This window comes from Streptomyces sp. NPDC057702, assembly GCF_042799315.1.
GTDB lineage: Bacteria > Actinomycetota > Actinomycetes > Streptomycetales > Streptomycetaceae > Streptomyces.
The window spans coordinates 1-115,343 of the sequence record NZ_JBHVJC010000017.1; the positions used below are offsets into that span (position 1 = coordinate 1).

The 115,343-nt window shown below is 73.7% G+C and carries 85 protein-coding genes and 3 pseudogenes (1 of these 88 running past the window's edge); 49 read left to right on the top strand and 39 right to left on the bottom strand.

Features of this window, described 5'->3' with window-relative positions:
* Window positions 1–127: 127 nt before the first annotated feature.
* Window positions 128–1,330: a S1 family peptidase gene (locus ACFVFR_RS14955; RefSeq protein ID WP_383701392.1), complete on the bottom strand. Its 1,203-nt coding sequence runs from the start codon at window positions 1,328–1,330 to the stop codon at window positions 128–130.
* Between the two features lie 1,325 nt (window positions 1,331–2,655).
* Between ACFVFR_RS14955 and ACFVFR_RS14960 the strand changes: the two genes are divergently transcribed.
* From ACFVFR_RS14960 to ACFVFR_RS14975, 4 genes are all read left to right on the top strand, one after another.
* Window positions 2,656–3,441 carry a TauD/TfdA dioxygenase family protein gene (locus ACFVFR_RS14960; protein WP_383701395.1) on the top strand — a complete coding sequence of 262 codons (786 nt, stop codon included), beginning with the start codon at window positions 2,656–2,658 and terminating at the stop codon, window positions 3,439–3,441.
* Between the two features lie 62 nt (window positions 3,442–3,503).
* Window positions 3,504–4,427 carry an aromatic prenyltransferase gene (locus tag ACFVFR_RS14965; RefSeq protein ID WP_383701398.1) on the top strand — a complete coding sequence of 308 codons (924 nt, stop codon included), beginning with the start codon at window positions 3,504–3,506 and terminating at the stop codon, window positions 4,425–4,427.
* Window positions 4,428–4,793: 366 nt separating this feature from the next.
* Window positions 4,794–5,339, top strand: a complete 546-nt coding sequence (locus ACFVFR_RS14970) for a hypothetical protein (protein ID WP_383701401.1) — start codon at window positions 4,794–4,796, stop codon at window positions 5,337–5,339.
* A 138-nt stretch (window positions 5,340–5,477) separates the two neighbouring features.
* On the top strand, window positions 5,478–7,415 hold the full coding sequence (locus ACFVFR_RS14975; protein WP_383701404.1) for a sugar-binding protein: 1,938 nt from the start codon (window positions 5,478–5,480) through the stop codon (window positions 7,413–7,415).
* Between the two features lie 141 nt (window positions 7,416–7,556).
* Here ACFVFR_RS14975 and ACFVFR_RS14980 read toward each other — a convergent pair whose 3' ends face one another.
* The gene (locus tag ACFVFR_RS14980; RefSeq protein WP_383701407.1) at window positions 7,557–8,522 is read right to left on the bottom strand and encodes a trypsin-like serine protease; all 966 of its coding nucleotides are present in this window, start codon (window positions 8,520–8,522) and stop codon (window positions 7,557–7,559) included.
* Between the two features lie 124 nt (window positions 8,523–8,646).
* Between ACFVFR_RS14980 and ACFVFR_RS14985 the strand changes: the two genes are divergently transcribed.
* Window positions 8,647–9,636 carry a LysR family transcriptional regulator gene (locus ACFVFR_RS14985; protein WP_383701410.1) on the top strand — a complete coding sequence of 330 codons (990 nt, stop codon included), beginning with the start codon at window positions 8,647–8,649 and terminating at the stop codon, window positions 9,634–9,636.
* On the opposite strand, the gene ACFVFR_RS14990 is transcribed toward ACFVFR_RS14985, so the two are convergent.
* Complete coding sequence (locus ACFVFR_RS14990; protein WP_383701413.1) at window positions 9,558–10,685, bottom strand: LysR family transcriptional regulator; 1,128 nt, start codon at window positions 10,683–10,685, stop codon at window positions 9,558–9,560. The genes ACFVFR_RS14985 and ACFVFR_RS14990 overlap by 79 nt on opposite strands.
* A gap of 535 nt (window positions 10,686–11,220) precedes the next feature.
* Here ACFVFR_RS14990 and ACFVFR_RS14995 point away from each other — a divergent pair.
* The 3 genes from ACFVFR_RS14995 (at window position 11,221) to ACFVFR_RS15005 (ending at window position 12,901) form a co-directional block, all read left to right on the top strand.
* Complete coding sequence (locus ACFVFR_RS14995; RefSeq protein ID WP_383701416.1) at window positions 11,221–11,775, top strand: glycoside hydrolase family 25 protein; 555 nt, start codon at window positions 11,221–11,223, stop codon at window positions 11,773–11,775.
* Between the two features lie 172 nt (window positions 11,776–11,947).
* Window positions 11,948–12,502 carry a hypothetical protein gene (locus tag ACFVFR_RS15000; RefSeq protein ID WP_383701419.1) on the top strand — a complete coding sequence of 185 codons (555 nt, stop codon included), beginning with the start codon at window positions 11,948–11,950 and terminating at the stop codon, window positions 12,500–12,502.
* A 90-nt stretch (window positions 12,503–12,592) separates the two neighbouring features.
* A complete protein-coding gene (locus ACFVFR_RS15005; RefSeq protein ID WP_383701422.1) occupies window positions 12,593–12,901 on the top strand; it encodes a hypothetical protein in 309 nt (102 codons plus the stop codon).
* A gap of 122 nt (window positions 12,902–13,023) precedes the next feature.
* On the opposite strand, the gene ACFVFR_RS15010 is transcribed toward ACFVFR_RS15005, so the two are convergent.
* The 5 genes from ACFVFR_RS15010 to ACFVFR_RS15030 form a co-directional block, all read right to left on the bottom strand.
* Window positions 13,024–13,236, bottom strand: coding sequence for an EF-hand domain-containing protein (locus ACFVFR_RS15010; RefSeq protein ID WP_383701425.1), 213 nt, complete (start codon window positions 13,234–13,236; stop codon window positions 13,024–13,026).
* A gap of 85 nt (window positions 13,237–13,321) precedes the next feature.
* On the bottom strand, window positions 13,322–13,948 hold the full coding sequence (locus tag ACFVFR_RS15015) for an N-acetylmuramoyl-L-alanine amidase (protein ID WP_383701428.1): 627 nt from the start codon (window positions 13,946–13,948) through the stop codon (window positions 13,322–13,324).
* 578 nt (window positions 13,949–14,526) lie between these two features.
* Window positions 14,527–15,030: an ATP-binding protein gene (locus tag ACFVFR_RS15020; RefSeq protein WP_383701432.1), complete on the bottom strand. Its 504-nt coding sequence runs from the start codon at window positions 15,028–15,030 to the stop codon at window positions 14,527–14,529.
* 270 nt (window positions 15,031–15,300) lie between these two features.
* Window positions 15,301–16,074, bottom strand: coding sequence for an enoyl-CoA hydratase/isomerase family protein (locus ACFVFR_RS15025; RefSeq protein ID WP_383701435.1), 774 nt, complete (start codon window positions 16,072–16,074; stop codon window positions 15,301–15,303).
* A 116-nt stretch (window positions 16,075–16,190) separates the two neighbouring features.
* Entirely contained in the window at window positions 16,191–17,414 is a 1,224-nt protein-coding gene (locus ACFVFR_RS15030) for an Ig-like domain-containing protein (protein ID WP_383701695.1), read from the bottom strand.
* A gap of 658 nt (window positions 17,415–18,072) precedes the next feature.
* On the opposite strand from ACFVFR_RS15030, the gene ACFVFR_RS15035 reads away from it, so the two are divergent.
* The 4 genes from ACFVFR_RS15035 (at window position 18,073) to ACFVFR_RS15050 (ending at window position 25,822) form a co-directional block, all read left to right on the top strand.
* Entirely contained in the window at window positions 18,073–19,971 is a 1,899-nt protein-coding gene (locus ACFVFR_RS15035; protein WP_383701438.1) for an ABC transporter ATP-binding protein, read from the top strand.
* Window positions 19,968–21,944, top strand: a complete 1,977-nt coding sequence (locus ACFVFR_RS15040; protein WP_383701440.1) for an ABC transporter ATP-binding protein — start codon at window positions 19,968–19,970, stop codon at window positions 21,942–21,944. The genes ACFVFR_RS15035 and ACFVFR_RS15040 overlap by 4 nt, the downstream gene beginning before the upstream one ends.
* Before the next feature lie 171 nt (window positions 21,945–22,115).
* Window positions 22,116–24,842, top strand: a complete 2,727-nt coding sequence (locus tag ACFVFR_RS15045; protein WP_383701443.1) for a BTAD domain-containing putative transcriptional regulator — start codon at window positions 22,116–22,118, stop codon at window positions 24,840–24,842.
* A 230-nt stretch (window positions 24,843–25,072) separates the two neighbouring features.
* Window positions 25,073–25,822 (top strand): DUF4232 domain-containing protein, encoded by a 750-nt coding sequence (locus ACFVFR_RS15050; protein WP_383701446.1) that lies wholly within the window; start codon window positions 25,073–25,075, stop codon window positions 25,820–25,822.
* 1,479 nt (window positions 25,823–27,301) lie between these two features.
* On the opposite strand, the gene ACFVFR_RS15055 is transcribed toward ACFVFR_RS15050, so the two are convergent.
* The gene (locus ACFVFR_RS15055) at window positions 27,302–27,832 is read right to left on the bottom strand and encodes a DinB family protein (protein WP_383701449.1); all 531 of its coding nucleotides are present in this window, start codon (window positions 27,830–27,832) and stop codon (window positions 27,302–27,304) included.
* A 584-nt stretch (window positions 27,833–28,416) separates the two neighbouring features.
* On the opposite strand from ACFVFR_RS15055, the gene ACFVFR_RS15060 reads away from it, so the two are divergent.
* Window positions 28,417–30,702 (top strand): M4 family metallopeptidase, encoded by a 2,286-nt coding sequence (locus ACFVFR_RS15060; RefSeq protein ID WP_383701452.1) that lies wholly within the window; start codon window positions 28,417–28,419, stop codon window positions 30,700–30,702.
* Window positions 30,703–30,996: 294 nt separating this feature from the next.
* Complete coding sequence (locus ACFVFR_RS15065) at window positions 30,997–32,643, top strand: M4 family metallopeptidase (protein WP_383701455.1); 1,647 nt, start codon at window positions 30,997–30,999, stop codon at window positions 32,641–32,643.
* 110 nt (window positions 32,644–32,753) lie between these two features.
* Here ACFVFR_RS15065 and glgP read toward each other — a convergent pair whose 3' ends face one another.
* On the bottom strand, window positions 32,754–35,519 hold the full coding sequence (gene glgP / locus ACFVFR_RS15070) for an alpha-glucan family phosphorylase (protein WP_383701457.1): 2,766 nt from the start codon (window positions 35,517–35,519) through the stop codon (window positions 32,754–32,756).
* A gap of 261 nt (window positions 35,520–35,780) precedes the next feature.
* Here glgP and ACFVFR_RS15075 point away from each other — a divergent pair, with 261 nt between their 5' ends.
* The 5 genes from ACFVFR_RS15075 (at window position 35,781) to glgB (ending at window position 45,597) form a co-directional block, all read left to right on the top strand.
* On the top strand, window positions 35,781–36,707 hold the full coding sequence (locus ACFVFR_RS15075; RefSeq protein ID WP_383701459.1) for a helix-turn-helix transcriptional regulator: 927 nt from the start codon (window positions 35,781–35,783) through the stop codon (window positions 36,705–36,707).
* 329 nt (window positions 36,708–37,036) lie between these two features.
* Complete coding sequence (locus ACFVFR_RS15080; RefSeq protein ID WP_383701461.1) at window positions 37,037–39,121, top strand: alpha-1,4-glucan--maltose-1-phosphate maltosyltransferase; 2,085 nt, start codon at window positions 37,037–37,039, stop codon at window positions 39,119–39,121.
* The gene (gene treS, locus ACFVFR_RS15085; RefSeq protein ID WP_383701463.1) at window positions 39,118–40,866 is read left to right on the top strand and encodes a maltose alpha-D-glucosyltransferase; all 1,749 of its coding nucleotides are present in this window, start codon (window positions 39,118–39,120) and stop codon (window positions 40,864–40,866) included. Before ACFVFR_RS15080 ends, treS begins: the two co-directional genes overlap by 4 nt.
* 568 nt (window positions 40,867–41,434) lie before the next feature.
* Complete coding sequence (locus ACFVFR_RS15090; RefSeq protein WP_383701465.1) at window positions 41,435–43,222, top strand: maltokinase; 1,788 nt, start codon at window positions 41,435–41,437, stop codon at window positions 43,220–43,222.
* 152 nt (window positions 43,223–43,374) lie between these two features.
* Window positions 43,375–45,597: a 1,4-alpha-glucan branching enzyme gene (gene glgB, locus ACFVFR_RS15095; protein ID WP_383701698.1), complete on the top strand. Its 2,223-nt coding sequence runs from the start codon at window positions 43,375–43,377 to the stop codon at window positions 45,595–45,597.
* A gap of 617 nt (window positions 45,598–46,214) precedes the next feature.
* Here glgB and ACFVFR_RS15100 read toward each other — a convergent pair.
* The gene (locus tag ACFVFR_RS15100) at window positions 46,215–47,603 is read right to left on the bottom strand and encodes a cation:dicarboxylate symporter family transporter (protein WP_383701701.1); all 1,389 of its coding nucleotides are present in this window, start codon (window positions 47,601–47,603) and stop codon (window positions 46,215–46,217) included.
* A 352-nt stretch (window positions 47,604–47,955) separates the two neighbouring features.
* Here ACFVFR_RS15100 and ACFVFR_RS15105 point away from each other — a divergent pair, with 352 nt between their 5' ends.
* From ACFVFR_RS15105 to ACFVFR_RS15130, 6 genes are all read left to right on the top strand, one after another.
* The gene (locus tag ACFVFR_RS15105) at window positions 47,956–50,028 is read left to right on the top strand and encodes an ATP-binding protein (RefSeq protein ID WP_383701466.1); all 2,073 of its coding nucleotides are present in this window, start codon (window positions 47,956–47,958) and stop codon (window positions 50,026–50,028) included.
* 53 nt (window positions 50,029–50,081) lie between these two features.
* Entirely contained in the window at window positions 50,082–50,780 is a 699-nt protein-coding gene (locus ACFVFR_RS15110) for a response regulator (protein WP_383701468.1), read from the top strand.
* A gap of 332 nt (window positions 50,781–51,112) precedes the next feature.
* Window positions 51,113–52,423 (top strand): glycosyl hydrolase family 8, encoded by a 1,311-nt coding sequence (locus tag ACFVFR_RS15115; RefSeq protein WP_383701470.1) that lies wholly within the window; start codon window positions 51,113–51,115, stop codon window positions 52,421–52,423.
* Window positions 52,424–52,667: 244 nt separating this feature from the next.
* Window positions 52,668–54,029: an extracellular solute-binding protein gene (locus tag ACFVFR_RS15120; RefSeq protein WP_383701472.1), complete on the top strand. Its 1,362-nt coding sequence runs from the start codon at window positions 52,668–52,670 to the stop codon at window positions 54,027–54,029.
* On the top strand, window positions 54,026–54,940 hold the full coding sequence (locus ACFVFR_RS15125; protein WP_383701474.1) for a carbohydrate ABC transporter permease: 915 nt from the start codon (window positions 54,026–54,028) through the stop codon (window positions 54,938–54,940). The genes ACFVFR_RS15120 and ACFVFR_RS15125 overlap by 4 nt, the downstream gene beginning before the upstream one ends.
* A 5-nt stretch (window positions 54,941–54,945) precedes the next feature.
* Window positions 54,946–55,866, top strand: coding sequence for a carbohydrate ABC transporter permease (locus tag ACFVFR_RS15130; RefSeq protein ID WP_383701476.1), 921 nt, complete (start codon window positions 54,946–54,948; stop codon window positions 55,864–55,866).
* A 61-nt stretch (window positions 55,867–55,927) separates the two neighbouring features.
* Here the strand turns inward: ACFVFR_RS15130 and ACFVFR_RS15135 are convergent, their stop codons facing one another.
* A complete protein-coding gene (locus ACFVFR_RS15135) occupies window positions 55,928–56,290 on the bottom strand; it encodes a DUF6204 family protein (protein WP_383701478.1) in 363 nt (120 codons plus the stop codon).
* 184 nt (window positions 56,291–56,474) lie between these two features.
* On the opposite strand from ACFVFR_RS15135, the gene ACFVFR_RS15140 reads away from it, so the two are divergent.
* Both ACFVFR_RS15140 and ACFVFR_RS15145 read left to right on the top strand, forming a co-directional pair.
* Window positions 56,475–57,290 carry an SDR family oxidoreductase gene (locus tag ACFVFR_RS15140; RefSeq protein ID WP_383701481.1) on the top strand — a complete coding sequence of 272 codons (816 nt, stop codon included), beginning with the start codon at window positions 56,475–56,477 and terminating at the stop codon, window positions 57,288–57,290.
* Window positions 57,291–57,403: 113 nt separating this feature from the next.
* The gene (locus tag ACFVFR_RS15145; RefSeq protein ID WP_383701483.1) at window positions 57,404–58,213 is read left to right on the top strand and encodes a HEAT repeat domain-containing protein; all 810 of its coding nucleotides are present in this window, start codon (window positions 57,404–57,406) and stop codon (window positions 58,211–58,213) included.
* 72 nt (window positions 58,214–58,285) lie between these two features.
* Here ACFVFR_RS15145 and ACFVFR_RS15150 read toward each other — a convergent pair whose 3' ends face one another.
* From ACFVFR_RS15150 to ACFVFR_RS15170, 5 genes are all read right to left on the bottom strand, one after another.
* Window positions 58,286–59,533 carry a serine hydrolase domain-containing protein gene (locus tag ACFVFR_RS15150; protein ID WP_383701485.1) on the bottom strand — a complete coding sequence of 416 codons (1,248 nt, stop codon included), beginning with the start codon at window positions 59,531–59,533 and terminating at the stop codon, window positions 58,286–58,288.
* Window positions 59,534–59,686: 153 nt separating this feature from the next.
* A complete protein-coding gene (locus tag ACFVFR_RS15155; protein WP_383701488.1) occupies window positions 59,687–59,989 on the bottom strand; it encodes a hypothetical protein in 303 nt (100 codons plus the stop codon).
* A gap of 101 nt (window positions 59,990–60,090) precedes the next feature.
* Window positions 60,091–60,885, bottom strand: coding sequence for a class I SAM-dependent methyltransferase (locus ACFVFR_RS15160; protein ID WP_383701490.1), 795 nt, complete (start codon window positions 60,883–60,885; stop codon window positions 60,091–60,093).
* A gap of 132 nt (window positions 60,886–61,017) precedes the next feature.
* Window positions 61,018–62,427 carry a hypothetical protein gene (locus ACFVFR_RS15165; RefSeq protein WP_383701492.1) on the bottom strand — a complete coding sequence of 470 codons (1,410 nt, stop codon included), beginning with the start codon at window positions 62,425–62,427 and terminating at the stop codon, window positions 61,018–61,020.
* Window positions 62,424–63,119 carry a hypothetical protein gene (locus ACFVFR_RS15170; protein WP_383701494.1) on the bottom strand — a complete coding sequence of 232 codons (696 nt, stop codon included), beginning with the start codon at window positions 63,117–63,119 and terminating at the stop codon, window positions 62,424–62,426. Before ACFVFR_RS15170 ends, ACFVFR_RS15165 begins: the two co-directional genes overlap by 4 nt.
* 368 nt (window positions 63,120–63,487) lie before the next feature.
* Between ACFVFR_RS15170 and ACFVFR_RS15175 the strand changes: the two genes are divergently transcribed.
* Entirely contained in the window at window positions 63,488–64,294 is an 807-nt protein-coding gene (locus ACFVFR_RS15175; protein ID WP_383701496.1) for a S1 family peptidase, read from the top strand.
* 239 nt (window positions 64,295–64,533) lie between these two features.
* Here the strand turns inward: ACFVFR_RS15175 and ACFVFR_RS15180 are convergent, their stop codons facing one another.
* Window positions 64,534–65,559 carry an ATP-dependent 6-phosphofructokinase gene (locus ACFVFR_RS15180; protein ID WP_383701498.1) on the bottom strand — a complete coding sequence of 342 codons (1,026 nt, stop codon included), beginning with the start codon at window positions 65,557–65,559 and terminating at the stop codon, window positions 64,534–64,536.
* Window positions 65,560–65,987: 428 nt separating this feature from the next.
* Between ACFVFR_RS15180 and pta the strand changes: the two genes are divergently transcribed.
* From pta to pyk, 3 genes are all read left to right on the top strand, one after another.
* Window positions 65,988–68,099, top strand: a complete 2,112-nt coding sequence (gene pta / locus ACFVFR_RS15185) for a phosphate acetyltransferase (RefSeq protein WP_383701499.1) — start codon at window positions 65,988–65,990, stop codon at window positions 68,097–68,099.
* Window positions 68,096–69,253 (top strand): acetate kinase, encoded by a 1,158-nt coding sequence (locus tag ACFVFR_RS15190; protein ID WP_383701501.1) that lies wholly within the window; start codon window positions 68,096–68,098, stop codon window positions 69,251–69,253. Before pta ends, ACFVFR_RS15190 begins: the two co-directional genes overlap by 4 nt.
* A gap of 85 nt (window positions 69,254–69,338) precedes the next feature.
* Window positions 69,339–70,757, top strand: coding sequence for a pyruvate kinase (gene pyk, locus ACFVFR_RS15195; protein WP_383701503.1), 1,419 nt, complete (start codon window positions 69,339–69,341; stop codon window positions 70,755–70,757).
* Between the two features lie 152 nt (window positions 70,758–70,909).
* Here pyk and ACFVFR_RS15200 read toward each other — a convergent pair whose 3' ends face one another.
* The 4 genes from ACFVFR_RS15200 to ACFVFR_RS15215 form a co-directional block, all read right to left on the bottom strand.
* A complete protein-coding gene (locus tag ACFVFR_RS15200) occupies window positions 70,910–72,388 on the bottom strand; it encodes a hypothetical protein (RefSeq protein ID WP_383701505.1) in 1,479 nt (492 codons plus the stop codon).
* Between the two features lie 91 nt (window positions 72,389–72,479).
* Window positions 72,480–73,013, bottom strand: a complete 534-nt coding sequence (locus ACFVFR_RS15205) for a DUF6114 domain-containing protein (protein ID WP_383701703.1) — start codon at window positions 73,011–73,013, stop codon at window positions 72,480–72,482.
* A 128-nt stretch (window positions 73,014–73,141) separates the two neighbouring features.
* Window positions 73,142–73,762 (bottom strand): DUF6230 family protein, encoded by a 621-nt coding sequence (locus ACFVFR_RS15210; protein WP_383701507.1) that lies wholly within the window; start codon window positions 73,760–73,762, stop codon window positions 73,142–73,144.
* Window positions 73,763–74,356: 594 nt separating this feature from the next.
* Window positions 74,357–75,322 carry a tetratricopeptide repeat protein gene (locus ACFVFR_RS15215; protein WP_383701509.1) on the bottom strand — a complete coding sequence of 322 codons (966 nt, stop codon included), beginning with the start codon at window positions 75,320–75,322 and terminating at the stop codon, window positions 74,357–74,359.
* Between the two features lie 320 nt (window positions 75,323–75,642).
* Between ACFVFR_RS15215 and ACFVFR_RS15220 the strand changes: the two are divergent.
* Together ACFVFR_RS15220 and ACFVFR_RS15225 are read left to right on the top strand one after the other, a co-directional pair.
* Window positions 75,643–76,263 (top strand): annotated as a pseudogene (locus ACFVFR_RS15220) (TetR/AcrR family transcriptional regulator); the annotation flags it as partial.
* A 946-nt stretch (window positions 76,264–77,209) separates the two neighbouring features.
* Entirely contained in the window at window positions 77,210–78,463 is a 1,254-nt protein-coding gene (locus tag ACFVFR_RS15225; RefSeq protein ID WP_383701511.1) for an alpha/beta hydrolase, read from the top strand.
* 178 nt (window positions 78,464–78,641) lie between these two features.
* On the opposite strand, the gene ACFVFR_RS15230 is transcribed toward ACFVFR_RS15225, so the two are convergent.
* From ACFVFR_RS15230 to ACFVFR_RS15245, 4 genes and pseudogenes are all read right to left on the bottom strand, one after another.
* Window positions 78,642–80,342, bottom strand: coding sequence for a methylmalonyl-CoA mutase (locus ACFVFR_RS15230; RefSeq protein ID WP_383701513.1), 1,701 nt, complete (start codon window positions 80,340–80,342; stop codon window positions 78,642–78,644).
* A 273-nt stretch (window positions 80,343–80,615) separates the two neighbouring features.
* Window positions 80,616–80,948 carry a DUF3817 domain-containing protein gene (locus ACFVFR_RS15235; protein WP_383701515.1) on the bottom strand — a complete coding sequence of 111 codons (333 nt, stop codon included), beginning with the start codon at window positions 80,946–80,948 and terminating at the stop codon, window positions 80,616–80,618.
* Window positions 80,949–81,113: 165 nt separating this feature from the next.
* Window positions 81,114–81,620, bottom strand: a pseudogene (locus tag ACFVFR_RS15240) (MarR family winged helix-turn-helix transcriptional regulator); the annotation flags it as partial.
* A gap of 43 nt (window positions 81,621–81,663) precedes the next feature.
* Window positions 81,664–83,124 (bottom strand): MFS transporter, encoded by a 1,461-nt coding sequence (locus tag ACFVFR_RS15245; RefSeq protein WP_383701518.1) that lies wholly within the window; start codon window positions 83,122–83,124, stop codon window positions 81,664–81,666.
* 76 nt (window positions 83,125–83,200) lie between these two features.
* Here ACFVFR_RS15245 and ACFVFR_RS15250 point away from each other — a divergent pair, with 76 nt between their 5' ends.
* A complete protein-coding gene (locus tag ACFVFR_RS15250) occupies window positions 83,201–84,235 on the top strand; it encodes a DUF5937 family protein (RefSeq protein ID WP_383701520.1) in 1,035 nt (344 codons plus the stop codon).
* 24 nt (window positions 84,236–84,259) lie between these two features.
* Here the strand turns inward: ACFVFR_RS15250 and ACFVFR_RS15255 are convergent, their stop codons facing one another.
* The 3 genes from ACFVFR_RS15255 to ACFVFR_RS15265 all read right to left on the bottom strand — a co-directional run bounded on the left by ACFVFR_RS15255 (window position 84,260) and on the right by ACFVFR_RS15265 (window position 86,265).
* Window positions 84,260–85,516, bottom strand: a complete 1,257-nt coding sequence (locus ACFVFR_RS15255; protein ID WP_383701522.1) for an alpha/beta hydrolase family protein — start codon at window positions 85,514–85,516, stop codon at window positions 84,260–84,262.
* 111 nt (window positions 85,517–85,627) lie between these two features.
* Window positions 85,628–85,924, bottom strand: a complete 297-nt coding sequence (locus ACFVFR_RS15260) for an MTH1187 family thiamine-binding protein (RefSeq protein ID WP_383701524.1) — start codon at window positions 85,922–85,924, stop codon at window positions 85,628–85,630.
* The gene (locus ACFVFR_RS15265; RefSeq protein ID WP_383701526.1) at window positions 85,921–86,265 is read right to left on the bottom strand and encodes a DUF3817 domain-containing protein; all 345 of its coding nucleotides are present in this window, start codon (window positions 86,263–86,265) and stop codon (window positions 85,921–85,923) included. The genes ACFVFR_RS15260 and ACFVFR_RS15265 overlap by 4 nt, the downstream gene beginning before the upstream one ends.
* 297 nt (window positions 86,266–86,562) lie before the next feature.
* Here ACFVFR_RS15265 and ACFVFR_RS15270 point away from each other — a divergent pair, with 297 nt between their 5' ends.
* The 4 genes from ACFVFR_RS15270 to ACFVFR_RS15285 all read left to right on the top strand — a co-directional run bounded on the left by ACFVFR_RS15270 (window position 86,563) and on the right by ACFVFR_RS15285 (window position 89,113).
* Window positions 86,563–87,201, top strand: a complete 639-nt coding sequence (locus tag ACFVFR_RS15270; RefSeq protein WP_383701528.1) for an AIM24 family protein — start codon at window positions 86,563–86,565, stop codon at window positions 87,199–87,201.
* On the top strand, window positions 87,201–87,851 hold the full coding sequence (locus ACFVFR_RS15275) for an AIM24 family protein (RefSeq protein ID WP_383701530.1): 651 nt from the start codon (window positions 87,201–87,203) through the stop codon (window positions 87,849–87,851). The genes ACFVFR_RS15270 and ACFVFR_RS15275 overlap by 1 nt, the downstream gene beginning before the upstream one ends.
* Window positions 87,848–88,546: an AIM24 family protein gene (locus ACFVFR_RS15280; protein WP_383701532.1), complete on the top strand. Its 699-nt coding sequence runs from the start codon at window positions 87,848–87,850 to the stop codon at window positions 88,544–88,546. The genes ACFVFR_RS15275 and ACFVFR_RS15280 overlap by 4 nt, the downstream gene beginning before the upstream one ends.
* A 90-nt stretch (window positions 88,547–88,636) precedes the next feature.
* On the top strand, window positions 88,637–89,113 hold the full coding sequence (locus ACFVFR_RS15285) for a MarR family winged helix-turn-helix transcriptional regulator (protein ID WP_383701534.1): 477 nt from the start codon (window positions 88,637–88,639) through the stop codon (window positions 89,111–89,113).
* A gap of 557 nt (window positions 89,114–89,670) precedes the next feature.
* On the opposite strand, the pseudogene ACFVFR_RS15290 reads toward ACFVFR_RS15285, so the two are convergent.
* Together ACFVFR_RS15290 and ACFVFR_RS15295 are read right to left on the bottom strand one after the other, a co-directional pair.
* Window positions 89,671–91,125 (bottom strand): annotated as a pseudogene (locus ACFVFR_RS15290) (sensor histidine kinase); the annotation flags it as partial.
* A 94-nt stretch (window positions 91,126–91,219) separates the two neighbouring features.
* Window positions 91,220–91,882, bottom strand: coding sequence for a response regulator transcription factor (locus ACFVFR_RS15295; RefSeq protein WP_383701536.1), 663 nt, complete (start codon window positions 91,880–91,882; stop codon window positions 91,220–91,222).
* Window positions 91,883–92,005: 123 nt separating this feature from the next.
* Here ACFVFR_RS15295 and ACFVFR_RS15300 point away from each other — a divergent pair, with 123 nt between their 5' ends.
* Window positions 92,006–92,764, top strand: coding sequence for a PepSY domain-containing protein (locus ACFVFR_RS15300; protein ID WP_383701538.1), 759 nt, complete (start codon window positions 92,006–92,008; stop codon window positions 92,762–92,764).
* A 354-nt stretch (window positions 92,765–93,118) separates the two neighbouring features.
* Here ACFVFR_RS15300 and meaB read toward each other — a convergent pair whose 3' ends face one another.
* A complete protein-coding gene (gene meaB, locus ACFVFR_RS15305; protein WP_383701540.1) occupies window positions 93,119–94,075 on the bottom strand; it encodes a methylmalonyl Co-A mutase-associated GTPase MeaB in 957 nt (318 codons plus the stop codon).
* 98 nt (window positions 94,076–94,173) lie between these two features.
* Window positions 94,174–95,376, bottom strand: coding sequence for an acetyl-CoA C-acetyltransferase (locus ACFVFR_RS15310; RefSeq protein WP_383701542.1), 1,203 nt, complete (start codon window positions 95,374–95,376; stop codon window positions 94,174–94,176).
* A 141-nt stretch (window positions 95,377–95,517) separates the two neighbouring features.
* Between ACFVFR_RS15310 and mce the strand changes: the two genes are divergently transcribed.
* From mce to ACFVFR_RS15345, 7 genes are all read left to right on the top strand, one after another.
* Window positions 95,518–95,958: a methylmalonyl-CoA epimerase gene (gene mce, locus ACFVFR_RS15315; protein ID WP_383701544.1), complete on the top strand. Its 441-nt coding sequence runs from the start codon at window positions 95,518–95,520 to the stop codon at window positions 95,956–95,958.
* A gap of 146 nt (window positions 95,959–96,104) precedes the next feature.
* On the top strand, window positions 96,105–100,202 hold the full coding sequence (gene scy / locus ACFVFR_RS15320) for a polarized growth protein Scy (RefSeq protein ID WP_383701546.1): 4,098 nt from the start codon (window positions 96,105–96,107) through the stop codon (window positions 100,200–100,202).
* A 115-nt stretch (window positions 100,203–100,317) separates the two neighbouring features.
* On the top strand, window positions 100,318–101,253 hold the full coding sequence (locus ACFVFR_RS15325) for a cellulose-binding protein (RefSeq protein ID WP_383701548.1): 936 nt from the start codon (window positions 100,318–100,320) through the stop codon (window positions 101,251–101,253).
* Between the two features lie 255 nt (window positions 101,254–101,508).
* Window positions 101,509–102,606 (top strand): ATP-binding cassette domain-containing protein, encoded by a 1,098-nt coding sequence (locus ACFVFR_RS15330; protein WP_383701550.1) that lies wholly within the window; start codon window positions 101,509–101,511, stop codon window positions 102,604–102,606.
* Between the two features lie 2 nt (window positions 102,607–102,608).
* Complete coding sequence (locus ACFVFR_RS15335) at window positions 102,609–103,379, top strand: ABC transporter permease (RefSeq protein ID WP_383701552.1); 771 nt, start codon at window positions 102,609–102,611, stop codon at window positions 103,377–103,379.
* A gap of 454 nt (window positions 103,380–103,833) precedes the next feature.
* Window positions 103,834–105,093, top strand: a complete 1,260-nt coding sequence (locus ACFVFR_RS15340; protein WP_383701555.1) for an ABC transporter ATP-binding protein — start codon at window positions 103,834–103,836, stop codon at window positions 105,091–105,093.
* Window positions 105,090–106,049: an ABC transporter permease gene (locus ACFVFR_RS15345; protein ID WP_383701557.1), complete on the top strand. Its 960-nt coding sequence runs from the start codon at window positions 105,090–105,092 to the stop codon at window positions 106,047–106,049. Before ACFVFR_RS15340 ends, ACFVFR_RS15345 begins: the two co-directional genes overlap by 4 nt.
* A gap of 39 nt (window positions 106,050–106,088) precedes the next feature.
* Here the strand turns inward: ACFVFR_RS15345 and ACFVFR_RS15350 are convergent, their stop codons facing one another.
* On the bottom strand, window positions 106,089–106,406 hold the full coding sequence (locus ACFVFR_RS15350; RefSeq protein ID WP_383701559.1) for an ATP/GTP-binding protein: 318 nt from the start codon (window positions 106,404–106,406) through the stop codon (window positions 106,089–106,091).
* 236 nt (window positions 106,407–106,642) lie between these two features.
* Between ACFVFR_RS15350 and ACFVFR_RS15355 the strand changes: the two genes are divergently transcribed.
* A complete protein-coding gene (locus ACFVFR_RS15355) occupies window positions 106,643–107,677 on the top strand; it encodes an LLM class flavin-dependent oxidoreductase (RefSeq protein WP_383701561.1) in 1,035 nt (344 codons plus the stop codon).
* Window positions 107,678–107,829: 152 nt separating this feature from the next.
* On the opposite strand, the gene ACFVFR_RS15360 is transcribed toward ACFVFR_RS15355, so the two are convergent.
* Window positions 107,830–108,222, bottom strand: a complete 393-nt coding sequence (locus ACFVFR_RS15360) for an SCO5389 family protein (protein WP_383701563.1) — start codon at window positions 108,220–108,222, stop codon at window positions 107,830–107,832.
* A gap of 211 nt (window positions 108,223–108,433) precedes the next feature.
* Between ACFVFR_RS15360 and nucS the strand changes: the two genes are divergently transcribed.
* Complete coding sequence (nucS, locus tag ACFVFR_RS15365) at window positions 108,434–109,096, top strand: endonuclease NucS (RefSeq protein ID WP_383701565.1); 663 nt, start codon at window positions 108,434–108,436, stop codon at window positions 109,094–109,096.
* Window positions 109,097–109,361: 265 nt separating this feature from the next.
* Here nucS and ACFVFR_RS15370 read toward each other — a convergent pair whose 3' ends face one another.
* The 4 genes from ACFVFR_RS15370 to ACFVFR_RS15385 all read right to left on the bottom strand — a co-directional run bounded on the left by ACFVFR_RS15370 (window position 109,362) and on the right by ACFVFR_RS15385 (window position 114,812).
* On the bottom strand, window positions 109,362–112,145 hold the full coding sequence (locus ACFVFR_RS15370) for an ATP-binding protein (RefSeq protein ID WP_383701567.1): 2,784 nt from the start codon (window positions 112,143–112,145) through the stop codon (window positions 109,362–109,364).
* A 415-nt stretch (window positions 112,146–112,560) separates the two neighbouring features.
* Window positions 112,561–112,884: an STAS domain-containing protein gene (locus tag ACFVFR_RS15375; protein ID WP_383701569.1), complete on the bottom strand. Its 324-nt coding sequence runs from the start codon at window positions 112,882–112,884 to the stop codon at window positions 112,561–112,563.
* Window positions 112,885–113,168: 284 nt separating this feature from the next.
* Entirely contained in the window at window positions 113,169–114,020 is an 852-nt protein-coding gene (locus ACFVFR_RS15380) for a 3-hydroxyacyl-CoA dehydrogenase family protein (RefSeq protein WP_383701572.1), read from the bottom strand.
* Between the two features lie 150 nt (window positions 114,021–114,170).
* A complete protein-coding gene (locus tag ACFVFR_RS15385; RefSeq protein ID WP_383701574.1) occupies window positions 114,171–114,812 on the bottom strand; it encodes a TetR/AcrR family transcriptional regulator in 642 nt (213 codons plus the stop codon).
* Between the two features lie 78 nt (window positions 114,813–114,890).
* Between ACFVFR_RS15385 and ACFVFR_RS15390 the strand changes: the two genes are divergently transcribed.
* Window positions 114,891–115,343 carry the 5' portion of an ABC transporter ATP-binding protein gene (locus ACFVFR_RS15390; protein WP_383701576.1) on the top strand. The gene runs 339 nt beyond the window's last position, so 453 of the gene's 792 nt are visible here — the first part of the coding sequence; the start codon lies at window positions 114,891–114,893; its stop codon lies beyond the right edge, outside the window.

Consider the following 115,343-nt stretch of genomic DNA (forward strand, 5'->3'; position numbering starts at 1 on the left):
CCACACGTTCGCCTTCCCGGTGGGGGGGGCTGGTTTTTGTTTCTAACCCCCGGGGGGGCGGGGGCGGGGCGCCCCCGGGGGCCCCCCCCGGGGGGGGGGGGGCGGCCCGTGGCGGCCGAGCGGTGGCTCAGTTGGTGTTGAGCGTCAGGCCGTAGTACCTGAGAGTGTCGTCCAGCGGCTGGAAGTACGAGGAGCCCCTGGAGTTGACGCCGGAGCAGCGCTGGCCGACCGGGCCACCGGAGGTCATCCCCTGGGCCTGGTTGCCGGAGATGTAGGCGCCGCCGCTGTCACCGCCCTCGGTGCAGACGGTGGAGGACCCCAGGCCGGTGACGACCGTGTCGGGGCCACCGTTCTGGTCGGTGTAGGTGACGGTGTTGTTGTACGAGCTGACCTTTCCGCAGGTCCAGCCGGTGGTGGCGCCGGACTTGCAGAGCACGGCGCCGGAGGCCGCGCGGTTGCCGCCCTTGACGGCCACGGAGCCGGCCTGGCCCCATGTGCCGACGCTGGTCGTGATGGAGTGGCCGCTGCCCACGGCGGCGATGCCCATGTCGACACTGCGGGTGCCGACGGCGAAGCGGGTCTTGGTGCCCTTGGCGAAGGCGACGCCGTCGTAGCGCAGGGTGGGCAGCTTCTCGACGCAGTGGCCGGCGGTCACGAGGTACTGCTTGCCGGACTGGTCCCGGGCCCCGTATCCGACGGAGCACCAGCCGTTGGTGTCGTTGATCGTCATCTTGCTGCCGGGGGAGATAGCGGCCTGCGGCGCCAGGGCGGCCTGGTCCCGTACGACGGTCACGGCCGCGCCGTGCCGGGCGGCCCTGGCCAGGAACGCCCTGGCGGCGGCGCCCCGGTCGTCGTTGACCTTGATGGTGACCTGGTCGGAGGCCAGGTCCACGGACCAGGCGACCACGCCGGTCGGGGTGCGCTGGGTGGCGCTCGCGTCCAGTTCCGCCTTCACCCTCTCCAGGGCCGCCTGGCCACGGGCCGGCACTCTGGCGTCCAGGCCCGCCTGCTCGATCCTGGCGGCGCCGGCGGCGTCGTGGGCGTTGACCGTCAGGTCGCCGGCCGCGTCGAAGAAGGCGCCGTCGGTGGATATCCCGCGCTTCGCCAGGGCCGCGAGCTGGTTCTGCTGGGCCTGCTGCCGGTCCAGGCGGTCGGCCGCGGCGTCCGTGCTCACGCCGAGCGATGTCGCCAGCGCCCGCACCATCTCCGGCTGGTAGTGCGTGGGGGAGGTCGTCTCCCGGGCCTGGGCCGTCGTCTGGGTGCCCAGCACCGCGGACGCCGAAAGCAGAATGCCCGCCGCGGCGAGGCTGTATTTACGGGAATGACGCACAGCTGTTCCTTTCGGATGAACAGGCGGGAATGCGTGGGGGCGCTTTCTCCGGAATGCGCCCGTCGGGGCGCGGCCGGATGAATTCCCCTGCCTGGCGGGAGTGAGGGACTCACCGCGCTCCGAACTATGGACCGACGCGTCACAGCCCAACAAGGTTCACGGCGGGGGCAACATTTCACAGAACACCGGCGTTCATTGTTGAATCGGCTCCCGCTTCGCGCCGCCCCGTCCGGGATTTCTTCGGTGTCCGTCGGGCCTCGCCGCACCGCCCGGCGGAGTGCGGGCACGCGGCGCCGCGCGCATTTCGGCGCGCGCCCTTCCGGCCGCCACCCGCTGTCGGCCGCGAGGCGAATGCGGCCCGCGCCGACACGGGGCGGCCGGGTCACGCTCGGAGACCGCGCCGGTCGGGCCGGCGCCCCACCCGATCGGCACGGGCGCCGAGGGCACCTCCCGCGCCCCCGCGACCGGCGGTGCTCACCATGTGGACCCCAGTTCGTCCCGCCCGGCACCCCGTGCGCCCCGGTCCGCGCCCGTGAGTGACCGCGTCCGGGGTGAGGGGTCCCGACCAGGGCGGCGCCTCGCCGGCCGCGCCAGCCGCGCTGTGCGCGCGCCGCGCCGTACCGGCTCCGTGGCACGTCAGGCCGATCGCGCGCCGCCACCGGGGCCCGCCGAGCCGGGCTGCGGCGACTGCCGGCCGCCGCCCTCCCGGTTCCCGCTACAACTACCTCACACGGACCCGACATCTCGATATGTCAAGCCGGTGGCGATCAGTTCGATTGTGAAGCTTCGCGACCGAGTCGATTTGTCCATATGCGTCAGGCATCCGCGTGATAATCTGCTGAGGCGAACCACGTATTCCGGGCGTGTCGGGAATTCACACCGGGTACGTCACGGTATACGGGGCGCTGGGGAGGCGTCTGGTGCGTAGGGGTGTTGACGGACCGACGGCCGCCCAGGGTCGGGGGAAATACCTCTCCGGCGTGCGGCTCAACAATCAAAAATCCCTGCTCCCGGTTCAAGCGAAAGCGCTCACCGGCGAGGCCGAGGCGTCCGGAAGACGCGCTCGGGACCACCTCGACCAGCCATCCGGCGCCGGGCTCCAGACGGCGCGTGGATCGACCCTCGCCCCACTTCGCACGCATGGCAGGCGGCTGACGCCAGAACACGGAGTTGCCCTCGGCACCAGCACCCGGCGAGCCCGTTGAGCGCACCGTTCGGTGGCGGTCGGCGGACGCGTGTCCGCTCGGCAACCCCGTCACTCAAGCCGCCTCACACACATTCCGAACCCAAGCAGAAAAGGTGTTGATGTGACGCACAGCGGGGTCATGGACGAAGCAACCGAACTGCAACCGTTCGGGGTTGTCCTCACCAAGCACGAGAGCGGCGCGGACCTGCGATCCCTCCCGGTCGCGGAGCTCGACGAACTGACCCGCAAGCACCGGGTCGTCGTCCTGCGTGGACTGGAGATGCTCTCCAAGGAAGAGCTCGTCGAGTACTGCGGCGAGTGGGGAAAGATCCTGGAGTGGGACTTCGGCCCGGTGCTCGATCTCGAGATCCGGGACGATCCGCAGAACTACCTCTTCGCCAAGGGCGATGTCCCCTTCCACTGGGACGGCGCGTTCGCCAAGGCGGTGCCGCGGTTCTTCCTCTTCCAGTGCATCAAGGCACCGCAGGCCGGTGGCGGCGGCGAGACCGTCTTCTCCGACACCGCCCGGGTGCTGCGCGAGGCCAGCCCCGAGGACCTCGCGCTCTGGGAGAAGATGGACATCACCTACCGGACCGACAAGGTCGAGCACTACGGCGGTCTGGTCACCGCGCCGCTCCTCTCGGAGCACCCGGCCAGCGGCGAACGCACCATCCGCTACGCCGAGCCGCTGGACCCCGAGCGCTATCTGAACCCGCTCTTCCTCGACGTGGAGGGCGTTCCGTCCGAGCAGGGCCACAGCGCTCTGGAAGACCTCAGCCAGCGGCTGCACGACCCGAGTGTGTGCTATGCGCACGAATGGCGCGACAACGATATCGTGATCGTGGACAATCACGCACTCCTCCACGGCCGCAACGCGTTCCACGGCAATTCGACGCGTCACCTCCAGCGCATTCAGATTCTCTGAGCGACTGAGCCAGCACCAGCGCGTTCGCACCACTGCACATGCACGCGGAGGAACAAAGAACCATGATCGAAATCTTTGACGACGTCTCGTACGAACCCGCGCGGTTCTATACGGACCTGCAGGCCCTGGCTCGGTCGCGGTCCACCCCGTTCGACGGCACCCTGGTGCGCAAGAGTCTCGATGTGTTCGCGAAGGAAATCGACCGTTCCGTCGTCCAGACGAAGACCACGACCAAGCCGGGAGACGGGCTCTACTACCGTTTCTTCTACAAGTGGGAAAACGATCTGGCCGACATCGCACGGCGAAACGACCTGCTGCGACACGGCACCGAGCCGATCGACCGGCTGCAACGCGAGGCGCTCGACAAGTTCAGCGACGCGACCCAGGCGGGACTGGATTTCGAGACGGGCCGCGGCCTGTCGAAGGTGTGGACGTTCACCGGGGTGCGACCGGTGGAGGATCTTTTCGCGCTCTCCGCGATACCCGACTCGGTGCCCGCACACGCCGAGTTCTTCGCCCGACACGGGCTGCGCAGGGTGTTCTTCGTCGCCTCCGACTTTCACGGCCAGACGATGAACGTGTACCCCGTCATCGAGCCCGAGTGCCGGAACGAGGAATGGCTGCGCGGGCTCGTGAACGAGACCAGCGGGCCGCTGGAGAACGCGCCGGACTACGGCAGGATGATGGCTTCCCTGGCGAAGACCGGGTGCCTGGGAATGACGTTCAGTTGGGACAGCCCCGATCTCCACCGCTGGGCGCTGTACAGCCTGAACGTTCCGAGCGAAGGCCGTTCCGACCTCCTGCCGGAACTGCCCCGACAGCTCGCCGAGTTCGAGGACCGGGCGCCGACGCTCAACGCGCGGCCGCAGGCGAACATCGCCTGGTCCTTTGGCAGGGCGGGCTTTTACACCAAGCTGGAAAAGAGCTACGCGAAGGACGCGAACTACTTCCTGACCACCGAGATGGGCTGCGACCTCAGTCGCTGACCCCTCGGGTCTCGGGCGCCAGGCGCGCCTTCGCGTGCCGAGCCGCGAACGGGCCGTTCCCCTCAGCCGGACGGGAACGGCCCCTCGCCGTCCGTGGACGGCCCGCGCGAGGCCCGGCGACCCCCGCCGGCGCGCGCCACCCGGGGGCGACCAGGGCGCGGAGCGGCGCCGCCCACGCGCCTGTGCGATCGCGAACTCCCCGCGTATGTCGTGCCGTTGCCGATGAGCCCGGCACGCGGGGCCCGTATGCTCGATCGTGGCCGCCAGCCGGGCGGCCCCTCCCGTCACCCACGGATGCTGGCAGCACGGCGGATCGTCGATGGCGTCCTGCCGCGGTACGCCCCGAGAGATCCCATCGGAGGGCCCATGACGAGCAGCGGTACGTCCTCGCACGCCTTCGGAGCCCCGGGTCCCGGCGGCGCCGTCACCACCGCGGACCGGGCCTGGCTCGCGCTCGCCTGCCGGCTGGCGCGGGAGTGCCCGCCCTCGGCGACGGCGTTGAGCGTCGGCGTGGTGATCGTCGCCGCCGACGGCACGGAGCTGGCGCGCGGTCACTCCCGGGAGCGCGACCCGCGCGACCACGCGGAGGAGAGCGCGCTCGGCAAGCTCGCGGTCGACGACCCCCGGCTGGCGACGGCCACGGTCTACGCCTCCCTTGCGCCCTGTTCGCGACGGAGATCCCGGCTCCGGTCGTGTACGCGGCTCCTCGCCGAGGCGGGCGTGAGCCGCGTGGTCACCGCCCGACTCGACCCCGCGCCGCCCGGGGCGCCGCCCCACGAAGCCGGGCAGTTGGCGGTGGGCATGACGGTCCTGGTGCTGCCCGAGTACGCGCCGGCCGCCCTGGCCCCCAACGCGCACCTGCGGGGCCCGGCCGACCGCCCCACCCGCCCGGGCGACCACGACACTCCCTGAGCCGACCCCGCTCCCCCGACCGCCTCGCCCTCGGTCGCCTCGCCCCCGGCGACCCCACCGCTGCGACGGCGTTCGGACGGCACCCGTCGCTGGGCAGAGATGGAGCGTCGTGCCGTGCCGTGTGAAGGAGTTGACTCCGTGCCATCTGACACAGACGCCCCCCAGCCGCGTCGGGCGCCGACGGCGGCGGGGCCCGGGGCCGCCCGCCCCGGGCGACGCCCCGGTCCTCCGCGCCGTACCCGGCGTCCGCGCACCGCGCGTGGCGCGCTGGCCCTGACCGCGCTGGGTCTGCTCGCGACCTGTGCCCTCGGCGCCGCCCCGGCCACCGCCGCGAGCCCCGTGGGGGTGGTCCAGACCGGTGCGGGTCCGGCCGCCCCGTCCGCCGGCGGGCGGGCCCACACCGACGTGCTGTTCGTCGGGGCGCACCCGGACGACGAGTTCGCGTCGCTGTCCACCTTCGGGCAGTGGCGCGAACGGGACGGGCTGACCACCGGCGTCGTCACGATCACGCGGGGCGAGGGCGGCGGTAACGCGACGGGGCCGCAGGAAGGTGCCCCGCTCGGGCTGATCCGCGAGCGCGAGGAACGCGCGGCGGTGCGCCACGCGGGCCTCCGCGACGTCTACTACCTGGACAAGCCCGACTTCTGGTACACGCTGTCGGCGCCGCTCACCGCCCGGATCTGGGACGGTCCGCCGCGCGCCGCGGACACGCTGGAGCGACTCGTACGGCTGATCCGCGCCACCACCCCACAGACCGTGGTGACCATGGACCCGCGCCCCTTCGACCAACACGGCGCCCACCAGCTCGCCGGCCGGCTGGCCGTCGAGGCGTTCCAGAAGGCCGGCGACCCGGCCGCGTTCCCGCACCAGATCTCCCGGGAGGGATACCGCCCCTGGCGGCCGTCGCGACTGCTCGCGCAGAACTGGCGCGTGTCGGGCCCCGCCGGTGCGGGCTGCGAGGATGCGCAGGTGCGGGACCCGGCGACGGGGCTGCCGCAGCAGGGGGTGTGGGAGGGCGCGCGGTCCGCCCGGCACCGCACCACCTGGGCGCAGCGGGAGCGGACGGCCGCGCGGGAGTACCGCACGCAGGGCTTCGGCGCGCTGCCCGAGAAGATCACCACGCCGCGCGCGAAGCTGGGCTGCGACTGGTTCTCGGTCCTGGCCGAGGACGGCGAGCCGGTGCGCGCGCCGGTGCGCCCGCAGCGGGACCCGCGTCCGGTGTTCGCCGAGTTCGGTACGTGGGCCGCGCGGGTGGGCATGCCGTGGCTGGCCAACGCGGCGCAGCCGGACTACCCCGCCGCGCCGGCCACCACGGTCCCGGCCACGGCCACCGCGCCGACCCTCGACGGGGTCGTGGCGCCCGGCGAGTACGGCGGCGAGGAGCTGCGGCTCGGGCACTGGCAGGGCGAGCGGTGCTCGGCCGCGGACTGCGCGGCGACGGCGCGGTTCGTCCGGCACGGGGACGACCTGTACGCGGCGGTGCGGGTGAGCGACGACGTGCGGGGGGCCGCGTTGGAGGCGGGTGACTGCAAGCGGCACTGGCGTACCGACGCGGTGGAGATCGCTCTGGACCCCCGGGGGGCCGCCGACGACACCGCGAGCACCTTCAAGGCCGCCGTGCTGCCCTTCACCGCCGACGGTGGCGCGTGCGCGGCCCGGGACGCCGACCACCACCAGGGCCCGGCCGCGCGGACGGCCCCTGGCATGGCGTGGGCGGCCGGTGTGAGCGAGGGGCCGTACACGGGCTACACCGTCGAGGTGCGGATTCCGCTGGGGCTGTTGCCCGCGCCGCTCGACCCGGCGGCCCTGACGGCCAACGTCCTGGTCTACGACTCCGACACGGCCGACCGGACCGGTCAGAGCCGGCTGGCCTGGTCGACGTACGGCAGCGCGCAGGCCGATCCGTACGTGTGGGGCGCGGCGCGGTTGGCGGGGTACGCGCCGCCCGTCGGGCGCCCGCCGGGTGAGCCGGTGATCCCGCTGGAGGCCGCGCGCAGCCGCGACTCGCTGCCCTCGCTCCGCCAGGCCCTGCGCACCGGCGTCCCGCTCGCCGGGGGCCCGCGCGCGCCACGCTAGGCCCTCGGAACGGGCGCGTGGCGGCGGCCGGGCGCGGTCGCGGGGATGGCTTCCCGCTCCGTGCCCGGCCGCCCCTTCGCTGGGGCCGGTGGGCCGTGTGGGGCCCGACCCACCGGCCGGTTCAGGTCAGCGCCCGCGCGCTCAGCACTCGCCTACCCGCTGCCAGGCCCAACCCTGGCCGGGGGCCTCGCCGTAGCTCCACTGCTGGCTCTGCCAGACGTAGCCCTCGTGCGAGACGGTGGAGCCCGGCGGGTAGTACTCGGCCGGGCTCCAGGCCGCCGCCGAGCAGCCGGGACCGGGGCCCGGGCCGGGGCCCTGCCCACCGGTGGTCTGGTCGATCCACGAACGGTGCGCGGTGACGTCGGTGTAGATGGTGGCGTCACCGGTGCCGCAGACCTGGGAGCGCTGGCCGGCGCGGCTGGTCGCGCCCACCAGTTGCCACGTGGCGCCGTTCTTGACCAGTGCGGGTCCGCCCGAGTCGCCGTAGCAGGCGGTCTGGGTGCGCGAGCCGTAGACACACAGCTCGTTGGCCCCGTTGAACGATTCGGCACACATCCGGTCGGGGTTGATCCGGGTGTCGAGCTGCTTGAGCAGACGCGGCGCCTGGCCGCACTGCGGGGAGCCGCACTCCTGGCCCCAGCCGAGCAGGCGCGTGCTGGCGCCCTCGCCCGGCGAGGAGTCGGCGACGGCGACCGGCGTGTTGGTGACCGGCTGGTCCAGACGGAGCAGGGCTATGTCGTAGTTGCCGGGCAGGCCACGGTAGTTGGGGTGGCTCACGGCCTGCGCGACCCGGGCGACGGTGCCGCCGCCGGTGTGGTCACGGGAGCCGATCCGCACGGACAGGCCGGCGGACTGGTTCTCGACGCAGTGCGCGGCGGTGACCATCCACTGGCTGCTGATCAGCGAGGCGCCGCAGCCGTGCCGGCCCTGGACCTGGAGCGATCCCATGAACGCGTACGTCTCGGTGGCCTGCCCGCCGCCGACGATCCTGGTGCCGGGCGGTGGGGTGGGTTCGGGAGAAACGGCGTGCGCGCCGGGTGCGGCCAGCACCGCCGCGGCGATCAGCACGGGTGCCGCGACAGCGCGCAGCAGAGTACGGATGAACATAGTGAGGGTTTCCTCCAAAGCGGGGGGAACTGTCCCATCGGGCCGGGAGAGGGCCCGGCCGTGGCGTCACTATGTGCGGACCATGAACTTCCGTAACAATCCCAACGTTGCATAGAGTCCGCCTATGGAGCTGGAGTTCCGGCACTTGCGCGTGGTGCGGGCCATCGCGGACCACGGAACGCTCACCGCGGCGGCGGCCGAACTGGGCATGACCCAGCCCTCGGTAACCGAGGCCCTGCGGCGCGCGGAGCGGATCGCCGGCGCCCCCCTGTTCCGGCGCGACGCGCACGGCGCGGTACCGACCCCGCTCGGTGAGCTGCTGGCCGCGCACGCCCGTACGGTGCTCACCGCGATGGACCGGCTGTCCGCCGCCACCGCCCGGCACCAGACGGGCACCCTGCCGCCGGCGGTGCGCTTCGGGTGCACTCCGGGGTTGCTGGTGGCGCACCTGACGGTGCTGGTGCCGCAGGTGTGGGGCGCGGGTGCCGAGGTGCGGACGGGCACCGATCCGGCGGCCCAGCTCGCGCTGCTCGCCGACCGTCGTGTCGAGGCGGCTCTGATCGCGGGCAATCCGGGCCCGCCGCTGCCGACGGGGGCGGGCATCGAGTGTGCCGTGGTGTCCGTGGAGCCGCTGTTCGTCGCGGTCTCCAGCGGTCACCCGTTGGCCGGCGAGCCCGAGATCGAGTTGGCCGCGCTGGCCGAGGAGACCTGGTGCGTGGCCGACGGGCCGCGCAGCGAGGGGGTGCGCCACCTGGACCGGTGCTGTCGGGAGGCCGGGTTCACCCCGCGTATCCGACAGGCCGACTACACCTCCGCGTTCCAGCTCGCCGAGCTGGCGCAGGCGGTGTTGCCGATGATGCCGGGCAACCGGCCGCGCACCGGGCTGACCCTGGTGCCGCTGCGCGGCTCTCCGTTGCGGCAGCGCACGAGCCTGTTCTGGCACGCCGACGGCCCGCTGCGCGGATCGGCGGTGGCGGGGCTGTGGCGGGAACTGGTGCGGGCGCAGCACGAGATCGTGGAGCACACGCCGGTGTATCAGGCGTGGCTGGAGCGCCATCCGGGCTGGGGGACCACGCCGCCACGGATGGTGGCGGAGTACGTCCCGGGCGCGTAGGGGGCGGGGCGGCCGTGGGTGGGGGCCGGGGCCCGTTCGCGGCTCGCGGTCCGGTGCGCGTCGGCGGGGGCCGGGGCGGCCTCGGCGCTGCCGAGCCAACCGGCGTTCCGTTCCCACCAGCCCGGCACGCGCCCGAGCGGTTCGACCATGGAGCGGTACGCGGCGACCAGGCCGTCCCGGATGCGGCCGGCCCCCTCCGCGTCGATCGGGCCGTCGCGCACCCACAGCAGGACGTGGCGCACGCGCACGGGCGTGCCGCGCACCGGGAGCACCGTGCCCGTCATCGGCAGGCCGGTGTCGAGCGCCTGCACGGGGGCGGCGACGGGATCGCCACGGCGCATCAACTGGCTGACCACCAGCGGCGCGTACGCCCGGAGGGTGATGGGCCCGATGCCGGCCAGGTCGCACTGGGTGGCCAGGTGGCGGTCGAACTCGTCGTCACCGTTGACCGCCAGCAGCCAGGAGCAACCCGCGAGTTCGGCCAGGTCCACCTCGGCGCGCCCCGCCAACGGATGATCCGTCGCGACCATGACAAACGTGGGTTCGGAGCCGACGACCGTGCGCTCGACGCCCGGCGGCAGAGCCGGTTCCTGGCCGGGGAAGTCCACGTGCAGGGCCAGGTCCACGGTGCCGTCGGCGAGCGCGGCCAGCGCCGTGGCCTGCCGGTCCACCACCACCAGGTCCACCACGTCCTGTGGACACACCTCGTCGACGACGTCCCCCAGGCGCGCGGCCAGCGGCGTCTGGCGCACGGCCAGCCGCAGCGTGCGCGAACCGGAGCGGTCCCGGAAGTGGCGTACGGCGCGGTGCAGTTCCTCCAGCGCGCCCAGGACCTCGCGCACGTGAGGCAGCAGGACGTCGCCGAGCGGGGTGGGGCGCGCGCCGTGCCGGCCACGGTCGAAGAGGGTGCCGCCGATGACGCGCTCGATCCGCCGCACCTGGGCCGTCAGCGCCGGCTGTGACACGCCCAGGCTCGCCGCCGCCTTGGTGACGCTGCCCGCCACGTCGACGGCCTCGACAAACCGCAGGTGCCGCACCTCCAGGTCCATTCGGCCGAGTATGGCCGACCGGATGGGCGAAGCACAGACTCTGGACGCCCCCCGTCCCCACCCCCGCCGGGCGCCGGCCACCCGCGCGCCACCGCCCCGAGGCCGCGCGGGCCGACGGAGCCACGTAACGGTCGGCGCCACGTCCCGGCCGGTATCACCTCCCGGTCGGTAGCCGAGGTGGCGGGGTGGCGGGCTGGCCCGGGCGGCGGGGTGACCGAGGCGGCGGGGCGGCGGTGATCCCGGCGCCCGCGCCGCCACCCGGCCGTGCGCTTCCCGCCGCTGGCGGACGAAGCGGCCCGCTACGCGCCCCCGTTGGCCCGGTCGCGCGGGAGCCGCCGGGTCGTACACGGGCGCGAACCGGCGGACCGGGCGCGCCACACCTCCCCCTCACCGCCCGTTCGCTGACCCCACACGCCGGATGGCCATCCCCCATTGGAGACCAGTTACCGGTTCCCCACCATCAGTTACCGGGAAGAGGAAAGAACAAGCCACCCCCCACCTCCCCCCACCATCCGCTGATCCGAGAGGCGGCACGATGCTGCGCGGAATCGATGTCAGCTCACACCAGTCGAGCGATTTCAGCACCGAGGGACTGTCCTTCGTCTTCGTCAAGGCGACCGAGGGCCGGTCGTACATCAACCCCAAGCAGTCGGCGCAGGCGAGCCGGGCCCGCACCGCCGGCTGTGTGGTCGGCTTCTACCACTTCCTGTGGCCCGGCAACCTGACCGACCAGGCCGCGTACTTCGTCGAGAAGTGCGCGTCCAAGAAGGGCGACCTGCTCGCCGTCGACTGGGAGAACACCAGCCAGGGCACCCGTGCCAGCAACGCCGAGAAGGACCGGTTCATCCGCGAGGTCAAGCGGCTGCGCCCGGACCACCGCGTGCTGCTCTACTGCAACCGCACGTTCTGGCTCAACCACGACACCACGTCGTACGCCGGCGACGGCCTGTGGATAGCGGACTACGTGTCGGCAGGGAAGCCGCGCGTCAAGGCGAAGTGGCGCATCCACCAGTACACCGACCGCCCGGTGGACACGAACGTGGCCGACTTCGCGGACCGCGAGGCCCTGCGCGACTGGGCCGCCGCGTAGCCCGCCCCGTTTGGATCAGCGCGCGGTCCGGAGGAGGATACCCGCGACGCGGGGTCCGGCCGGGCCGGGAGGCGTGACCTCCCCCGGCGGGTGGCGATGCCACGCCGCCGCTCGCGCCGGTCGACGGCGGCGCCTGGCCGCCGTGACCCCACCCGCGCGAAGGGCCGAGGCGATGACGTTGCGTTCCGATGTGGCCGAGCTGCTCGCGGCGGCCGGCATCCTCGACGTGGACGTCGACGACGCCGTGGCGGACGAGCACGTGCGATCGGCCGCGTACCGACGTGTCGTCCTGGCGACCGCTGCCAGGCGCAGCCGCGACCGGGACCGGGCGGTCGTGGCCACGATCCTGCGCGACCCCATCGACCTGGTGTCCAAGTCGGCGGTGGTCGCCCTCGTGGACGAGATCGCGCGGAAGGCGACCGGTCCCGCCGGGTTCCGACGGTGGTCGGCCGCGCTCCTGCCGGAGGTCGACCGGCTCGGGGGCGAGGGGAACCGCGCGTTCGTCCGCCGCCGCGTCCACGACTGGCTGTTCGTCCTGTCCGTCGAGGCCGGCCACCCGCCGACACCCGCCGAGCTGGCCCGGGTCACGGACTGGGCGCAACACCTCCTCGCCCGGGAGTCGACGTCACCGGCGGTACTCGCCCTGCTCGCCGGGTCGGGCAGCACGAGGAAGATCCGGAACATCGCGCACCACCGCGCCGCGCGCCGCGCGCCCGAAGCGCGGTGATCCCGGCGGGGCCGGACCGCGCCCGCGCGTCCGGCGGGGGTGAACGTGCGGGTCACGGGCGTTGTCAGAGGGAGCGCTTAGGCTCCCGGCATGAGTTACGCAGATGTGCGCGAGCTCCAGAGCGCGCTCACCACGGCCTCCGACATCGCCTTCTCGCTGGAGTCGGAGCCGTCCACTCTGGAGACCAGTCAGCTCACGGACGCCCTGCGGCGGGCGCTGGCGGCGGCCGGCGCCCTGGGCGCCGGGCACGGCGGCACCGGCTGCGCGGAGCACCCGCGCGGTGCCGTCGACCCGCTGCACGGAGACAAGGACGACCCGCTGCCACCCGGCTGGGGCCGCTGCCTGCTGTGCAACGACCGGCGCCGGCGGGCCAGCGCCCAGCGTCGGGGCGGGCGCTGAGCCGCCCGTCCCGGCCGCCGGGCGCCCGCCGCCGCCCGGCCGGGGGCCGGCGACGCCGAAGCCCCCGGGAGCGGCGCGCGGGGCGCCGGACCACGGGGGCCTCGGGTCGTGTGACAGCGTCGTCAGCGGTTCTGGATCGCCCAGAACTCGTCGAAGGACAGCTTGCCGTCCTGGTTGCTGTCGGCCGACTTGATGATGGCCTCCGCGACGGGCTCCGTCACGAACGGGTCCCCGAGCTGGGCCATCACGCTCTTGTACTCGGACGCGGAGATGTATCCGTCCTTGTCCAGGTCGTATCGCTCAAACGCCGTGCGCGCCGACTCAATGTCCGCCACCGGGGCCGCCCCTTCTGCTGTGCTCGCTTATGTCCAGCACACACTAGCGACCCCGTGCCACGGCACCACAGCCAGCCGGCCCGCCTCAGCGCCGGCTGGCCGCCTTCACCAGTCGGAGGTAGCGCGGCCAGTCCCAGTGCGGACCCGGGTCGGTGTGGGTGGCGCCGGGCACCTCGTTGTGCCCGATGATGTGCTGGCGGTCCACCGGCAGCCCGTAACGGTCGCACAGCGAGGCGGTCAACGCGGCCGAGGAGCGGTAGAGCGCGTCGGTGAAGTACTCGGGCTCGTCCACCCAACCCTCGTGCTCGATGCCGACGCTGCGCGTGTTGTAGTTCCAGTTCCCCGCGTGCCAGCCGATGTCCCTCTCCCGCACACACTGCGCGAGCAGGCCGTCCACCGAGCGCACCACGTAGTGCGCCGAGACCTGCTTCGCCGGGTTCTGGAAGATGTCGATGGTGTCCTTGAACGTCTCCTGCGTCACGTGGATGACGACGAAGTCGATCGGGTACGCGCCGGGGCGGCTGGAGGCCGTGAAGTTCTCGTCGCTCGCGGGGGCCCAGCGGGCGCCCGGGTAGTCGACGTCGCCGGCCTGCCATTCCGGTCTGGCCGCGGCCAGTGGCGCGGCGGCGCTCGCCAGCCCGATGGCGGTGGCGCCGAGCAGGGCGCCGCGCAGCAGGTTGCGGCGGGAGGCGTGGGGGGCGTGGTCTTCCATGGGAGTCTCCCGAGTCCGTGGATCGGTGGGGCACCGTCGGCCCGGGTTCGGCCGCCGGAAGGTGCGCCGCGCGCCCCGGAGAGCAGGACGCGTCGGGGCGAGGTGGGGTTCAGCGAGAGGCAGGGACATGACACGTACACACATCGTGAACCGCCGGGGGGAAGCTGCCAAGACGACCGGCCGCACAGGCGGCGTACGGCCGGCGAAGAAAGTTCCCGACACCCTGTCCAGACCCTTGAAAGCAATCGGCAGGTGCATGTATTCCTTACATATTTTTGACATTCACCCGCTGCTTACAAGGCACGTGGCACAGTTCACCTTAATTTGACATCTAAATTGTCGCTTTTGATGGCCTAAGCGACTCATGCCCCTTTGAAAGCCTCGCACCCTGTCTGCGATAGTCGGTTCAGCGACCCCCACTGACCCGGGCCAGGTCGTCGAGCAACGCCACGGCCACACCCCCTCGCGCCGTGGTGACAGCGGTACGAAGAGGCCCCTGCCCGTCCCACGACGCGGCGGGGGCCTCTTCGCGTGCGCCCCGCCACCCCGCGCCCGCCGCCCCCGCGCGCCCCGGGGCCTCAGCGCTCGCTCACACGCATCTCGAACCAGGTCGTCTTGCCGTACGGGAGCAGGTCCACGCCCCAGCGGTCGGAGAGCTTGTCCACGAGGAAGAGTCCGCGCCCGCTCACGTCCAGCTCGTGCACCGGCATCAGACACGGCAGCCCGCGGGAGGGGTCGCGCACCTCGATCCTGATCCAGCCGCGCCGGCGCAGCATGCGCAGCCCGAAGGCGCGGGCGCCGGTGTGCCGCACGGCGTTGCCGACCAGCTCGGAGACGAGCAGCACCACGTGCTCGGCGATCTGCGGACCAAGGCCCCACTGGCGCAGCACGACGGACTGGGCCAGCCGGCGCGCGACGGCGGCCGACTCGGGGCGCGAGAACAGGCGCACCTCTTCCGCGGCGGGATTCCCGTAGAGGTCGAGCGCCTTCGTGGCGAGCTCATCGTCAATGGTCGACGCCCAGCGCGCGGGAGCGGGTTCGGCTTCCCGGCGCGACTGGTCCATTCCCTCCAAGCCCGCCATGCCCCCATCATGGCCGCCGAGCGAGCCCCCCGGGGCGGAACCGTGGGATTCGGCGCGCCCGTACGCAACGCCACACATCTCCGCCACGACATATGCCAAAGGCACGTACAGCCGTTCGATCCTCCGCTTGACCTGCCATAACGCCATGCGTGTGAGCGACTACACTCCGTGCCCTCGGGTGGGGCGTGAGATGTCAGCCCGCGCCCACAATTCGCCCACACGAGGCACGGGGCCCACCGGCGGCGGGCCCCGTGGACAACTCGCGCCGGGTCAGCGGAACTTCGCCTTGCCCGGGCCCTCCGCCACGAAGCTCCGCATCCCGATCTCCCGGTCCTCGGTCGCGAACAGGCCGGCGAACCAGCCGCGCTCGATGGTCAGGCCGGTGTCGATGTCGGTCTCCAGGCCCGCGTCCACCGACTCCTTGGCCGCGCGCAGCGCGATCGCCGGCCCCCGGGCGAGCCGCGCGGCCCACGCGTGCGCCTGCGCGTAGACCTCGTCGGCGGGCACGACCCGGTCGACCAGGCCCAGGGCGAGCGCCTCGTCGGCCTTCACCATCCGGCCGGTGAAGATCAGGTCCTTGGCCTTGGACGGGCCGATCAGTCGGGGCAGGCGCTGGGTGCCGCCGGCGCCTGGAATCACGCCGAGCAGGATCTCGGGCTGGCCCAACGTGGCGTTGTCGGCGGCGATCCGGTAGTCGGCACACAGCGCGAGCTCGCAGCCGCCGCCGAGCGCGTACCCGGTCACGGCGGCCACCACGGGCTTGGGGATGCGGGCCACGGCCGTGAACGCGGCCTGCAGGGCGCCGGCCCGCGCGACCATCGCCGCGTGGTCCATCACCTGCATCTCCTTGATGTCCGCGCCCGCGGCGAACACCTTCTCGCCGCCCCACAGGACGACGGCGCGCACGTCCTCGCGGCTCGACACCTCGTCGGCCAGCTCGCGCAGCCGGTCCTGCAGGGCGACGTCCAGGGCGTTCATCGGCGGGCGGTCCAGGCGGATGACGCCGACGCCGTCGGCGACCTCAAGGTGCACAGTCTCAGTCATGAGCGCAGGTTAGCGCCCGCTAACACCGGGCCGGGAGGTCGCCCGCCCCCGTACGGCCGGGGCACCGCCAAGAGCCCCGCGACCGGGCACGGGGCCGGTCGCGGGGCCGGGGTGGCTCACTGCTGGGCGGTCCACTCCGACCAGGGCATGTTCCAGCCGTTGAAGCCGTTGTCGGGCTTGATCGTCTCGTCGTCCGAGTTCTTGACGATCACCACGTCGCCGACCTGCGAGTTGTTGAAGAACCAGGCGCCCGGTGTCGAGCTGTCGCCGCCGCCGCGCTGGTCGAAGAGGCCGATGCAGCCGTGGCTGGCGTTGACCGCGCCGAAGGTCGGCTGGCCGGACCAGTAGTTGCCGTGGATGAAGGTGCCCGAGGTCGACAGGCGCATCGCGTGCGGCACGTCCTTGATGTCGTACTCGCCGCCGAAGCCCACCGTCTCGCCGTTCATCCGGGTCACGGTGTGCTTCTCGCTGACCACCATCGTGCCGTTGTACGTCTCGGTGCCCGGCGCTCCCGCGGTGATCGGAAGGGTCTTGATGACCTTGCCGTCCCGCTCGACCGTCATCTTCTTGGTCTTCGCGTCCACGACGCTGACCTGGCTGCGCCCCACGGTGAAGCGCACCGTCTTGGACTGCGTGCCGTAGACCCCGGGGACGCCCTCGACGCCGTCCAGGCGCAGGTTGAGCGTCACCTTGGTGCCCGCGGCCCAGTACTTCTCGGGGCGGAAGTCCAGGCGCTGGTTGCCGAACCAGTGGCCCTCGACGGGCACGGCCGGGCTCGCGGTGACGCTGACCGCGCGCTCCACGGCGGCGCGGTGGGTGATCGCGCGGCTGAAGTTGAGGGAGATCGGCATGCCGACGCCGACCGTGTCCCCGTTCTCGGGCGTGAAGTGGCCGATGAAGGTGTCCTTGGGGACCAGCGTGGTGAAGGACGCGTGCTTGGCGGACTCGCGGCCGTCCTCGTCCTTGGCCACGGCGTCCACCGTGTACTTGGTGGAGGCGCCCAGGTGTCCGGTCGGCTGCCAACTCGCGCCGTTGTCAGCGATCTTGCCCGCGACAACGTTGCCCTTGCTGTCCGCGACCTTGACCGAACTGAGCTTGCCCTTGTCGGCGGTGACCTTGAGCGCGCCGCTCGTCCCGACGTCGGCCGCCCCGTCGCGGGGCGCGATGGAGACCACCGCCTGTGACGCCTTGTTGTCGCTCGCCCGGTCCGTGCCCTTGTCGCCGTCCTTGCCGCCCGAGTCGCCGCCACCACACGCGGACACCAGCAGCACCGTCGTCCCGAGCAGTAGCGCGAGCAGCCCTCGGCGCCCTCGGGCACCGGCTATCCCCTGCGCTTTCACCACGGTCGTCTCCCCTTCGAACGGCCGCGCCCGCGGCTCCCCCGTCGCGCCGAACACCTGCGCGCATGGCGATAGATAACCACAACGTACGGAAAGTGGACGGCCCCCGAATGTCACCGTTCCGTTCCAAGTCAGACGCGGAACGCGCGTTCCCCCGCGGGCCCGGTGAGCTGGCCACTCACCGCGCGCGGAGGGCCTGCGGGGCGCCCCGGCCCGTGGGCGCGGGGGCTCGTCCGGGCGGGCCGGCGCGGGCGGTACGGGGGCGCGGGCGGTACGGGTTCGGGTGGCGCGGCGCCGGGGGCGCCGGGGGCGGGCTCGTGGCTCCCGGCGCGCGGGCCGCCTGCCGTCGCGCGGGGCGCCGCCGGCCGCGCGCGGGGTCCCTCCGTACGCCGGTGGCGTACAGCGCGGGCCCGGCCGGGGCGCGTGTCGGGGCCGGGCCGACGGTCACGGGGCCGGCCACCGCCCGCGAAGTGAGAGCGCCCGGGCGACTCGGCGACGCGGGCCGGCGCGACTGGGTGGGGATCTTGTGATGACGGTGGCGAATGGGTAGATCTGAGGCGTCGTACGAGGTCACGGGCTTGAGCGGGGCTGGAATCCGTGGCCGGAGGGCGGAAAATCCCGTGAGCTTTGTCAGTGGTGAACCGTAGTCTCGCCCCTGATGGCTGTGACAAGTGAAGCGACGACGACGGAGCGGGACGCGCCCCGCCCGGAGGCCGCCCGCCAGCAGGCGGGGCCGGCGAAGGACCGATCAACCGTGCGCTCGCTGCTGCGGCTGTGGCCCTACGTACGGCCCATCCGGACCCGGTTGATCCTCGCGGCGGTCGTGGCGATCGTCGCGTCCTGTATGAGCCTGGTGATCCCGATCGCGTTGAAGTGGATCGTGGATGGCCCGGTGGCCGACCGGGACCCGGGCGGCGTGTGGCTCGGCGGGGCGCTGCTGCTCGTGATCGGCGTGGCCGAGGCCGTGCTGTTCGGCGTGCGGCGGTGGCTGGTGGCCAGGCCGCTCGCCTCGGTGGAGGCGGCGATGCGGGCCGACCTGTATCGGCACCTGCAGCGGCTGCCGGTCGCCTTCCACGACCGCTGGGCCTCCGGCCAGCTCCTCTCGCGCGCCACCGGCGACCTGCTGCTGGTCCGCCTGTTCCTGGCGTTCCCGCTCACCTTCCTGGTGGTCAACGGGGCGACCATCCTGGTCGGGTTCGTCATCCTGCTGGCCCAGGACTGGACCCTGGGTTTGGTGTTGCTGCTTCCCGCGGTGCCGCTGGTGATCCTGTGCTCGTACTTCGAGAAGCGGTACTCGCTGGCCGCGCGGCGCGCGCAGGACCAGATCGGCGACCTGACCACCGTCGTCGAGGAGAGCGTCCTCGGCATCCGGATCATCAAGGGCTTCGGCCAGCACCGGGGCCAGGCGCGGGCGTTCCGCGAGCTGGCGCTGCGGCTGCGGACCACGGAGCTGCGCAAGGGGAGTCTGCTGGCCAGCCTGTGGGCGCTGATCATGACGCTGCCCGAGCTGGCGCTGGGCGCGGCCCTGGTGCTGGGCACCGTGCAGGTGGCCGACGGGGACCTGTCGGCGGGCACGCTGGTGGCGTTCCTGTCCACCGCGCTCGCGCTGCGCTGGCCCGTGGAGTCGATCGGCTTCCTGGTCGCGTTGAGCAACGACGCGGCGACCGCCACCGACCGCTACTTCGAGGTGCTGGACGCGCCGGAGGCCGACCCCGCCCCCGAGGCGAAGGCCGCGCCGGCGCCGGCCGACCCCGCCCCGCTGTCCACCGGGCGCGCGGGGGTGCCCGGTGACGCGGAGCGCCCGGACGCGCCCCCGGACGGGCTGCGGTTCACCGACGTCACCTTCCGGTACGCCGACGCGCCGCCCGACTCCCCGGCGCTGCTGCGGGGGGTGAACCTGCACATCCGCTCCGGCGAGACGATGGCCCTGGTCGGGGCGACCGGGAGCGGCAAGACGACACTGACCGCGCTGGTGCCACGCCTCCTTGAGCACACCTCGGGCCGCATCACCATGGACGGCACGGACATCACCGCGCTCTCGCGCGACGCGTTGCGCGCCCTGGTCGCGGTGGCCTTCGAGGAGCCCACCCTCTTCTCGGCCACGGCCGGGGAGAACGTGTTGATGGGGGCGGCCGACGTCGGGCCACGCGAGCTGGAGCGGGCCCTTGAGGTGGCCCAGGCCCAGTTCGTGCACGCGCTGCCCCACGGGGTCGACACCCAGGTCGGCGAGCAGGGGCTGAGCCTGTCGGGCGGCCAGCGGCAGCGGCTCGCGCTGGCTCGCGCGGTCGTCGGCGTTCCGCGCTTCCTGATCCTGGACGACCCGCTCTCGGCGTTGGACGTGCACACCGAGGCGAAGGTGGAGGCCGGGCTGCGGCAGGTGCTGGCCAGGACCACCGCCCTGGTCGTCGCGCACCGGCCGTCCACGGTGCAACTCGCCGACCGGGTCGCGCTGCTGTCCGACGGCCGCGTCACCGCCGTGGGCGACCACCACGAACTGCTGCGGACCAACGCCGAGTACGCGGCGCTGATGTCCGGCGAGGGGAGCGACCCGACATGACCACCAGCGTCTCCAGCGAGCCCGTCGCCGACGAGCGCGCGGGCGAGGACGGGGCCGAGGGCGCCCCGGCGCACGGCGGCGGAGCGTCGGGCCCCGGCGATCCGGGTGCCCCCGGCGGCGGCGGGGGCGGCGGCGAGGGGCAGGGCGCGTCCGGTGCCGGCGATCCCTTCGACCGGGACGACCTGCCCACGTCCAAGGGCGCCTCCCGCGCGCTGCTGCGCTCGCTGCTCGCGCCGCTGCGCCGGTGGGTGTCGCTGGGCGCGGTGCTGATCCTGCTCCAGCAGGCCGTGGTCCAGGCCGGCCCGCTGCTCGTCGCGTACGCCATCGACACGGCCGTGCCCGCGATCCGCTCCGACGACCACGGGCCGCTGATCGCCGTGGCCGTGGCGTATCTGGGCAGCGCGCTGCTCAGCGGGCTGTTGCAGTACGCGTTCGTGCGCACGTCCTCGTACGTGAGCCAGGGCGTGCTGCTGGACCTGCGGGGGCGCATCTTCCGGCACGGGCAGGCGCTGAGCGTGGACTTCCACGAGCGGTACACCTCGGGTCGGCTCATCGCCCGCGCCACCTCCGACGTCGAGTCGCTGCGCGAGCTGCTCAACGAGGGCCTGGAGGAGCTGCTCGGCGTCATCCTCTCCCTCGTCTACATCTCCTTCCTCCTGCTGTACCTGGACTGGGGACTGGGCGCGGCGGCCGTCGCCTCGTTCGTCCCGCTGTTCCTGCTCGTGCGGATGTTCCAGCGGCGCTCGGGGCGCGTGTACGCCCAGCGGTCGACGGCGACGGCGGGGTTCATCGTCAAGTTCACCGAGACCATGAACGGCATCCGCCCGGTGCAGGCGTTCCGGCGTGAGCGGGCCAACGAGCGGGAGTTCGGCGCGCTCAACGCGACCCACGAGCGGATCAACGGCAGCGCGATGCTGGAGATGGCCCGTTACGTGGTCGGCTCGCGCCTGGTCGCCAACTTCGCGGTGGCCGCCATCGTGATGTGGGGCGCCTACCGGGTGGCCTCCGGCGGCCTGGAGCTGGGTGTGCTGGCGGCGGCGGCGCTCTACCTGCGCCGGCTCTACGACCCGATCGACCGGCTCGGGATGTTCCTCAACTCCTACCAGTCGGCCGCCGCCTCGCTGGAGAAGATCGCCGGCCTGCTGGCCCAGCGCCCCTCGGTACCGGAGGCGACGGACCCCCGGCCGCTGCCGGAGCGGCCGGCCGGGCGGCCGGGGCGGGAGGTCGTCTTCGACGGCGTGCGGTTCGCGTACCGCACGGGCGGCGAGGTGCTGCCGCGCTTCGACCTGACGCTGCCGGCGGGGCAGACGGTCGCGGTGGTGGGGGCGACCGGGGCCGGCAAGTCCACGCTGGCCAAGCTGCTGGCCCGGTTCTACGACCCGCCGCCGATGCCGGCCGGCGAGCGCGACAACGGGCGCGTCCTGCTGGACGGGGTGGACCTGCGCGAGCTGTCCACGTCGGACCTGCGGCGCGGGGTGGTGATGGTGACACAGGAGGCGTTCCTCTTCTCGGGCACCGTGGCCGACAACATCGCCATCGGCCGGCCGGACGCCACCCGCGAGGAGGTCGAGCGGGCCGCGCGGGCCATCGGCGCGCACGACTTCATCACCGCGCTGCCGGACGGGTACGACACGGACGTCCGCAAGCGCGGCGGGCGAATATCCGCCGGCCAGCGGCAGCTCGTGGCGTTCGCCCGGGCCCTGCTGGCCGACCCCGGAGTGCTCATCCTGGACGAGGCGACCTCCTCGCTGGACATTCCGGGCGAGCGGGCCGTGCAGCGCGCGATGGACACGGTGCTGCGCGGGCGCACGGCCGTCGTCATCGCGCACCGGCTGTCCACGGTGGAGATCGCCGACCGCGTGCTGGTGATGGCCGGTGGGCACATCGTCGAGGACGGCCCGCCGGCCGAGCTCATCGCGGGTCGGGGGCGCTTCGCCGACCTCCACCAGGCGTGGCGGGACAGCCTGGTGTAGCCCCGCGCCCCCGGGCCCGGCCCGAGGCGGGCGCGCGGGGCGGGGGCGCTCGTCCCGTGCGCTGCGTGAGGCCGCGCGCGGCGTGGGCCGGTGCCGTGGGGGTGTGTGGGCCGGGCGGGGTGTGTCCGCTTCTCCGGTAATCTGACCTCTTCTCTTCAGGAGGTTGCGTCAGTGGAGTTCCGGCTGCTCGGAGCGGTTTCCGTGGCCACCGAGGCCGGCGAACTGTCCGTGGGCCCGGCCAAGCGGCGCAGCCTGCTCACCGCGTTGTTGCTGCGTCCCAACCGGCCGGTGCCGGTGGAGCACCTGATGGACACCCTGTGGGACGACGAGCCGCCGCTGCGGGCCCGCACGGTCATCCAGGGTCATGTGTCGCGGCTGCGGGCGCTGCTCGCCGAGGCGGACGCGAAGGCGTTCGGGGTGGAGCTGGCCACCCAGGGCGCGGCGTACGTGCTGCGGATGCCGGAGAGCCTGTTGGACGCGCAGCGCTTCGAGGAACTGGTAGCGCGGGCCCGGGGCCAGCGCGCGCCGGCCGGGGCGGTGGCGCTGTACGAGCGCGCGCTGGCGCTGTGGCAGGGGCCGGCGCTGACGGGGGCCTACCCGAGCCCGACGGTGCGGGCCGCGGCGGCGGCCCTGGAGGAGCGGCGGCTGGCCTCCGTGGAGCTGTTGGCCGAGGCGTACGCGCGGCTGGGCGAGCACGCGCGGGCCGCCGCCGTGCTGCGCGCGGAGGTCGACGCGCATCCGCTGCGCGAGTCGCTGTCAGCCGCGCTGATGACGGCGCTCCAGCGGGCGGGGCGGCGCTCGGAGGCGCTCGACTGGTTCCACCGCACCCGCCGGCTGCTCGCCGACGAGCTGGGCGTGGACCCGGGGCCGGAGCTGGCGGACGCGTACGCCATGGCGTTGCGCGGCGAGGGCGACGAGAGCCAGCCGGCCCCGGCCTCGGGCGCGCCACGGCTGCCCAGCACACCACCCGGGCCACCGTTGCCCGGCACGGTGGACCTGCTGCCACGGATGCCGCGCGGGTTCCACGGGCGGGCCGCCGAGCTGGCCGCGCTGTCCCGGGCCGCCGCCGGCACGGCCCCCGTCTGCCTGGTGACCGGGCCGGCGGGGGTGGGCAAGACGACGCTCGTGGTGCGGTGGGCGCACCGCCACCGCGCCGGGTTTCCCGACGGGCTGCTCTACGCCGACCTGCGGGGTTTCAGTGACACGCGGGAGCCGGCGCACCTGGAGGTGTTGCGCGAGTTCCTGTTGGCGCTCAGGGTCGCGCCGCGCCAGGTGCCCGAGTCGGCGCAGGCGGCCTCGGCGTTGTTCCGCTGTCTGGCGGCCGAGCGTCAACTCCTGGTCGTACTCGACAACGCGCGGGACTCGGCGCAGGCCAGGGAGTTGTTGCCGGGTGGCGCGCGCTGCGTGACGGTGGTGACCAGCCGCAGCCGGTTGCACGGTCTGATCGCCTCGGACGCGGCCCGCCCCGTGCCGGTGGACGTGCTGGAGCCGGCGGACAGCACGGCGCTGCTCGCCGCGGTGCTCGGCCCCGAGCGGGTGGCGGCGGAGGAGGGGGCGGCCCGGCGGCTGGCGGAGCTGTGTGGCGGGCTGCCGCTCGCGCTGCGGGTGGCCGCCGCGCGGCTGGCGGACCAGCCGGAGTGGTCGCTGGGGGCGATGAGCGCCGAACTGTCGGACGAGTCGCGCCGGTTGCACCTGCTGGACGTGGAGGACACGGGGGTGCGGGCGGCGCTGCGGCTGACGGTGCGCCGGCTGCCGGAGGGCGTCGCGCACCACTTCGCGCACCTGGGCCGCTATCCCGGCACGCACGTGGACCCGTACGCGGTGGCGGCGTTGGCCGACACGGACCCGGGCACGGCCGAGGCCGCCATGGACCAGCTCGCCGCGGCGCATCTGGTGCTGCGTACCGCGCCGGGCCGCTGGACGCTGCACGACCTGGTGCGGCTGTACGCGCGGGATCTGACGGCGGACCCCGACGCGCTGGTGCGGGCGCTGGACCAGTGCGTGGCCACCGTGCTGGCCGCGGCGGGTGCGGCCGAGCCGGGCGAGGAGCCGTGTTTCGCGCTGCCGGCGGACTTTCGCCCGCCGCCGGCGACCCGCTCCTTCGCCACCCGTGAGGAGGCGATGGCCTGGTACGCGGCCGAGCGGGACGATCTGGCGCTGTTGGCGGGCGCCGCGCACGCGGCCGGTTGGCACGGCCGGGCCTGGCGGATCGCGCTGGGTCTGTGGCCGCAGGTGGTGTGGCGGGTGCGGGACGGCTGGTCCGCGCTGTTGGGCCTGGCGTTGGAGGCGGCCCGTGCCGACGCCGATCCGCGGGGCGAGTCCCGGGTGCTGGCCCTGCTCGGCTGGGTGTTGATCGAGGAGGGGCGCCCGCGCGAGGCGGTCACGCACCTGGAGGCGGCGCCCGCGTTGGCCCGCCGGGTCGGCGACCAGCGCGGGGAGGCGACCGGGCTGGTCAACCTCTCGTTGGCGCAGGCGGCGCTGGGCAGCCTGGACGAGGCGGAGCGGGGGTGCCTGCGGGCGGCCGAGCTGGCCCGCGCCGTCGGTGACCCGCACACCGAGCGGCTGGCCCGGTACCACCTGGCCCGGCACCAGCTGGACGCCGGGCGTTGCCGGGAGGCGCTGGAGACGGCTCGGGCGGCGCTGGCCCTGGCCGGGCGCCCCGACATCTCGGTGGCCTCGCGGGTGCTGCTGCTCTCGGCCACCGGGGAGGCGCTGCTGGGCCTGGGCGAGCACGCGGAGGGCGTGCGGCGGTTGGAGGACGCGGCACGCGAGGCGGAGGCGTGCGGTTACGACGACGGGGCGGTGCGGGCGCTGGGCGCGCTGCTGCGGGTGTCGGCGGACGCCACGGTGCGGGCGCGCTACGACGCGGCCTCCGCGCGGCTGGGCGCCAGCGGCTGAGTCCGCTGTCGTTGGCGTGGGTGTTGGCGTTGCCGTTGGCGTGGGCGTTGGCGTTGCCACTGGCGTGGGTGTTGGCGTGGGCATCCGAGCGGACATAGGCCGTTATAGCGGCACGTCAGTGAGACGGCAGCCGAGCGTAAGCGAAGCGGCAGCGGCGCTGGGCAGAGTTGTTCTCAACGGCGGAGATGACCACCGCCGATCCAGACCCGCACTCACAGGGGGACCCCCAAATGCGCACCTCTCGTATCCGCATCGCCGCCGCCGCCGCTGGCGTGACCACCGCTCTGGCCCTCGGCTTCACCGCCCTCCACGGCTCGGACAGCGGCAGCGCCGACACCCAGGCCAAGGGAAGCACCGGCACCGTGGCCCACTCGGCCCCGTACGTCGGTGACGAGGCCGCCAAGACCGTCGAGCAGCCGGCCGGCGAGGTGAGCGCGAGAGGCGCGCGGTCCGCGCCGTCGGCCACCGGGCAGCAGGTGGTCCAGGCCAGTGCCAAGAAGACCGTGACCGTCGCGAAGAAGACGCCGGCGCCGCGTGCCACGACCACCAGCGTCCGTCAGTGCGCGGGCGACGAGATCTCCTACGACGTGCTGCACCGCTTCCCCAAGCAGCTCGGGGAGCACCTGCTGGTCACGGCGATGAACGCGGACTCGAAGCCGTGCTGGGTCACCGCCTCCCCGTCCGTGATGCTCGGCGACACGGTCAACGTGCTGCCGCACTCGAAGAAGGACGCCCCCGGTGGCACCGCCCGCATCACCCTGCGGCCCGGCGCCAAGGTCTACTCGGCCGTCGCCCTCTTCGCCGACGGGAAGAAGAAGCACACCTCGACGGAGCTGTCCCTCGCGCTGCGCGACCAGACCGGCGACACCGGCCCGGCCGTCGAGCTGAACGCCTTCGACAAGAAGGGCGCGGTCTCGAAGTTCACCTGGTCGAGCGCGGACGTGACGAACTGGAACACCACCAAGCCGTACAACTTCTGATCCGGCCTCGCGCGGGCGCCGGTGGTGGCGGACACGCCGCCACCACCGGACGCGTGGGGTGACGGTGTGCCGGAACCGGCCGGCAGTGGCGCTGGGGACCACCGGGACCGTGACACCGCGGACGGCGGGGTGTGAGCTGGGTGGCCGGCTCACACCCCGCCGTCGCGTGGGGGCTCTGCCCCGAGCACGTCGACCGGTGCGCCCCCGCGCCAACGCCGCCGGCCGAAGCCTCGGCCCCGCACCGGGCTCCGCCCCACCACCGAGGCCAGGGGCCGCCCGGCGCACCCGGCCGGCCCGCGCCCCACCACCGGGGCCAGGAGCCCGCCCGCCCGGCACACCCGGCCGACCTCCGCCGCGCCCAACCGGCCCCCGCCCCACCACCGGGGCCGGACCGCCGCGCCAACGCGGCCCGACTTCCGTGCCACACGGACCAGACGCTTCCGCTCTCGCACCACCCGGCTGGGCTCCGCCGACTAACGCCCTCGCCCACCCGGCCGACCCTTGCCGCCCCGGCCGACTTCCGCCCTCGCCCACCGGGCCAGACTGCCGCGCCACCCAGGCCAGCCCCCCGGCGCTCCCAACGAGCCTTCGCCGCACCCGCCGGCTACCACCCCACCCACCGGGCCAGACTGCCGCGCCACCCAGGCCAGCCCCCCGGCGCTCCCAACGGGCCTTCGCCACACCCGCCGGCTATCGCCCACCCACCGAGCCAGACTGCCGCGCCATCCGGGTCGGGCTCCCGCGCCACCGCCACACCAGCCGGCCTCATCTCAACCGGCCGGCCTCCGCCCCGCCCACCGGACCACGCTTCCCCGCCCCCAAGCGGCCAGCCCTCGCCCCACCCGGCCAAGCCCCGCCGTCCGGCCGGAGCCCCGCCCCGTCGTCCGGCAGGCGCACCAACGCGTCAGCCCACCCAGCCCGCTGAGCCAGGGCTCGCGCTCGCCAACGCACCCGAGCACCACCCCCACGCACCAAGCCAGAGCCGGCACTCACTCACGCGCGGCGCGGAAGAAACCGTCTCCCCGTCAGGGCACCAGTCCGGATCTCTCTTCCCTCGCCGGAGGCACCCGGCCGGATCCCGCCCCCCACCAGGACACCCGGCCAGAGCGCTCTTCCCTCGCCGGGTGCACCCGGCCGGATCTCTCCCTCCGCCGGGGGCACCCGGCCAGCCCGCCCCCACCAGCGTGTCGGGACGGATACCCCTCCCCCACGTTCCGGCTCGATCCGGCGTGGCCCGGCGCGCGATCCGGTCGCCACCCGCACGCGACGACCGCAGGTCCGCCCTCGCCGGCGGGCTCGCGCGGCGGGGTCCACGTGATGGGCGGCGGGGTCCCGCCAGCGAGGCGTTGCGGCATTCCGCCAGGGGCTCGCGACGGGCCGGGCGGTGCGGGTTCGCGCACCGCCCGGCCGTCGTCGCTGGCCGGCCGGGGCGGTCGTCGGTCTCGCGCCCCGATGCCCGAAGTGGCCCCTGGCCTGGTGTTACTCCCCGGTCTGGCCGTCGGCCAACTCGCGGGCCACGTCGAGGTGTCCGAGGTGGCGGGCGTACTCCTGGAAGAGGTGGAAGAGAATCCAGCCCAGGGTCGGGGCCTCCTCCTCCGTCGAGAACCGGCCACCCAGGCTCGCGCGGCGCTCGGCGGGGACGTCGGCGGTGATCTCGCGCGAGAGCGCCCACTGGCGGCGGTGCTCGGCCAGGACGTCGGCCGCCGTCTCGGTGTCGGCGACGTGCCAGCGGTCGGCCGGGCCACGGTCGCCCCAGGCGTGCTCCTCGCTCATGGCCGTGCCCCGAAAGCCCCAGTCCAGCCAGCGCAGCTCGACGTATGTCAGGTGCTTGACCAGCTCCAACGGCGTCCACCCGGAGGGCAGTCGACTGGTGCGCAGCTCCCCCTCGGTGAGGCCGGCCGTCTTGCGGTGCAGGGCGTCGCGGTAGGCGTCCAGATAGCCGTCGAGCAGCGCGCGGGGGTCGGCGAGGGTCTGAGGCGGTTCGGCGAGTGTGTCAGCGGGGTTCGTCATCTGGTGATCGTACGAAAGCCGTTCCGCTCGCGCGGCGGTGGCCGTGCCGGGGCGGGTCGCCTGGAGTGGGACTCCGGGGCGGGAGACGGGGCCCGGGTCCGGGACGGAGCGGCGCCGGCGCGCCGGGTTCGAGGCCGGGTGCGACGCCGGGCGCGGGGCGCGGGGGCTCGGGTGGGGCTCGGGCCCGCCGGCGCATCCGCTATACGGACACCAGCGTTGCGTCAACGGAAGGTTTTTGGACAACTTCTCGACGTGCTCCTGACATGTTCGTCACGGCGGTGGCACTCTTCCCCTCGTCTGCCACGCGGCTCCCCCACGGCACCTCGCCGCGCGACGGTCGCACCGCACGTGTCCGGCACATCGGGCCACGCGCTGTCCCCGTAGTCGCACGTCGCCACCGCGCTCCGCCTGGTCGCCGCTCTCCAGGCCGAGGTCATCCGCGCCGTGCCAGCGCACACGTCCCCGTGTCGCACCGCCCCCCCCCACGCGCAGTCCCAGCTCCGCCTCGCTCTGCCCGGACGACCACCCAGCCGCCCGGCTCCCCTGGGCCGCCGCCACCGCGGCGACAGTAGAAGGAGTTTCGCGTGAGACGCACCCCCCATCGACGAACAGCCACCACCGGCGCGTTCGTCGCCGTAGCCGCCATGCTCGCGGTCGGCGTGCAGGCCGTCAGCGCCAGCGCCGACGCCGAGTCGCCCGACGCCTCGGCACCGCTGTCCTCGACGCTCGACCGTGGCGCCCTGCCCCTCAAGCTCACCCCGGCCAAGCGGGCCGAGCTGCTGCGGGAGGCCGACGCCACCAAGGCCGCGACCGCGAAGACGTTGGGCCTCGGCGCCCAGGAGAAGCTGCTGGTCAAGGACGTGTCCCAGGACGCGGACGGCACCACGCACACCCGTTACGAGCGCACCTACGCGGGCCTGCCGGTGCTCGGCGGCGACCTGGTGGTCCAGGAGACGAAGGCCGGCCGGTTCGAGTCGGTCGCCAAGGCCGTCAAGTCCCGGGTGCGGGTGGCCTCGACCACCGCCACCGTGCGGCCGGCCGTGGCCAAGGAGTCGGCCGAGCGGCTCGCGCGGGCGGACCACTCGAAGAAGGCGGAGGCCGCCAAGGAGCCCCGCAAGGTGATCTGGGCGGCCTCGGGCAAGCCGGTCCTGGCGTACGAGACGGTCGTGGGCGGGCTCCAGGCGGACGGTACGCCCAACGAGCTGCACGTGATCACGGACGCCACCACCGGCGAGAAGCTCTTCGAGTACCAGGCCGTGCACAACGGCACGGGCAACAGCCAGTACAGCGGGCAGGTGACGCTGGGCACGGCGGGCAGCTCGGGTTCGTACAACCTGACCGACACCCAGCGCGGCAACCACAAGACGTACAACCTCAACCGGGGCACCTCGGGGCAGGGCACGCTGTTCACCGACCCCGACGACACGTGGGGCGACGGAACCGGTGGCCACACCCAGACCGCGGCCGTGGACGCGCACTACGGCGCGGCGCTGACCTGGGACTACTACAAGTCCGTGCACGGCAGGTCGGGGATCAGGGGCGACGGTGTGGGAGCGTACTCGCGCGTCCACTACGGCAACAACTACGTCAACGCCTTCTGGACCGACTCCTGCTTCTGCATGACCTACGGTGACGGCTCGGGCAACACCCACCCGCTGACCTCGATCGACGTCGCGGCCCACGAGATGACGCACGGCGTCACCTCCAACACCGCGCGCCTGGTCTACAGCGGCGAGTCCGGCGGTCTGAACGAGGCCACCTCCGACATCTTCGCCGCCGCCGTCGAGTTCCACGCGAACAACCCGAACGACAAGGGCGACTACTGGGTCGGCGAGGAGATCGACATCAACGGCAACGGCACGCCGTTGCGGTACATGGACAAGCCCTCCAAGGACAACCGGTCCAAGGACAACTGGTACTCGGGCATCGGCAGCATCGACGTCCACTACTCGTCCGGTGTGGCCAACCACTGGTTCTACCTGGCCTCCGAGGGCAGCGGCGCCAAGGTCATCAACGGCATCCCGCACGACAGCCCGACCTACGACAACCAGCCGGTGACGGCGATCGGCCGGGCCGCGGCCGAGAAGATCTGGTTCAAGGCGCTGTCGCAGCGGATGCAGTCCAACACCGACTACAAGGGCGCCCGGGACGCCACGCTGTGGGCGGCCGGCGAGCTGTACGGCACGAACAGCGTGGAGTACGCGGGCACGGCCAACGCGTGGGCCGCGGTCAACGTCGGGCAGCGGGTGCCCACCCCCGGTGGCGTGAGCGTCACCGCCCCCGGTGACCAGACCAGCGTGGTCAACAAGGCCGCGAGCCTGCAGATCAAGGCGACCAGCTCCAACACCGGGGCCCTGACGTACGCCGCCAGCGGGCTGCCCGCGGGGCTGTCCATCGACGCGACCACCGGTCTGATCTCGGGCACTCCCACCACCGTCGGCACCAGCCAGGTGACGGTCACGGTCACCGACCCGGCCGGCAAGACGGGCACCGCCTCGTTCAAGTGGACCGTCGGCGCGGACGACGGCGCCGTCTACGAGAACACCGACGACGTGCAGATCCCGGACGGTGGCGACGCGGTGAACTCGCCGATCACGGTCAACCGTGGCGGCAACGGCAGCGCGGCACTCAAGGTGGGCGTGGACATCGTGCACCCCTACCGTGGCGACCTGGTGATCGACCTGGTGGCGCCGAACGGCAAGACGTACCGGCTGAAGAACTCCAGCGCGTACGACTCGGCGGACAACGTGACCGAGACGTACACCGTGGACGCCAGCGGTGTGACGGCCAGCGGCACCTGGAACCTGAAGGTGCAGGACATCTACTCGACCGACCGCGGCCACATCAACAGCTGGAAGCTGAGCTTCTGACCCGCCGGAAGGCACCAGCCCCGTCCCGTGAGCGGCGGTGACGCGGGCCCCTCGACAGGCGTCGCCTGGGGAGAGCACGTTCCCCCAGGCGACGCCTCTCCCATGCGCCGCTTCGTCCGGTATCCGGAGGGTATGGGACCAACAACGAACAAAATATCGACGTCACGGTGATGCCCCCATGACATGTTCGCGTCTGGTGTGACAGTCTGCCCACGCGCTTCACACCCGCACCTCTTGTGTGACCGGACGGCTCCCGCCGGCCGGTCCATCCCCCCACGGCAAGAAGGAGTTCGCGTGAGCACGTCCTTTGGCATACCCCGATCCACCCGCGCCCGCCGCACCGCCGCCGCCGGCGGCGCCCTCGCCGCGGTCGCCGCGCTGCTGGCCACCGGCCTGAGCACCGGCACCGCCGGCGCGGCCGACGCCTCGTCCTCGGCCACCGCGGTCCCGCTCAGCGCCTCGCAGCGCGCCGAGCTGCTGCGCGAGGCCACCAGCACCACGGTCAGGACCGCGGACACGCTGGGCCTGGGCGCCCAGGAGAAGCTGGTCGTCAAGGACGTCGTCAAGGACGGCGACGGCACCACCCACACCCGCTACGAGCGCACCTACGCCGGCCTGCCGGTGCTCGGTGGCGACCTGATCGTCCACGAGGCCAAGGGCGGCGCGCTCAAGGGCGTCACCAAGGCGACCAAGGCCGCCATCAGGGTCGACTCCACGCGGGCCGGCATCGCCCCGTCCGCCGCCGAGCGGGCCGCGGTCAAGGCCGCCCAGGCCGACGACGCCAAGCTGGCGAAGGCCGACAAGGCGCCCCGCAAGGTCATCTGGGCCGCCGACGGCACGCCGGTCCTGGCCTACGAGGCCGTCATCGGTGGCACGCAGGCCGACGGCACGCCCAACGAGCTGCACGTCATCACCGACGCCAACACCGGCAAGAAGCTCTTCACCTTCCAGGGCGTCCGCAACGGCACCGGCGCCAGCCAGTACAGCGGCGAGGTCGAGCTGGGCACCGCCAAGGAGGGCGGCGGCTACACGCTGACCGACGGCGAGCGCGGCGGCCACCAGACGCTGAACCTGAACAACGGCCAGGGCGGCCAGGGCCAGGCGTTCACCGACGACGACGACAAGTGGGGCACCGGCAAGCCCGACGACGAGCAGACCGCGGCCGTCGACGCCCACTACGGCGCGGCCCTGACCTGGGACTACTACAAGTCCGTGCACGGTCGCGACGGCATCAGGGGCGACGGCCAGGGCGCCAAGTCCAACGTGCACTACGGCCAGAACTACTCCAACGCGTTCTGGCAGGACTCCTGCTTCTGCATGACCTACGGCGACGGCGCGGGCAACACCCACCCGCTGACCTCGATCGACGTCGCGGCCCACGAGATGACGCACGGCGTCACCTCGGCCACCGCCAACCTCACCTACAGCGGCGAGTCCGGTGGCCTGAACGAGGCCACCTCCGACATCTTCGCCACGGCCGTCGAGTTCAACGCGAACAACAGCGAGGACGTCGGCGACTACCTCATCGGCGAGGAGATCGACATCCGTGGCGACGGCAGCCCGCTGCGCTACATGGACAAGCCCTCCAAGGACGGCAGCTCGCTCGACGACTGGGACGCGAACGCCGGAGACGTGGACGTCCACTACTCGTCCGGCATCGCCAACCACTGGTTCTACCTGGCCTCCGAGGGCAGCGGCGCCAAGGAGATCAACGGCGTGAAGTACGACAGCCCCACCGCCGACGGCTCCACCGTCGAGGGCATCGGGCGGGACAAGGCCGAGAAGATCTGGTTCAAGGCCCTGACCACGTACATGACGTCCAACACGGACTACGCCGCCGCCCGCGAGGCCACCCTCAAGGCGGCCACCGACCTCTACGGCGCGGACAGCGCCGAGGTCAAGGGCGTGGACGCGGCCTGGGCCGGTGTCAACGTCAAGTAGCGCGCCGGCGGCGCCGACCGGGGCGCCGTAGCGGATGACGGGGCGGGCCCGGGGACACGTTCCCCGGGCCCGCCTCGTGTCGTGCGCGCGGGGCCGCCGCGCGGGCCGGGTCAGCGCGGGAGCGGCCCGGCCACCGGCTCCGTGTGCTCGGTCGGCGCGACCAACAGGCCCAACTCCGCGCTGTTGGCGAGCAGTTCGTGACAGGGCAGCACGCGCACGGTGTAGCCGTACGGGCCGGAGCGGTCCAGGGTCAGCGGTCCCTCGTACGACCAGCGCCCCTCCAGGCTCGGCCCGCCGACCGGCTTGAGCGGCACCGCGCGGGCGGCGCCGATCCGGTCCACCTCGTCCACCGGCCCGGCCAGCGCCTGCACCTCCACGTCCTCGGGGGCCAGATCGCCCAGGGTGACCCCCACCCGCAGCGTCAGCGTGCTGCCGAGTTCGACCGTGGCGCTCTCCCCGGCGGGGTCGGCCGGGCCCGGTTCGCCCTCGGCCCGGACGTGGTCCACCGCCACGCCCGGCCAGGCCGCGCGCACCCGGGCCTTCCAGTGGGCCAGTTGCTGCGCGGTGGCGCCGCTGGTGGCGCGGTGGGCGCGGGCGGCCGGCACGTACAGCCGCTCCACGTACTCGCGCACCATCCGCCCCGCCAGGACCTTGGGGCCCAGCGTGGTCAGGGTGCGGCGGACCATGGCGATCCAGTGGTCGGGCAGTCCGCTGGCCCCGCGCGCGTAGAAGCGGGGGGTGATCTGGTGGGCCAGCAGGTCGTAGAGCGCGGCGGCCTCCAGCGCGTCGCGCCGGTCCCGGTCGGCGCCGGCCGCCTCGCCCTCGCCGGCTTCGGTGGGCCCGTCGGCGGTGGGAATGGCCCAGCCGAAGTCCGGGTCGTACCACTCGTCCCACCAGCCGTCCCGGACCGACAGGTTGAGGCAGCCGTTGAGGGCGGCCTTCATGCCGGAGGTACCGCACGCCTCCAGGGGGCGCAGCGGGTTGTTCAGCCACACGTCGCAGCCGGGGTACAGGCGCTGGGCCATGGCCATGCCGTAGTCGGGCAGGAAGACCAGCCGGTGGCGGACCCGGGCGTCGTCGGCGAAGCGCACCAACTCCTGGATGAGGCGCTTGCCACCGTCGTCGGCCGGGTGCGCCTTGCCCGCGACGACGATCTGCACCGGCCGCTCGGGATGCAGCAACAACTCCGTCAGCCGCTGCGGGTCGTGCAGCATCAGGGTGAGCCGCTTGTACGCCGGGACGCGGCGAGCGAAGCCGACGGTGAGCACGTCCGGGTCCAACACGCCGTCGATCCAGCCGAGTTCGGCGCGGTCGGCGCCGCGCTGCCGCCAGGAGGCGGCCAGCCGTTCGCGCACGTCGAGGACCAGGCGTTCGCGCAGCGTCCGACGCAGCGCCCACAGCTCCGCGTCGGAGGTGGTGGGCGCCGTGTCGGCACGCCGTACGCCCTCCTCCGGGGCTCGCGCGGCGGCCCGCGCGGCGGCGTGGCCCGTGGCGGGCCGGTCCGGGAGGGGCCGGTCCGGGAGGGGCTGCGCGTCGGCGAGGCGTGCGATGTCGAGCCGGGCGACCTCGGGCGCGACCCAGGTCGGGGCGTGCACCCCGTTGGTGATGGCGGTGACGGGCACTTCGGCGGCGTCGAAGCCCGGCCACAGGCCCGCGAACATCTGCCGGCTGACCTGTCCGTGCAGGGTGGAGACGCCGTTGGCGCGCTGGGCCAGGCGCAGGCCCATCACGGCCATGTTGAAGAGGTTGTCCTCGCCGCCGGGGTAGGTCTCCCGGCCCAGCGCCAGGACGCGGTCGACGGGCAGCTCGGCCAGTTCGCCGCCCTCGCCGAGGTGGCGGGCGACCAGTTCGCGCTCGAAGCGGTCGATGCCGGCGGGTACGGGGGTGTGCGTGGTGAAGACGGTCCCGGCGCGCACGGACTCCAGGGCGGTGTCGAAGTCGGCGCCGGCCGCGCTCAGTTCGCGGATGCGCTCCAGGCCGAGGAAGCCGGCGTGCCCCTCGTTGGTGTGGAAGACCTCGGGCGCCGGGTGCCCGGTGTGGGCGCAGAAGGCGCGCACGGCGCGCACGCCACCGATACCGAGCAGCAGTTCCTGGAGCAGCCGGTGTTCGCCGCCGCCCCCGTAGAGCCGGTCGGTGACGTCGCGCTCGCGCGGCGCGTTGCCCGCCACGTCGGAGTCGAGCAGCAGCAGCGGGACCCGGCCCACGCTCGCCGTCCAGACGTGCGCGTGCAGCGAGCGCCCCTCCGGCAGGGCGAGGGTGACGCGCACGGGGGTGCCGTCGGGCGCGCGCAGCAGCGTCAGCGGCAGCTCGTTCGGGTCCAGGACGGGGTAGTGCTCCTGCTGCCAGCCCTCGCGCGAGAGCGTCTGCCGGAAGTAGCCGTGCCGGTAGAGCAGTCCGACGCCGATCAGCGGTACGCCGAGGTCGCTGGCGGACTTGAGGTGGTCGCCGGCGAGGATGCCCAGGCCGCCGGAGTACTGGGGCAGGGCGGCGGTGATGCCGAACTCGGGCGAGAAGTAGGCGACGGCCCGGGGCGGCGCGCCCGTCGAAGGGGTGTCCTCGCCGTCGGCCGGCCGCTCGGCCCGCCGCTGGTACCAGCGCGGTCCGGTCAGGTACGCGCGCAGTTCGTCGGCGACCTCGGCGACGCGGCGGGCGAACGCGGGGTCGGCGGCGAGGTGGGCGAGCCGGTCGGCGGAGACCGAGCCGAGGAGGCGTACCGGGTCGCCGCCGGCGGCCCGCCAGCCGTCCGGGTCCACGGCCTGGAACAGGTCGCGGGTCTCGGGGTGCCAGGACCAGCGCACGTTACGCGCGAGATCGCTGAGCGGTCGTAGAGGTTCCGGGAGGACGGGGCGCACGCTGAAACGACGAATGGCCTTCACGCTGCGACGGTAGCGGCGGCCACCGGGTCGGTTCGCCCATATCCACGAAATTTCTTCGTGTCTGTAGGCGCACGCTCTATTTGTCCGTTGAGCGACTGCCTGAACGGGTGACCCCGCGAGCCCGCTCCGGGGCGCGCCCCCGTACGCGACGGGCGGCGGGCGCTCGCGGGCGGGCGGCGCGCGGAGCCGGCGCGCCCGGCCCCGCTGCCTGCCCCTGACAGGGGCAGGCACGACAGCCCGGCGCTGACGGACACTGGGGCCATGGACACACCAGCCGAACTGGGCGACTTCCTCCGCAGCCGCCGCGCCCGACTCCAGCCCGCGGACGTCGGACTGGTCTCGTACGGGGGTCAGCGCCGGGTCCCGGGACTGCGCCGCGAGGAGCTGGCCCAGCTCGCCGGGGTGAGCGTGGCGTACTACACCCGGCTGGAACAGGGCCAGAGCGGCAACGCCTCGGACGGGGTCCTGGACGCCATCGCCCGCGCGCTGCGACTGAGCCCGGACGAGCACGCGCACCTGCGCAACCTGGCCCACCCGGCGCGCGCACCGCGCCGCCCGGCCCCGCGCGCCGCGACGGCGCGGCCCGCCGCCCGGCAGCTCATCGCGGCGATGGACGCGGTTCCCGCGCTGCTGCTGGACGCGCGCTACGACGTGCTGACGTGGAACCCGCTGGGGCACGCGCTGCTGGCCGGGCACGTGCCCGTGGCGGCGCCGGAGCGGCCCGCCGAGCGCCCGAACACCCAGCGCCTGCTGTTCCTGGACCCGCACGCGCGGGAGCTGTACCCGGACTGGGAGGGCGAGGCGCGGCGCGCGGTCTCCTCGCTGCGCCTGGCGGCCGGCGAGTATCCCGAGGATCGCCAACTCGCGGAACTGGTAGGCGAGTTGACGATGAAGAGTTCCGAGTTCGCGGCCCTGTGGTCCCGGCATCCGGTGCGCGGCTGCGTCAGCGGCGTCAAGCTCTTCCACCATCCGCTGGTGGGGCCGCTGGAGCTGTCCTTCCAGATGCTGCGCCTGCCCGACTCGGGCGGGCAGAGCATGCTGGCGCTCAGCGCGGAGCCGGGCTCGCCCTCGGACGCGGGCCTGCGGCTGCTGGGCGGCATGGCGGCGGCCGACCCGACGTACGCGCCGGGCCCCGACAGCGGGCCGACGCGCGCCCCGGACCACCCCGCGGGGCGCCTGAGCGACTGACGCCGAGGCTGAGGCCGGCGTCGACACCGAAGCCGGCGTCGGCGTCGGTGCGCGCGCAGGTGTAGGCGTAGGCGTAGGCGTTGAGGCTGGGCGGCGTGGCGGGCTCGGCGTGGGCGGCGACGGGCCGGGCGGCGTGGCGGTGCCGGCCGGGCCTCTGTGGGGGTGTCGGAGGAGCGTGGGCGCCGGGCGGCCCGGTTCGTACCGGTTCGGGGCGATCCGCCCACTCGGGTGAACGCGGCCCGCAGCGGCCCCGCGCGTGCCCGGGGATGGGTGTGCCCACCCGGTAGAAAGATCACTGCCCCGCACGCCAGCGACGCCGAGGTGATCTCGTGATCGGCCGTATTCCCGTGTTGGCCATCCGCCCGCTCGTTGACTGCGGCAGGCGCCCAGCGAAGGCGGTGGTCGGCGAGACGTTCCAGGTCAGCGCCACCGTCTTTCGCGAGGGGCACGACGCGGTCGGGGCGAACGTGGTGCTGCGCGACCCCGCCGGGCGCAGCGGCCCCTGGACGCCGATGCGCGAGCTGGAACCGGGTACGGACCGCTGGGGCGCCGACGTCACGCCCGACCGCGAGGGGCGCTGGACGTACACGGTCGAGGCGTGGAGTGACCCGGTGGCCACCTGGCGGGCGCACGCCCGGATCAAGGTGCCGGCCGGCATCGACACCGAGCTGGTGCTCGCCGAGGGGGCGCACCTGCACGAGCGCGCCGCCGCCGACGTACCGAAGAACACCGGCCGCGAGGCCGTGCTGGGCGCGGTGGACGCGCTGGCCGACCAGGACCGTCAGGTGGCCGACCGGCTCGCCGCCGCGTTCGCCCCCGAGGTGGTGGCCGCCCTGGACCGGTACCCGCTGCGTGAGCTGGTGACCACCTCGCGCCCGGCGCCGCTCCAGGTCGAGCGCGAGCGCGCGCTGTTCGGCTCCTGGTACGAGATGTTCCCGCGCTCCGAGGGCGCCGTGCTGGCCGAGGGCGCGCCACCGGTCAGCGGCACCCTGCGGACCGCCGCCGAGCGGCTGCCGGCGATCGCCGCGATGGGCTTCGACGTGGTCTACCTGCCGCCGATCCACCCCATCGGCACCTCCTTCCGCAAGGGCCCCGACAACACGCTCACGGCCGGCCCGCACGACGTGGGCTCGCCGTGGGCGATCGGCTCGGCGGCCGGCGGGCACGACGCCGTCCATCCCGACCTGGGCACCCTGGCGGACTTCGACCACTTCGTCGCCAGGGCTCACGAGCTGCGCCTTGAGGTGGCCCTCGACTTCGCGCTCCAGTGCTCGCCGGACCACCCGTGGGTGACCAGCCATCCGCACTGGTTCCACCACCGCCCCGACGGCAGCATCGCGTACGCGGAGAACCCGCCGAAGAAGTACCAGGACATCTACCCGATCGACTTCGACGCGGACCTGCCGGGCATCGTCCGCGAGACGCTGCGGGTGCTGCGCTTCTGGATGGCGCGCGGGGTGCGGATCTTCCGGGTGGACAACCCGCACACCAAGCCGGTGGTCTTCTGGGAGAAGGTGATCGCCGACGTCAACCGCACCGACCCCGGGGTGATCTTCCTCGCCGAGGCGTTCACCCGGCCCGCGATGATGCGCACCCTGGCGGCCGTCGGCTTCCAGCAGTCGTACACGTACTTCACCTGGCGCAACGGGAAGCGGGAGCTGACCGACTACCTGGGCGAGCTGGCCGGCGACGACGCCGCCCACATGCGGCCCAACCTCTTCGTCAACACCCCCGACATCCTGCACGCCTACCTCCAGGAGGGCGGCCGGGCCGCGTTCGAGATCCGCGCCGTGCTGGCCGCCACCCTCTCGCCGTCCTGGGGCCTGTACGCCGGCTACGAGCTGTGCGAGGCCACCCCGCTACGCGCGGGCAGCGAGGAGTACCTGCACTCGGAGAAGTACGAGCTCCGCCCGCGCGACTGGGCCGGCGCGGAGCGGGCCGGGGCCACCATCACCCCGCTGATCACCACACTCAACCGGCTGCGGCGGCACCACCCCGCACTGCGGCAGCTCCGCAACCTGCGCTTCCACCGCACGGACAACGACGCGGTGATCGCCTACTCCAAGCGGGTGCCCGAACGCAGGTCCGAGCCGGCGGTCGAGCGCCGGCCCGGGGCGCGGCCGATCCGGGGCGCGCGGCGGGAGGCGGACGCGCGGGGCACGGCCGGGGACTGCGTGCTGACCGTGGTCAACCTCGACCCCCACCACACCCACGAGGCCACGGTGTCGTTGGACATGCCAGAACTCGGCCTGGACTGGCATGAGTCCCTGTCGGTGCGCGACGAGCTCACCGGCTCCACCTACCACTGGGGCAGCGACAACTACGTGCGCCTAGAGCCGGGCAGCGGTATCGCGCCCGCGCACGTGTTCTCGCTGCGACCGTCCTCACCGATCGGAGGGTCACCCACACAATGATCGTCAACGAGCCCGTACAGGACACCTTCGAGGACACTCCGGCCGGGGATCGCCACCCGGACTGGTTCAAGAGTGCCGTGTTCTACGAGGTACTGGTCCGTTCCTTCCAGGACAGCAACGGGGACGGCATCGGCGACCTCAAGGGCCTCACCGCCAAGCTCGACTACCTGCAGTGGCTGGGCGTCGACTGCCTCTGGCTGCCACCGTTCTTCGCCTCGCCGCTGCGCGACGGCGGCTACGACGTGTCCGACTACACCGCCGTGCTCCCCGACTTCGGGGACCTGGCCGACTTCGTCGAGTTCGTGGACGCCGCCCACCAGCGCGGCATGCGCGTGATCATCGACTTCGTCATGAACCACACCAGCGACCAGCACGAGTGGTTCCAGCAGTCCCGCAAGGACCCGACCGGGCCCTACGGCGACTACTACGTCTGGGCGGACGACGACAAGCGGTACGCGGACGCGCGCGTCATCTTCGTGGACACCGAGGCGTCGAACTGGACCTTCGACCCGGTGCGCCAGCAGTACTACTGGCACCGCTTCTTCTCGCACCAGCCCGACCTCAACTTCGAGAACCCCGCCGTGCAGGAGGAGGTCATCGCCGCGCTGCGGTTCTGGCTCGACCTGGGCATCGACGGCTTCCGACTGGACGCGGTGCCCTACCTGTACGCCGAGGAGGGCACCAACTGCGAGAACCTGCCGCGCACGCACGACCTGCTCAAGCGCGTGCGGGCGGAGATCGACGCGCACTACCCGGACACCGTGCTGCTGGCCGAGGCCAACCAGTGGCCGGAGGACGTCGTGGACTACTTCGGCGACTTCCGGCGCGGCGGCGACGAGTGCCACATGGCCTTCCACTTCCCCGTCATGCCGCGCATCTTCATGGCGGTGCGCCGCGAGTCCCGCTACCCGGTCTCGGAAATCCTCGCCAAGACCCCGGCCATCCCCTCCGGCTGTCAGTGGGGCATCTTCCTGCGCAACCACGACGAGCTCACGCTGGAGATGGTCACGGACGAGGAACGTGACTACATGTACGCGGAGTACGCCAAGGACCCGCGCATGCGGGCCAACATCGGCATCCGGCGCCGGCTGGCCCCGCTCCTCGACAACGATCGCAACCAGATCGAGCTGTTCACCGCGCTGCTGCTGGCGCTGCCGGGCTCGCCGATCCTCTACTACGGCGACGAGATCGGCATGGGCGACAACATCTGGCTCGGCGACCGCGACGCCGTACGCACCCCGATGCAGTGGACCCCGGACCGCAACGCGGGCTTCTCCTCGTGCGACCCGGGGCGGCTGTTCCTCCCCACGATCATGGACCCGGTCTACGGCTACCAGGTGACCAACGTCGAGGCGGCCATGAGCAGCCCCTCCTCGCTGCTGCACTGGACCCGTCGCATGATCGAGATCCGCAAGCAGAACCCGGCCTTCGGGCTCGGCTCCTTCACCGAGCTGCCGTCGAGCAACCCGGCCGTTCTGGCGTTCCTGCGCGAGTACGGCGACGACCTGGTGCTGTGCGTGAACAACTTCTCGCGTTTCTCCCAGCCGACGGAGCTGGACCTGGGGGCGTTCAACGGGCGCCACCCGGTCGAGCTCATCGGGGGCGTGCGCTTCCCCGCCATCGGTGAACTGCCCTACCTGCTCACCCTGGCCGGGCACGGCTTCTACTGGTTCCGGCTGCGTCCCGCCGACGGCGTCGACCGCACGGAGGCGCCCGCCCACCCCGAGCGGGTACCGGTGAGCTGACCGGCCCCGGCCCGTCGACGCCACCACGCGGCGACGAGCCGGGCCGACCGACGGACCGTCCGGCCGACGCGGCCGACGGGTCGTCTGGCCGACCGACCGTCCGGCCTACCAACGGGACCGCCCGGCTCCCTGACCGACTGGCCGACCATCCGGCGAGGTGGCTGGTCGGCCATCTGACTCTCCGGCTGACCGACTCACCGACCGTCCGACCGCCCATCCGGCTGGCTGGCCATCCGGCTGGCCGGCCATCCGGCCGGGTGATCGGATCGGCCGGACCCCAGGGTCGGCGTCCCCGCGCGCGGCGGGGCGCCGGCCCTGTCGTCTTCCCCGCTCCGGGCCCCGCTCCCCCGCCCCGTCCCGCACACCGTGCCGCGTCCCGGCCCGCGCCCCCCGCGTCAGCCCTCTCCTCCCCCGCGTCGGCCCCCGCCTCATCCCCGCGTCGGCCCCGCCAGGCGTGGTCGGGGCGGCTCCCCGAGGTACTTCCACAGCGCGCCGCCGCTCAGAAAATGGCGCAATCCGGGACACTTCGTCCTATCTGTCGTGTGCCCCGGGGAAAGGACGCGACGTCATGTCGGACTCCTCCATGTCCCGGGGGTCACCCCCCACCTCCTCGGCGACGGGGTACGCCTCGCGTACGGGCCGGGCACCGGCCACGGTTCCGGTCGGCGCCACGCGGCCGGCCGACGGCGACGCGCTGCTGACCTCGTTGGCGCCGCTGCTGGTGACCTGGTTGCCACAGCAGCGCTGGTTCGCCGGCAAGGGTCGGCCGATCAGCGGCTTCACGCTGGTCTCGGCGACGGAACTGCTGCCCTGCGCGCGGCCCGGCGGCCCGGCGGGGCTGCTGCACCTGCTCGTCCGCGTCCACCAGCCCGCGTCCCGTACCGAGGCCGACGAGGCCGCCGAAGGCGACGGGGCCACCGGGGCCGGAGCCGACGGGGGCGCGGCCGAGGGCGCCGGCGAGGCCGGCACCGGCGACGGCGGCGGGCCGCTGGCGAAACCATCCTCCTCGGCGCGCGCACGGCCGCCCGCCGCGCCGGCGGACTGCTACCAGCTGCTGCTCGGCGTGCTCCCACCGACCGACGACGCCCGTGCGACGGTGGGCGGGGCGCCGGAGCCGGCGGCGGGTGGGGCGGCGCCGGCGCGGCTGGCGCACGCGCTCGTCGGCCGCCCGGCGTCCGGCCCGCTGCGCGGCTGCCCGCTCTACGAGGCGCTGGCCGATCCACGTCAGGCCGCGCTCCTCCTGGAACGCCTGCGGGTGCCGGGGCGAGCGGGGCCACTGCGCTTCAGGCACGCGCCCGGGGCCACCATCGCCGCCGGCCTCACCCCCCGCCCGCTCGCCGCCGAGCAGTCCAACTCCTCGGTGGTGTACGGCGACACGTACATCCTCAAGGTCTTCCGCCGGATCGCCCCGGGCGTCAACCCGGACCTGGAGGTGGCGCTCGCGCTGGCGCGCACGGGCTGTCGCCGCGTACCGCCGCCCACCGCGTGGTTCGAGGCCACGGCGCCGGCCGAGGCCGCCCGGGCGGGGGCGGGGCCGGGCGAGACGCTGACGCTCGGACTGCTCCAGCCCTATCTCGCCGACTCCGTCGACGGCTGGCAGTACGCCCTGGACCGGCTCGCCGGCGGCGCCCGCTTCGCCGACGCCGCGCACGCGCTGGGGCAGGCCACCGCCGAGGTGCACCTGGCGCTGGCGCGCTCGCTGCCGACCGCCGTGCTCGGCCCGCCGCAGATCGCGCGCCTGACGGCCGCCATGTCGCGTCGGCTGGACGCCGCCGCGAGTGCCGTTCCCGCGCTGCGGCCCTTCCGGCGGGCGCTGCGCACCGCCTACGCCGACCTCGCCGCGCTCGGGGAGAGCGGGCGGGTGTGGCCGGCCCAGCGCGTCCACGGCGACCTGCACCTGGGGCAGGCGCTGCGGGACACGCGCGACGGGCGGTGGAGCCTGATCGACTTCGAGGGCGAGCCCGCCAGCCCGCTGGCCGAGCGGCGGCGCCCGCAGCCCGTGGTGCGCGACATCGCCGGCATGCTCCGGTCGTTCGACTACGCGGCGGCGGTGGGCGCCCAAAACGGGCCCGGCACCGGCGCGGCGGGGCCCCCGGAGTGGGCGCGCGGCGCCCGGGCCGCGTACTGCGCGGGCTACGCCGCCGCCAGCGGCCACGACCCGCGCGCGGAGCCGGAGTTGTTGCGCGCGTTCGAGACCGACAAGGCCGTCTACGAGGTGCTCTACGAGGCCAGGCACCGGCCGGACTGGCTGCCCGTGCCCCTGTCGGCCATCCGGCGGCTGGCCGGGCCCGCCGCCCGGGACCCGGCAGGAGCCGGGCTCCCCTCGCCCTCTCACGTCCTGGAGGACTCCCCGTGACCGCACGCCCGTCCCCCGCCCCCCGGTCGGCGCCGTCCGAGGGCTCCCGCGCCCGGCGCCCACCCCGACCGGCCTCGCGCCCCACCCCGCCGCCGCCTCCCACCACGCCGCCGGCCCAGCTCACGGTGCGTACGGAGCGGACGCGCGAGCACCTGCCGCCCGAGGTGCGGCCCGCCGCGCCGCTGGACGTGGCGGAGCGCCGGCGGTTGCTGGCCGGTGAGCACCACGACCCGCACGCGGTGCTGGGCGCGCACCCGGAGCCGGCGGGGGTGCGCTTTCGCGTGCTGCGGCCCTACGCGCGCACGGTCACGGTCGTGGCGCGGGGGCTGCGAGCGCCGCTGTACTCCGAGGGGGACGGCCTGTTCGCGGGCGTGCTGCCAATGTCCGAGGTGCCGGAGTACCACCTGCTGGTCGCGTACGAGGAACGGGCCGACGACTTGGACGAGGAGCCGGTCACCCACGACCCGTACCGCTTCCTGCCCGCGCTCGGCGCGTTCGACCTGCACCTGATCGGCGAGGGGCGGCACGAGGAACTGTGGCGGGCGCTGGGCGCGCGGCCGATGGTCCACCAGGGCGTGGCCGGCACCCGGTTCACGGTCTGGGCGCCCCACGCGCTGGGCGTGCGGGTGGTGGGGGACTTCGCGTACTGGGACGGGACCGCCTACCCCATGCGGTCGCTCGGGTCCAGCGGGGTGTGGGAGCTGTTCCTGCCGGGGGTGGGCGAGGGGACGCTGTACAAGTTCGAGATCACCCGGCCCGACGGCTCGCACACGGTGCGCGCCGACCCGATGGCGCGGCGCACCGAGTGCCCACCGGCCACGGCCTCCGTCGTGGACGCCTCGCACCACCGGTGGCGGGACCAGGAGTGGCTGGCGGGGCGGACCGCGCGCCCGGTGACCGAGGCGCCGTTCTCGGTCTACGAGGTGCACCTGCCTTCGTGGCGGCCGGGCCTGGGCTACCGCGAGCTCGCCGAGCAGCTCCCCGACTACGTCCGTGACCTGGGCTTCACACACGTGGAGTTCATGCCGGTCGCCGAGCATCCCTTCGGCGGCTCGTGGGGTTACCAGGTGACCGGCTTCTACGCGCCCACCGCCCGACTCGGCACCCCGGACGACTTCCGGTACCTGGTGGACGCCCTGCACCAGGCCGGGATCGGGGTGCTGCTGGACTGGGTGCCGGCGCACTTCCCCCGCGACGACTGGGCACTGGCGGAGTTCGACGGCAGGCCGCTGTACGAACACGGCGACCCGACGCGGGCGGCGCACCCGGACTGGGGCACGCTCGTCTTCGACTACGGGCGCCGCGAGGTACGCAACTTCCTGGTGGCCAACGCGGTGTACTGGTGCGAGGAGTTCCACGTCGACGGGCTGCGCGTGGACGCCGTGGCCTCGATGCTCTACCTCGACTACTCGCGCGAGCCCGGCTCCTGGACGCCCAACGCGCGCGGCGGCCGGGAGGACCTGGACGCGGTGGCCTTCCTCCAGGAGACGAACGCCACCGTCTACCGGCGCTGCCCGGGGGTGGTGACCATCGCCGAGGAGTCCACCGCCTGGGACGGGGTGACCCGCGCGACCCACCACGTGGGCCCCACCGGCCTGGGCGGGCTCGGCTTCGGGCTGAAGTGGAACATGGGCTGGATGCACGACTCCCTCGGCTACCTGGCCCGCGAGCCGGTACACCGCGCCTACCACCACCACGAGATGACGTTCTCGATGGTGTACGCGTACTCGGAGAACTACGTGCTGCCCATCTCGCACGACGAGGTGGTGCACGGCAAGCGCGCGCTGGTCTCCAAGATGCCGGGCGACTGGTGGCAGCGGCGAGCCAACCACCGGGCGTACCTGGCGTTCATGTGGGCCCACCCGGGCAAGCAACTCCTCTTCATGGGGCAGGAGTTCGCCCAGGGCGCGGAGTGGTCACAGGAACACGGCCCCGACTGGTGGCTGCTGGACCCGGCGTACGCGGCCGAACCCGACCACCGGGGCGTACGGGACCTGGTCCGCGACCTCAACACGCGCTACGCGGCCACGCCGGCCCTGTGGGAGCGGGACACCTCGCCCGAGGGGTTCGCCTGGATCGAGGCCGACGCGGCGGGGGACAACGTGTTCGCCTTCACGCGCCACGCGGCGGACGGCACGCCCCTGGTGTGCGTGAGCAACATGTCGCCGGTGGTACGGCACGCCTACCGGATCGGGGTGCCGGCCGAGGTCCCCGTATGGGTGGAGGCGCTGAACACGGACGCGGAGCGGTACGGCGGCGGCGGGGTGGGCAACCCGGACCCGCTGAAGGCCGAACCGGTGGGCTGGCACGGCCGACCCACCTCGCTCACACCGGTGCTGCCACCGCTGGCGACCATCTGGCTCCGGCCCGAGTGAACCGGCCGCGGGCTCGGCCACCGGGCCGAGAAGGGGGCTGGTCGTAAAAGGGGGCTGGTCGTAAACGGGGGCCGGTCGTAAAAGGAGGGCGGTCGTAGCGGGAGGCCGGTCGCACAAGGAGGTCGGCGGTAAAAGGGGGCCGGCGGTAAAAGGGGGCCGGTCGTAAAAAGATGCCGGTCGCAACGGGAGGCCGGTCGTAGCGGGAGGCCGGTCGCACAAGGAGGTCGGTCGTAAGAATGCGCCCACCGCGACACGACGCCGGCCGTAACGGGAGGCTCGCCGTAAAAGGAGGCTGGTCGCAAAAAGAGACCGGTCGTAAAAGGATGCCGGTCGCAACGGGAGGCTGACCGTAACGGGAGCCCGGTCGTAAGAAGAGGCCGGGGCACAAGGGGGTCGGTCGTAACAAGGCGCTCGTCCTAGCGGGACGCCGGTCGTGAAGAGGTGCCGCCCCGTCCCGGAGGAGCGGGACGGGGCGGCGGGTGGGGCGAGATGGGGTGAGTTCTCGCCCCGCGGGATGGTCCGTTGTCTGACGCCTGCCCCGCCAGCGGCGTCACAGTCCGGTCGGATGTCTGTCGAGTGGTCCGGCCGGACGACAGCGGACCGTGGCCGGGCCTCGGTCAGACCTTCGCCGCCTCCTTGCCGCCGGCTTCGGAGGCGGCGTCGGTCCCGGCCGACGCCTGCTTGGCCAGGGCGACCCGCTCGCCCGGCCCGTCCGTGGGTTCGCCATCCCCCTCGGAGGGGCCGCCATGGGCGTCGTCCAGCAGCGTGCGTTCGTCGAAGGGAACCCGTCCGGCGAGGACGTCCGCCATCCGGTCGCGGTCGATCTCCTTGGTCCAGGTGCCGACGAGGACCGTGGCCACCGCGTTGCCGACGAAGTTCGTCAGCGCCCGCGCCTCGCTCATGAAGCGGTCGATGCCGACGATGAGTCCGACGCCGTCCACCAGTTCCGGGCGGTGCGACTGGAGGCCGCCCGCGAGGGTGGCCAGCCCGGCGCCGGTGACACCCGCGGCGCCCTTGGACGCCACGATCATGAACAGCAGCAGCGAGACCTGTTGCCCGATGGAGAGCGGGTCGCCCATCGCCTCGGCGATGAACAGCGAGGCCATCGTCAGGTAGATCGCGGTGCCGTCCAGGTTGAAGGAGTATCCCGTGGGGACGGTGATGCCCACGACCGGCTTGCTGACGCCCGCGTGCTCCATCTTCGCGATCAGTCGCGGCAGCGCCGACTCGGACGAGGAGGTGGACAGGATCAGCAGCAGCTCGCGCGCCAGGTACCTCAGCAGCAGGAACAGGTTCACGCCCGCCACCAGGCGCAGGATCGTGCCGAGGACGACGACCACGAAGAGCAGGCAGGTGACGTAGAAGCCGATCATGATGACCACGAGCCCGCTCAGGGCGTCGGTGCCGGTCTTGCCGACCACCGCGGCGATGGCGCCGAAGGCGCCCACCGGGGCCACCCACATGATCATCGCGAGCACGCGGAAGACGAGCCGCTGGATGTGCCCGATGCCGCGCAGGATCGGCTCGCCCGCCCTGCCCATGGCCTGCAGCGCGAAGCCGACCAGCAGGGCGATCAACAGGGTCTGGAGCACCTCGCCCTCGGTGAAGGCGGACATCATGCTCTTGGGGATGATGCCGAGCAGGAAGTCCTCGGTCGACTCGCTGGCCCCCTCGGCCTCGCTCTGCCCGGCCTTGGCGGTCGCGTCGTCCAGGTTCAGCCCGCTGCCGGGCTCCAGGATGTTGCCGACCAGCAGGCCGATGGCCAGGGCCACGGTGGACATCAGCAGGAAGTAGCCGAGCGCGAGGCCACCGACCGCGCCGACCTTGGCGGCCTTGCGGACCGAGCCGACGCCGAGCACGATCGTGCAGAAGATGATCGGCGAGATCATCATCTTGATCAGGTTCACGAAGCCGGTGCCGACCGGCTTGAGCTCCATGGCGAAGTCGGGCGCCGCGAAGCCCAGCGCGATGCCAAGGGCCACGGCCAGGATCACGAAGAGGTACAGGTAGTGCGTCTTGTCCCGCTTCGCGGGCCCCTGGGCGGTGGGGCGCGACGCCTTTCCGGACTCCTCCGTGACGTCCCGTCCCGAGGTCGAACCGGACGCGGGGGGCGGGTCTCCCGGCTCCGACGGCGAGGTCTGCGCAGCCAAGGCTGCCTCCTTCGGTCGTGCGACTGCTCGGCGGGGCTGGGAACTGCGTGGGTACGACCCGGCCACCGCCGCTGAGGACACCCGCCCGGCCGCCCGTGGGGTACGCGGCTCACGTGCGGGATGTCCCGGCGACTATGCATCACGCTGTGACGGCGGTCACCCTTCCGTACATTACGTTCACGCCAGGAACAGCGTGCAGACTGAGCCGATGCGCATCCCCCGCCCCCGCAGCCTGGCTGGCCAGCTGTTCGCCATGCAGGTCGTGCTGGTCGCCGCCGTGGTCGCCGGGTGCGCCGTCTTCTCCTACGTCACGGCCCGGGGCGAAGCCCAGGAGGCCGCGCGGCGCCAGGCGTTGACCGCGGCCACCACCATCGCCAACTCCCCGGCCGTGGCCGAGGCGGCGCGCTCGGCCGATCCGACCGTGGTGCTCCAGCCGTACGCCGAGCGCGTCCGGCTGGATTCCGGCGTCGCGTTCGTGACGATCATGAACCCGGACGGGGTGCGCTGGACACATCCCGAACCCAGCCGCATCGGCGAGAACTTCCTCGGCCACACCGGCCCCGCGCTACGCGGCCGGATCTTCTCCGAGACCTACACCGGCACCCTGGGCCCCTCCGTGCGGGTGGTGGCCCCGGTGCGCGAGGGCGGCGGCACCGACGGGCCGGGACCGGTGGTCGCCCTGGTCAGCGCGGGGATCACGATCAAGGAGATCACCGAGCGGGAGCGGCGCCAGGTGTTCGCGCTGGCCGGCGTCGCGCTGGCCGCGCTGGTCCTGGGCGGCCTGGGCACCTACGTCATCAACGCCCGGCTGCGCCGGCACACCCACGGCATGAACGCGGGCGAGCTGAGCCAGATGCACGACTACCACCAGGCGACGCTCCAGGCGGTGCGCGAGGGGCTGGTGATGCTGGACGGGCAGCGCCGGATCGCGCTCATCAACGACGGCGGGCGCGAACTCCTCGGCCTGTCCCGGGCCCGCGCCACGACCGGACCCGAGTCCGCGTTCCGCGCGGCCAGCGGCCCCGACGCGCCCGACGCCTCCGCCACCGGCGACGCCGAGGCCCCCGCCGCCCCCGCGACGACCGCCCCCGCGACGGCCACCCCTTCGATCGCCGACGCGCGGCGCGGCACCCCCGTCGGTCGTCACGTGGGCGAACTCGGCCTGCCCGCGCCGCTGACCGCCGCGCTGCTCGACCCGCGACCGCGCGTGGACGAGCTGCACCTGACCGCCGACCGGGTACTGATCGTCAACACCGCGCCCGTCAGCAGCGGCGGCCAGCGCGGCTCCGTGGTGACCCTGCGCGACCACACCGAACTCCAGGCCCTGTCGGGCGAGCTGGACTCCGTACGCGGCTTCGCCGAGGCGCTGCGCTCACAGGCCCACGAGGCGGCCAACCGGCTGCACGCCGTGGTCTCGCTGATCGAGCTCGGCCGGTCGGAGGAGGCGGTCGAGTTCGCCACCGCCGAACTCCAACTCGCCCAGGCGCTCACCGACCAGGTGGTGGGCGCGGTGGCCGAACCGGTGCTCGCGGCCCTGCTGCTCGGCAAGGCGGCGCAGGCCAGCGAGCACGGGGTGGACTTCGAACTCACCGCCGACAGCCACATCGACGACGGGCTGCTACCGGCCAGCCTGCCGGCGCGCGACCTGGTGACGGTCCTGGGCAACCTGGTGGACAACGCGATCGACGCGGCGGGAGGCCGCTCGGCCCCGGCCGACGGGCGTCGCCTCGGCCGCGCCGCCGCCCCCTACCCGGACGGGCGACGCGGCCGGGTGACGGTCACGGTGCGGGCCCGGGACGGGGAGCTGGCGCTGCGCGTCGGGGACAACGGCCCCGGCGTCGGCCCGGGCGCGGCCGAGGAGATCTTCCAACGTGGCTGGAGCACCAAGGCGGTGCCGGGCCACGGCCTCGGCCTGGCCATCGTGCGCCAGACGGTGCACCGCAACGGCGGCACCATCACCCTGGGCCGTTCCCCCCAGGGCGGCGCGGAGTTCACCGTCCGCCTCCCCCTCCACGGCGAGCCCCGCCCCCCGTACGCCGCCGCTCCCCTCCCCCCGACCACGCCGTCCGGGGCCGGGCCCACCCCTGCGGCCACACGCCAGGGCGCCAGGCCCACCACCCCGGCCCCACCCCGCGACGCCGCCCCAGCCGCTCCGTCCGCCCCGTCCGCCACCGACCCAGCCGCCCCGTACGCCGCCGTTCCCCCCTCACGCCCCGCCCCCGGGTCCGCGCTCGACCCCGGCCCGGGCCCCGCCGCCGGCACCCCGGGCGGCACCCCGTGAGCGCGCCGAGAGACGGGGGCGCCGCGAGGGGCGCGCCCCGTGGTGGGGGCGCGGTGGGCGGCGAGCCGATCCGGGTGCTCGTGGTCGAGGACGACAGCCTGGCCGCCGACGCGCACGCCCTCTACGTCGGCCGGGTGCCCGGCTTCACCGTCGTGGGGACCGTCCACTCCGCGACCGAGGCCCGTCGCTGGCTGGACCGCACCAGCGTGGACCTGTTGCTGCTCGACCTGTACCTGCCCGACGGCCACGGGCTGCGCCTGGTACGCGCGTTGCGGGCGACCGGGCACGGGGTGGACGTCATCGCGGTGACCTCCGCGCGCGACCTGGCCGTCGTCCGTGAAGGGGTCTCGCTGGGGGTCGTGCAGTACGTGTTGAAGCCCTTCACGTTCGCCACGCTGCGCGAGCGGCTGGCGCGTTACGCGGAGTTCCGGGCGACGGTGACGGTGGGCGAGGCCAGCGGCCAGGACGAGGTGGACCGGGCGCTGGCCGCGCTACGCGCCCCCCGGGCGGCGGCCGAACTGCCCAAGGGCCTCACGCGGGCGACCCTCCAGGCGGTGACCGAGGTGCTGCGCGCGGCCGACCCCGGCATCTCGGCGAACGCGACGGCCGAGGCGCTGGGCATCTCCCGGATCACCGCCCGGCGCTATCTGGAACACCTGGTGGACACGGGCCGCGCGATCAGGACCCCCCAGTACGGCGCCGTGGGCCGCCCCGAACTCTCCTACCGCTGGGACGCCCCCACGGCCCCGTGACCCACCCCGTGCCGCCGCCTCCCACCCGGGCGACACCCCGCCCGGCCCCGCCCGTCGGCCCCACCGACCGGGCCGGCCGACCAGCCCCGCCGACCGGCCCGGCGCGGGCCACGCGCGCCGGGCCGGGCCGGCCCGCGCCGGCGGCGTTCCACCGCCGCGCGGTGGCGGCACACCGCCCCGTCCGGCGCCCGGGCGGGCAGCGAAAGCGCACGTGAGAGGGCCGCCAGGTAAACAGGAAGCTTTCCTAACCATCGTCTTGTCGCGCCCGCACCCGCTCGCTAGCGTTCACCTGCCCAACTTCCGCGCACGGATGGAGACCTGACGTGGCCCTGGTGAGGAATCGCAGTTCGCTCGCCGTACTGACCGTCGCCGCACTCGCCGGTGGCGGCGGGCTCTGGCTCGCCGGCGTGCCCGGCAGCACGCCCGCCGACGCCGCTCCCGCGCCGGCCGTGGCCCCCGTGGCGGCCCCCGGCGCCGAGGGCCCGCGCGCCCAGGCCGACGCCGCCGTCCCCTTCGGCAGCCACTCCTTCTCGTACGCCAAGGGTGCCCTCAAGCCCTCCGGCAGCCAGCAGGACAACGATGGCAAGGTGCTGGCCTTCTACAAGAAGTGGAAGGCCAACTTCATCAAGCAGAACTGCGGCAACGGCTGGTACCAGGTGTACTCGCCGGACGCCGACCACGACTACGTCGGCGAGGCGCAGGGTTACGGCATGGTCATCACCGCGACCATGGCCGGCGCCGACGCCGACGCGCGGAAGATCTTCGACGGCATCCTGAAGTACGTGCTGGCGCACCCCTCCTCGATCAACAAGGACCTGCACGCCGCCGAGCAGAACGCGAGCTGCAAGAGCGTCAACGGCTCGGACTCGGCGACCGACGGCGACCTGGACATCGCCTACGGACTGCTCCTGGCCGACCGGCAGTGGGGCAGCTCGGGCACGTACGACTACAAGGCGCTGGCGGTCAAGCGGATCAACGCCATCAAGAAGAGCGAGGTGCACAGCGGCACCAAGCTGACCAAGCTGGGCGACTGGTCCTCCGGCGAGGACGACAAGCTCTCGCGCACCTCGGACTGGATGCCGGGCCACTTCAAGGCGTTCAAGAAGGCCACCGGCGACAGCACCTGGGACGCGGTGCGCGACAAGACGCAGCAGGTCAGCGCCGACCTCCAGAACACGTACGCGGCGAAGACCGGACTGCTGCCCGACTTCGTGGAGAACACCACCTCCACGCCGAGGCCGGCCACCGGCGAGGTCCTGGAGGACCCGCACGACGGCGACTACCACTGGAACGCCTGCCGCGACCCGTGGCGCCTTGGCACCGACGCGGCGCAGAGCGGCGACCCGACGTCCACCAAGGCGGCGGTGAAGCTGAGTTCGTGGTCCCGCCAGAAGACCGGCGGCGACCCGTCGAAGCTGGTCAACGGCTACCGGCTGAACGGCTCGGCCTACGGCGGCGGCAACGACGCCGCGTTCTTCGCCCCGTTCGCCGTCGCCGCCATGAACGACACGGACGGCCAGGCGTGGCTGGACGCGCTGTGGAAGAAGATGGTCGCCACCGCGCCCGGCTCGGACGACTACTTCTCCGCCAGCATCCAGCTCCAGTCGATGCTGGTGGTCACGCACAACTTCTGGACGCCCTGACCCGACCCCGGCACCTCCCCGACCCCGACACCACCACCGGCCCCGGCGCCCCCAGCGCCGGGGCCGGCCCGTCCCGGGCGGGGCCCGGGAGCGCTGCGCCGTACCGGTGGTCCGAGCCGTTCGGGAAGGTCGGAGTCATTGACCGACGCTCGGAGCGGCACGTACGGTCACCGGGCAGTCACAGCCGCGCCCCGTCGGCGCCTGTACAGCACCGCGGTGCGCTGTGCCCAAGGAGGCCGTGCCCGTGCGCCCCACCGCCCCCCTCGTCCTCGCCGCCGCCCTCGCCGTCGCGGCCACCACCCTCACCGGCTGTAGCGCGTTCGGTACCGACCCCCACACTCTGCGGGTCGTCTACCTGCGCAACACGGACAACAAGGTCCGCCACATGGACGCCTACCTGTCCCGGGTGAAGAAGGAGTTCGAACGCGCGCACCCGGGCGAGAAGGTCAAGCTCATCCCCATCCAGGCCGCCCAGCCCGACTACTGGGTGAAGATCCAGCAGATGATGCGCTCGGCGAAGACCGCCCCGGACGTGGTGTACGAGGACACGTTCATCATCAACTCCGATGTCGCCAGCGGCTATCTGCGCCCCCTGGACCGCTACCTGGCGCGCTGGCCCGACTGGGACCGCTTCCTGCCCCGGGCCAGGGCCGCGGCGCGCGCCGAGGACGGCCGCACGTACGGGGTGCCGGTGGGGACCGACACCCGGGGCCTGTGGTTCAACAGGAAGCTCTTCGCACGGGCCGGCCTGCCCACCGACTGGCGGCCCGAAGACTGGGACGCGTTGCTGGACACGGCCCGCGTGCTGAAGAAGCGGCTCCCGGACGTCACCCCGCTCAACGTCTACACCGGCAAGGGCCCGGGCGAGGCGTCGGTGATGCAGGGCTTCGAGATGCTGCTGTACGGCACCGGCGCCGACCCGCTCTACGACCCGGGTGCCGGGAAGTGGGTCGCCGGCGGTCGCGGGTTCACCGACGCGCTCGGCTTCCTGGACACCGTCTACGCCGAGGGCCTCGGCCCGCGCCCCGCCGACGCGGTGGACCCCAACATCCCCACCCGGGTCGCCACCGAACTCCTCCCCGAGGAGAAGGTGGCCATCGCGTTGGACGGCTCCTGGATGGGCCAGTTCTGGCTCGACAGCGGCGCCCGGCCCTGGCCCGCCTGGTCCAGGGACCTGGGCCAGGCCCCGATGCCCACCCAGCACGGCCAGCCTCCCGGCCGCGTCAGCATGTCCGGCGGCTGGACCTGGGCCATCCCCGCCAAGTCCACGAAGCCGGACCTGGCGTGGAAGCTGATCCAAACGCTCCAGAGCCGGCCCAACGCCGTCGACTGGACCCTGCGCGACGCGCAGATCGCCGTGCGCGCGGACGTCGCGGCCGACCGCCGCTACCTGACGTCGAGGCCGGGCGTCCGGTTCTTCACCGACCTGGTGCGCCACACCCACTACCGGCCCGCGCTGCCCGCCTACCCCCGGGTCTCCTCGGCCATCGGCGAGGCCATGGAGGCCGTGACCACCAGCGACACCTCACCGGCGGCAGCCGCCCGGGAGTACGACAGGGAGCTGGACTCGATCACCGACGGCAAGGTGGTGGACCGCGACCGATGACCACCCTCACCTCGCAGCCCCCCGCGCCGCGCCCGAGGCGCCGCGCCGCCTCGGGGCGGGCCCGCCCGCTGCGCTGGCTGCCGCTGACCCCGGCCACCGTGCTCCTGCTGCTCTTCCTCGGCGGGCCCATCGTCTACTGCGTGGCGATCGCCTTCACCGACATGCGGTTGACCGGCTCGTCGGAGACGAGCTTCGTGGGCCTGGACAACTTCCGGCACGCCTTCGAGGACCGGCACTTCCGCAACGCCCTCGTGCTGACCCTGGTCTTCACCGTGCTCTCCGCGCTCGTCGGCCAGAACACGCTGGGCCTGGGCCTGGCGTTGCTGATGCGGCGCGCCTCGGGCCCGGTGCGCACGCTCACCGGCTCCCTGGTCATCGCCGCGTGGGTGGTCCCGGAGATCGTCGCCGGTTTCCTGCTGTACGCGTTCTTCCGCGACGAGGGCACGCTGAACGCCGTGCTCGACCGGGCCCACCTGCCCTCCCAGGACTGGCTCTACAGCGCGCCCATCATCGCCGTGTCGCTGGCCAACGTGTGGCGCGGCACGGCGTTCTCGATGCTCGTCTACTCCGCCGCGCTCGCCGAGGTCCCCCGGGAGGTCACCGAGGCCGCCGAGGTGGACGGGGCCGGCGGCTGGCGGCGGCTGTGGCACGTCACGCTGCCGATGATCCGCCGCTCCATCGGCACCAACCTGATGCTCAACACCCTCCAGACGCTGTCGGTCTTCGGCCTGATCTGGGCCATGACCCGGGGCGGGCCCGGCAACCGGAGCCAGACGTTGCCGGTGTTCATGTACGACCAGGCGCTCCTGAAGGCCCTGATCGGCTACGGCACGGCCGTCGCCCTGGTCCTGCTGCTCGTCGGGGCCCTGTTCTCCGTCGTCTACCTGCGCCTGCTGCGTACGGAGGTGTGAGCGTCGTGTCCGCGTCGAGCCCGCCCGCCCCGCCCGTCACCGGTCCCGTCGCCGGCCCCGCGCCGGCCGGGCGGGTCCGCCCCGCCCGGCGCACCCCGGCCCACCGGCGCCGGCTGCGCCGCCGCGCGGGTGCGGACCTGGCGCTGCTGGCCGTGGCCGCGCTGTTCGCGCTGCCGCTGGTGTGGCTGGTGCTCGCTTCCGTCGACGGCGACGCGGGACTGCGGGTCGGGGCGCCGTCCCCCGCCACGCTGGACAACTTCGAGGCCGTGTGGACGCGGGAGACCACCTTCCGGCCGATGCTCAACAGCCTGCTGCTGTGCGGCGGGGCCACGCTGCTGACGGTGGTGTGCGCGGCGCTGGCCGCCTACCCGCTCTCCCGCTACCGCTCGCGGCTGGTCCGCCCGTACCTGCTGACCGTGCTGTTCGCCACCTGTCTGCCGCTGACCGCGATCATGGTGCCGGTCTACGCGCTGTACGTGCGGGTCGAGTTGATCGACAGCCTCCTTGGCACGGCGCTCTTCCTGGCCGCCACCCAACTGCCCTTCGCCATCTGGCTGATGAAGAACTTCGTGGACGGGGTGCCCCTCACCCTGGAGGAGGCCGCCTGGACGGACGGCGCGTCCTGGTTCCAGTCGCTGACCCGGATCGTCCTGCCGCTGACGGGCCCGGGGCTGACGGTCGTGACGGTCTACAGCTTCATCATGATGTGGGGGAACTTCTTCGTTCCCTTCATGCTGCTGCTCACGCCCGACCAACTGCCCGCGTCCGTGACCCTGTTCACCTTCTTCGGCAGCCGTGACTCGGTGGCCTACGGCCAGTTGGCGGCCTTCTCGACGCTCTACTCGACGCCGGTGATCCTGCTGTACGTGCTGATCGCGCGCCGGCTGGGCGGCGGGTTCGCGCTCGGCGGGGCCGTCAAGGGGTAGCCCTCCGCCCGCCGGGGGGTGGCCGGCGGGCGGGGCCGGCCGGTCGGCGGGGCGCGCCGGCTCAGTCGGCCTGGCGGCGGGCGGCCTCGCGCCGTCCGCGCTTGCCCAGCGGCGCCTGGGAGAGGTCCTCGGCCTGGGCACGCAGGTTCCGGTAGCCGTAGCCGCGCTCGCTCAGCCACGCCACGGCCGCCTCCCGGGCGCGTTCGGTCGCCGTCACGATGTCCTCCTCGGTCTCGCCGGAGTCCAGGAAGCGGAAGGTGAAGGCGGTGCGCGCGGCGATGTCGTAGCTCAGGTGGCCCTCGGGGGTGAAGGCCGCGCGCAGGACGTCGTGTGCCTCGGCGTGGGCCAGGAGTTCGGCGCGCTGGTCGGCGTCGAGGCCGTCGAAGACGCCACGGACGGTGACGCGGAAGGTGCGAGTGCTCATCGCCCGACCCTAGCCAGCGCGCACGGCCGGACTCCAGCGCGTTTTCCCCACCCGTCCGGGCGGCCGGACACCCCTTGACTTGAACCATAGTTCAGGTTCTACGTTCGCCGTACCCGCCCCACCCGGCGGGTCGGTCCGCGCCGTCGGGTGGGGCCGGGCGATCCACACGAAGGGTGAGGCATCCATGACGATTCTGGTGACCGGAGCGACGGGCAACGTCGGCCGCCACGTGGTCGAGCGGCTCCTCGCGCGGGGCCACCGGGTGCGGGCGCTCAGCCGCGACCCCGACCGGGCCGCGCTGCCGGCCGGGGTCGAGGTGGTACGCGGCGACCTGACCGACCCGCGCTCCCTCGACGCGGCCTTCACGGACCTGAGCGCCGCGCACCTGATCACCTACGACGCCGACCAGGGCGCGCTGACCACCGGCCCCGAACTCGCCGGGCTCGTCGAGCGGTCCGGGGCGCGGCGGGTCACGGTGCTGTGGAGCGGGTCGGAGGGCAGCGTGGAGCGCGCGGTACGGGCCGGGGCCACGCCCTGGACGTTCGTGCAGCCGGGCGAGTTCATGTCCAACGCACTGACCTGGGCCGACTCGATCCGTACCGAGGACGTGGTGCGCGAGCCGTTCGGGCGGGCGCGCAGCGCCGTCGTCCACGAGGGGGACGTGGCCGAGGTGGCGGTGCGCGCGCTGACCGAGGACGGCCACGCCGGCCGTGCCTACCCGATCAGCGGCCCCGAGGTGCTGACCGTCCCGCAGAAGGTCGCGGCGCTGGGCACGGCGCTGGGTCGCGCGCTGCGATACGAGGAACTCAGCGAGGAGCGGGCACGCGAGCGCTGGCGGGAGGCGGGCGCCTCGTCGGAGGCGATCGAGATGCTGACGGACTGGCACCGCGACCCGCCGCCCGAGGGGTACACCGTCGTGCCCACCGTCGAGGAGGTCACCGGCTGGCCGGCGCGCACCTACGCGCACTGGGCGGCGGAGCACGCGGACCGCTTCCGCTGAGGCGCCCGCGCCGCCCGGCCCGCGCACCCGTCGCGCGGGCCCCGCGCTCCGGGTCTCGCCCCCGCCCGGGCGCCCCGGGCGCCCCGGGCACGGATCGCCTAGCATGCCGGGCCATGGCGATGTTCGTGCACCTCACCTCGGCGGCCAACACGGCGCGCGTCCGGCGCTCCGGGCTGCGCGCGGCCAGCTTCGGGCAGGGTGACGCGCGCGGCGTGTACTGCTTCCCGGTGCTGCCCTCGTACCCGCTCACCCACCAGTGGCTGCGCGAACTGGCCCGCTTCGGCACGCGGGGCGGGCTGGTGGCCGTGCACATCCGCCTGCCGGACGAGGAGCCCGTACTGGTCGGGCGGTACGCGGACCGGGTGCGGGACGCGCAGCGCCGGGTGCCCGCCGCGACGGCGGTGCGGTGGGTGGCGGACCTCGCGGACCCGCGCGGCTGGGAGGTGTTCGTACCCCGGGCGGTCCGGGCGCGCGAGGTGCACCGGGTGCGCGCCGCGCCGCAGGGGGTGGGCTGGCGGTACGCGCCGGACGCGCACGGCCGGCGCCCCTGCACCTGCTTCGGCTGTCGGGTACGCGGCGAGTACGGCGGGCGGCGGCTGCGCGAGCGACTGCCGCACCCGCTGGACGGGCCGCCGCCGCCGGCCGCCGTCCTCCTGAGGCGGGTCGCGGCGGCCGGCGACCCGGGCGACCCGGCCGCGTTGCGCGAGGCGCTGCACTGGTTCGGCATGCGCCGGCGCGGCCCGGTGCCCCGCCTGGCCCACCTCGCCGCCCACCCCGACCCGGGTGTGCGGGCGGCCCTGGTCTGGGCACTGGCCAACTGGTCGACACCGGGGGCGGCGGAGCTGGTGGCCGCGCTCGCCGACGACCCGCACCCGGACGTGCGGGACGCGGTGGCCACCGTCACGGAGCTCGACGACGCCTGAGCGACGGGGTGGGACGGCGCGCGCCGAGCGGAGGGGGACGGGGGCCCTCGGCGCGCGCCGCGTCTGACCGGCTCAGCCGAGGATGGCCCGCATCTCCCGCTCGATGACGTCCGTGAACGGGATGTCGTCCTGGTTGCCGAGGACGACGCCGACCCAGCCGCTGCCGGGGTAGATGTTCCAGCTCGCGACGCTGCCGGGGTTGACGCCGGCCCGCCCGTTCACCCACTGCCCCTTCACGAGGCTGACCGGCATCATGTACGTCGTGAACCCGGCGTCGGCGGGGGCGGTGTGGCCGGCGGCCAGGCCGCCGCCCTGCGGGGCGAGCGGGATCTTGGGCTGGGTCAGGAGTTCGGCGTACGGCCGGTCCAGGACCGTGCCGTCGAACAGCGCGTGGGCGAACCGCACCAGGTCCGGCGCGGTGGCGAAGCCGCCGTCCCCGGGGAAGTCGATGAAGCTGCGGGCCGGGTTCTTGCCCAGTTGGTAGGGGTCCGAGCTGCCCTGGTCCAGGTTGCGTACGGCGTCCACCCGGCCGCCGCCGGCCACGCGCATGTAGGAGTGCGCGATGTGCGGGTCGGTGAGCCACTGCGGCCGGGTGTAGAACGCCGTGCCGCGCATGCCGCACCGCCGGAAGATGTTCTCCTCGACGTAGTCCCAGTAGGGCATCCCGGTCACGGCTTCCACGATCAGCGCGGGGATGGCGACCTCGGCGCCGGCGTGGTCGGTGGGCGTACCGGGCGGGGCCACCAGCTTGGACTGGCGGGCCCACCGCTCGTAGAACGCGCGCACCTCGTCGCGGCTCTGGAAGACGCGCTCCAGGTCTTCGTCCGGGGTGTTCATCCCGGAGACGCCGACGAGCATGTGGTGGATGGTGACCTTCTCGGCGATCTCGTCGGCGAAGCCCGTCAGATGGGTGCCCACCGTGTCCGAGAGCCGCAGCCTGCCCTGTTGGGCGAGTTGCAGGATGGCCACCGCGCCGAACGGCTTGCCCGCCGAGGAGAGGTTGAACGCGGTGCCCTCGTGGTTGCGGACGTTCTTCTCCTGGTCGGCCATGCCGTAGGAGCGCGAGAGGACCGTCCGGCCCCGGTGCGAGAGCAGCACCACGCCGGAGAACCTGCCCTGCGCGGCGAGCTTCGCCACGTACTGGTCGTAGGCCCCGCCCGGTCGGGCGGCCGGCGGGATCTCCTCGGTGGCGGCCGGGGCGGCGTACCCGGGCCGGGCGCCCACCACCTGCGCGCCGGCCGCCGCCACGCCGGCCACCGTCAGACCGCTCCACCCGAGCAGCCGCCGCCGGTCGATACCGTGCCCGGAATCCGAGCCCATGATCACGTTCCTCTCCTGGTCCCCGGACCGACCGTTGACGCGTGTGGCCCGTGGCACCACTCAAGACGAGGGGCTGTTGTCGTGGCGTATGCGTTTTTCCATACGCTCGCGATACGTCCAGCACGTCGGGGGCGGCGGCCGAGGAAGCCCCGACTAGGCGCGGTGGCCGGCCTGTTGGGGCGCTCCCGTGCCGTCGGGCTCCGCGTCGGCGCGGGCGGGCGGTGGTGGCCCCGCGCCGGCGGGGCCGCGTGCGGGTGGGCGGTCGCGGTACTGGATACGGGAGGCGGGGTGGTCGGGCGACTGCTCGGCGAGCGGCACGATGCGGTGTCGCGCCACGCAGTCGGGGCACGACCACACGGTGCCGCCGGGACCCGAGTTGACCTCGATGACGGCCACCGCGATGGCCCGGTCGGTCGGGCCCCGGTGGATGTTGCACCAGTTCGATCGTGTGCTCATGGTTCTCCTTGCCCCGTACGCGCTCAGCGACAAGGACGCGAAAGCGGGCCGTCGGGTCACAGCGTGGCGACACCGGATCACGGGCCGGTCGGGCGACGGTCTCAGGGCCGTGCGCGCCGCAGCACCGCCAGGTACTCGTGGTGCCGCCGCAGTGGCTCGCGGGCCGCGACGGGAGAGGCGCCCGGGGCGCCGGGCGGGCCGATCGCCTCACCGCCGACGACCACGTCCGCCAGGGCGAGCCCGGTCCCCTCCAGGAGCAGTGCCAGGTCCGCGGGCGTGTAGCAGCGCAGGGTCTGGCTGAACGCGCGCTCGGGTTCGGCCACCGAGCGCCAGGTGTCGGTGGCGGTGCAGGTCACGGGGTCGAAGTGGGTGCGTTCGCGCAGCTCGTGGTCGTAGCCGGCCGCCGGGTTGGGCAGCAGGTGTTCCTCGTCGCCGTCCCAGCCGGCCCAGACGAACGGGTTGAAGACGTCGACCAGCGCCACCCCGTCGTCGGTGAGCCAGTGGTCGGCGACGCGGCGCAGCAGCCGCCGCTGGTCGGCGTCGGTGCCCACGCCGAAGCCGTTCCAGTAGGTGACGGCGTCGAACCGGCCGTCCAGGCGGACCGCGTAGAAGTCGGCCTGGTGGACCGTCAGCGAGCCGGCCCCGAGGTCGGTGGCCAGGCCCTCGGCCTGGTCGGCGCGGTCGCTGAGCTCGACGGCGGTGACGGCGTAGCCGGCCCGGGCGGTGGCCACGGCCGTGGTGCCGTACCCGGCGCCCAGCTCCAGGACCCGGCGCGCGGCCGGGTCGGCGTACGCGCGCAGCAGGTCCACGCGCGCGGTGTCGCGCGCCGTGACCCGGGCGTCCGCCCGGGCCCACCAGGCACCGGTCACCGAGTAGAACTCACGTACCCATTCCATGGGGTGAGCCAAGCACACCAGGGCCCGCGCTCCCACCGCGTTTCGCCGGTCGCCGCGCCCGAACGGCCGCCGCCCGCCGACGGCACCTGGCCCGGTGGCGGGTCGGGCGCCCGACCCGCCACCGGGCGGCGGTCACGGTGTCGTGGGGGCCGCGCAGCCGTGCGAGGCCGCCGAGCGCCGGGCGAACTCCGCGAGCGCCCGCCGCTGGTAGGCCGCGTCGGCGCGCGGCTCGCGATCCCGTGTCCCGTCCCGGTCGTAGCTGTCGAAGTTCTCCACCTTCTCGGCGGTGAACAGCGCGCGGTCGCCCGCGCCGCACTCGGCGCTGCCCCACCACTGGTGCAGTTGCGGCACGTCCGCGTAGCCCGCGCGCTCGCGCGCGAAGTCCGGCCGGGAGGCGGACAGCCTGCCCTGGCTCCGCAGCACGTGGCGCATTTCCTCCGCGTACGGCCCGTACAGCGCGCGCAGCCGGTACCGCCACCGGGCCCCGTCCTCGCCGACCACGCACGCCTCGTACGGGGCGCGGGCGCGGGTGCTCTCCCACGCGTGCGGGACCCGGAGGCCGCCCCGGGGCGTGCCGGCGGCGGCGACCCCGGCACAGGTCCCGTCGGCGCCGCGCAGGGGCACGTACTCGCGCTCGTTGACCGGCAGTGGCACCGATGTCGGGTCCTTGCCCAGCCGCGCGTCACAACCCCAGTGCCGGGCGGCCTTCTTGGCGGTGGCGGTGGCCACGCGGGCGAAGGCGGCACGGCTGTCGGGGTTGTCCAGGGTGCTGTCCTCCTCCTCGACCCGCGCCGTGACCAGCAGGTCGTTCGGGGAGTCCGCGCAGTCCAGGACGACGGAGGTGTGGGCCGCGCGCAGTGCGTCGGAGCCCCTGTCGTCCGTGGCGAAGATCCCCGTCCAGCCGTCGCCGAGCGGCACCGGGGCCGGGCCCCGGGGCAGCGAGGCGTCGCCCTCGCCGAAGTGGCTCTCGTACGCGCCACGCGTGGGTACGCCGCTGACGGTGACCGTGACGGAGGCCTCGACGGTGGGCTTGCCCGCGTTGTACTCCAGGTCCCGTCGCACCGAGCAGCGCACCCGCAGCGATCCCTGGTCCTCGCCCCCGGCGAACGAGCCCGTGGCGCGCTGGCCGCCGTCGCCCTTCTTCAGCGGCCCGTCGCCGAGGATGGCCCGCGCCTCACGCTTGGCCAGTACGCCCTCGCACGCGCCGCCCAGCAGCTTGTCGTTCTTGTAGCGGTCGTAGCCGCCGCCGAACCAGTAGTGGGCACCGGCGGCCAGTCCCAGCACCACCACCAGCGCCCCGACCCGCCGCGCGGAGCGCCACCGCCGCGCCCGCGCCGCCTCCCGCTCGCGCGCCGTGGGGCCCTCGTGCGTGGCGGGTTCGGCCACGGCGTCCTCGCGCGCGCCGTCCTGGTCACTCGCGCCCGCCTCCCGTACGTCCGCGCCGTCCGCGCGCGCGGCGTCCCGGGGCGCGGGGTCGTGGGCGTCGTCCTCGGTCCTCGCGTCGCGGCCTGGCTCGGTGGGGGCGTCGTGGGGTTCGGTCACTTCGTCATCACCTCGTCGGGGCTCTGCCAGCGCGGGGACCCGCAGTGCTGCGAGGCCGTGATCATGTTGGCGACGCCCACCGCGGTGCGGGCCGGCACCAGGTGGTCGCGCGAGGTCAGGTCGCTGGCGAAGCCGGCACGCACCGGGTAGTCCACGCGTACCCGCAGGTCGTGCGAGAGGCGTACGCGGCCGTCGAGCCCGCCGGGGCACTCCAGCCGCAGCCACGCGGTGACCTCGCCGCCGTGGAGTGTCGCGTCGTAGGTCAGCTCGCCGCTGCCGCCGCGCGGCGCCGCCCAGGTGGCCACGGGCTCCACGAGCTTGCCGGGCGAGAGGTCCGCCTCCTCGCCGGGGAGCGCGGCCACCGCCTGGATACGCACCCGCGCGTCGGGCTCCCACGCGTCCCCGCCGCCGCCCCAGGCCAGCGTGCAGTCGATCAGCGCGCGGCTGGGCCGGCGGGGGTCGGCGAACACGCCGAACTCCTCGGCCCGCCCAGCGGAGTCGGAGGGAAGCAGGTGGCGCAGCTCGGCCGCCGGCAGCATGCCTCCGCAGAACTTCTCCAACTGCTCGCGGTTCTCGGCTAGTTGGGCGTCTCTACGCTCGGCGCGCAGCAGCACGTACGTCGTGATGCCGACCGCCACCAGTACCAGCGCCACCAGCCAGCGCAGCCACACCCAGCCCCAGAGCCTCCGCATTCCGCCCCCGTCGGTCCCGGCCCACCGGCCCGCACACCATCCCAGTGCGCTGACGGGTACCGGTCAACCAGCATCGCCAGGGTAAACACGGCGTGATCTTCGCGCGCAACCCACCACCCCCCACCGGCGCCCCACCCCCTCGCTCCCGCGCCCGCCCCGCGCGGGCCCGCGACGCCGACTCCCCGCCGCCCAGGCCCCATAGGCCAGCCGTATAGAAGGTTGGGATTGTTACGGAAGTGGCCCGGTGTCCCACAGTGAGTGGCGGCCGGGCGCCAGCCCGGCCCGGGAGGGCCGATCGCGCCACGGGCCGGTCGGGACGGACTTCTTCTCCCAGCGTTCCCCCCACCGTCTTTGGAGGACCACTCGTCATGAGGCTCCGCACCCTACTGCGCACCGCGCTCGCCCCCGCGCTGATCGCCGCCGCGGCCCTGTCCGCGCAGACCGCCCAGGCCGCCGACGGCACGCCCGAACCCACCGCGCCCAGCACGCGGATCGTCGGCGGCGGCCCGGCCAGCGAGACCTACTCGTTCATGGGCTCCATGCAGGTCCAGGGCCGCCACGGCTGTGGCGCCTCGCTCATCAAGAGCCAGTGGATGGTCACGGCGGCCCACTGCGTGGCCGGCCAGCAGCCCGGCAACTTCCGCATACGCATCGGCTCCAACGACCACACCAGCGGCGGCACGCTCGCCGGCGTCTCGCAGATCATCCGCCACCCCCGGTACGGGCAGGTCGGCCCGTACGACATCGCGCTGCTGCGGCTGAGCCAGCCCGTGGCCAACCAGCCGGTCGCCATCGCCGCCACCTCGCCGGCCGAGGGCACCGCCACCCGCCTGCTGGGGTGGGGCCAGACGTGCGGCACGCCCGGTTGCGGCGCCGCGCCGCGCGGCCTCAAGCAGCTCGACACGCGCATCAACCCGGACCGGATGTGCAGCACCAACTTCAACAGCGCCGTCGAGCTGTGTGTCTACGGCGGCCGGACGGCCACCGCCTGTTACGGCGACTCCGGTGGCCCGGCCCTGCTCAAGGAGGGTGGCACCTGGCGGCTGGCCGGCGCGACCAGTCGCGCGGGCGCCAACAGCCAGATCTGCGGCACCGGTGACGCCACCGTCTACACCGACGTGACCGCCCACCAGCAGTGGATCGCCCAGCAGACGGGCGGCCTGCGCACCAGCTAGTGACCGCACCTCGCAGCCGGCCCCCCGGGCCCGTTCCGCGCCCTCGCGGACCGGGCGCGGGGGCCGCTCACCCGGGAACGCCCCGCGCCGCAGGGCCGGTTGGGGCGCGGCGGCACCCGGGGCGGGCGTGGGACCCGGCAGCCGATCGGGGGCTCCGGGGCCCGGGGCGGGTCGGACGATCGCCACGGGGTCGCGTCCGCCCCGCTCCACCGGAGCGCGCGGGCGCCGGTGGCGGGCGGTCAGAAGACCGACTCGGCCTCGTCCATCCGGTCCGCCGGCACCCGCTTGAGCTCGGTGACCGCCTCGGCCAGCGGCACCAGCGCCACCTCCGTGCCGCGCAGCGCCGTCATCATGCCGAAGTCACCACGGTGCGCGGCCTCCACGGCGTGCCAGCCGAACCGGGTGGCCAGCACCCGGTCGTAGGCGGTGGGCGTGCCGCCGCGCTGGACGTGGCCGAGAATGACCGGGCGGGCCTCCTTGCCCAGGCGGTTCTCCAGCTCGGCCGCCAGCCGGTTGCCGATGCCCGTGAACCGCTCGTGGCCGTACTGGTCGATCGCGCCCTTCTGGTAGTCCATGGATCCCTCGGCGGGGTGCGCGCCCTCGGCGACGCAGATCACGGCGAACTTCTTGCCCCGCGCGAACCGCTCCTCGACCATCTTCACCAGGTCGGCCACGTCGAACGCCCGCTCCGGCAGGCAGATGCCGTGCGCGCCACCGGCCATGCCGGACTCCAGCGCGATCCAGCCCGCGTGCCGCCCCATGACCTCCACGACCATGACCCGCTGGTGCGACTCGGCGGTGGTCTTCAGGCGGTCGATCGCCTCGGTGGCCACACCGACGGCGGTGTCGAAGCCGAAGGTGCGGTCGGTGGCCGAGATGTCGTTGTCGATGGTCTTCGGCACGCCCACGACCGGCATACCCGCGTCCGCGAGCATCCGGGCCGCGGTCAGCGTGCCCTCGCCACCGATCGGGATGAGCGCGTCGATCCCGTACGAGCGGGCCAGCTCCTCGCAGTTCTCGGCGGCCTCGCGCAGCCGGGCGCGCTCCAGGCGGGCCGAGCCGAGGATGGTGCCGCCCCGGGCGAGGATGCCGCTGACGGCATCGAGGTCGAGGGGCCTGAACCGGCCGTCGAGGAGCCCCTTGAAGCCGTCCTCGAAGCCGATGACCTCGTCGTCGTGTCCGGCGACGGCACGGTGCACGACCGACCGGATCACGGCGTTGAGGCCGGGGCAGTCGCCCCCGGCGGTGAGCACTCCGATGCGCATCCTGGTCCTTCTCCTGCTCCTGGGGTTCCCCGTGGGCCGGGGCCGGGGGAGGTACATATGAGCTCGTCCGATTGTTTCACGGGCCCGAAGCTCCCGCGCACCCCACGAGTCATGCGCCATATCCCCGGCCCCGGGTAGTGTCAAGAGGGAAAGTCCGCCGGGGCGGGTGGTTCTTCGTTCGACTCGGCGGCAGCGGGGTGCCCGTCTCCCCCGGAGCGCCCCGCGCCGGCGCCGACGTACCGGCCGACCGGCGTGGGCCACGGAGCGACCGCGCCGCGCCGGGCGGCGGCGCCCCGCACGGCGGGCGGGCCGGCCGGCCCCGTGGCGTACGCCGCGCGCGGGGGGCGGGGCGCCGGGCCGCACCGTAGGACCAGCCGGGTAGCACCGGCGAGCAACAGCCGACGCAGCCGAAGGATCGGAGAGCACGCGTGACGCGCAGCGTGTATGTGACCGGGATCGACCGCGGTGACGGCCGCCAGGTCGTCGAGCTGGGAGTCATGGAACTCCTGACCCGCCACGTGGACCGGGTGGGCGTCTTCCGCCCCCTGACGCACGACCGGCCCGACCGGCTCTACGAGCTGCTGCGCGCCCGCTACCGGCTCACCCAGCCCTCGGAGACGGTCTACGGACTCGGCTACGACGAGGCCGCCACCCTGCAGGCCGAGCGGGGCACCGACGAGCTGGTCTCCGAGCTGGTCACCCGCTTCCACGCGGTGGCCCGGGACCACGAGTACGTGTTGGTGCTGGGTAGCGACTACGCGGCCACCAGCCTCCCCGACGAGCTGCACCTGAACGCGCGGCTGGCCAACGAGTTCGGCGCCGCCGTCATCACCGTGGTCGGCGGGCAGGACCAGAGCGCCGAGTCGGTGCGCTCCGAAGCCCGCAACGCCTACCGCGCCTACCAGGCGCACGGCTGCGACGTGGTGGCCCTGGTGGTCAACCGGACCGTGCCGGCCGACCGCGAGGAGATCGCCGGGCCGCTGGGCGAGCAGCTGCCGATCCCCTGCTACGCGCTGCCCGAGGACGGCTCCCTGTCGGCGCCCACCGTGCGCCAGGTGGTGCACGCGCTGGGCGCCGAGATACTGCTGGGCGACGACTCGGGGCTGGCCCGCGACGTACGCGACGTCGTCTTCGGCGGCGCCATGCTGCCCACCTTCCTGCCCGCCCTGACCGAGGGGGCCCTGGTGGTCACCCCGGGCGACCGAGCTGACCTGATCATCGGCTCGCTGGCCGCGCACACCGCGGGCGCCCCACCCATCGCGGGCGTGCTGCTGACCCTGGACGCCCGCCCCGGGCCCGACATCCTGGCCCTGGCCTCCCGGCTCGCCCCCGGCACGCCGGTGGTCTCCGTATCGGGCGGCAGCTTCCCGACGGCGGCCGAACTGTTCGCGCTGGAGGGCAAGCTGAGCGCGACCGTGCCGCGCAAGGCGGAGACCGCGCTGGGCCTGTTCGAGCGGCACGTGGACACCGCCGAGCTGACCGACCGCATCTCGGTGGCCCGCTCCGGCCGGGTCACGCCGATGATGTTCGAACACGAGCTCCTGGAGCGCTCGCGCTCCCGGCGGCGCCGCGTCGTGCTACCCGAGGGCACCGAGGAGCGGGTGCTGCGCGCCGCCGACGTCCTGCTGCGCCGCGACGTGTGCGACCTGACGCTGCTCGGCGGACAGGACGCGGTCCGCCGGCGCGCCACCGACCTGGGCATCGACCTGTCCGGCGCGCAGATCGTCGACCCGCACACCTCGCCGCTGCGCGAGCGCTTCGCGGAGCTGTACGCGCGGCTGCGCGCGCACCGGGGCGTCTCGTACGAGCTGGCCCACGACGTCGTCGCCGACGTCTCCTACTTCGGCACCCTGATGGTGCGGGAGGGCCTGGCCGACGGCATGGTCTCGGGGGCCGCGCACTCCACGGCGGCCACCATCCGGCCCGCCTTCGAGGTGATCAAGACGGCGCCGGGGGCGCAGATCGTCTCGTCGGTGTTCTTCATGTGCCTGGCCGACCGGGTCCTGGTCTACGGCGACTGCGCGGTCAACCCCGACCCCGACGCCGAGCAGCTCGCGGACATCGCCATCCAGTCGGCGGCCACCGCCGCCCAGTTCGGCGTCACGCCCAAGATCGCCATGCTGTCGTACTCCACCGGCACCTCGGGCTCGGGCGCGGACGTGGACAAGGTCCGCAGGGCCACCGAGCTGGTCCGCGAGCGCCGGCCCGACCTGCCGGTGGAGGGGCCCATCCAGTACGACGCGGCCGTGGACGCGGCCGTGGCCGCCACCAAGCTGCCCGACTCCCAGGTCGCCGGGCAGGCCACCGTGCTGATCTTCCCCGACCTGAACACCGGCAACAACACCTACAAGGCCGTCCAGCGCTCGGCCGGCGCCGTCGCCGTCGGCCCGGTCCTGCAGGGCCTGCGCAAGCCGGTCAACGACCTCTCGCGCGGCGCGCTCGTCCAGGACATCGTCAACACCGTGGCGATCACCGCCATCCAGGCCCAGGGCGAGGCGCCCACCGGCGCGGCCCCCGCAGAGAAAGCGTCCCGCACGTGAACCCCTCCCCCGACCGCACCCGGGTGCTGGTCCTCAACTCCGGCTCGTCCTCGGTCAAGTACCAGCTCCTCGACATGGCCGACGGCAACCGGCTGGCCGCCGGCATCGTCGAGCGCGTCGGCGAGGGCGAGGTACCCGACCACACGGCCGCCCTGGAACGCGTCTCCGCCGAGCTCTCCGCGCGGGGCCTTGGCCTGGACTCGCCCACGCTGGCCGCCGTCGGCCACCGCGTCGTCCACGGCGGCACCCGCTTCACCGAGCCGACGCTGATCACCGACGACGTGCTGGCCGAGGTCGAGAAGCTGGCGCCGCTGGCCCCGCTGCACAACCCGGCCAACGTGACCGGCATCAGGGTGGCCCGTTCCCTGCGCCCCGACCTGCCGCAGGTCGCCGTCTTCGACACCGCCTTCCACTCCACGATGCCGGAGGCCGCCGCCCGGTACGCCATCGACGTGGACACCGCCGACCGGTACGGGGTGCGGCGCTACGGCTTCCACGGCACCTCGCACGCCTACGTCTCCCGCGCCGTGGCCGACCTGCTCGGCGAGGACGTGGCCGACCTCAACACGATCGTGCTGCACCTGGGCAACGGGGCCAGCGCCTCGGCGGTGGTCGGCGGCGTGTGCGTGGACACCTCGATGGGGCTCACGCCGCTGGAGGGGCTGGTCATGGGCACCCGCTCGGGCGACCTGGACCCCGCCGCGATCTTCCACCTGGCCCGGGTCGGCGGCATGTCCGTGGACGAGATCGACATCCTGCTCAACAAGCACAGCGGGCTGATCGGACTGTGCGGCGACAACGACATGCGCGAGATCGGCCGCCGGATGGGCGAGGGCGACCAGGACGCGCAGCTCGCCTTCGACGTCTACGTCCACCGGCTGCGCAAGTATGTGGGCGCGTACACCGCGGTGCTCGGCCGGGTGGACGCCATCGCCTTCACCGCGGGCGTGGGCGAGAACTCGGCCGCCGTCCGCGAGGCCACGCTGCGCGGGCTCGGCGGACTCGGTATCGAGGTGGACACGGTCCGCAACGCGCTGCGCGGCAGCGGCGGGCGGCTGATCTCGACCACGGGCAGCCCGGTGGCCGTGGCCGTGATACCGACCGACGAGGAGCTGGAGATCGCCACCCAGACGTACCGGCTGGTCACCGCGTAACCGTCCGCGCGGCGCCGCCACCCGTTCGACCGGCCCGAGCGGCCCAATAAATTCCGCCCCGAAACAAACGGATAGGATCTGCCTCATGCGCCGTTCCAAAATCGTCTGCACCCTGGGTCCCGCCGTCGACTCCTTCGACCAGCTCAAGTCGCTGATCGAGTCGGGCATGAACGTGGCCCGCTTCAACATGAGCCACGGTTCCCACTCGGAGCACGAGGAGCGGTACCACCGTCTCCGCAAGGCGTCCGAGGAGACCGGCCGCGCGGTGGGCGTGCTCGCCGACCTCCAGGGCCCCAAGATCCGCCTGGAGACCTTCGCCGACGGGCCGGTGGAGCTGGTGCGCGGTGACGAGTTCACCATCACCACCGAGGACGTCGCCGGCGACCGGACCATCTGCGGCACCACCTACAAGGGCCTGCCCGGAGACGTCTCCAAGGGCGAGTCGATCCTCATCAACGACGGCAACGTCGCCCTCCAGGTGATCGAGGTGGACGGGCCACGGGTGCGCTCCATCGTCATCGAGGGCGGCGTCATCTCCGACCACAAGGGCATCAACCTGCCCGGCGTGTCCGTCAACGTGCCCGCGCTGTCCGAGAAGGACGTCGAGGACCTGAGGTTCGCGCTGGAGCTGGGCTGCGACCTGGTCGCGCTCTCCTTCGTCCGCGACGCCGCCGACGTACGCGACGTGCACCGGGTCATGGACCAGGTGGGCCGGCGCGTGCCGGTGATCGCCAAGGTGGAGAAGCCGCAGGCGGTGGCCAACATGGAGGAGGTCGTCGCGGCCTTCGACGGGGTCATGGTGGCCCGGGGCGACCTGGCGGTGGAGTACCCGCTGGAGAAGGTCCCGATGGTGCAGAAGCGGCTCATCGAGATGTGCCGCCGCAACGCCAAGCCGGTGATCGTGGCGACCCAGATGATGGAGTCGATGATCACCAACTCCCGCCCGACGCGCGCCGAGGCCTCGGATGTGGCCAACGCGATCCTGGACGGGGCGGACGCGGTGATGCTCTCCGCCGAGTCCTCGGTCGGCGCCTACCCGCTGGAGACGGTCAAGACGATGTCGCGCATCGTCACCGCCGCCGAACAGGAACTCCTCGCGCGCGGCCTGCAGCCGCTGGTGCCCGGCAAGAAGCCGCGCACCCAGGGCGGCGCGGTCGCCCGCGCCGCCGCCGAGATCGCCGACTTCCTGGGCGCCAAGTCGCTGGTGGCCTTCACCAAGTCCGGTGACACGGCCCGCCGCCTGTCCCGCTACCGGGCCCAGCAGCCGATCCTGGCCTTCACCACGGACACCCTGACGCGCAACGTGCTGACGCTGAGTTGGGGCGTGGAGACGTTCGTGGTCCCGCACGTGGACAACACCGACGCCATGGTGGACCTGGTCGACGCGGAGCTGCTGAAGCTGGGCCGCTACAACGACGGCGACACCATGATCATCACGGCCGGTTCGCCGCCCGGCGTGCCCGGCACCACCAACATGGTCCGCGTCCACCACCTGGGCGGCTGAGCCAGGCACCCCCGCCCGCGTGACCGTGGGCCGCGCCGCCGCGTGTGCGGCGGCGCGGCCCACGGCCCGTCACCTCTCCCGGTGGCGCGGCCCGGCCGTAGCGCACGGCGGGCGGCGGACACCTCGGCCCGTCGAACCCGCCCGCGCCCTGGTCACTTCCCGGTCTGGTACAGGTGCATGCCGGGCACCGTCAGCGTCCCGCCGAGCTGGCCCGCCTGCGTCACCCGCACCTTGGTGAAGAAGAGTTCGGGAAGCGTCAACGGCGGTGGCGCGTCGGGGCTGAAGGTGACCGGGATGATGCCCAGGAGGTTGCCCCTCAGCTCCTCCGTGTACATCGTCACGGTGCCGTCGCGCATCGTCGAGTTGCTGCCTTTACGCGCGTCGACATGGGTGTTCGTGCCGCCGGGACCGACGACCGTCTGCCGCAGGTCGCGGATGTCCACGCTGCTCGCGGTGAACTTCAGGACCAGCTTCTCCCGGCCGCTCCACGTCTTCACCTTGACGATGCCCTCGTAGTTCAGGCCGTGCAGGGCGAGCAGGCTGCTCTCCAGGATCCACGGCTCCTCGGGCAGCAGCGGGATGCCCTCCTCCAGCTTGGCCTCGCGCAGCGCCTTCGCGTCCCGGGTCGGACACGGGTAGGACCGCGGGTCGTCGGCCGAGGGCGGCGTCGGCTTCGCGCTCGGATCGGTCCCCTGCTGGGCGTCGTCCCCCGCGTCGTCCTTGGCCTCGTCCGCGCTCCTGGCGTCGTCGGTCCCGGCGTCGTCGGTCCCCTCAGCCCGCTCCGCCTGTTCCCGATCGGCCTTCTCGGCGGCCTCGCGCTGCGCCCGCTCGATCCGCTCCTTGAGCCGCGCGGCCTTCTCCCTGGTCGCGGCATCGGCCTCGGCGGCCTCGTCCGCGTCCTGGCCTGACGTCGCGTCAGACTTGTTCGGTGGGGCGCTCGTTGCCGTGCCCGCGTCGGTGTCGCCGTCGGCGTCAGCGCCCTGGCCGCCGCTGTCCGGGCGGGGGGTGGAGGTGCTGGGCGCCGGGGTGGCCGGCTCCTCGCCCTTCTTCCCGTCGAGCAGGTCTCTGATCTTGTCGCCCAGACCCAGCGGATCGAGCGGGTTCCGCGTCTCACTCGCGGACGGGCTCGGCGTGGTGCTCGGCCGCCGCGTCGCGTCCTGGGGCGCGGAGGTGGCGGGTTGGGGCCCGTCCGGCGCCGCCGGGGTCACCCGCTCGCGCCTGTCCGCCTCGGGTTCGGCCCGCGCCGAGGCGCTCGGGTCGGGCTCGCGACGATCGGCCGCCTCACCGCTGGGCGAGGGCGAACCACCGTGCGTACGGCCCGCGTTGGCCTCCTGGGACGGCTTCGGCTGCTGTCCGGCATCGGACCCGCCGTCCGGCTGGGGATCGCCCTTGGCCTCCCGCTTGGGGTTCTGCCGGGCGTCCCGCGCGGCCTCGTCGCCCTTCGGCCGCGCGTCGTCCTGCTGTTCCGGCTCGTCGGGTTGGGTGACGCAGGGGCCGGGCTTGAAGCGGTCCTTGGCCTGGGTGTCGGCCTGGGCGAGTTGCGGCGTGAGCCCCATGCCCATCAGCACGGCGGTCGGCATGGCGGCCAAGGCGATGGCCTTGCCCGCGGGCATCTGCAGTCGGTTCAGCATCGATTTCTTCGGGGCGGCGTGCCGCGGCCCCGTTCTGGCCCGGCGGCGAGTCTCGCCCTCCCGGCGGGTCTCGCCTTCCGGCGGCCCCTGTTCACCCCGCACGGTGCCTCCCATTCCTGGATTCCTGGTCCGTCGCGGTCCCGGCGTCCGCCGCCTCCCGAGCGTCCTCCACGCCCCGATCCGGCTCGGGCCCAACGGCCTGCGCGTCCTTCGTCGATTCCCCGGAGAGCACCTCACCGGGCGCCCACGAGACGCCCAGAGCACCGCCGAACAGCGCCAGCAGGAAGCCCACCAGGAAGCCCCCGAAGTTGGAGACGACCAGCGAGACCAGGCCCAGCAGGATCGCGGCGACCCCCGCGAAGACCCGGGTGGCGGACTGGAACCACATGGTCAGGCCCAGCACCACCAGCAGTACGCCGATGATCAGCGAACCCGAGCCGGCGGTGGTGGCCATCCGGATGGTCAACTGGCCCATGGTGAGGTTGGCGTACGGGAAGTACGCGATGGGCAGCCCGCCGAGCAGCGTCAGCAGCCCCGCCCAGAACGGGCGCTGCCAGCGCCACGCGCGAAACGTCGTCCGCCAGTGGCGAACCCGGTCACGCGCCCCCGGCGACCCGGCGCCCATCGAAACCCCCGGCGACTCGGCACTCATCGAAAACAGCTCCCTGGGGCTGGCGATCGCATCGTCGATCGCGGATGTTCACTGCGTGGGCACGGGGGTGAGGGGCGAGGCCCCCCACCCGCGTCAGTGCCTCAGTAGCACTCGTGCTTGCCCTTTTTGACATTCATGGACAGGCCCGAGAGCTTGAAGGTGCCCGCGCTGGTCGCCCAGGCGGTCTGCTTGACATCCTTCAACAGCGCCCTGTCGGCCTCCTGGGCGAACGAACCGGGGTCCGCCTTGTCACCCTTCTTGATGCCAGGGCCGTACTTCGTGTCGCCCGCCGCCACACCGATGTTGATGTCCGTGAACGTCGCATCGGCGTTCAACTGGTCGAGATCGATGTAGAGGTTCTTCGCCTCGACCGGCTTGCCCGCCTTCGTACCGGCCGACAGCTTCAGCGACACGTCGCCGAAGAGCGGGACCGGAATGACGACGGACTGGCAGAGATTCTTGATCGTGGCACTGTCGAACGCCGACACCGCGACGGGGACCTGCTTGCCCCCGTGCTGCGCGTCGATCGCGCCGTACTGGACGAACCCCTTGCCGTCGAGTTCTCCGGCGGTGACCTTGAACTGCTGGCCGGAGACGCTGAACGATGCCGCCAGCGCCCCCTGTGAGAGGGCCACGCCGATGGCGGCCGTCGCAGCGACACTGGGCACCATGACGACGGCGAACCGCTTCCATCTGGTCCCGCCACGAGCCAGGGACTCCATGACTTTCCTCCTTCTCGGACGTACATCCCCGGACCGGGGTCATCCGCTGTGACCACAGCGACCCTGGTCTGAGATGGGAGAAGTGCTACGTCCTCGGAAAGGAGAGCGCCCGCGCCGGGTGCGACGCACCCAGAACACCGGCGATCACCCCCGAGCGACAACCACTGCCGCGCTGGGCGCGCGGCCTTGCCGGACAGGCCCTGCCACGCGGGCAGAGACCCCCCTGTCCTGGAGGCCGGCTCGACTACCGCCGGCCCGCTCGGTGGGGACCCACGAACCCTCCACCTCCGGCTGGCTGCCGCGGCGTTGGAATGGACCGAGCTTGGCCGATCGTGGTCCATCCACGGCTTCGACACAAGGGGTTCATTACTTGCGAGTAACGCCCGGATAACCGAAGCGCCGCTGGCCGATATCGGCCGCACACACAGGGTCGCCGGCCCGCCGCCGGAAAGTAACGGATAAGCCGCTAAAAACCAGACATATAACCGGCGATCACTTACTACGAGTAACAGCGGTCGCGATTACCAAGTTTTGGTAAAGCGCGACCGCTGCGTCGTTTGGATCGAGGTGTGTCGACGGTGTGAAAGAAGCGGGTCAGAACAGCACGCGCGCGAGCGCGCCCCGGGCGGCGATCACGCGGGAGTCGTCTACGCCGATCACCTCGAAAAGCTCCAACAGCCGCAGCCGGGCGGTCTCCCGCTCCTCGCCCACGGTCCGCTTCACCAGTTCCACCAGGCGCCCGAAGGCGTCTTCCACATGCCCGCCGACCAGATCCAGGTCGGCCGCCGCCAGCTGCGCGCCCACCTCGGTGGGGCGATCCGCCGCGTCCTTGCGGACCCGCTGGGCGTCCAGTCCGCTCACCCGACCCAGCAGCCGGGTCTGCGCGAGGCCCAACTTGGCCTCCGCGTTGGCCGGCTCCTCGGCCAGCACACCCTGGTACGCCTGCTCGGCGCCGGCCAGGTCGCCCGCGTCCAGGGCCTGGTGCGCGGCCGAGAGCGCCGCGTCGTGCGGGCCGGGGGGCGGCTCGCTCGCCTCGGCGGAGTCCGCGAGCGCCTCCGGGTCCACCGGCGCGCCGACGATGCCGAACTGCTGCTCGGCGGCCTGGATGAGCTGGTCGAGCACCTGCCGGATCTGCGCCTCGGGCGCGGATCCCTGGAACAGCGGCACCGGCTGGCCGGCGACCACCGCGAAAACGGCCGGAATGCTCTGCACACCGAACTGCTGGAAGAGCGCCTGGTTCGCCTCGACGTCGATCTTCGCGAGGACGAACCGGCCCGCGTACTCCTGCGTCAGCCGCTCCAGAGTGGGGCTGAGCTGCTTGCACGGCCCACACCAGTCGGCCCAGAAGTCGATGACGACCGGGACCTCGGTGGAGCGCTGGAGGACCTCCTGCTGGAAGTCCGCCTCGTCAACATCGATCACCAGTCGCACGGAGCCGGGGGCCGCGCCCCCCTGGGCCGACCGCTGGGCCCGTGCCTGCTCCGCCTTCTGCTTGGCTTCCCCGGCCGCCTTCACAGCGGCGAGGTCGACTACTCCCATGGGCAAATTCCGTGGCTGCATGAGTACATCCTCCCCCTTCCGCGCGGCGATCGGAAAACACTTCGCGTCATGTGCCCACCAGGTCCCCCGGTAACGCTCCGCCGGCGTGCGGAGCGAGGGGCGGGCCTAGCGGTGACACCCCCGCGAGGGGTGTCGGGTGCTGGCGCCGGGTCCCCACCCGGGCCGTCAGGTTCGCTGGGCTGTGGCTGCCACTCTTTCGCTACGAGTCGTAGCGTAACTGGCAGCCCCCAGCCGCCGACAAGGCGCCCGAACGATACGGTTCGTGATCTCGCTCACGACGCCCCTCCCCGCCCTGGTTACCCAGGGGTAAGGTCGCCCGCATGCCGTGTCCCACGCACCGCCGCAGCTCCCGCCGCACCGGTCGTCCCCGCAGCACGGAGGCCAACCGCGCGATCCTCGACGCGACCCGCGCGGCACTGGTCGAGCTGGGCTGGGGAAAGCTGACGATGAGCGATGTCGCGGCCCGCGCCAAGGTCGCCAAGACGACGCTGTACCGGCGCTGGGCGGGCAAGAACGAGCTGGTCGTGGACGCGGTGGCGGACCTCTTCGACGAGCACCTGGAACTGCACGACCGGGGCAGCCTGTACGCCGACGTCGAGGGCGTGGTGCTCCAGTTCGCCGCGCTCCTGGAACGCCCGGAGACCAAGACGGCCCTGATGGCCGTGGTGGCCGAATCCACTCGGGACGAGGCGCTGCGCGACCGTATCCGCTCGGCGATCGTCGAGCGGCAGAAGCGACTGGTCCTGCTCGGCCGGGAGCGCGCCCAGGCGCGGGGCGAGCTCCCCGGCGACGGCGATCCGTCGGTGGCGGCCAGCCAGGCCGACCTGATCTTCGACCTGATCGCCGGCACGGTCGTGCACCGGTCCCTGGTGAGCGCCGAACCGGTGAACGCCGAGTGGGCCGCCACCTTCAGCGCCCTGGTGGTCACCGGCGTCCAGGCCACCCTCGGCACCCCCGCGAGCGCCTCTGCGAGTACGGCCACCACACCATCCCCACCCGCCACAGCCGACACCTCCGACGGCGCGATCCGCTGCGCCACCTGCGGCGCGGCCCTACCCCCCGCGCCGCCCCCCACCCCCACCGGCACGACACCGGCGGGCTGAGCCGGACCACGGCAGGGACCTGCTCCGCAGCCGACCCGGGCGGGGGCCGCGCGCGAGCCGAGCCGGAGGCCGGCCACCCACCCGGACCCGGCCGGAGCCCACCCGTGGGGGCCGCCTTCCCGCGCGCGTCAGATGTCGCCCTGTCGCGCCACCTGCCCTTTCCTGGCGCTGAGTTGACGCACGCGCCGAGTCGAGTCCGGTCGCGTTCCGCCGAGGTGGGCCAGGGGCACCGCCTACCGGGCTCGCCTCCGCTGCGCCGGGTTCACCCGCGCGCCGCCTCGCCCGCCGCCTCCACCCGCCGTGAGCCGCGCCCGTCCACGTAGCAGCCACCGCTCCACGCGAGCGCACTCCCCACGCCGCAGGTCCGCACGTGGACACACTCCCCCGCGCCCCACATCCCGCCCTGCCGCGCGGGGTTCGCTCGCGCGACGGCCATCGCCCCGCACGCCACGCACGCCCCACCGCCTCACGCGCCCAGCGCGCCCGCGCGTCACGTCCCGCGCTGTCGGGCCGAGTTCGCGTCCCAGCGTGGCCCGAACAGGGCTCCGTCCACGGCCCCGCCGCCCGGCCCGCCACCGGCCGGCCCGCCGCCGACGCCTCAGGCCGGCCCGTCCCGCCGCGCGATCCGCCGCTCGGTGGGGCGGGCGCGGCACGGGTGTCTTTCGGCCAGGGGGAGCCGCCTGGATGGGGGTGCGCACACCACCAACCCCTAGGGGAAATGCTCATCCCAGTACGGGGGTTCACCGGATGGTGGCGGGCCGGGTCGGTGGACGACCATCGGATCATGACCTCACGGACCAGCCGACCCCCCTCCCGTGGCGCCCTCGGGCTGACCGCCCTCGCGGTGGTACTCGCCGCCGCGAGCGCGACCCCGGCCGTGGCCGCCCCGGCCGCCGCGCACCCGACCCCGCAGGCCGCGTCCCGCGTCGACCAGGCGCGCGGCACCCTGCTGTCGGTGACGACTCTCCAGCGGGCGCCCCGCGCGCGGGTGGCGGAGGTCGTCGCGGCCAACGGCGTGCGGACCAGCGCGGTGCGCTACGGCGTCTCGACCTACCGCCTGACCTACGCGACCATCACGCCGACCGGCCAGCCCACCACCGCCTCCGCGCTCTTCGTCCTCCCCGACGGCGGTGACAGGCGTCTGTCCACCGTGGCCGAGCACCACGGCACCATGGCCTACCGGGGCGGCGCGCCCTCCATGGGCGACGACTACTCCACCCTGGCCGGGTGGTTGTACGCCTCGGGCGGTCGGGCCGCCGTCGCCCCGGACTACCTGGGCCTGGGCACCGGGCCCGGCACCCATCCGTACGTGGACACGGCCTCCTCCGTCTCGGCGTCCGTGGACGCGCTGCGGGCCGCGCGCCAGGCCGCCCCCCGGTTCGGACGCACACTCACCCGCGACGTGCACGTGACCGGCTTCTCGCAGGGCGGGCAGGTCGCGATGGCGGTGGCCCGCGAGCTGAGCCGGGGCGTCGACCGGCACCTGCGACCGCGCTCGCTGGCCCCGGTCGCCGGCCCGTACGACATCGCGGGCCAGGAGTTGCCCGCGCTCTTCGACGGCCGGATCAGGGACAGCTCGGCCGTCTACTACCTCACGTACTTCCTGACCGCCCAGAACCGGCTGCACCACCTGTACGAGGACCCGCGCGAGGTCTATCGCGAGCCCTACGCCAGCACCGTGGAGGCCCTGTTCGACAACGACCACCCGGAGGAGGAGATCGTGAAGGGCCTCGCGCCCTCCGTCAGCGAGTTGCTCACCGACGAGTGGGCCGAGCGCCTGAAGCACCCCACCGGCAAGCTCGCCGAGGTCATCGCGCGCAACGACGGCGTCTGCGACTGGGCCCCCACGGTGCCGGTGCGGCTGCACACCTCCGTCGGCGACCGTGACGTTCCCGTCGGCAACGCCACCTCCTGCGCCACGACGCTGGCCGAGCACGGGGTGCGGGCCAAGGTGATCGAGCACGGGGACCTGGGCCACAGTGCCACGTATCTGCGGGCGATAGGCCAGAACGCGGACTGGTACGCGCGCCTGGGCTGAGCCCCGCCCGACGGCCGGGCCCGCACCCGGAGCGAGGCCACCGGCGCGGAGGCCGGCGCCCCCGCCGCCGCCCGGTGGACGCCGGAGGCGGTCCGCCCACCCTCGCGGGCGTGCGGACCGCCTCCGGTCTGCCGGTGGGGGCACCGCCTGGTCGGTCAGGCGGGCCGGTCGTGGTCGCTCAGAAGCCGACGGGCTCCGTCCAGCCGCCCCACTCCTCGCGCAGCACCCCGCAGATCTCGCCCAGGGTGGCCTCGGCGCGGACGGCGGCGAGCATCGGCTCGATCATGTTGGAGCCGTCACGCGCGGCGGTGAGCATCGCGTCGAGCGAGGAGCGCACCACGGCCTCGTCGCGGTCGCTCTTGCGACCACCGAGCTCGCGCACCTGCTCCCGCTCGACCTCGTGGCTGACCCGCAGGATCTCCAGGTCGCCGGTGACCGAGCCGTGGTGGCAGTTGACGCCGACGACGCGCTTCTCGCCCTTCTCCAGGGCCTGCTGGTACTGGAAGGCGGACTCGGCGATCTCGCCGGTGAACCAGCCGTCCTCGATGCCCCGCAGGATGCCGGAGGTGATCGGCCCGATCGGGTGCTGCCCGTCGGGCACCGCGCGCCGGCCGCGCTCCTTGATCTGCTCGAAGATCTTCTCGGCGTCGGCCTCGATGCGGTCGGTCAGCGCCTCGACGTACCAGGAGCCGCCCAGCGGGTCGGCCACGTTGGCGACGCCGGTCTCCTCCATCAGCACCTGCTGCGTGCGCAGGGCGATCTCGGCGGCCTGCTCGCTGGGCAGCGCCAGGGTCTCGTCCAGGGCGTTGGTGTGCAGCGAGTTGGTGCCGCCCAGCACGGCGGACAGGGCCTCGACGGCCGTGCGCACCACGTTGTTGTACGGCTGCTGCGCGGTCAGCGAGACGCCGGCGGTCTGGGTGTGGAAGCGCAGCCACTGCGCCTTCTCGGAGGTGGCCCCGTACTCGTCGCGCATCCAGCGGGCCCAGATGCGGCGGGCCGCGCGGAACTTGGCGATCTCCTCGAAGAAGTCCAGGTGGGCGTCGAAGAAGAAGGACAGCCCCGGCGCGAAGGTGTTGACGTCCAGGCCACGGGAGAGGCCGAGCTCGACGTAGCCGAAGCCGTCGGCCAGCGTGTAGGCCAGCTCCTGTGCGGCCGTGGCCCCGGCCTCACGGATGTGGTAGCCGGAGACGGACAGCGGCTTGTACGCGGGAATGCTCCGCGCGCAGTGCTCCATCAGGTCGCCGATGAGCCGCAGGTGCGGCTCCGGCTGGAACAGCCACTCCTTCTGGGCGATGTACTCCTTGAAGATGTCGGTCTGGAGCGTGCCGTTGAGCACGGCCGGATCGACGCCCTGGCGTTCGGCGGCGACCAGGTACATACAGAAGACGGGCACGGCGGGCCCGCTGATGGTCATCGAGGTCGTCACGTCGCCGAGCGGGATGTCCCGGAAGAGGACCTCCATGTCGGCGGCCGAGTCGATGGCCACACCGCAGTGCCCGACCTCGCCGAGCGAGCGCTCGTCGTCGGAGTCGCGGCCCATCAGGGTCGGCATGTCGAAGGCGACGGAGAGACCGCCACCGCCGGCCGCCAGGATCATCTTGTAGCGCTCGTTGGTCTGCTCGGCGTTGCCGAAGCCGGCGAACTGGCGGATGGTCCAGGTCCGGCCCCGGTAGCCGGTGGGGTGCAGGCCACGGGTGAAGGGGAACTCACCGGGCCAGCCGATGCGGTCGAAGCCCTCGACGGTGTCGCCGGGCGCCGGGCCGTACACCGGCTCGACGGGGTCTCCGGAGAGCGTGGTGAAGTCGGCGTCACGCTTGCGTGCCGCGTCGAACCGGGCCTGCCAGCGACGGCGGCCCTCCTCAATGCCTTCGGCGTCCATGCCACAAATTTACTTGGACGTCCTAGTAATTGTCGATGGCGAGCTGCGTCACGCTCGCACGGAGGTCCACGGGGCGTCCGTGCGGCGGGGGCGGCGGTCACGGGAGAAACGTCCGACGCGCCCGCGCGGCCACCGGCCACCAGGGGCGCGAGGCCCGGAGCGCCGGACGGCGGCGGACTTCGGAACGCTCGCGCGGGGCCCGAGGGGCCCCCACGACGGGGCCGGCCGGGCGCCGGGGAGGTCGCCGGAGCCCGGGTGGCCGGAGCCGGCGCGCTACGCCTGGGCGGGCTCGGCCTCCGCCGCCTCGATCAGCGGCTCGACGTCCTGGGCGACCTTGCGCTCGACGAAGAACGCGGCCGTCGGGATGGTGCCGGAGACCAGCACCCACAGCAGCCGGCCGAAGGGCCACCTGGCCTTCTGGCCCAGGTCGAAGGCGAAGATCAGGTAGATGATGAACAGCACGCCGTGGATCTGCGAGATGACCAGGGTCGCGTCGGCGCCCTTGTCGAAGCCGTACTTGAAGATCATGGAGGTGCAGAGCACCAGCAGCATCACGGCGGTGATGTAGGCCATCACCCGGTAGCGGGTCAACACGCTTCGCTTCATGAGATCGAGCGTAACGGCCCGTTGTGTACGGATCTTGGCCGGGCCGGGTCCGGGCGCGCGGCGGGGTGGCTAGCGCGACACGCCCTCGGTGGCGGTGGCGTGCGCGGGGTGGGACGCGGGGGCCGCTTCCGGGCCGAACTCGGGGTCGGCGTGCGGGTCGGCCGCCTCCGCGTCGAAGTCGCCCGCGGCCACCCGCAGCGGCCTGAGCAGGGCGAAGACCTCCTCGCACTGGCGCGCGTCGTAGGAGCCGAGCCCGAACTCCATCGCCATCAGGTCCCTGGTGGCGGCCTCCACGACCTCGCGCCCCTTGTCCGTGACCGACGCCAGGGTCCCCCGGCCGTCGTTCGGGTTCGGGCGCTTGGCCACCAGGCCCGATCTGACCAGCCGGTCCACCGTGTTGGTCACCGACGTCGGGTGCACCATCAGGCGCTCGCCGATCTTCGACATCGGCAGCTCACCGGCCTTGCTGAAGGTGAGCAGCACCAGCGCCTCGTAGCGCGCGAAGGTCAGGCCGTACGGTTTGACGACCGCGTCGACCTGGCCGAGCAGGATCTGCTGGGCCCGCATGATCGAGGTGATGGCGGCCATCGACGGCGCGGGTCCCCAGCGCTGCTGCCAGAGTTCGTCGGCCCGAGCGATGGGATCGAAGGCGAGACTGAGCGGTTTTGCCACGCCACCGACCCTACCGGCTGGTCATATGCTGGTCAGCCCCGTCTCACGACTCGGGCCGCTCGCCGCTGCCGGAGCCGGGCCGCGTACGGCGCACCTCGACCGCCACCAGCAGGGTGCTCACGGCGCCGAGGACGCCCGCCGCGCCCACCACCAGATGCGCCGGCACCCACTCCGCGGCGGCCCCGGCCAGTGCCATGCCCAGGCCCTGGACGGTCATCAGCCCGGCCGTCAGCACCGTCATCGCCCGGCCGCGCAGCTCGTGCGGCACCTCGGCGACGAACCACTGGTCGAGCCCCAGCGTGTACGCGATGCCGCAGCCGGTCAACACCAGCAGGGCCAGCGCCAGCGGCAGGGGCGGGCGCAGGAGGTAGCCGAGGGCGGGCAGCGTCGCGAGCACCGCCACCGGCAGCACGATCCGCTCCCTGGTGCGTGGCGCGCACACGGCCCCCACCACCGCCTCGCCGGCCACCGCCCCCACCGGCATGCCCACCAGCAGCAGCCCGAGGCCGGCCGAACCGAGCCCGAGGTCGTCGGCGTACGGCGCGGCCAGTGCCTCCGGGGCCACCACGAACATCGGCGGCACCCAGGCGAGCAGCAGCAGGGCCCGCAGGCGACGGTCGCCCAGCACGCGTCGGACGCCGGCCAGCGAGGCGCCCACCACGGGCCCGCCCGCGCCCGCGCGCGGCGGCCGGTGGCGGGTGCCGTAGCGCAGGAGCAGCGCGGAGGCGACGAAGGTGGCCACGGTGAGGCCGAGTACGGCGCGCGGGGCGACCACGGTCAGCAGCAGCCCGCCGATGCCGAAGCCGACCAGTTGCGAGCACTGGGCGACCATGCGCAGCAGGGAGCGGCCGAGGACGAACAGGTCGCCGGTGCCGAGGATGTCGCCGAGCGTGGCGGCACGGGTGCCGCCGAAGACGGGCGCGATGGTGGCGCTGGTGGCGCGCAGGAGCAACAGGAGGGCGATGGGCGCGCCGGGCACCACCATGCCCGCCGCGCACGCCGCGCACGCCAGGTCACAGGCGACCAGGACGGTGCGCGCGCTGAAGCGGTCCGCGACGGAGGACAGGAGGGTGCCGCCGACGACGTAGGGCAGTAGCCCGAGCGCGAAGGTGAGCGCGCTCAGCAGCGGGGAGCCGCTCAGTTCGTAGACCAGGACGGCGAGCGCGATCTCGCAGACCACGACGCCGAGCATGGACAGCAGGTGCGCCGCGAAGACCGTACGGAACTCGCGCACGGCGAAGACGGCCCGGTATCCGCCGGTGGCGCCCGGGTCGGGCGCGGGCGGGTGTGGCGGGTGGCCGACGACGGGTTCGGCGCTCGCGGCGCTCCCGGCGGGCGCGTCGGCCCGGGCGAGCGTGACGGCCGCCACGAGCGGGGCGGGGTCGGCGAGCGGGGCGGCTCCGCCGGTCACCGCGCGAGAGGAGGGGGCGGGCCTGGTGGTCGCGGGGTGGGGCGAGGTGGCCGGACGCGCCGGGTGCTCCGGGGTTCCGGGAGGGGTCGACATGGCGGCAGCGTGCCGAGCAGGCCACCGGGGCTCTACTCTTTCGTCCCCAGCCGAATCTCCGAAGGCGCAGGGTCCGATGCCGCTCCACATGCGGTTCGCCGCCGATGACCTGCTGCGATGCCGGTTCGCCAGCTCGCCGCTGTGCGAGACCCACGAGGCGGTGCGCACCCTTAAGCGCACCGACCGGCAGGGCTACCACGTGCCCTGGCTGCGGCGGACCCGCGCGGCGGCCGAGGGGCTCGACCTGGAGGCGCTGTGGCTGCTGATGCCCTCCCGTGGGTACAGCCCGGACTTCCTCGGGCTGCCGCCGAGCGCCCCCTTCCCCTCCTTCGAGGAGGAGTTGGCCCGGCTGCGGGCCACCCCGCCGCACCAGGTGGAGGCGGAGCTGCGCAGGTCGCTGGCATGTACGCCGGGCGCGGTCGCCTCCCGCACCGGCCGGGCGCTGCTGGCCGATCCACGGCGTGCCGTGCGGGTGCTCGCCGACACCACGGAGCGGGCCTGGCACGCGCTGGTCGAACCGGACTGGCCACGGCTGCGGGCGCTGCTGGAGGCCGACGTGGCCTACCGGGCGCGGCAGCTCGCCGACGGCGGCCTGGAGCGGCTCTTCGCCTCCCTGCACCCGACGCTGGCCTGGTCGCGGGGTGAGCTCACGGTGCGCACACGCTCCGCCGCGCGGCATGAGCGGGTGCTGGGCGGGGAGGGCGTGACGCTGATGCCGAGCGTCTTCGTCTGGCCGGACGTGGTCGGGGGGTTCGATCCGCCGTGGCAGGCGACGGTGGTCTATCCGGCGCGGGGCATCGGCGGGCTGTGGCAGCGGCCCGGCGCGCGCACCTCGGCCGCGCTGGCCCGGCTGCTCGGGCCGAACCGGGCCGCGATCCTCACCGACCTGGACGACCCGGCCGCCACCACCGCCCTGGCCCGACAGCACGGCCTGGCGCCCTCCTCGGTCTCCGCCCACCTCGCGGTGTTGCGGGACGCGGGGCTGGTCGCCTCGCGCCGGCAGGGGCTCCAGGTGTTGTACGAGCGCACGCCGCTGGGCGGTGCCCTGGTCGGCGGGGGCGCGGACGGCGCGGGGCGCCGTGGCCGGGCCACGACGCCTCGTCGGGGATAGTCCCGCCGGCCCTGGTCGACCCGGTCAGCCCGTCCGCTCGAAGACGACCTCCGGGTGGGCCGGGCTCGGCCCGTCGAGCAGTGGCTGGGGCACGCCGCGCAGGTGCTGGTCGAAGAAGGCGCCCACATAGGCGCGGGTGATCTGCTGGGAGCGGGTGCCCGAGAGCGGCGCCTTGGGGTCCGTGTAGCCCAACTGGTCGCCCAGGACGGGCCAGTCGGTGAAGCTGAGGTGACCGGAGCCGGTGACGGACAGCCAGCGCTTCCAGCCGTCCAGGCGCTTCCAGCCGTCCTCCCAGGAGGTGTCGTCCGGGTCCGGCGGCGTCAGCACCTGATCGCTGCTGACCAGCAGGAACGGCCGCCCGTCCAGCCCCTTGTCGGGTATCGGCGTGAAGAGCGAGCCGTCCAGGTTCACCCCGGCGCGCACCCGCTGGTCGGCGGCCATGGTGGCCGCGGTGCCCGCGCCGCCGATGGAGTGCCCGGCCATGCCGACGCGCCGGTCGTCGATCAGGTCGGCGTGGCGCCAACTGGCCCGGGGACCGGACAGTTCGTCCAGCAGGAAGGAGACGTCCCTGGCCCGACTGTCGGAGACGCGGCGCAGTTCCCGGGTCGGCAGCACCTGGTCGCAGGAGACGCAGTCGAGCAGTCGCCCGCCGGGGAAGCTGCTGCCGCCCGACTCGTACGCGTGGTCCACGGTGGCCACCACGTAGCCCCGGCTGGCCAGGTCCTCGGCCAGCACGGTGAGCGAGGTGCGCTGCATGGTGTAGCCGGGCGAGAGCACCACGAGCGGGTAGGGGCCGCCGGCGCGCAGCGGGCGGGCGTCCTCGCGGCTGTGGGTGCGGGTGGTGCTCAGTTCCCGGGGGGTGAGCAGCTTGCCGATGTCGCCCTGGGCGTCCAGCAGGGCCTTGGCCTCGGCCTCGGTCTGGTATCTGACCCGGCTGCCGGTGTGCGGGGCGGCCGGGTAGTAGACCGAGGTCATCAGCTCGCGGTCGGCGGTCGGCACCCAGGGGTCCTCGCGCCGCGTGTCCACCAGGTGGAGGGTGTCGCGGCCGACGGCGTACCGGCCGGTGGGGCGGGGCAGCACGAGGCGGACATCCTTCTGCTGGTTCCGGGTGTCATCGGTGGCGTGGGCCCCGGGCGCGAGGTCGGCGAGCGGGGCGGCTCGGTCGGCGGGGGCCGGGCCGGGGGCCCGCCCGGCGGCCGAGGCCGTGCCGGTCAGGACGACCGGCACGGCGAGGGTCGCGGTCACGATCGCGGTCGCCAAACCGCGGGTGATCTTGTTCATGGCTGTGACCCTAGGCCGGGCGGGCCGCCCCCAACGTCCTCCCCAGGTCGGAGTCGGTGTACGACTCAGGGGTCGGGCGGGTGCCTGGGGCGGACGGCGCGGCGCGGGGTCTCAGCCGTCGGCCAGGTGCCGTTCGACGGTCGCCACCTTGCTGGTGAGGCCGTCGGTGACGCCGGGCCGGAGGTCGGCCTTGAGCACCAGGCTGACGCGCGGGGCGCGGGCCTCGACGGCGGCCACGGCGCGCCGTACGACGTCCATGACCTCCTCCCACTCGCCCTCGATCGAGGTGAACATCGCGTCGGTGCGGTGGGGCAGGCCGGAGGCGCGGACCACCCGGACGGCGTCGGCGACGTACTCGCCGACGTCCTCACCGACGCCGAGTGGGGTGACGGAGAAGGCGACGATCACGCGTTCACGATCCCTTCCTTGCGGGCGCGGGCCGCGATGACCCCCGCCTCGGCCTCACGCTTGAGCTTGCGCTCGGCGAAGAAGCCGCCGGTGGGCAGCACGGAGAGCACGAAGTACAGGGCGGCGGTGCCGATCGGCCACTTGGTGCGGTTCCAGGCGTCGGCCCAGAAGATCACGTACAGCACGAACAGGATGCCGTGCACCATGCCCATCACCGGCACCGCGTTGAATTCCGTGGTGCGCTTGAGGACCGAGCACAGGATGAGGAGCAGGAAGGAGATGGCCTCCGGCGCGGAGACCAGGCGGAGCCGGCGCAGGGCGGAGGCGGTCTTGATGTCCACGGGGGCACCTTCGGTCGCGAGAGCGGGGGCGGACACCCCTTGTGCCCGCCTTCACAAGCTCTGCCATTGTGACAGTTACCCGGACGATCACTCCTGCGGGGTCCGCGCCCGAGTCCGCCCGGCCGCGCGCCGCGCGCGCCGGGGCACGCCCGTCCCCGGCCCCCGCCCGGGGCGGGACGACGGCGGGTTGGCGACGGGTTGGCGGCGGGCCGGCGGCGCCCGGCGCGGGGCGGGGGCCTCGGTCGGCGGGACCGTCGGGCCTGTTGGGAGGCCGGGCGCGAGCGATAGCGTCGCCCCGTGGCTCACTTTCGGCTCCAGGGGAGCAAGGTCCTCGCCGTCGATCTGACCGGCGACACCGTCAAGGCCAAAAAGGGCGCGATGGTGGCGTACGACGGCGAGATGACCTTCAAGAAGAAGACCGGTGGCGGAGAGGGTCTGCGGGGGATGGTCACCCGGCGGCTCACCGGAGAACAGATGGCGGTCATGGAGGTCAAGGGGCACGGCACCTGCTACTTCGCCGACCGGGCCAGCGAGATCAACCTGGTCACGCTGCACGGCGAGAAGCTGTACGTCGAGGCGAGCAACCTGCTGTGCACCGACGGCGCCCTGCGTACCGGCACCACCTTCACCGGGCTGCGCGGCGCCTCGCAGGGCAACGGCCTGTTCACCACGACCGTCGAGGGCAGCGGACAGGCCGCGCTCGTCTCGGACGGGGAGGCGGTCGTCCTGCGGGTGACGCCCGAGTTCCCGCTCCAGGTCGACCCGGGCGCCTACGTCGCGCACACCGGCCGCCTCCAGCAGCACTTCCAGTCGGGCGTCAACTTCCGGACGCTGATAGGCGAGGGCTCGGGAGAGGCGTTCCAGATCCGCTTCGAGGGCGAGGGACTGGTGTACGTCCAGCCCAGCGAGCGCAACACGGTCGGCGGTGAGGTGTGATGCCGTTCACGGTGCTCAACTCGCGGATCGTGGAGGCCGCGATCATGCCGGGCCAGACGATGTTCAGCCAGCGCGGCGCGATGCTCGCCTACCGTGGCCAGGTCTCGTTCACGCCCAGCATCACCGGCGGGCAGGGCGGTGTGCTGTCGATGATCGGGCGCCGGGTGGCGAACGAGGCGACGCCGCTGATGACGGTGGAGGGCAGCGGCTCGGTGATGTTCGGGCACGGCGGCCACCACGTCCACGTGGTGGACCTGACCGGCGACACCCTCTACGTCGAGGCGGACCGGCTGCTGGCCTTCGACGGCACGCTGCGGCAGGGGACGATGTTCATGGGCTCGCAGGGCGGCGTCATGGGCATGGCGCGCGGCCAGGTCTCCGGCCAGGGTCTGTTCACCACCACCCTGGAGGGACACGGCTCGGTGGCGGTGATGGCGCACGGCGGGGTGATCGAGCTGCCGATCGTCCCCGGCCGCGACATCCACGTCGACCCACAGGCCTACGTCGCCCACCGGGGCAAGGTCCGCAACAAGCTCACCGCCGCGATCGGCTGGCGCGAGCTGGTCGGCCGCGGCTCGGGCGAGGCGTTCCAGCTCGTCCTGTCCGGCCAGGGAACCGTCTACGTCCAGGCGTCCGAGGAGAAGCTATGACCGGCCCCGTCGTCTACGACGCGCACTCGCTGCCCGCGCGCGACAACGTCAACTCCTACGCCTTCAGCGTCGCGCTCGACGGCCAGTGGTTCCTCCAGAAGGGCAAGATGATCGCCTACTACGGCGACATCGACTTCCACGGCGTGGGCCTCGGCCACCTCGACCGGCTGATCGCCGCGAGCTTCCACTCGCCCCTGCACGCGGCGGACTGGGTGGTGGCCGAGGGACGGGGAAAGATGGTCCTCGCCGACCGGGCCTTCGACGTCAATTCGTACGACCTCGACGACGGCAACCTGACGATTCGCTCCGGCAACCTGCTCGCCTTCCAGCCATCGCTGGCGCTCAAGCAGTCGATCGTGCCCGGTTTCCTGACCCTGATCGGCACCGGCACGTTCATCGCCGCGTCCAACGGGCCGGTGATCTTCATGGAGCCGCCGCTGCGCGTGGACCCGCAGGCGCTGGTGGGCTGGGCCGACTGCCCCTCGCCCTGCCACCACTACGACCACCAGTACCTCCGGGGCTTTTGGGGTGGCGTGCGGGCGCACACCGGATTCGGCGGAACCTCTGGCGAGGAGCACCAGTTTGAGTTCGTGGGCGCGGGCACCGTGCTCCTGCAGTCAACGGAACAACTCCTGGCCGAGATCGACACCGGCGCCTCCCCCGACCAGGCGGGGGTACCGGTTCGTGATCGGTAGCCTGCGGAGTGTAACGTCGAACACGTGACCTCACGCAGCCGCATACATCCATTGGTTCAGAATTCAACTTCTTTAGGTAGAATCAATCACATGGAGACCGAGACCGGCACCAACTGGCTCAACGACGAGGAACAGCGCGCCTGGCGCGCCCACCTGGACGTCAGCCGTCTGCTCATGCACCAGCTCGAACGGGACCTGCAGCCGTTCGGGCTGACGAACAACGACTACGAGATCCTGGTGAACCTCTCGGAGTCCGAGGACCACCGGATGCGGATGAGCGACCTCGCCGCCGCGACCCTCCAGTCCAAGAGCCGTCTCTCGCACCAGATCACGCGGATGGAGAACGCGGGGCTGGTGCGTCGCGAGAACTGCGAGTCGGACCGCCGAGGGCTGTACGCGGTGCTCACCGACCGGGGGTGGGAGACCATGCGCGAGGTCGCCCCGCACCACGTCGCGTCGGTGCGGCAGCACTTCGTCGACCTGCTCGGAGCCAACGGGATCGACGCGCTCTACAGCTCCCTGGCACCGGTGGCCGAACACCTGCGGACGCGACGCAAGATCGGCTGACCCCACCGCCACGCCGTGGCCCACGCCGCCCGCTCCGGCCGGGGACTCAGTCGCCCGGAGCGGGCGGCCGGCCCCGTGCCCCTACGCGGGGCGGGCGTGCGCGGGGCCCGCGCGGCACGGGGACGCGTCGCGGGGCGGGGTGCGGCGGGGCGGGCGTCAGCGGGGTGGGCGCGTGCGGGGCTGGTCCCCCGCACCACCCGGGCCCGTACGCCGGGGCCCGCCCGGTCGGGCCGCGCGGCCGGACCCGGGCCACTCCCCCGGTGGGGCCACTCCCCCGGTGGGGCCGCCCGACTGATGGGGCCGCCCGCCGCGTCCAGGTCACCCGCCTAGTCGGTGCCATCCGTCGCGGCCGGGCCGTTCACCGGGCCCGAGCCACCCACCTGGTCGGGGCCACCCGCCAGACCCGGGCCATCCGCTGGCCCCGAGCAACCCGCCGTGTCCGGGTCGCCCGCCGTGTCCGGGTCGCCCGCCGTGTCCGGGTCGCCCGTCCGGTCGGGCTCCGCGCGCGGTAGGCGGAGCTCGAAGCGGGCGCCACCCGTCTCAGCGTCCACCACCGCGAGCGTGCCCCCGTGCCGGGTGACCACGTCGCGCGCGATCGCGAGGCCGAGTCCGGCGCCGCCGTCGTCGCGGCTGCGCGCGTCGTCGAGGCGGACGAACCGCTCGAAGATCCGCTCGCGTTCGGCCTCGGGCACCCCGGCGCCGTCGTCGGTGACGGTCAGCACGGCCCAGGCGCCACGGGCGTCGTCCATGCGCCGCAGCGAGACCCGGACCTCGCGCTCCGCGTGCCGCCGCGCGTTGTCCAGCAGGTTGCGCAGGACCCGGGCGAGTTGGCCGCGCGAGCCGCTGACGGTCACCCCGGCCAGCACGCCGGCGCGTACCGCGACGGGGCCGTCGGCCCGCCCGGCCACCTCCTCGCGCACCAGCTCCGCCAACGGCACCGGGCCGCGTACCGGCCGCTCCCCCGCGTCGAGCCGGGCCAGCAGCAACAGGTCGGCCGCCAGGTGCTGGAGCCGCACCACGTCGGCGACCGCGCCCTCGGTGTCCAGCAGGGCGGGGTGGGCCAGCCCCACCTCCAGCTGGGTGCGCAGGCTGGCGATCGGGCTGCGCAGCTCGTGCGAGGCGTCGGCGACGAAGCGGCGCTGCCGCTCGACCGAGTCCTCCAGCGCGGCCAGCGTCTGGTTGGTCGTCACCGCGAGGCGGGCCACCTCGTCGCGGGCGTGCGGCTCGGGCACCCGCCGGGACAGGTCGGCGCTGGCGGTGATGGCCGCCATCTCCCGCCGGATGCCCTCCACCGGGCGCAGCGCGCGCCGGGTCACCAGCCAGGTCACCGCCGCGACCACGGCCAGCAGCGCCGGCAGCCCGACGAGCATCGCGCGGCGCACCGTGCCCACCGCGTCCCGCTCGGTCTCCAGCGGGGCACCGGCGTAGACGGTCAGCCGCTCGTCGAGGGGGGTCGTGACGCGGACGGCGGCGAACCGGTAGTCCCGCCGCTGACCGTCCACGGTGGCCGAGCCCTCGTGGTGGGTGACCTCGTCGTGGATCTCGCCCTGCGCGGGCAGCGGCCGGCGCGGGCTCTCGCCGCGCGCGATGGCCTCCGCCGCCTCCTCCGCCGCCTCCTCGGCGTCGTCCTCGGCGGCCTCGGCGGGGTCCTCCCGGTCATCGGCCTCGTCGGTCTCGTCCCGGTCTTCCGGTTCGTCGGCCTCGTCCGGGTCGCTTCGCCCCCCGTCCGGGCCGCCGGTGGGCGACGGCCGCGCCGGGGCGGGGGTGGTGGCCGGGGCGGGCCGGTCGGGCGGGGTGGTCACGCGGAGGCCGTCGTGACCGGTCCCGGTCAGGCGCGTGAGGTCCTCGCTGACGGCCCGTACCCGCCCCCGCTCGTCCACCACCTGCACCGGTGGGTCCTCGTCCAGCTCCAGGTGGGCGCCGGTGGCCAGCCGGGCCGCGACCTCGCGGGCGCGCAGGTCGGCCTGGAGCGTGGTCTGTTGGCGCAGGTTGTCCCGGAGCACCGCGAGCAACGCGACGCCGGCCAGCGCCAGGGCCAGGGCGACCACCACGCTGGCCCCGACGGTGGCCCGCGCCCGGACCGAACCCCGGGCCCCGCGCACGCCGCTAGCCACGGCCGACCAGCCGGTAGCCGGCGCCGCGCACGGTCTCGATCAGCCCCGGTCCCAGCTTGCGGCGCAGCGTGCTGACGTAGACCTCGACGATGTTCGGGTCACCCTCGTACGCGAAGTCCCACACGTGCTCCAGGACCTCCGCCTTGGAGACCACCTCGCCCGCGCGGACGGCCAGTTGCTCCAGGACCGCGAACTCCCGCGCGGTCAGCGCGACCTCGACGTCCGCGCGCCGCACCCGGCGGGTGGCCCGGTCCACCGACAGCTCCCCCACCCGCAGCACGGGCGCGGCTCCGGTGCCGCGCCGGCGCAGCAGCGCGCGCACCCGGGCGAGCAGCACGACGTACGAGAACGGCTTGGTCAGGTAGTCGTCGGCGCCGGTGTCCAGGCCCTCGGCCTCGTCGTACTCGCCGTCCTTGGCGGTCAGGACGAGGACGGGCACCTCGTGGCCGGCGGCGCGCAGCGCGGCCAGGACCGCGTAGCCGTTCATGCCGGGCAGCATGATGTCGAGCACGACCAGGTCGTAGACGCCCTCGCCGGCCCGGTGCAGCCCGCTGACGCCGTCGTGCACCACGTCCACGGCGAAGCCCTCGGCGGTCAGGCCACGGGCCAGCGACAGGGCGAGCCGCTTCTCGTCCTCCACGATCAACAGGCGCATGGTCCCCAGCCTCGCAAACCGAACCTGAAGAGCCCTTCAGGCGCCTTCAGGTCGCCTTCAGCTTCGCCGGGTGAGGCTGTCTCCCGTCAACGACCGCCCCAGCACCACCCGGGAGGAACCCCCATGAAGCGCGACCTCGTTCTCGCCACCGCCGCCGCGGCCGTCCTGATCGGCGGCGGCACCGCCTCGGCGGTGGCCCTCGCCGACGACGGAGACGGCCCGTCGAAGAGCCCGACCCCGCCCCGGCACACGGCCCCCGCCGCCGACGGCCGCGAGGACCGCGACGTCGACGCCCCGGACACCGACCGGGACGCGCGGGAGAGGGACGGGGACGAGGACCGGGACGCGGGAGGCCGGGGCGGTCGCGAGGGGTCCGACGACCGCGAGGACGCCGCCGAGGCACGGGCCGCGCGGGGCGCCGGGATCGACGTGCGGCGGGCCGTGGACGCCGCGCTGAAGGCCAGGCCGGGCACGGTGGTCGCGGTCGAACTGGACGCCGACGACGGCGCCCGCGCCCGGTGGGAGGTGGAGATCCTCGGCTCGGACGGCCGGTGGTACGAGCTGTCCCTGGACGGCGACACGGGCGCGGTGCTGCGCCAGGACCGCGACGACCAGGACGACGACGCGGCCCCGCTCGGGAAGGCGGTGCGGGAGGCGGGGACCTCCGCGACCGAGGCGGCGGCGAGCGCGCTGCGCCGGGTACCCGGCACCGTGACGTCGGTGGAGCTGGACGCGGACGCGCGCCCGTCCTGGGAGGTGGAGATCCTCGGCAGGGGCGACGGCACGGCCGACCGGGACCGCGAGGTCCACGTGGACCCGCGCTCCGGCGCGGCCACCGAGCGCGGCGACACCGACCGGGGCGACGACCGCGACGACGACTGACCACGCCCGCCGGCGGCACCCGCCCCCGGCCGACCCACCTCCCTCAGCCCACCCGGGAACGCCCCGTGACGCCCGGTCCGCTCGCGACGGCCCGCCGACGGCGCGAGGGTGATGGCCCTTCAGGAAGCCGTCGGCCCACCCGAACCGCCGCTTCGGTTGTCCCCGCCCGGCGCTCACCCACCGGCGCACGCCCCCACCGGAGCGTTCGCTGCAAGAGGGGGCGCCATGGCGTGGCCGGTCGCGCTACGCCGAGCGCGGCAGTACGCCCTCCACCCGGTGCGCGAGCCCGCCCCCGCTTCCCGTCGACGGCGGGTCCCACCGGCCGCGGCGCGCCCGCTGCGCCGTCGGCGCGCCTCAGCTCTGGGTCAGGCCCGCGATCAGCTCGTCCGAGGCCGCGTACGGGTCCAGCTCGCCGCGCGCGACGCGGTCGGCCAGGGCGCTCAGCCGGCGGTCACCACGCAGGTCGCCGATGCGCTCGCGGAGCGCCGTGACCGCGATCGTCTCGACCTCGCGGGCGGCGCGCCCGCGTCGGCGCTCGGCCAGGACGCCGCGCTCCTCCATCCACGCCCGGTGCTTCTCCAACGCCTCGACGACCTCGTCGACGCCCTCGGCGCGGGCCGCCACCGTCTTCACGATCGGGGGCCGCCAGTCGCCGGCCGCCCGCGCCTCGCCGAGGCCGAGCATGTGGTTCAGCTCGCGCACGGTGGCGTCGGAGCCCTCGCGGTCGGCCTTGTTCACCACGTACACGTCGCCGATCTCCAGGATGCCGGCCTTGGCCGCCTGGATGCCGTCGCCCATACCCGGCGCGAGGAGCACCACGCTGGTGTCGGCCTGCGAGGCGATCTCCACCTCCGACTGGCCCACGCCCACGGTCTCCACGAGGATCACCTCGCAGCCCGCCGCGTCCAGCACCCGGATGGCCTGCGGCGCGGCCCAGGCCAGGCCGCCGAGGTGGCCACGGGTGGCCATGGAGCGGATGTAGACGCCGGGGTCGGAGGCGTGGTCGCTCATCCGCACCCGGTCGCCGAGCAGCGCGCCGCCGGAGAACGGCGAGGAGGGGTCCACGGCCAGCACCCCGACCCGCTTGCCGATCCGGCGGTAGGCGGTGATCAGCGCGTTGGTCGAGGTGGACTTGCCGACGCCGGGCGGGCCGGTCAGGCCGACGACGTAGGCGTTGCCGGCCAGCGGGGCCAGCGCCGCCATCACCGTGCGCAGTTGCGGGGACGCCCCCTCCACCAGCGAGATCAGCCGGGCCACCGCGCGCGGCCTGCCCTGCCTCGCCTGTTCCACCAGGTCGGGGACGTCCACCATCGTGCCGTTCTCCTTGTCGCTGTGTACGTCGCTGGGCGCGTCGCCGTGGACGCGGCCCCCGGTCGGCCGGCGGGCCCGGCCGGCGGGGCGGGGACGGGCTACTTCCCGGGCACCCGCAGGATCAGGGCGTCGCCCTGACCGCCGCCGCCGCACAGGGCCGCCGCGCCCACGCCGCCACCGCGCCGCTTGAGCTCCAGCGCCAGGTGCAGCACCAGGCGCGCGCCCGACATGCCGATCGGGTGCCCGAGGGCGATCGCGCCGCCGTTGACGTTCACCTTTTCCGCCGAAACACCGAGGTCCTTCATTGACTGGAAGGTGACCGAGGCGAACGCCTCGTTGATCTCGATCAGGTCGAGGTCGGCGACGGTCAGGCCCTCCTTGCCCAGGGCGTGGTGGATCGCGTGGGAGGGCTGCGACTGGAGCGAGTTGTCCGGGCCGGCGACGTTGCCGTGGGCGCCGATCTCGGCGATCCACTCCAGGCCCAGCTCCTCGGCCTTGGCGCGGCTCATCACGACGACGGCCGCGGCACCGTCGGAGATCTGCGAGCTGCTGCCGGCGGTGATGGTGCCGTCCTTGGTGAACGCCGGACGCAGCTTGCCCAGGCCCTCGACGGTGGTGTCGGCGCGGATGCCCTCGTCCTGGCTGAAGACCACCGGCTCGCCCTTGCGCTGCGGGATCTCCACCGGCGTGATCTCGGCCTCGAACAGGCCGTTCTTCTGCGCGGCGGCGGCCCGCTGGTGGGAGCGCGCGGAGATCTCGTCCTGCTCGGGCCGGTGGATGCCCAGGCGCGTGTTGTGGTGCTCGGTGGACTCGCCCATCGGGATGCCGTCGAAGGGGTCGGTGAGCCCGTCGTACGCCATGGCGTCCAGCATCTCGATGGCGCCGTACTTGTACCCCTCGCGGGACTTCGGCAGCAGGTGCGGGGCGTTGGTCATCGACTCCTGGCCACCGGCGACGACGATGTCGAACTCGCCGGCGCGGATGAGCTGGTCGGCCAGCGCGATCGCGTCGAGGCCGGAGAGGCACACCTTGTTGACGGTGAGCGCGGGCACGGTCATCGGGATGCCGGCCTTGACGGCGGCCTGGCGGGCCGGGATCTGCCCGGCGCCGGCCTGCAGCACCTGGCCCATGATCACGTACTGCACCTGGTCACCGCCGATGCCAGCACGGTCGAGCGCGGCCTTGATGGCGAAGCCGCCCAGGTCGACGCCGGAGAAGCTGCGCAGCGAGCCCAGGAGGCGGCCCATGGGCGTACGGGCGCCTGCGACGATCACGGACGTAGTGTCGGTGGTTCCACTCATGATGCGGCCCCTTCGGAAGCGTCAGGGATGTTAACGAGGGTTATCCGTCAATGTACTGAGCGGTACGCGACAGGTCACCGGCGCGAGGATGTGATCGCGCGCACGTTGCGTGACCAGCCGTGCCGGCGGTGCACTGGGGGCATGCTGACGAGAATCGACCACATCGGGATCGCCTGCTTCGACCTCGACACGACGGTGGAGTTCTACCGTGCCACGTACGGCTTCGAGGTGTTCCACTCCGAGGTCAACGAGGAGCAGGGCGTACGCGAGGCCATGCTGAAGATCAACGAGACGTCCGACGGCGGCGCCTCCTACCTCCAGCTCCTCGAACCCACCCGAGAGGACTCGGCGGTGGGCAAGTGGCTGGCCAAGAACGGCGAGGGCGTGCACCACATCGCGTTCGGCACCGCCGACGTGGACGCGGACGCGGCGGCCGTACGCGACAAGGGCGTACGCGTCCTGTACGAGGAGCCGCGCCGTGGCTCGATGGACTCGCGGATCACCTTCCTGCACCCCAAGGACTGCCACGGCGTGCTGACGGAACTGGTGACCTCCGCCTCCCCCGAGCAGACCGAACACTGACTCACCCCTCCCCTGGCCGGTAGAGTGCAAGCTCGGCCGGGGCGCGGGTTGGGGGCTCGGCCCAAGCTACGCCGATGATCTGACACCATTTCTTCGGAAGGGCCAGCCCTGCGCACCACCCGGCACCGGGGCGGGGCAGGCCACCGATGCGACCAGGGGACGGATGGGACCGCGCAGTGCGGGGCTACGACCGCTACGAGCCTGACGATCACCTTTCGCAGTTCGAAGCCGAGATGGAACGGCTAAAGACCGAGCGAGAGAAGGCCGTCCAGCACGCCGACGACCTCGGCTACCAGGTCGAAGTCCTGCGCGCCAAGCTGCACGAGGCGCGCCGCACCATCGCGTCCCGACCCGCGTACGACAGCGCCGACCTGGGCTACCAGGCCGAGCAGCTCCTGCGGAACGCCCAGGCCCAGGCCGACCAGCTGCGCGCGGACGCCGAACGCGAACTGCGCGACGTGCGGGCGCAGACCCAGCGCCTGCTCCAGGAGCAGGCCGAGCGGCAGTCGCGTCTCGAGGCGGAGCTGCACTCCGAAGCCGTCGCCCGCCGCCAGCGCCTCGACGAGGAGCTGGCGGAGCGGCGCGCGACCGTCGAGTCGCACGTCAACGAGAACGTGGCCTGGGCCGAGCAACTGCGCGCCCGCTCCGAGTCCCAGGCCAGGCGTCTGCTGGACGAGTCGCGGGCCGAGGCCGACCAGGCGTTGGCCGCCGCGCGCACCGAGGCCCAGCGGCTGGCGGAGCAGGCCAGGGAGCGGCTGAACGCGGAGGCCGAGAGCGCGCGCTCGGAAGCCGAAGCGATCCTGCGCCGGGCCCGCACCGACGCCGAACGGCTGCTGACCGCCGCCTCCACGCAGGCTCAGGAGGCCACCGACCACGCCGAGCAGCTGCGTACCAGCACCACCACCGAGTCCGAGCAGGCCCGGCGGCAGGCGGCCGAGCTGACCCGGGCCGCCGAGCAGCGCATGCAGGAGGCCGACACGGCGTTGCGCGAGGCGCGCAGCGAGGCCGAGAAGCTCGTCAGCGAGGCCAAGGAGGCGGCGGCGGCGCGGCTTTCGGCCGCCGAGTCGGACAACGAGCAGCGCACCCGCACCGCGAAGGCGGAGATCGCCCGGCTGGTCGGGGAGGCCACTCAGGAGACCGAGGCCCTCAAGGCCGAGGCCGAGCAGGTGCGCGACGACGCGCGCAGCGCGGCCGAACGACTGGTGGCCGAGGCGCAGGAGAAGGCCCGTGCCGAGGCGGCCGAGGACTCCGCGGCCCAGTTGGCCAAGGCGGCCCGCACCGCCGAGGAGGTGCTGAGCAAGGCCACCGAGGACGCCAAGGCCACCACCAAGGCGGCGGCCGCCGAGGCCGAGCGGATCAGGACCGAGGCCGAGCGCGAGGCGGACCGGCTGCGGGAGGCCGCGCACGACACCGCCGAGCAGCTCAAGGGCGCGGCCAAGGACGACACCAAGGAGTACCGCGCCAAGACCGTCGAGCTCCAGGAGGAGGCCAGGCGGCTGCGCGGCGAGGCCGAGCAGCTGCGGGCCGACGCGGTCACCGAGGGCGAGAAGATCCGCGGCGAGGCCCGCCGGGACGCGGTGCAGCAGATCGAGGAGGCGGCCAGGACCGCCGAGGAGCTGCTCACCAAGGCCAAGGCGGACGCCGCCGAGAGCCGGGCCAGCGCCAGCGCCGAAGGCGAGCGGGTGCGCACCGAGGCCATCGAGCGGGCCACCTCGCTGCGCAAGCAGTCCGAGGAGGCGTTGGAGCGCGCTCGGGGCGAGGCGGAGGACCTGGTCGCCGCCGCCGAGGAGGGCGCCGGCAAGATCAAGGCCGAGGCGGCCGAGGCGGCGCAGCGGCTGCGCGAGGAGACCGAGCGCACCACCGCCGAGCGGCGCGCCGAGGCCGAGGCCGAGCTGGCCCGCCTCCAGGGCGAGGCGGAGCAGCGGGTCGCGTCCGCCGAGGAGGCGCTGCGCGAGGCGCGGACCGAGGCCGAGCGGCTGCGCCGGGAGGCCGGCGAGGAGACCGAGCGGCTGCGCGCCGAGTCGGCCGAGCGGCTGCGGGCCCTCCAGGAGCAGGCCGAGGCGGCGGCCCAGCGGCTGCGGGACGAGGCCGCCGCGGACGCCTCCAGCGCCCGCGCGGAGGGCGAGGCGGTCGCGGTCCGACTGCGTGGCGAGGCGGCGGCGGAGGCCGAGCGGCTGCGTACGGAGGCCAAGGAGGCGGCCGACCGGGTGCGCTCGGAGGCCAAGGCGGCGGCCGAGCGGCTGGCGACCGAGGCGGGCGAGGCGCTGTCGGCGGCCCAGGAGGAAGCGGCTCGACGGCGCCGGGAGGCCGAGGAGCTGCTGGGCGACGCTCGTGGGGAGGCCGAGCGCGAGCGCGCGCGGGCCCAGGAGCAGAGCGAGGAGCTGTTGGCCTCGGCCCGCAAGCGGGTGGCGGAGGCGCAGGCCGAGGCGCAGCGGCTGGGTGACGAGGCCGAGCAGCGGGCGAGTGAGCTCGTGCAGAGCGCGGAGCAGACCGCGCAGCAGGTGCGGGAGGCCGTCGCGGGCCTCCAGGAGCAGGCCGAGCAGGAGATCACCGGGCTGCGCTCGGCGGCCGAGCACGCGGCCGAGCGGACCCGTACGGAGGCGCAGGGAGAGGCGGACCGGGTACGCGCCGACGCCTACGCCGAGCGCGAGCGGGCCTCGGGGGACGCCGCGCGGGTGCGCCGGGAGGCACGGGAGGAGTCCGAGGCCGCCAAGGCGCTGGCCGAGCGGACCGTCTCGGAGGCCATCGGCGAGTCCGAGCGGATGCGGGCCGACGCCCGCGAGGAGGCGGACCGGCTGCGGCACACCGCCGCCCAGCAGGCCGACGCGCTGGTCGCCAAGGCGACGTCCGAGTCCGAGCAGATGGTCGCCAAGGCCACCGCCGAGTCCGAGCGGATGGTGGGCGACGCCACCGCCAAGGGCCAGCGGCTGCGGACCGAGGCGGCGGACGCGTTGGCGGCGGCCGAGCAGGACGCGGCGCGCTCGCGTGCCGAGGCCCGTACGGACGCCAACCGGTTGCGCTCGGACGCCGCGCAGCAGGCCGACCGGCTCATCGCGGAGGCGACGAAGGAGGCCGAGAAGCTCGTCGCCGAGGCCACCAAGGAGGCCGAGCGGCTGCGGGCCGAGGTGGCCGCCGAGGCCGAGCGGGCGCGTACGGAGGCGGCCGAGGTCACGGCCGCCGCCCGGCAGGAGGCCGACCGCACCCTGGACGAGGTCCGCAAGGCGGCGGGCCAGCGCCGGACCGAGGCGGCGGCGCAGGCCGACCGGCTGGTGGCCGGGGCGACCAAGGAGGCCGAGCGGCTGCGCGCCGAGGCGGCGAGCACGGTCACCTCCGCGCAGGAGCACGCCACCCGCACCCGGGTGGCCGCCGAGAAGATCAGGTCGCGGGCGCAGGAGGAGTCGGACCGGCAGCTGGCCAAGGCCCAGCTCGAGGCGGAGCGTACGGTCGACACGGCCCGCGCCGCGGCGGCCAAGCGGCGTGCCGAGGCCGCCGAGCAGGCCGACCAGCTCATCGCCGGGGCCCAGGAGGAGGCGCTGCGGGCGGCCACCGAGGCCGAGGAGCGCGCCGACACCATGGTGGGCGTGGCCCGCAAGGAGGCCGAGCGGATCGTCGCGGAGGCCACCCTGGACGGCAACCAGCGGGTGGAGAAGGCGCGTACGGACGCCAACACCATGCTGACCGAGGCGCGCGGGGACGCGACGGCCATAAGGGAGCGGGCCGAGGAGTTGCGCACCCGGGTCGAGAGCGAGGTCGAAAGCCTCCACGACCGGGCCCGCCGGGAGTCCTCCGAGGCGCTGAAGTCGGCGGGCGAGCGGGCGGACAAGCTCGTGAAGGCGGCCGAGGAACAACTCGCGGAAGCCGAAAAGAAGATCAAGCAGCTGTTGTCGGACGCGAACAGCGAGGCGAGCAAGGTGCGTATCGCCGCGGTGAAGAAGGCCGACGGGCTGATTCGCGAGGCCGAGGCGAAGAAGACCGAGGCGGTGCGCGACGCCGACCGCAGGCGTACGGAAGCGGCTGCCGAGGCAAAGCGAATGGTCGACGACGGCAAGCGGGAACTGGAGTTGCTCGTGCGTCGCCGCAAAGACATCAACGCGGAAATCTCCCGCGTCCAGGACGTGTTGGAAGCCCTCGAATCCTTCGAGGCGCCCACGTCGGGCGGCGGGGGCGGCAAGGACAACGGGGGCGCGAAAACAGTGGCGGGCGCGGGCGCAACTCGTTCAAGTGGCAAGCAGTCTGACGGCTAGCCACTCAAATGAGGGGTCATTCTCCAGATCAAACGGGCAATGACTCGAAGACACGCCGTCCGCACCCCTAGGATTCTCCCTATCACCTCACCGGTCTTCTTTCGACAGGAACCCCATGAGCGACACTTCCTCCCCCTTCGGCTTCGAGCTCGTGCGGCGTGGATACGACCGCGGTCAGGTGGACGACCGCATTAGCAAGCTCGTCGCCGACCGAGACAGTGCCCTGGCACGCATCACCTCCCTGGAAAAGCGCATCGAGGAGCTCCACCTCGAAACGCAGAACGCGCAGGCCCAGGTCAACGACTCCGAGCCGTCGTACGCGGGTCTTGGCGCGCGCGTGGAGAAGATCCTCCGCCTCGCCGAGGAGGAGGCCAAGGACCTGCGCGAGGAGGCTCGCCGGGCCGCCGAGCAGCACCGCGAGCTGGCCGAGTCGGCCGCGCAGCAGGTGCGCAACGACGCCGAGACGTTCGCGTCCGAGCGCAAGGCGAAGGCCGAGGACGACGGCGCGCGGATCGTCGAGAAGGCGAAGTCCGACGCGAGCACGCTGCGCTCCGACGCGCAGAAGGACGCGCAGTCCAAGCGCGAGGAGGCGGACTCCCTCTTCGAGGAGACCCGCGCCAAGGCCGCCCAGGCCGCCGCCGACTTCGAGACCAACCTGGCCAAGCGCCGCGAGCAGTCCGAGCGCGACCTGGCCTCGCGTCAGGCCAAGGCGGAGAAGCGGCTGGCGGAGATCGAGCACCGCGCCGAGCAGCTTCGCCTGGAGGCCGAGAAGCTGCGGACGGACGCGGAGCGTCGGGCCCGGCAGACGGTGGAGACCGCGCAGCGCCAGGCCGAGGACATCGTGGCCGACGCCAACGCCAAGGCCGACCGCGTGCGCAGCGAGTCCGAGCGCGAGCTGGCGGCGCTCACCAACCGCCGCGACAGCATCAACGCGCAGCTGACCAACGTGCGCGAGATGCTGGCCACGCTCACCGGCGCGGCCGTGGCCGCCGCCGGCGCGCCCGAGGACGACTCGGTCCAGCGCGGCGTCCCCGCGCAGCAGAGCCGCTGACACCCGGCCGGGGCCCGTCCCGGCACCGGACGGTTCGCCGGTGGCCATCGACCGGTGGGGGCGTGGGGCGTCGTGATCGCGTGCGGTCGCGGCCCTCGGGCCCCCGGTCATGGGGTCGGTCGGTAGCCGGCAGGTGGCCGGCGAACGGTTCCCTCGCACGTTGACGTGAACGGCGTCGCACACCGCGGAGAAAGGTGTGCGGCGCCGTTCGTCGCGGGGTGGCGTACGGGGCCGGTGGCCCTTAGCGTGGCCTGCATGATCGAGCTTGCGGGGTTGACGAAACGCTATGGCGACAAGCTCGCCGTAGATCGGTTGACGTTCACCGTGCGCCCCGGGATCGTCACCGGGTTCCTGGGCCCGAACGGGTCCGGCAAGTCCACGACGATGCGCATGATGCTCGACCTGGACAGTCCGACCGCCGGGGACGTGCGCATCGACGGCAAGCACTACCGACAGTTGCGCGACCCGCTCAAGCACATCGGCGCGCTGCTGGACGCCAAGGCCATGCACGGCGGGCGCAGCGCGTACAACCACCTGCTGTGTCTGGCGCAGAGCAACGGCATCCCGGCGAGCCGGGTCAGTGAGGTGCTGGACACCGTCGGCCTGTCCTCGGTAGCGCGCAAGCGCTCGAAGGGCTTCTCGCTCGGCATGGGGCAGCGTCTGGGCATCGCCGCGGCCCTGCTGGGCGACCCCGAGATCCTGATGTTCGACGAGCCGGTCAACGGGCTCGACCCCGAGGGCATCCACTGGATTCGGAACCTGATGAAGAACCTGGCCGCCCAGGGGCGCACGGTCTTCGTCTCCAGTCACCTGATGAGCGAAATGGCCCTGACCGCCGACCACTTGGTGGTCATCGGGCAGGGCAGGCTGATGGCGGACACCTCGATGGCGGAGTTCATCGCGCAGAACTCGCGCTCCTACGTGCGGGTGCGCACGCCCGACCACGAGCGGATGCGCGAGGCGCTGGCCGAGGCGGGGCACACCGCCGTGGTCGCCACCGACGGGTCGCTGGAGGTCGACGGCGCGGAGGCGGCGCGGCTCGGCGAGCTGGCCGCGCGCCATCGGGTGGTGTTGCACGAGCTGAGCCCGCAGCGCGCCTCGCTTGAGGAGGCGTTCATGCAGCTCACGGCCGATTCGGTGGAGTACCACGCGCACGCGGGCCCGGCCGGCGCGCACCCCGGCGCCACGGCGGCGCCCTACGGCGGGCCGGGCGCGGGCGGGGCGGCGGGCGCCGTACCGGGCGCGGCCGGGGCGCCACCCGTACCGCCCGGTGGTGGGTACCCGCCCCAGGGGCAGCCGCCGGGGCAGCAGGGTGGTTGGGGAGCTGACTGGCAGCGGAAGAAGGGCTCCTGACGATGGCGGTCGCGACGCGGGTACTCCGGTCCGAATGGACCAAGATCAGGTCGGTGCGGTCCACCGTCTGGACCATGGTGCTGGCCCTGGTGGTGACGGTGGCCCTGAGCATGCTGCTCAGCGCGCTGAGCAAGCGGGACTACGACGACATGTCCGCTCAGGAGAAGCTGGAGTTCGACCCGACCCTGATCAGCTTCGCCGGCATCGGGCTCGGCCAGCTCGCGCTGATCGTCTTCGGTGTGCTCGTGGTCTCCACCGAGTACAGCACCGGCATGATCCGCACCTCGCTGGCGGCCGTCCCGCAGCGGCTGACGTTCTTCACCAGCAAGATCGCCGTCGCCACGCTGCTGGCCTTCGCGGTCGGCCTGCTCATCAGCTTCGCCAGCTTCTACTCCGGGCAGGCCATGCTCGGCGACCACAAGGCGTCCATCGGTGACCCCGGGGTGCTGCGGGCGATGCTCGGCAGCGCGCTGTACATGACCCTCATCACGATGTTCGCCATGGGCGTCACCGCGATGCTGCGCAGCCCGATGCTCTCGCTCGGCATCCTGATGCCGTTCTTCTTCCTGATCTCCAGCATCCTGGGCAACGTCCCGGCGACCGAGAAGGTCGGCCGGTACCTGCCCGACCAGGCCGGTTCGCGGATCATGCAGGTGGTACGGACCGACGACGACGCGCCGTACGGCCCCTGGGGCGGCCTGGCGATCATGGCCGCCTGGGTGCTGGCGGCGCTGGTCGGCGGCGCGGTGTCGCTGAAGAAACGGGACGCCTGAGCGGAGCGCCCGAGTGGGGCTCCCGAGTCGGGCGCTTGTGGGTCGGGCGCCTGCGAGTCGGGCGCCTGTGAGCTGAGCTCGCGCGAGTCGGGCGCGTGCGGGTCGAGCGCGCGTGCGCGGGTCGAGCGGGCGGGACGCCCCGTGCATCCGAGGTGCCCGGAGTAGCAGGAGTGTCCGGGTGCGGCCGAGGGGTCCACGACGCGCGGGGCGGCCGGGCGGGAACTCCGGGTGGCGGGCCCGGACGCGGCGCGGGCCGGCGCGGGCGGACCGGGCGAACCGGGTGGGGCCTGGGCGAGGGGGACAAGACGGGTGTCACCGGAGGTTTCCCCAGCGCGTGTCTCGGGGTCGTACCGATGGCGACGCAAATGGAACCGTCAGCTCCCCGTTATCCTCCTAAGCCTCACGGGGGCGAGCCGGCAGGTGGCGATGCCCCGACGACGGCGAGGGCGGAGATTTGATCGAGGCAGTCGGCCTGACGAAGCGCTACGGCGCCAAGACGGCCGTGCACAATCTGAGCTTCCAGGTACGGCCGGGCGCCGTCACCGGCTTCCTGGGCCCCAACGGCTCGGGCAAGTCGACCACCATGCGCATGATCCTTGGCCTGGACACGCCGACCGCGGGCCAGGTGACGGTGGGCGGCTATCCGTTCCGCCGGCTGCCGAACGCGCCCCGCCAGGTGGGCGCGCTCCTGGACGCCAAGGCCGTACACGGTGGCCGCAGCGCGCGCCAGCACCTGCTGAGCCTGGCCCAGCTCTCGGGCATACCGGCGCGCCGGGTGGACGAGGTGCTCGGCGTGGTCGGCCTGCAGGGCGTGGCCGCCAAGCGCTCCAAGGGCTTCTCGCTCGGCATGGGCCAGCGTCTGGGCATCGCCGCGGCCCTGCTCGGCGATCCGCAGGTGCTGCTCTTCGACGAGCCGGTCAACGGGCTCGACCCGGAGGGCATCCTGTGGGTGCGCAACCTCATGAAGCAGCTCGCCGCCGAGGGGCGTACGGTCTTCGTCTCCAGCCACCTGATGAGCGAGATGGCCCTCACGGCCGACCACCTGATCGTCATCGGTCGCGGTCAGCTCCTCGCCGACATGAGCGTCACCGACTTCATCTCCGCCAACTCGGCCGACTTCGCCCGGGTTCGGACGCCGGAGGGCGAACCGGCGCAGCGCGAGAAGCTGGTGGCGGCGCTCGCCGAGGCGGGCGGACAGGTGCAGCCCGAGCAGGACGGGGCGCTGCGGGTGACCGGGCTGGCGCTGCCGCGCATCAGCGACCTCGCCCACGAGGCCGACATCCGGCTGTGGGAGCTCGCGCCGCACCGGGCGTCGCTGGAGGAGGCGTACATGCGGATGACGCAGGGCGCCGTGGACTACCGCTCGACGCACGACCCGCGCGCCGGCCTCCAGCAGCAGCCCGCGCCGGGCCAGCCGCAGCCGCCGGGCGCCCCGCAGGGCTGGGGCCAGGGCGCGGGGCAGGCTCCCGGCGCGTTCCCGGGCCAGCCGCACCCGTACGCGCCGGGCCAGCCCCAGCCGTACGCGCCCGGTCAGCCGCAGCCGTACGCACCGGGCCCGCCCGCACCGCAGGCGCCGGGCGCGCCCGCGCCGGCCGCCGCCTCGCCCCGTACCACGCAGTTGCGCGCCCTGCCGGACCAGCGGCCGGCGCCCGCGCCGCAGCCGCCCGCCACCCCCGCCGACCCGAACCAGCGCGACAGCGAGGACGCCCGATGACCACCCCTCAGCAGCCGCACTCCGCCCCCGCCCCGCAGCCCCAGCGGGCCCAGACGCTGGAGGCGCCGCACCCGGGGATGCCGGGCGGCGCCCCGCACACGCCGCCGCCCGGGCAGGCCCACGGGCAGGCGCCGGCCGGTGGCTTCGCGCCCGTCGGCTACATCTCGCCGATCCCGATCCGGCCCACCCACTTCGGGCACGCGCTCGCCTCCGAGTGGACCAAGATCAAGTCGGTGCGTTCGACGATGTGGACGCTCAGCGTCATGGTCGTGCTGGTCGTCGGCATCGGCCTGCTGACCGCGGTCGGCCTCGCGAGCGGCGACACCGACCTGGACGGCGAGTCCCCGCTGAGCTTCGGCTTCTTCGGGGTGCTGCTCGGCGTGCTGTGCGTGATCACGCTCGGCGTGCTGGCGGTCTCCTCGGAGTACGGCACCGGCATGATCCGCACCACCCTGACCGCGTGCCCGAGCCGGGGCCGGGTGCTGCTGGCCAAGGCCACCGTCTTCTTCGGCCTGACCTTCGCGGTGACGCTGGCCTCGACGACCGTCGTCGCCCTCGTCAACGACAGCATGCTCAGCGGCAACAAGGGCGCCGGCGAGTCCGGCGGCTCCGACTGGTTCAAGGCCACCGTGGGCGTCAGCCTGTACGTGGCCGTGCTCGGGCTGCTCGCGCTGGCCGTGGGCTCGCTGCTGCGGCACTCCGCCGGCGCGATCACCATCATGATCGGCGCGGTGCTGCTGCCGCTGGTGCTGGCCCTGTTCATGCGCGGCGAGGCGCTGGAGGACGTCCAGCGGGTGCTGTTCGAGTACTCGATCCCCAGTCAGATCGGCGTGATGTTCAGCAACACCGTCACGGACTCGGGCCCCTCCGGCTGGGACCCGCTGCTGATCATCGCGGTCGCCGCGGGGGCGGCGCTGGCCGCCGCGTTCGCCGTGCTGGACAAGCGCGACGTCTAGCCCGCCGGGGTCCGACCGCCTACGGGCCGCCCGTCCGCGTCAGTAGCGCGGCGCGTTACGAGACCGCTGGAGCCGCGCGCTCCGGCGGTCTCGCGCGTTCCAGCACGCGCGGTGCCAGTGGCGGCGGTCTTCCACGCCCGCGTAGCTCTGCCAGGCGACGAGGTGGCCCACGCCCGGCGGAATCTCCTGGTCGCATCCGGGGCAGCGGTAGTGCTTGCCCGCAGCGGCGCCCGCCACCGCGCGCACCAGCCACTCCTCCCCCTGCCAGGTCTCCGTGCGCTCCCCGCCCGTCGACCCCCAGGCGGAGCTCTCTGCTGGTTTCTCGCCGCCTCGGGGGCGGTTTCGGCGCGGGGACACGGGGCACCTCGTGGCGTCGGCGGGAACTACGGACCGTTACCAGCGTAAGGGTTGTCGTCACCGGAGCGGGAGCCGCGTGGGAAGCGGTCGCGCACCGCACCGGCGCACCACCGGCCACCACATCTGATGATCATCATGAAAACTTCTTGCCAAGCCGTGCCTTTGGCACGTGACAGACGTTGTTGCCTCCAAGGGGGCCGCGTCGGTCGCGAAGCTGCGAGAGGAGGCGGAGTGCGATGCGCGTTGGAGCGTTCGTCCTGGCCGCGCAATTCCCGGGCCAGGGACAGGGGGAGGCACTGCGCAGGGCGGTCAGGACCGCCGAAGTCGCCGAGAGGGCGGGGCTGGACGCGGTCTGGCTGGCCGAGCACCACTTCATTCCCTACGGCGTCTGCCCGTCCGCCACCACGCTGGCCGCGCTGGTGCTCGGGCGCACGCGGCGGATCGGGGTCGGCACCGCGGTGAGCGTGCTGTCCACCACGCATCCGGTCGCCCTGGGTGAGCAGGCGGCGCTGCTGCACCTCACCACGGGTGGCCGGTTCACGCTGGGGGTGGGGCGCGGTGGGCCCTGGGTGGATCTGGAGGTGTTCGGCGCGGGCGTGCGGGCGTACGAGGAGGGCTTTCCCGAGTCGCTTGACCTGCTGCTGCGCTGGTTGCGGGAGCCGTCCGTCGGCGCGGACGGAGAACGCTACGCCTTTCGGGAGGTCCCGGTCGTGCCACGGGCGGACGAGTTCCTGGACGGCGTGGCGGCGGACGGGCCTCCCGTGGTCGTCGCATGTGTGTCGCCGCGCGGCGTGCGGTTGGCCGCCGAGCGGGGGCTGCCCATGTTGCTCGGGATGCACTGCGGGGACGAGGAGAAGGCGGAGATGGTCGCCCTGTGGCGGCGCACGGCGCGCGCCGCCGGGCACTCGCCGGAGGTCGTCGCGGCGGCCCCGCACGTGTCCACCGGTGTCCTGCAGATCGCCGACACCCGGGCGGACGCGGCGGAGTCACTGCTCAAGGCGATGCCCGGCTGGCTACGGCAGGGGCTCGGGGCGTACGTGACGGTCGACGGGCGGCGGCGTGCGATGCGCGACCCGCGGGCGTACGTGGAGTTGCTGTGCTCGCTGCACCCGGTGGGGCCGCCGGCGCTGTGCGCGGACCTGCTGGCCGCGAGCGCCGAGCGCACCGGCATCGACCGGTTCGCCCTGCTGGTCGAGGGCTGTGGCGAGCTGACGGGCACCGAGGAGAACGTGCGGCGGCTGGGCGCGGAGGTGCTGCCGCGCTGTGGCTGACGGCGGGCGCCGTGGGCGAGGGCCCCGGGCGGTGGCCGGGGCGGGGCGCGGGTGGCCGGGGCGGGGGTGCGGCGGTCGGGGCACGGGCGTGGGGGCGGCGCCGCCCCGCGTCGTTCAGCACCTGGCGCCCGCGGGACGGCGGCGACCGCGCGTCAGCAGTCGCGCAGCTCCGGGGACTGGTTCAGGATCTGGCCCCGGATCGAGGTGAAGCGGGCGATCCGGTCGTCGGCCGCCGGGTCGAGCGGGAAGACCGCCACCCGGTGGCAGTTCTGGAAGGCCAGCCGCACACCGAAGTGCCGCTCCAGCGAACCGCGTATCGCGTCACTGGCGAGCGCGCGCAGCAGTTGCCCACGCGCCTTCTCGTCCGGCGGCGGCACCTGGTTGTCGGCGATCTCGCCGCCGTCCACCTTGAGCTGGGCCACCAACGAACTGACCATCTCCCAGGCGTACGGCAGGGAGGTCCGGACGCAGTCGACGAATGCGGCTTCGTCGACCTCGCCTCGCTCGGCCTGTTCGAGCAGGGCCGGTGAGACGTCGAGCGACATGGGTTCTCCTCTCGTGACCCCGGGACGCGGGGCCGGGCGGATGAGGGTGCGAGCCGCGACGCAGCGTACTCGCGCGGCGACCCCCCGCCGCAACGGTAGTTCCGGCTGCCGTGCCCGCACCAGGACGGCGCACCTACTACCGGCCACGGGGACGGGGGAGGGCGTCGGGCGAATCGCGTGCACGGGGCGGCGTCGAGTAGCGTTGCCGACCATGCGTCTCGTCATTGCCCGCTGCTCCGTTGACTACGTGGGCCGGCTCACCGCTCATCTCCCCTCCGCGCCCCGGCTGATCCTGGTCAAGGCCGACGGCAGCGTGTCCATCCACGCGGACGACCGGGCCTACAAACCCCTCAACTGGATGTCGCCGCCCTGCACCCTCAAGGAGGGCGCGGACAACGTGTGGACCGTGGTGAACAAGGGGGGCGAGAAGCTCATCATCACCATGGAAGAGGTGATGCACGACTCCTCGCACGAACTCGGAGTCGACCCGGGGCTGATCAAGGACGGCGTGGAGGCGCACATCCAGGAGCTGCTGGCCGACCGCATCGAGACCCTCGGCAGCGGCTACACGCTGATTCGGCGCGAATACCCCACCGCCATCGGCCCCGTGGACATCCTGTGCCGGGACGGCGACGGCGGGACGGTCGCCGTCGAGATCAAGCGGCGTGGCGAGATCGACGGCGTCGAGCAGCTCACCCGCTACCTCGAACTCCTCAACCGCGACCCGCACCTGTCCCCGGTCAAGGGCATCTTCGCGGCCCAGGAGATCCGGCCGCAGGCCCGCGTGCTGGCCACCGACCGTGGCATCGGCTGCGTCATCCTGGACTACAACGCGCTGCGCGGCGTCGAGGACGACAAGCTGCGCCTGTTCTGACCCACCGCGCGCCCGACCGCGCGCCCCGCACCACCCCGTGGCCCGTCGCCCCCGCGCCGGGCCACGCCCACGTGCCCCTCCCCCGCGCCCCGACGCACCCGGCCTTCGCGCCGCCGTACGCCGTGACGCCGCGCTCCGTGCCTCCGCGCTGGCGGGCGTACCGGGTCCACGGCGCGTACGCCCCACGTCCCGCGCCGCCTGCGCCCGTACGCGGCGGGGCGGACAGCTCGTGGCGGAGCCGGTCGGCGAGCCGGGGCGGGTGGGGTCAGACCGTCGGGTTGGTGGTGAGGGGGGAGGTGGGGCGGGCGCCGGGATCGCTGGTGATCTGGGTGGGCGACTGCGGCGGGTCGACCGAGGTGGGGGCCGTGCTCGGCGGGCCCGTCGGCTCGGTGGGCGGGTCGGTGGGCTCGGTCGGCGGGTCCGTCGGCGTGGTCGGCGGGTCCGTGGGCCGGGTTGGCGGGGTGGTGGGCCGGGTTGGTGAATCGGTGGGCCTGGTCGGCCGGCCGGTGGGCTCCGGGTCCGTACGCGTGGGGTCGCCCGTCGGGGACGGCTTGCCCGTGGTCGGGTCGGCGCTGGTCGGCGGGGTGGTCGGACGCTGGCCGCCGTCCGTGGACGGCGCGGTGCTGGGCGCGCCCGAGCTGCCCGGGGCGGTGGTCGCGCCCGGCCGGCCGGTGCCCGGGGCCGGGTCGCGGCGGGGCTCGTCGGCGGCTCGTTCCTCGCCCCCGTGATCGCGCGCCGGCGTGCTGCGCGGTGGCGCGACGGGGTCGGGTCTCCCGTCGCCGCCCGAGGTGGCGCCGAGCGTGACGACCGTGCCCAGGACCGCCACCAGCAGGGCGCCGGCGCCGGCCGCCGCCGCGTTCCGGCGCACCACGAGCAGCGACGGCAGTCGCCGGAGCGAGGCCCGCCAGCCGCCGCGCCGCGTGCCCGCCGCCTTGTCCGGGGGAGCCTCGCCGGGCGGCGGCGCACCGGCGCCGCCTCCGGTGGCCGGGCTCGCGGCGCCCAGGCGTACGGCCGTCTTGTGCAGGGTGTCGTCCTCGGCGGCTCGCGGGCCGGCCGGGGGCGTCGCGGTCGGGTCGGGGCCGGCGAGGGGGCCCGGCGGGGTGGTGGCCGACGGTTCGGTCGGCGTCTCGTCCCCGGTGAGCTCTCCCAGGGTGTCGAGGCCGCCCGGCGCGGAGATCCCGGTCCGGTCCACGACCAGGGCCAGCGCCCGGCGACCGGCGACGGCCCCGCGCCGGTCCGCCAGCACCCCGCGCAGCGAGATGGACGCTTCGAGTTCCGCGCGGGCCCGGTCCAGTTGGCCCGCGCACAGCGCGAGCACGCCCAACTCGTGGTGGAAGTACGCCTCTTCGGCCACCTCGCCGGCGAGTCGGGCCGCCTCCTGGCCGTGGCGCAGGCAGCGCTCCCAGGCGCTCCAGCCCAGGCCCGTCGCGAACGCCGGGGCCGCCGTCCGGGCCAGCAGCACGGCCGCGCTGAGCTGTCCGACGCGCTGCCCGCCGGCGGGCTCGGGCCCCTCCTCCCGCTCGCCGCGGGCCCCGGTGGCGCCCCGGGCGGAGACCAGCGCGGCGAGCGCGCCCAGGATGGCGTCCGCCTCACCCGTGGTGCGGGCGGCGGCCACCGAGGGGTGGCCGGCCCACCAGGCGTAGTGCTGGGCGGCGGTGAGGGCGTGGGTCGACCCGCCGTCGGGGAAGCCCGCCGCCGCGAGCTGCGCGGCGACGCCGGTCGCCAGCCGGTAGTGGTCGCCGGCGGGGGTGAGCAGGCCGCAGCCGAGGAGTTCGGCGATGGCGGCGTCGGCCCGCGGGTCGCCGACGAGCGCGGGCAGGTGCGCCGGGTGCGGGCACTCCCCGCCGAGGACCAGCGCGAACCGCAGGGTCTCCCGGGCCGGCGCGCTGACCAGCTCGGCCAGCAGCGCGGCGGGGGCCACGCCCTCGGTGAGCGTGGGGACGCGCGGCCCGGCGCCGTCACCGGCCGCTCCTGGGCCGGCGGCTGCCTGGCCCACGGCGCCCGCGACGGAGGTCGCCTCGACGGTGGCGGTCTCGGCGAGCGGGACCGGGTGGGGGCCGGGTCCCGTCTGGGCCGGGCGCCCGGGCGAGCCGGCATCGGGGCCGAGGTCGGGATCGAGGTCGTCCGGATGGCTGCGGGCGCCGTCGGCGGGCCCCTGGTCGACGGCCGGGCCCGCGGTGACCGTGCCGGGCGGCGCGGCGTCGGAATCGGGGGCGATACCGGCCGCCCGGTCGCGGCCCCGCAACAGCGCCGCCGCCTGGACGAACCGCAGCGGCAGCCCCTCGGACTCGAACCACAGGTCCGCCGCCCAGGCCGCCTCCTCGTCGGTGGGCGGCCGGCGCACCAGGCGGCCGAGCAGCTCCATGCAGGCGGCGCGGCTCAGGCCGCCCAGGGCGACCTCCTCCAGGTACGCGCCGGGCGAGGGGGCCGAGACGTCGGGCGTGGCCGATATCAGGAAGGCGCACTCGGGGGTGGCGTCGAGGAAGTCGTCCAGGGCCGCTCCGTCGAACTCGACGTCGTCCAGGATCACGACGGCGCCGATGTCCCGGGTCAGCTCCAGGAGCTGGGCGCGGTTGGGGCGGTGCGCGGGCAGCCGGAAGACGGCGGCGCACAGGGCGTGCAGCAGGTCGACGGGGGTGCGGTGGTAGCCGGAGAGGCGGACGACGCCGTCCGGGGCGAAGTCACCGCAGCCGTCGGCGACCGCGTCCAGCAGGGCGCTGCGCCCGGCGCCGGCGGGGGCCGTCAGCCGTACGGAACGGCCACGGGCCAACAGGCGTATCAGCCGGTCGCGTTCCTCCTCGCGATCCAGGAGCGGCAGTTCGCGGTGGGCCGCGATGGCGCCGGGGCCGGCGGTGACGGTGGAGCGCGCGACGGCCTGGGCCCGGCGCAGTTCGGCGCGCTCCTCGTCGGTGTGTCGGCGCGGGGCGGCCGGCTGGTGGGGGCTGCCCGGCGGGCACCGCTCGATCTCGCTGCCGTCGAGGGGGTTGATGGTCAGCAGGTAGTCGCCCGAGGTGAGCTGGGCGGTGCGGGCGACGCCGGGTGTGGACACCGCCGAGGCGTGGCCCCGGTCGCGGGAGCCGATGGCGGGCGGGTGCGGGTCGCGGTGTGGTGAGCGCCGCGGGCCGCCGGCGGCGCCCGGAGCGTCGTGAGCGTGCTCTTCTGGCCCGCGGTGCGTCGGGTCCATGGTGAAAGCCCCCCAGAGCTGCGTGCCGTGTGGTCAGCGGGCTGGTCCGCGGTGGTGCCGTGACGAGCGGGAGGGCGCCCGGTCGTCGCGACGGTCCGGCGTCCGCCTGGCAAGGTCAGCGGCGGTCGCCAACTCCAAACCTCGGCCCAGTATCGCTGACCGGGCAGCGGCGTGCCGACCCGACGGGAGGAGAGGACACGCGATGCCCCGTGCCGGGGCGGCGGTCCGCGAGCGGCGGGGCGTACGTCGGTTCACGCCGGGTGGCCGGCGGCGACGGGCCTCACACCCGGGGCAGGGACTCGACTTCCAGGCCGCCCTCGATGGCCAGAATGCGGTGCAGGCGGGTGGCGACCAGGAGGCGCTGCATCTGCGGCGGCACCCCGCGCAGCACCAGGCGCCGACCGACCCGGCCGGCCCTGCGGTGGGCGCCCATGATGACGCCGAGCCCGGTGGCGTCCCAGGCGTCGAGCTCGGACAGGTCGAGCACGAGGTCTCCGCCGCCCCCGTCCACCGCCGTGTGGAAGGCCGTACGGGCGTCCGCCGCGCTGCGGATGTCGAGTCGGCCCGCGACGACCAGCTCGGCGTGGTCGCCCTTGATGTGCATATGCGCTCTCCGATGCTGCGTCGTTGTGGTCGTATGTCTACACAACTGACTGCCTCTCATACGGCAAAGTTGCCGCCCGTAAGCGAACCGATACCGAATTCACCCCATGGAGCGGGCCCATGGGGCGCGGGCCCGTGTGTGGTTGTCGTGGCACGTGGGGACGCCGCTTCCCGGGGGTCGCGACGCCCGCGCGCGTGGAGGCCAACTGCCCGTCCGTGCGGGGTTCGACACCGGCGTTCCGGTCGAGTACCCGGGTGACGGGGTGGGGCGGCGGGCCGGTGGGGTCAGCCGTGCGGGTAGAAGCCCTGGCCGCTCTTGCGGCCGATGTCGCCCGCGTCGACCATGCGACGCATGATCTCCGGCGGGGCGAACTTCTCGTCCTGGGACTCGGTGTAGATGTTGTCGGTGGCGTGCAGCAGGATGTCCACGCCGGTGAGGTCAGCGGTGGCCAGTGGCCCCATGGCGTGACCGAAGCCGAGCTTGCAGGCGATGTCGATGTCCTCGGCGCTGGCCACGCCCGACTCGTAGAGCTTGGCCGCCTCGACCACCAGGGCCGAGATGAGCCGGGTGGTGACGAAGCCGGCCACGTCGCGGTTGACGACCACGCAGGTCTTGCCGATGCCCTCGGCGAACTCGCGGGCGGCGGCCAGGGTTTCGTCGCTGGTCTTGTAGCCGCGTACCAGCTCGCACAGCGCCATCAGCGGGACCGGGGAGAAGAAGTGGGTGCCCACCACCCGCTCGGGACGGGAGGTGGCCGCCGCGATCTTGGTGATCGGGATGGCGGAGGTGTTGGAGGCCAGGATCGTCTCGTCCTTCACCAGGCCGTCGAGCGTGGCGAAGATCTCCCGCTTGACCTCGATCTTCTCGAAGACCGCCTCGACCACGAGGTCGGCGTCGGCCGCGGCGTCCAGGTCGGTGGTGGTGGTGATGCGGGACAGGGCCTGCTCGGCGGCGTCGGCCGTCAGCTTGCCCTTGGAGACGAACTTCGCGTACGAGGCCGCGATGCCGTCCTTGCCACGGGCCAGGGCGGCGTCCGTCACATCGCGCAGGACGACGTCCCAGCCCGCCTGGGCCGAGACCTGAGCGATGCCGGAACCCATGAGTCCGGCTCCGATGACGGCGAGCTTCTTGGCCACTGCGTCTCCCTTACCTGCCGGGGGCCACGGCGCCCCCACCCCACACTGGATTTTCGGCTGTGAGGCGGACCTTAGCGGGCGTCAGGGCCCCGGTGGCAGGGGAAGAGATGCGCGTCACGTCTCACATGACGGACCTCACACCGGTGGCGGTCACGGCGCGGGGCGTACCGCGTAGTTGAGGACGGTCTCGCCGAGGAGCCCCTCCATCTCGTCCAGCAGCACCAGCGCCTCGCGCGAGACCTCGGTGGCCTTGCGGCCGGCCATCATCTGGCGGCCGACGAAGCCCATCAGGGTGCTCTGTGTCCAGGCGAGCTGACCGCCCACCAGCAGCGGCAGCGGGTCCTGCGGGGTGGCCCCGGTCTCCTCGCGCAGGGCGTTCTCCACGGCCTCGACCACCTCCTGCTGGAGGTACCACAGATGCGCCTTGAGGGCGTGCGCGCCCTGGATGACGCGCATGAACCGGGCGTAGCCGTCGAAGAGCCCGACGGTGGGCGAGACGGCCTCCACCTCGTCGCGGAACTGGCGCAGCACGCCGAGCGCGGCGGACTCCCCCGCCGCCCGGCCGCGCACGTAGCGCGGCAGCCGGTCCACCACGCCCGCGCTGCGGTCGAAGAACAGGTCCTCCTTGGCGGGGAAGTAGTTGTAGACGGTGTTGACGGAGACGTCCGCGGCGGCGGCGATCTCCGCGATCGTCACCGCGTCGAAGCCGCGCTCCAGGAAGAGCCCGGTGGCCACGTCCGAGATGTGCTGCCGCGTCTGCCGCTTCTTCCGCTCCCTGAGTCCCTCTGCCATGCCCCCATCGTAAGCATCTGGGGATTCTACAATTTTGGAGTGATTGCAAAATTTAAGCAGCTCTGTTTTCCTGAGCGCATGGCAATCATCAGCACGGTCGGCCTCGCTCGGACGTTCACCACCGCACAGGGCCCCGTCCAGGCCGTGCGCGGCATCGACCTGACCGTCCGGCCCGGCGAGATCGTCGGCCTCCTCGGCCCCAACGGCGCGGGCAAGACCACCACGCTGCGCATGCTCACCACGCTGCTCGCCCCCACCGGCGGCGCCGCCACCGTCGCCGGCCGCGACCTGGTCCGCGACCCGGCCGGGGTGCGGCGCGTGAGCGGGTACGTCGCCCAGTCCGGCGGCCTCGACCCGCACCTGACGGTCCGCGAGGAACTGGTTACCCAGGGCCGGCTCTACCGGCTGTCCCGGACCGAAGCCGTGGCGCGCGGCGCCGAGTTGGCCGCCGACCTGGGGCTGGGCGAGCTGCTCGACCGCAAGACCGGGGCGCTCTCCGGCGGCCAACGGCGGCGCCTGGACATCGCCATG

Bases quoted from the DNA above. Each gene is read 5' to 3' on its own strand.
- ACFVFR_RS15160 (WP_383701490.1), bottom strand. From the start codon at position 60,885: ATGGAATGGGTACGTGAGTTCTACTCGGTGACCGGTGCCTGGTGGGCC.
- ACFVFR_RS15300 (WP_383701538.1), top strand. From the start codon at position 92,006: ATGAAGCGCGACCTCGTTCTCGCCACCGCCGCCGCGGCCGTCCTGATC.
- ACFVFR_RS15145 (WP_383701483.1), top strand. From the start codon at position 57,404: ATGGCGATGTTCGTGCACCTCACCTCGGCGGCCAACACGGCGCGCGTC.
- ACFVFR_RS15255 (WP_383701522.1), bottom strand. From the start codon at position 85,516: ATGAACAAGATCACCCGCGGTTTGGCGACCGCGATCGTGACCGCGACC.
- ACFVFR_RS15225 (WP_383701511.1), top strand. From the start codon at position 77,210: ATGACCTCACGGACCAGCCGACCCCCCTCCCGTGGCGCCCTCGGGCTG.
- ACFVFR_RS15200 (WP_383701505.1), bottom strand. From the start codon at position 72,388: ATGCTGAACCGACTGCAGATGCCCGCGGGCAAGGCCATCGCCTTGGCC.
- ACFVFR_RS15015 (WP_383701428.1), bottom strand. From the start codon at position 13,948: ATGGAAGACCACGCCCCCCACGCCTCCCGCCGCAACCTGCTGCGCGGC.
- ACFVFR_RS15325 (WP_383701548.1), top strand. From the start codon at position 100,318: ATGAGCGACACTTCCTCCCCCTTCGGCTTCGAGCTCGTGCGGCGTGGA.
- ACFVFR_RS15235 (WP_383701515.1), bottom strand. From the start codon at position 80,948: ATGAAGCGAAGCGTGTTGACCCGCTACCGGGTGATGGCCTACATCACC.
- ACFVFR_RS15150 (WP_383701485.1), bottom strand. From the start codon at position 59,533: ATGGGCTCGGATTCCGGGCACGGTATCGACCGGCGGCGGCTGCTCGGG.
- ACFVFR_RS15035 (WP_383701438.1), top strand. From the start codon at position 18,073: ATGGCTGTGACAAGTGAAGCGACGACGACGGAGCGGGACGCGCCCCGC.
- ACFVFR_RS15375 (WP_383701569.1), bottom strand. From the start codon at position 112,884: ATGCACATCAAGGGCGACCACGCCGAGCTGGTCGTCGCGGGCCGACTC.
- ACFVFR_RS14995 (WP_383701416.1), top strand. From the start codon at position 11,221: ATGCTGCGCGGAATCGATGTCAGCTCACACCAGTCGAGCGATTTCAGC.
- ACFVFR_RS15295 (WP_383701536.1), bottom strand. From the start codon at position 91,882: ATGCGCCTGTTGATCGTGGAGGACGAGAAGCGGCTCGCCCTGTCGCTG.
- ACFVFR_RS14990 (WP_383701413.1), bottom strand. From the start codon at position 10,685: ATGGACCTGGAGGTGCGGCACCTGCGGTTTGTCGAGGCCGTCGACGTG.
- meaB (WP_383701540.1), bottom strand. From the start codon at position 94,075: ATGGTGGACGTCCCCGACCTGGTGGAACAGGCGAGGCAGGGCAGGCCG.
- ACFVFR_RS15050 (WP_383701446.1), top strand. From the start codon at position 25,073: ATGCGCACCTCTCGTATCCGCATCGCCGCCGCCGCCGCTGGCGTGACC.
- ACFVFR_RS15280 (WP_383701532.1), top strand. From the start codon at position 87,848: ATGACCGGCCCCGTCGTCTACGACGCGCACTCGCTGCCCGCGCGCGAC.
- ACFVFR_RS15385 (WP_383701574.1), bottom strand. From the start codon at position 114,812: ATGGCAGAGGGACTCAGGGAGCGGAAGAAGCGGCAGACGCGGCAGCAC.
- ACFVFR_RS15355 (WP_383701561.1), top strand. From the start codon at position 106,643: ATGCGCGTTGGAGCGTTCGTCCTGGCCGCGCAATTCCCGGGCCAGGGA.
- ACFVFR_RS15090 (WP_383701465.1), top strand. From the start codon at position 41,435: ATGTCGGACTCCTCCATGTCCCGGGGGTCACCCCCCACCTCCTCGGCG.
- ACFVFR_RS14970 (WP_383701401.1), top strand. From the start codon at position 4,794: ATGACGAGCAGCGGTACGTCCTCGCACGCCTTCGGAGCCCCGGGTCCC.
- ACFVFR_RS15005 (WP_383701422.1), top strand. From the start codon at position 12,593: ATGAGTTACGCAGATGTGCGCGAGCTCCAGAGCGCGCTCACCACGGCC.
- ACFVFR_RS15275 (WP_383701530.1), top strand. From the start codon at position 87,201: ATGCCGTTCACGGTGCTCAACTCGCGGATCGTGGAGGCCGCGATCATG.
- ACFVFR_RS15020 (WP_383701432.1), bottom strand. From the start codon at position 15,030: ATGGCGGGCTTGGAGGGAATGGACCAGTCGCGCCGGGAAGCCGAACCC.
- ACFVFR_RS15055 (WP_383701449.1), bottom strand. From the start codon at position 27,832: ATGACGAACCCCGCTGACACACTCGCCGAACCGCCTCAGACCCTCGCC.
- ACFVFR_RS15250 (WP_383701520.1), top strand. From the start codon at position 83,201: ATGCCGCTCCACATGCGGTTCGCCGCCGATGACCTGCTGCGATGCCGG.
- ACFVFR_RS15310 (WP_383701542.1), bottom strand. From the start codon at position 95,376: ATGAGTGGAACCACCGACACTACGTCCGTGATCGTCGCAGGCGCCCGT.
- mce (WP_383701544.1), top strand. From the start codon at position 95,518: ATGCTGACGAGAATCGACCACATCGGGATCGCCTGCTTCGACCTCGAC.
- treS (WP_383701463.1), top strand. From the start codon at position 39,118: ATGATCGTCAACGAGCCCGTACAGGACACCTTCGAGGACACTCCGGCC.
- nucS (WP_383701565.1), top strand. From the start codon at position 108,434: ATGCGTCTCGTCATTGCCCGCTGCTCCGTTGACTACGTGGGCCGGCTC.
- ACFVFR_RS15140 (WP_383701481.1), top strand. From the start codon at position 56,475: ATGACGATTCTGGTGACCGGAGCGACGGGCAACGTCGGCCGCCACGTG.
- ACFVFR_RS15075 (WP_383701459.1), top strand. From the start codon at position 35,781: ATGGACACACCAGCCGAACTGGGCGACTTCCTCCGCAGCCGCCGCGCC.
- ACFVFR_RS15230 (WP_383701513.1), bottom strand. From the start codon at position 80,342: ATGGACGCCGAAGGCATTGAGGAGGGCCGCCGTCGCTGGCAGGCCCGG.
- ACFVFR_RS15000 (WP_383701419.1), top strand. From the start codon at position 11,948: ATGACGTTGCGTTCCGATGTGGCCGAGCTGCTCGCGGCGGCCGGCATC.
- ACFVFR_RS15175 (WP_383701496.1), top strand. From the start codon at position 63,488: ATGAGGCTCCGCACCCTACTGCGCACCGCGCTCGCCCCCGCGCTGATC.
- ACFVFR_RS15360 (WP_383701563.1), bottom strand. From the start codon at position 108,222: ATGTCGCTCGACGTCTCACCGGCCCTGCTCGAACAGGCCGAGCGAGGC.
- ACFVFR_RS15285 (WP_383701534.1), top strand. From the start codon at position 88,637: ATGGAGACCGAGACCGGCACCAACTGGCTCAACGACGAGGAACAGCGC.
- ACFVFR_RS14965 (WP_383701398.1), top strand. From the start codon at position 3,504: ATGATCGAAATCTTTGACGACGTCTCGTACGAACCCGCGCGGTTCTAT.
- ACFVFR_RS15155 (WP_383701488.1), bottom strand. From the start codon at position 59,989: ATGAGCACACGATCGAACTGGTGCAACATCCACCGGGGCCCGACCGAC.
- pyk (WP_383701503.1), top strand. From the start codon at position 69,339: ATGCGCCGTTCCAAAATCGTCTGCACCCTGGGTCCCGCCGTCGACTCC.
- ACFVFR_RS15215 (WP_383701509.1), bottom strand. From the start codon at position 75,322: ATGCAGCCACGGAATTTGCCCATGGGAGTAGTCGACCTCGCCGCTGTG.
- ACFVFR_RS15345 (WP_383701557.1), top strand. From the start codon at position 105,090: ATGACCACCCCTCAGCAGCCGCACTCCGCCCCCGCCCCGCAGCCCCAG.
- ACFVFR_RS14960 (WP_383701395.1), top strand. From the start codon at position 2,656: ATGGACGAAGCAACCGAACTGCAACCGTTCGGGGTTGTCCTCACCAAG.
- ACFVFR_RS15205 (WP_383701703.1), bottom strand. From the start codon at position 73,013: ATGGGCGCCGGGTCGCCGGGGGCGCGTGACCGGGTTCGCCACTGGCGG.
- scy (WP_383701546.1), top strand. From the start codon at position 96,105: ATGCGACCAGGGGACGGATGGGACCGCGCAGTGCGGGGCTACGACCGC.
- ACFVFR_RS14985 (WP_383701410.1), top strand. From the start codon at position 8,647: ATGGAGCTGGAGTTCCGGCACTTGCGCGTGGTGCGGGCCATCGCGGAC.
- ACFVFR_RS15025 (WP_383701435.1), bottom strand. From the start codon at position 16,074: ATGACTGAGACTGTGCACCTTGAGGTCGCCGACGGCGTCGGCGTCATC.
- ACFVFR_RS14980 (WP_383701407.1), bottom strand. From the start codon at position 8,522: ATGTTCATCCGTACTCTGCTGCGCGCTGTCGCGGCACCCGTGCTGATC.
- ACFVFR_RS15125 (WP_383701474.1), top strand. From the start codon at position 54,026: ATGACCACCCTCACCTCGCAGCCCCCCGCGCCGCGCCCGAGGCGCCGC.
- ACFVFR_RS15245 (WP_383701518.1), bottom strand. From the start codon at position 83,124: ATGTCGACCCCTCCCGGAACCCCGGAGCACCCGGCGCGTCCGGCCACC.
- ACFVFR_RS15180 (WP_383701498.1), bottom strand. From the start codon at position 65,559: ATGCGCATCGGAGTGCTCACCGCCGGGGGCGACTGCCCCGGCCTCAAC.
- ACFVFR_RS15170 (WP_383701494.1), bottom strand. From the start codon at position 63,119: ATGCGGAGGCTCTGGGGCTGGGTGTGGCTGCGCTGGCTGGTGGCGCTG.
- ACFVFR_RS15040 (WP_383701440.1), top strand. From the start codon at position 19,968: ATGACCACCAGCGTCTCCAGCGAGCCCGTCGCCGACGAGCGCGCGGGC.
- ACFVFR_RS15105 (WP_383701466.1), top strand. From the start codon at position 47,956: ATGCGCATCCCCCGCCCCCGCAGCCTGGCTGGCCAGCTGTTCGCCATG.
- ACFVFR_RS15330 (WP_383701550.1), top strand. From the start codon at position 101,509: ATGATCGAGCTTGCGGGGTTGACGAAACGCTATGGCGACAAGCTCGCC.
- ACFVFR_RS15135 (WP_383701478.1), bottom strand. From the start codon at position 56,290: ATGAGCACTCGCACCTTCCGCGTCACCGTCCGTGGCGTCTTCGACGGC.
- ACFVFR_RS15335 (WP_383701552.1), top strand. From the start codon at position 102,609: ATGGCGGTCGCGACGCGGGTACTCCGGTCCGAATGGACCAAGATCAGG.
- ACFVFR_RS15210 (WP_383701507.1), bottom strand. From the start codon at position 73,762: ATGGAGTCCCTGGCTCGTGGCGGGACCAGATGGAAGCGGTTCGCCGTC.